Origin of the sequence: Alteromonas sp. LOR (genome assembly GCF_000753865.1) — a bacterium.
Lineage (GTDB): Bacteria > Pseudomonadota > Gammaproteobacteria > Enterobacterales > Alteromonadaceae > Alteromonas.
In genome coordinates this window covers 1-87,802 of record NZ_JQFW01000040.1, presented here as the reverse complement: position 1 = coordinate 87,802, position 87,802 = coordinate 1, and the positions used below count along the sequence as shown (strand labels likewise).

General features: G+C 45.1%; 69 protein-coding genes. 34 read left to right on the top strand and 35 right to left on the bottom strand.

All coding sequences use genetic code 11. From position 1 onward, the window contains the following. Nucleotides 1-302: 302 nt before the first annotated feature. On the bottom strand, nucleotides 303-1,994 hold the full coding sequence (locus tag JV36_RS0112830; protein ID WP_032095195.1) for an NAD-dependent malic enzyme: 1,692 nt from the start codon (nucleotides 1,992-1,994) through the stop codon (nucleotides 303-305). 77 nt (nucleotides 1,995-2,071) lie between these two features. Beyond that, a complete protein-coding gene (locus tag JV36_RS0112825; protein WP_032095194.1) occupies nucleotides 2,072-4,732 on the bottom strand; it encodes a penicillin-binding protein 1A in 2,661 nt (886 codons plus the stop codon). 138 nt (nucleotides 4,733-4,870) lie between these two features. Here JV36_RS0112825 and pilM point away from each other — a divergent pair, with 138 nt between their 5' ends. From pilM to JV36_RS0112780, 9 genes are all read left to right on the top strand, one after another. Continuing rightward, nucleotides 4,871-5,938 carry a type IV pilus assembly protein PilM gene (pilM, locus tag JV36_RS0112820; protein WP_032095193.1) on the top strand — a complete coding sequence of 356 codons (1,068 nt, stop codon included), beginning with the start codon at nucleotides 4,871-4,873 and terminating at the stop codon, nucleotides 5,936-5,938. Beyond that, on the top strand, nucleotides 5,926-6,504 hold the full coding sequence (locus JV36_RS0112815) for a PilN domain-containing protein (RefSeq protein ID WP_032095192.1): 579 nt from the start codon (nucleotides 5,926-5,928) through the stop codon (nucleotides 6,502-6,504). The genes pilM and JV36_RS0112815 overlap by 13 nt, the downstream gene beginning before the upstream one ends. Next, entirely contained in the window at nucleotides 6,505-7,116 is a 612-nt protein-coding gene (locus JV36_RS0112810) for a type 4a pilus biogenesis protein PilO (protein WP_032095191.1), read from the top strand. It abuts the gene before it with no gap. Then, nucleotides 7,116-7,640 carry a pilus assembly protein PilP gene (locus tag JV36_RS0112805; RefSeq protein WP_032095190.1) on the top strand — a complete coding sequence of 175 codons (525 nt, stop codon included), beginning with the start codon at nucleotides 7,116-7,118 and terminating at the stop codon, nucleotides 7,638-7,640. Before JV36_RS0112810 ends, JV36_RS0112805 begins: the two co-directional genes overlap by 1 nt. A 2-nt stretch (nucleotides 7,641-7,642) precedes the next feature. Beyond that, a complete protein-coding gene (locus tag JV36_RS0112800; protein WP_032095189.1) occupies nucleotides 7,643-9,415 on the top strand; it encodes a type IV pilus secretin PilQ in 1,773 nt (590 codons plus the stop codon). 271 nt (nucleotides 9,416-9,686) lie between these two features. After that, nucleotides 9,687-10,202, top strand: coding sequence for a shikimate kinase AroK (gene aroK / locus JV36_RS0112795; protein WP_032095188.1), 516 nt, complete (start codon nucleotides 9,687-9,689; stop codon nucleotides 10,200-10,202). Nucleotides 10,203-10,233: 31 nt separating this feature from the next. Then, nucleotides 10,234-11,301, top strand: a complete 1,068-nt coding sequence (gene aroB, locus JV36_RS0112790; RefSeq protein WP_032095187.1) for a 3-dehydroquinate synthase — start codon at nucleotides 10,234-10,236, stop codon at nucleotides 11,299-11,301. An 88-nt stretch (nucleotides 11,302-11,389) separates the two neighbouring features. Next, on the top strand, nucleotides 11,390-12,898 hold the full coding sequence (locus tag JV36_RS0112785) for an SPOR domain-containing protein (protein ID WP_032095186.1): 1,509 nt from the start codon (nucleotides 11,390-11,392) through the stop codon (nucleotides 12,896-12,898). A gap of 205 nt (nucleotides 12,899-13,103) precedes the next feature. Continuing rightward, complete coding sequence (locus tag JV36_RS0112780; protein ID WP_052010082.1) at nucleotides 13,104-14,021, top strand: Dam family site-specific DNA-(adenine-N6)-methyltransferase; 918 nt, start codon at nucleotides 13,104-13,106, stop codon at nucleotides 14,019-14,021. A 104-nt stretch (nucleotides 14,022-14,125) separates the two neighbouring features. Here the strand turns inward: JV36_RS0112780 and JV36_RS0112775 are convergent, their stop codons facing one another. From JV36_RS0112775 to JV36_RS0112765, 3 genes are all read right to left on the bottom strand, one after another. Then, nucleotides 14,126-14,323 carry a DUF2970 domain-containing protein gene (locus JV36_RS0112775; protein ID WP_032095185.1) on the bottom strand — a complete coding sequence of 66 codons (198 nt, stop codon included), beginning with the start codon at nucleotides 14,321-14,323 and terminating at the stop codon, nucleotides 14,126-14,128. Further along, the gene (locus JV36_RS0112770) at nucleotides 14,323-14,634 is read right to left on the bottom strand and encodes a hypothetical protein (protein ID WP_032095184.1); all 312 of its coding nucleotides are present in this window, start codon (nucleotides 14,632-14,634) and stop codon (nucleotides 14,323-14,325) included. Before JV36_RS0112770 ends, JV36_RS0112775 begins: the two co-directional genes overlap by 1 nt. 182 nt (nucleotides 14,635-14,816) lie before the next feature. Next, a complete protein-coding gene (locus JV36_RS0112765) occupies nucleotides 14,817-15,542 on the bottom strand; it encodes a TorF family putative porin (protein WP_032095183.1) in 726 nt (241 codons plus the stop codon). 444 nt (nucleotides 15,543-15,986) lie between these two features. Here JV36_RS0112765 and rpe point away from each other — a divergent pair, with 444 nt between their 5' ends. The 8 genes from rpe to JV36_RS0112725 all read left to right on the top strand — a co-directional run bounded on the left by rpe (nucleotide 15,987) and on the right by JV36_RS0112725 (nucleotide 24,844). Beyond that, the gene (rpe, locus tag JV36_RS0112760; protein ID WP_032095182.1) at nucleotides 15,987-16,664 is read left to right on the top strand and encodes a ribulose-phosphate 3-epimerase; all 678 of its coding nucleotides are present in this window, start codon (nucleotides 15,987-15,989) and stop codon (nucleotides 16,662-16,664) included. A 29-nt stretch (nucleotides 16,665-16,693) separates the two neighbouring features. Then, nucleotides 16,694-17,701 (top strand): tryptophan--tRNA ligase, encoded by a 1,008-nt coding sequence (gene trpS, locus JV36_RS0112755; protein WP_032095181.1) that lies wholly within the window; start codon nucleotides 16,694-16,696, stop codon nucleotides 17,699-17,701. 142 nt (nucleotides 17,702-17,843) lie between these two features. Beyond that, nucleotides 17,844-18,449: an anthranilate synthase component II gene (locus JV36_RS0112750; RefSeq protein ID WP_081926618.1), complete on the top strand. Its 606-nt coding sequence runs from the start codon at nucleotides 17,844-17,846 to the stop codon at nucleotides 18,447-18,449. Between the two features lie 304 nt (nucleotides 18,450-18,753). After that, entirely contained in the window at nucleotides 18,754-19,929 is a 1,176-nt protein-coding gene (locus tag JV36_RS0112745; RefSeq protein ID WP_032095202.1) for an HDOD domain-containing protein, read from the top strand. A gap of 336 nt (nucleotides 19,930-20,265) precedes the next feature. After that, a complete protein-coding gene (locus JV36_RS0112740) occupies nucleotides 20,266-21,471 on the top strand; it encodes an aspartate aminotransferase family protein (protein WP_032095180.1) in 1,206 nt (401 codons plus the stop codon). Between the two features lie 23 nt (nucleotides 21,472-21,494). Further along, the gene (gene astA, locus JV36_RS0112735; RefSeq protein WP_032095179.1) at nucleotides 21,495-22,532 is read left to right on the top strand and encodes an arginine N-succinyltransferase; all 1,038 of its coding nucleotides are present in this window, start codon (nucleotides 21,495-21,497) and stop codon (nucleotides 22,530-22,532) included. Nucleotides 22,533-22,546: 14 nt separating this feature from the next. Continuing rightward, entirely contained in the window at nucleotides 22,547-24,016 is a 1,470-nt protein-coding gene (astD, locus tag JV36_RS0112730) for a succinylglutamate-semialdehyde dehydrogenase (protein WP_032095178.1), read from the top strand. 21 nt (nucleotides 24,017-24,037) lie between these two features. Further along, nucleotides 24,038-24,844: a DUF1338 domain-containing protein gene (locus JV36_RS0112725; protein WP_032095177.1), complete on the top strand. Its 807-nt coding sequence runs from the start codon at nucleotides 24,038-24,040 to the stop codon at nucleotides 24,842-24,844. Between the two features lie 211 nt (nucleotides 24,845-25,055). Here JV36_RS0112725 and JV36_RS0112720 read toward each other — a convergent pair whose 3' ends face one another. From JV36_RS0112720 to parC, 3 genes are read right to left on the bottom strand one after another with little or no spacing between them, the layout of a single operon-like run. After that, nucleotides 25,056-27,212 carry a putative bifunctional diguanylate cyclase/phosphodiesterase gene (locus tag JV36_RS0112720; protein ID WP_032095176.1) on the bottom strand — a complete coding sequence of 719 codons (2,157 nt, stop codon included), beginning with the start codon at nucleotides 27,210-27,212 and terminating at the stop codon, nucleotides 25,056-25,058. A gap of 8 nt (nucleotides 27,213-27,220) precedes the next feature. After that, nucleotides 27,221-27,760: a heme NO-binding domain-containing protein gene (locus JV36_RS0112715; protein WP_032095175.1), complete on the bottom strand. Its 540-nt coding sequence runs from the start codon at nucleotides 27,758-27,760 to the stop codon at nucleotides 27,221-27,223. 60 nt (nucleotides 27,761-27,820) lie between these two features. Further along, nucleotides 27,821-30,106 carry a DNA topoisomerase IV subunit A gene (parC, locus tag JV36_RS0112710; RefSeq protein ID WP_032095174.1) on the bottom strand — a complete coding sequence of 762 codons (2,286 nt, stop codon included), beginning with the start codon at nucleotides 30,104-30,106 and terminating at the stop codon, nucleotides 27,821-27,823. A 517-nt stretch (nucleotides 30,107-30,623) separates the two neighbouring features. Here parC and JV36_RS0112705 point away from each other — a divergent pair. After that, on the top strand, nucleotides 30,624-33,761 hold the full coding sequence (locus tag JV36_RS0112705; RefSeq protein ID WP_032095173.1) for a hybrid sensor histidine kinase/response regulator: 3,138 nt from the start codon (nucleotides 30,624-30,626) through the stop codon (nucleotides 33,759-33,761). Nucleotides 33,762-33,834: 73 nt separating this feature from the next. Here the strand turns inward: JV36_RS0112705 and JV36_RS0112700 are convergent, their stop codons facing one another. The 3 genes from JV36_RS0112700 to JV36_RS0112690 all read right to left on the bottom strand — a co-directional run bounded on the left by JV36_RS0112700 (nucleotide 33,835) and on the right by JV36_RS0112690 (nucleotide 39,282). Beyond that, nucleotides 33,835-34,533, bottom strand: a complete 699-nt coding sequence (locus JV36_RS0112700; RefSeq protein ID WP_032095172.1) for a DUF2982 domain-containing protein — start codon at nucleotides 34,531-34,533, stop codon at nucleotides 33,835-33,837. Between the two features lie 334 nt (nucleotides 34,534-34,867). Beyond that, a complete protein-coding gene (locus JV36_RS0112695) occupies nucleotides 34,868-38,020 on the bottom strand; it encodes an efflux RND transporter permease subunit (RefSeq protein WP_032095171.1) in 3,153 nt (1,050 codons plus the stop codon). Next, complete coding sequence (locus JV36_RS0112690) at nucleotides 38,020-39,282, bottom strand: efflux RND transporter periplasmic adaptor subunit (protein ID WP_235207841.1); 1,263 nt, start codon at nucleotides 39,280-39,282, stop codon at nucleotides 38,020-38,022. The genes JV36_RS0112695 and JV36_RS0112690 overlap by 1 nt, the downstream gene beginning before the upstream one ends. A gap of 119 nt (nucleotides 39,283-39,401) precedes the next feature. On the opposite strand from JV36_RS0112690, the gene JV36_RS0112685 reads away from it, so the two are divergent. From JV36_RS0112685 to JV36_RS0112670, 4 genes are all read left to right on the top strand, one after another. Further along, on the top strand, nucleotides 39,402-40,046 hold the full coding sequence (locus JV36_RS0112685) for a TetR/AcrR family transcriptional regulator (RefSeq protein WP_235207840.1): 645 nt from the start codon (nucleotides 39,402-39,404) through the stop codon (nucleotides 40,044-40,046). Nucleotides 40,047-40,162: 116 nt separating this feature from the next. Continuing rightward, nucleotides 40,163-41,176, top strand: coding sequence for an aspartate carbamoyltransferase (locus JV36_RS0112680; protein WP_032095200.1), 1,014 nt, complete (start codon nucleotides 40,163-40,165; stop codon nucleotides 41,174-41,176). 4 nt (nucleotides 41,177-41,180) lie between these two features. Beyond that, nucleotides 41,181-42,461, top strand: a complete 1,281-nt coding sequence (gene hemL, locus JV36_RS0112675) for a glutamate-1-semialdehyde 2,1-aminomutase (protein ID WP_032095169.1) — start codon at nucleotides 41,181-41,183, stop codon at nucleotides 42,459-42,461. A 348-nt stretch (nucleotides 42,462-42,809) separates the two neighbouring features. After that, on the top strand, nucleotides 42,810-43,892 hold the full coding sequence (locus JV36_RS0112670; RefSeq protein ID WP_442853192.1) for an adenylate/guanylate cyclase domain-containing protein: 1,083 nt from the start codon (nucleotides 42,810-42,812) through the stop codon (nucleotides 43,890-43,892). 21 nt (nucleotides 43,893-43,913) lie between these two features. On the opposite strand, the gene JV36_RS0112665 is transcribed toward JV36_RS0112670, so the two are convergent. The 4 genes from JV36_RS0112665 to glnK form a co-directional block, all read right to left on the bottom strand. Further along, complete coding sequence (locus tag JV36_RS0112665; RefSeq protein ID WP_032095168.1) at nucleotides 43,914-44,840, bottom strand: Dyp-type peroxidase; 927 nt, start codon at nucleotides 44,838-44,840, stop codon at nucleotides 43,914-43,916. A gap of 148 nt (nucleotides 44,841-44,988) precedes the next feature. Then, nucleotides 44,989-46,671: a gamma-glutamyltransferase gene (ggt, locus tag JV36_RS0112660; RefSeq protein ID WP_152561510.1), complete on the bottom strand. Its 1,683-nt coding sequence runs from the start codon at nucleotides 46,669-46,671 to the stop codon at nucleotides 44,989-44,991. Nucleotides 46,672-46,960: 289 nt separating this feature from the next. Further along, nucleotides 46,961-48,208, bottom strand: a complete 1,248-nt coding sequence (locus JV36_RS0112655; RefSeq protein WP_032095166.1) for an ammonium transporter — start codon at nucleotides 48,206-48,208, stop codon at nucleotides 46,961-46,963. A 32-nt stretch (nucleotides 48,209-48,240) separates the two neighbouring features. Next, entirely contained in the window at nucleotides 48,241-48,579 is a 339-nt protein-coding gene (glnK, locus tag JV36_RS0112650; protein WP_032095165.1) for a P-II family nitrogen regulator, read from the bottom strand. Between the two features lie 404 nt (nucleotides 48,580-48,983). Between glnK and JV36_RS19275 the strand changes: the two genes are divergently transcribed. The 3 genes from JV36_RS19275 to JV36_RS0112635 all read left to right on the top strand — a co-directional run bounded on the left by JV36_RS19275 (nucleotide 48,984) and on the right by JV36_RS0112635 (nucleotide 51,716). Then, nucleotides 48,984-49,871 carry a hypothetical protein gene (locus JV36_RS19275; RefSeq protein ID WP_152561509.1) on the top strand — a complete coding sequence of 296 codons (888 nt, stop codon included), beginning with the start codon at nucleotides 48,984-48,986 and terminating at the stop codon, nucleotides 49,869-49,871. Nucleotides 49,872-49,975: 104 nt separating this feature from the next. Then, on the top strand, nucleotides 49,976-50,896 hold the full coding sequence (locus JV36_RS0112640) for a DUF808 domain-containing protein (RefSeq protein ID WP_032095164.1): 921 nt from the start codon (nucleotides 49,976-49,978) through the stop codon (nucleotides 50,894-50,896). Between the two features lie 508 nt (nucleotides 50,897-51,404). Continuing rightward, the gene (locus JV36_RS0112635) at nucleotides 51,405-51,716 is read left to right on the top strand and encodes a hypothetical protein (protein WP_032095163.1); all 312 of its coding nucleotides are present in this window, start codon (nucleotides 51,405-51,407) and stop codon (nucleotides 51,714-51,716) included. Between the two features lie 273 nt (nucleotides 51,717-51,989). Here the strand turns inward: JV36_RS0112635 and mrcB are convergent, their stop codons facing one another. Then, nucleotides 51,990-54,350 carry a penicillin-binding protein 1B gene (gene mrcB / locus JV36_RS0112630; RefSeq protein ID WP_032095162.1) on the bottom strand — a complete coding sequence of 787 codons (2,361 nt, stop codon included), beginning with the start codon at nucleotides 54,348-54,350 and terminating at the stop codon, nucleotides 51,990-51,992. Between the two features lie 248 nt (nucleotides 54,351-54,598). Between mrcB and JV36_RS0112625 the strand changes: the two genes are divergently transcribed. Beyond that, nucleotides 54,599-55,840, top strand: coding sequence for a lytic murein transglycosylase (locus JV36_RS0112625; protein ID WP_052010083.1), 1,242 nt, complete (start codon nucleotides 54,599-54,601; stop codon nucleotides 55,838-55,840). A 194-nt stretch (nucleotides 55,841-56,034) separates the two neighbouring features. On the opposite strand, the gene JV36_RS0112620 is transcribed toward JV36_RS0112625, so the two are convergent. The 3 genes from JV36_RS0112620 to hrpB all read right to left on the bottom strand — a co-directional run bounded on the left by JV36_RS0112620 (nucleotide 56,035) and on the right by hrpB (nucleotide 61,624). Then, nucleotides 56,035-57,228 (bottom strand): HDOD domain-containing protein, encoded by a 1,194-nt coding sequence (locus JV36_RS0112620; RefSeq protein ID WP_032095161.1) that lies wholly within the window; start codon nucleotides 57,226-57,228, stop codon nucleotides 56,035-56,037. Between the two features lie 9 nt (nucleotides 57,229-57,237). Continuing rightward, nucleotides 57,238-58,521 carry a GGDEF/EAL domain-containing response regulator gene (locus JV36_RS0112615; protein ID WP_032095160.1) on the bottom strand — a complete coding sequence of 428 codons (1,284 nt, stop codon included), beginning with the start codon at nucleotides 58,519-58,521 and terminating at the stop codon, nucleotides 57,238-57,240. Nucleotides 58,522-58,984: 463 nt separating this feature from the next. Next, a complete protein-coding gene (gene hrpB / locus JV36_RS0112610) occupies nucleotides 58,985-61,624 on the bottom strand; it encodes an ATP-dependent helicase HrpB (protein ID WP_032095159.1) in 2,640 nt (879 codons plus the stop codon). Nucleotides 61,625-61,828: 204 nt separating this feature from the next. On the opposite strand from hrpB, the gene thpR reads away from it, so the two are divergent. Continuing rightward, on the top strand, nucleotides 61,829-62,533 hold the full coding sequence (gene thpR, locus JV36_RS0112605) for an RNA 2',3'-cyclic phosphodiesterase (RefSeq protein ID WP_032095158.1): 705 nt from the start codon (nucleotides 61,829-61,831) through the stop codon (nucleotides 62,531-62,533). A gap of 123 nt (nucleotides 62,534-62,656) precedes the next feature. Next, entirely contained in the window at nucleotides 62,657-63,511 is an 855-nt protein-coding gene (purU, locus tag JV36_RS0112600) for a formyltetrahydrofolate deformylase (protein ID WP_032095157.1), read from the top strand. 128 nt (nucleotides 63,512-63,639) lie between these two features. Here purU and JV36_RS0112595 read toward each other — a convergent pair whose 3' ends face one another. Continuing rightward, nucleotides 63,640-64,158 carry a YgjV family protein gene (locus JV36_RS0112595; protein WP_032095156.1) on the bottom strand — a complete coding sequence of 173 codons (519 nt, stop codon included), beginning with the start codon at nucleotides 64,156-64,158 and terminating at the stop codon, nucleotides 63,640-63,642. A gap of 311 nt (nucleotides 64,159-64,469) precedes the next feature. On the opposite strand from JV36_RS0112595, the gene JV36_RS0112590 reads away from it, so the two are divergent. After that, nucleotides 64,470-66,668: a M3 family metallopeptidase gene (locus tag JV36_RS0112590; protein ID WP_032095155.1), complete on the top strand. Its 2,199-nt coding sequence runs from the start codon at nucleotides 64,470-64,472 to the stop codon at nucleotides 66,666-66,668. Nucleotides 66,669-67,152: 484 nt separating this feature from the next. Beyond that, entirely contained in the window at nucleotides 67,153-69,063 is a 1,911-nt protein-coding gene (locus JV36_RS0112585; protein ID WP_032095154.1) for a methyl-accepting chemotaxis protein, read from the top strand. A 100-nt stretch (nucleotides 69,064-69,163) separates the two neighbouring features. Here the strand turns inward: JV36_RS0112585 and JV36_RS0112580 are convergent, their stop codons facing one another. Further along, nucleotides 69,164-69,952 carry a hypothetical protein gene (locus JV36_RS0112580; RefSeq protein ID WP_152561508.1) on the bottom strand — a complete coding sequence of 263 codons (789 nt, stop codon included), beginning with the start codon at nucleotides 69,950-69,952 and terminating at the stop codon, nucleotides 69,164-69,166. A gap of 348 nt (nucleotides 69,953-70,300) precedes the next feature. Here JV36_RS0112580 and JV36_RS0112575 point away from each other — a divergent pair, with 348 nt between their 5' ends. Further along, nucleotides 70,301-72,112, top strand: coding sequence for a cation:proton antiporter (locus JV36_RS0112575; RefSeq protein WP_032095152.1), 1,812 nt, complete (start codon nucleotides 70,301-70,303; stop codon nucleotides 72,110-72,112). Between the two features lie 447 nt (nucleotides 72,113-72,559). Here JV36_RS0112575 and JV36_RS0112570 read toward each other — a convergent pair whose 3' ends face one another. From JV36_RS0112570 to rpsJ, 12 genes are all read right to left on the bottom strand, one after another. Further along, nucleotides 72,560-73,867: a 3-deoxy-D-manno-octulosonic acid transferase gene (locus JV36_RS0112570; RefSeq protein WP_032095151.1), complete on the bottom strand. Its 1,308-nt coding sequence runs from the start codon at nucleotides 73,865-73,867 to the stop codon at nucleotides 72,560-72,562. A gap of 159 nt (nucleotides 73,868-74,026) precedes the next feature. Then, nucleotides 74,027-74,284 carry a 30S ribosomal protein S17 gene (rpsQ, locus tag JV36_RS0112565; RefSeq protein WP_032095150.1) on the bottom strand — a complete coding sequence of 86 codons (258 nt, stop codon included), beginning with the start codon at nucleotides 74,282-74,284 and terminating at the stop codon, nucleotides 74,027-74,029. Further along, nucleotides 74,284-74,475, bottom strand: a complete 192-nt coding sequence (gene rpmC / locus JV36_RS0112560; protein ID WP_014947980.1) for a 50S ribosomal protein L29 — start codon at nucleotides 74,473-74,475, stop codon at nucleotides 74,284-74,286. The genes rpsQ and rpmC overlap by 1 nt, the downstream gene beginning before the upstream one ends. Next, nucleotides 74,475-74,885: a 50S ribosomal protein L16 gene (gene rplP, locus JV36_RS0112555; RefSeq protein ID WP_032095149.1), complete on the bottom strand. Its 411-nt coding sequence runs from the start codon at nucleotides 74,883-74,885 to the stop codon at nucleotides 74,475-74,477. The genes rpmC and rplP overlap by 1 nt, the downstream gene beginning before the upstream one ends. A 2-nt stretch (nucleotides 74,886-74,887) precedes the next feature. Continuing rightward, nucleotides 74,888-75,592, bottom strand: a complete 705-nt coding sequence (rpsC, locus tag JV36_RS0112550) for a 30S ribosomal protein S3 (protein ID WP_032095148.1) — start codon at nucleotides 75,590-75,592, stop codon at nucleotides 74,888-74,890. A gap of 9 nt (nucleotides 75,593-75,601) precedes the next feature. After that, entirely contained in the window at nucleotides 75,602-75,934 is a 333-nt protein-coding gene (gene rplV / locus JV36_RS0112545; RefSeq protein WP_032095147.1) for a 50S ribosomal protein L22, read from the bottom strand. Between the two features lie 11 nt (nucleotides 75,935-75,945). Next, complete coding sequence (rpsS, locus tag JV36_RS0112540) at nucleotides 75,946-76,221, bottom strand: 30S ribosomal protein S19 (protein ID WP_012516961.1); 276 nt, start codon at nucleotides 76,219-76,221, stop codon at nucleotides 75,946-75,948. Nucleotides 76,222-76,236: 15 nt separating this feature from the next. Then, a complete protein-coding gene (rplB, locus tag JV36_RS0112535) occupies nucleotides 76,237-77,061 on the bottom strand; it encodes a 50S ribosomal protein L2 (RefSeq protein ID WP_032095146.1) in 825 nt (274 codons plus the stop codon). Nucleotides 77,062-77,075: 14 nt separating this feature from the next. Continuing rightward, nucleotides 77,076-77,375, bottom strand: a complete 300-nt coding sequence (gene rplW, locus JV36_RS0112530) for a 50S ribosomal protein L23 (RefSeq protein ID WP_012516959.1) — start codon at nucleotides 77,373-77,375, stop codon at nucleotides 77,076-77,078. Next, nucleotides 77,372-77,977: a 50S ribosomal protein L4 gene (gene rplD, locus JV36_RS0112525; protein WP_032095145.1), complete on the bottom strand. Its 606-nt coding sequence runs from the start codon at nucleotides 77,975-77,977 to the stop codon at nucleotides 77,372-77,374. Before rplD ends, rplW begins: the two co-directional genes overlap by 4 nt. Before the next feature lie 18 nt (nucleotides 77,978-77,995). Beyond that, nucleotides 77,996-78,634, bottom strand: a complete 639-nt coding sequence (rplC, locus tag JV36_RS0112520) for a 50S ribosomal protein L3 (protein ID WP_032095144.1) — start codon at nucleotides 78,632-78,634, stop codon at nucleotides 77,996-77,998. An 18-nt stretch (nucleotides 78,635-78,652) separates the two neighbouring features. Continuing rightward, a complete protein-coding gene (gene rpsJ, locus JV36_RS0112515) occupies nucleotides 78,653-78,964 on the bottom strand; it encodes a 30S ribosomal protein S10 (protein WP_006012796.1) in 312 nt (103 codons plus the stop codon). Between the two features lie 623 nt (nucleotides 78,965-79,587). Here rpsJ and JV36_RS0112510 point away from each other — a divergent pair. Further along, on the top strand, nucleotides 79,588-81,804 hold the full coding sequence (locus tag JV36_RS0112510) for a GspE/PulE family protein (RefSeq protein WP_081926613.1): 2,217 nt from the start codon (nucleotides 79,588-79,590) through the stop codon (nucleotides 81,802-81,804). A gap of 119 nt (nucleotides 81,805-81,923) precedes the next feature. On the opposite strand, the gene acnA is transcribed toward JV36_RS0112510, so the two are convergent. Then, complete coding sequence (gene acnA / locus JV36_RS0112505; protein ID WP_032095143.1) at nucleotides 81,924-84,641, bottom strand: aconitate hydratase AcnA; 2,718 nt, start codon at nucleotides 84,639-84,641, stop codon at nucleotides 81,924-81,926. Nucleotides 84,642-84,975: 334 nt separating this feature from the next. On the opposite strand from acnA, the gene JV36_RS0112500 reads away from it, so the two are divergent. Both JV36_RS0112500 and gpmA read left to right on the top strand, forming a co-directional pair. After that, nucleotides 84,976-85,434, top strand: coding sequence for a cupin domain-containing protein (locus JV36_RS0112500; protein ID WP_032095142.1), 459 nt, complete (start codon nucleotides 84,976-84,978; stop codon nucleotides 85,432-85,434). 182 nt (nucleotides 85,435-85,616) lie between these two features. Continuing rightward, the gene (gene gpmA, locus JV36_RS0112495) at nucleotides 85,617-86,363 is read left to right on the top strand and encodes a 2,3-diphosphoglycerate-dependent phosphoglycerate mutase (RefSeq protein ID WP_032095141.1); all 747 of its coding nucleotides are present in this window, start codon (nucleotides 85,617-85,619) and stop codon (nucleotides 86,361-86,363) included. 162 nt (nucleotides 86,364-86,525) lie between these two features. On the opposite strand, the gene JV36_RS0112490 is transcribed toward gpmA, so the two are convergent. Next, nucleotides 86,526-87,059: a PH domain-containing protein gene (locus tag JV36_RS0112490; RefSeq protein ID WP_032095140.1), complete on the bottom strand. Its 534-nt coding sequence runs from the start codon at nucleotides 87,057-87,059 to the stop codon at nucleotides 86,526-86,528. Between the last annotated feature and the right edge of the window lie 743 nt (nucleotides 87,060-87,802).

The window sequence follows — 87,802 nt, the reverse complement described above, 5'->3', positions numbered from 1 at the left end:
CGGTGCGTCAAACCCAAACCTAGCAAGTACCCTACTAAAAAGAAAAATGCCAGTCAGCTTAACTGACTGGCATTAGGCGTTGCGCCTGCTTTTTTAATAGTTAACCTGAACCCTGTTTAAAGAATGGTGCAAGCATTTGTTCTATAAGATATAAATTAAAATTTCAAACTCAGTACTGCTAGAAATGCGAAGTGCAAGGCGCAAAAGTCACGTAATAGTTGTTCTATTACTTACTTTTGCAACGCAGTAATTCGCGTTTCTAGTGGTGCTGAGCGCCTTTTCTTAAACAGGATTCAGGTTAGTTAAATACTCACTCGTTTGTAGGGTCGATATTCGGCTTTCCAGAAATTCCTTTCAATGCTTGCACGAAGTGCTTCCTCAGACATTTCTAAGGCCAAGCCTTGCTGCATCGCTACTTTGCCAACTTCAAAGGCAATATCTCGACTAAGCTCTGCAATTTGTACCAAGGATGGCAACAGCGAGCCTTCACCAGTGTTGACTAATGGCGACGCTTTAGCGAGAGCGTTGCTGGCAGCCATTAACATTTCATCGCTGATTAGTTTCGCTTTTGCAGCAACAACACCTAAACCGATACCGGGAAAGATATAAGAGTTATTGCACTGGGCGATAGGGAACACCTTGCCATTGTACTCAACCGGCTTAAATGGGCTTCCGGTGGCAATGATCACCTCTCCATCCGTCCATTCAATCACCTGCTCTGGCCGCGCTTCTACTTGGCGTGAAGGGTTACTCAGCGGAAAGATAATAGGCAATTCGCAGTTTTGCTTCATGGCGCGAATGACTTGTTCAGTGAATAAACCTGGCTGGCCAGACACCCCAATGAGTACATCTGGCTGTGCACAATGCATAACATCAAGAAGCGACGCATAGTCACCACTGAAGGTCCAGTCGGCAAGGTCTTCTTGTTTTTGCTGAAGCTTTTCTTGGAAGTCACGTAGCCCTTCCATACCTTCTGTTAAGAGGCCAAAGCGGTCAATCATGAATACTTGCTTTCGCGCTTCCTCGTCACTTAACCCTTCAAATACCATTTGCTGAATTAGCATTTCAGCAATGCCGCAACCGGCCGAACCAGAGCCCACAAAAACAACCTTCATCTCACTAAGCTTTTGTTGCTTTGTTCTGCAGGCGGCTAATATTGTGCCTAGAGTAACTGCCGCGGTGCCCTGAATATCATCATTGAAACAACAGATCTCATTGCGATAGCGATTAAGTAACGGCATGGCGTTTGGCTGAGCAAAGTCTTCAAATTGAATAAGTACGTCAGGCCAGCGTCGTTTGACTGCTTGTACAAACAAGTCGACAAACTCGTCATACTCTTTTTGCTCAATACGAGGGTGTCGAGCTCCCATGTACATAGGGTCGTTAAGCAGCTTTTCATTATTGGTGCCCACATCGAGCATCACCGGCAATGTATAGGCTGGGCTAATACCGCCACAGGCGGTATACAGCGACAGTTTCCCAATAGGGATACCCATGCCACCAATACCTTGGTCACCTAAACCTAAGATACGCTCGCCGTCTGTTACAACGATGACCTTTACTTTGCGTTTTGTGGCGTTGCGAACAATGTCATCTATCTGATGACGCTCTTCATAAGACACAAATAAACCACGAGAACTGCGGTAAATATCAGAAAACTGCTCACAGGCATCCCCAACAGTAGGGGTGTAGATGAGCGGCATCATTTCATCAATGTATTTCTGAATGAGACGATAGAATAAAGTTTCGTTATTATCTTGAATTGCACGCAAGTAAATGTGCTTGTTCAATGCTTCGTCAAAGCTGCTGTACTGCATGTAAGCGCGTTCAACCTGCTCTTCTATGCTTTCATACCGCGGAGGCACTAATCCCGTTAGATTGAATGCAGCTCTTTCTCGGGCAGTAAAAGCACTGCCCTTGTTAAGTAGCGGAGTTTCCAGCAATGAAGGGCCGGAATGTGGGATATAGAGATAGCGCTGTGAATCTTCTGACATGTTTTTTCCGGTTATGGGTTCAGGCAAATGGAGCGCCAAAGCCTAAAAGGACGTGGTTTTTCACGCCCTTCCCTTTTTTAAAATATTTCTTCTGACTCTGGCGTTGTTATTTCATCCTGCTCGGCTGGGTCTACCACATCGTTGTCACGAACGTATACGGTAGGCTCTGTACCTTGAAGGAAGTATTCGAATAGTGTCGTATGGTCTGTGCGATTGGTCAACTTTCCACTGGTACGATCAATGCGCACGCGAACGATATCTTCAGGCACAGGTAACGGAGAATAAGGTTTGTCGGCCAGTGCATATTCCATAAAGCGGATCCAGGCAGGGCCTGCGGCTTTAGCTCCATCTTCTGTTCCGATAAGCGCATTACCAATCCAATTAAACTTCTCAGGGTTTTTATTAATTAAGTTTTGATTGCGAGTAGCCCTGCCAAGCTGGCGGCTCATATTGTCAAAACCGACCCAAGCAGTCGCCACGATGTCCTTGTGGAATCCGCTGAACCACGTGTCTCTCGAATCGTTAGTTGTACCGGTTTTACCCGCAATATCCGTACGCTGTAATATATTTCTAGCGCGCCAGCCGGTGCCAAGCCAATAGGTTTTCTTATTCCAGTCACCGTTGGCTCTCACGCCCGTTCGCATCATCTCAGCGACGAGAAACGCGTTTTGTGCACTAATAACTTGAGGCGCAATAGTCTTTTCTTCAACGTCATTGGTCAAATCTACCGTGCCAGCGTCTTCATTAAACTGAGCCGCAAGTAATGCTTCAATATCATCTTCATCTAAGGGCTGTGACGTTGAGGTCTCATCTTCCTCTTCACAGCGGTGACATGCCCATACTGGGTTTGCCTGCCATAGCTGTTCACCATTCTCATCGAGCACTTCACTAATAAAGTGAGGGTTAACCAAATAACCGCCGTTGGCAATGACCGACATGCCCCGTACCACTTCAAGAGGAGTATGAGAGCTTGAACCTAACGATACGGTTTCATCGAGAGGAATATCCTCTTTGTTAAAACCAAAACGAGTAAGGTAATTCGCTGTTTCGCGCAAACCTACGCCGCGAAGCAGTCGAACTGACACCACGTTTTTCGATTTACCCAATGCTTTTCGCATGCGAATAGGACCATCGTATTCAGCAGGTGAATTTTGTGGCCGCCATGCCACACCCGTTGCAGCGTTCCATTGGTTTATTGGCGCATCGTTGATAATAGACGCTAATGTGTAACCGCTGTTGATTGCGGCTGAATAAACAAAAGGCTTTATGTTAGAGCCAACTTGACGCTTAGCTTGCGTGGCGCGGTTAAACTGACTTTGGTAGAAGCTGTAGCCGCCCACGACCGCTTCCACGGCACCGTTTTTAGGGTTAAGTGCGATAAACGCACCGCTTACCTCAGGAATCTGCGCAATTCGCCACTCACTGTCTTGCTCACGGATATAAATTACCGCACCTTCGCGCGTCACATCGGCAGCTGTATCAGGGTCGTTTCCTTGCCTGAAGTCAGTAATGTATTGACGAGCCCAATCTAGGCCGTCCCACTCTATGGTGCGAGTTTCGCCATTAACAGTAAGTACCTCTATAGACTTTTCGTTTACCACTTTCACCACTGATGGCACTAGCGGTTTAATATAGGGAACTTCTTCTAATACAGTTATTAACGATGGGTCATCCCACATCGCTCGCTCTGTGCGATTGCTCACGTCGAAACTCAATGACAGAAGCGGGATTTTCTCATCCTTTGACTCTGCCTTTGGAATGTCCCACAGATAGCCTAATGCCCCTTTATAGCCATGGCGCTCGTCATAATCATGTAGATTTCTTACCACTGCCCTTTGGGCCGCAAGCTGTAGCTCAGATGTGGCCGTTGCATACACTTGATACCCACCAGTTTCTGCTTCTTCTTTCCCGTAGGTTTCTACCATTTCGGAATAAATAACGTCTGCTAGGTATGGCGCATCAACTTCAATTTCAGCGCCGTGTTTACGTGCAGTAACAGGAGCGCTAGCGGCTTCATCAAACTGCGCTCTGGTAATGTAGTTTTCATCGAGCATTCTTAGAAGAACCACTCGTCGCCTTTCAACAGAGCGCTCTGGCCCGCTAATGGGGTTAAGCACTGAGGGCGCTTTGGGAAGACCCGCAATAGTGGCAATTTGTGCTAAAGACAGCTCGGTAAGTGGCTTTCCGTAGTACACCTGTGAAGCAGCGCCAAAACCAAAAGAACGGTGTCCCAATTCGATTTTGTTTAAATACAATTCCAAAATTTCCTGCTTCGAGAGCTCTTGCTCCATATGAAGGGCAATAAATATTTCCTTCACCTTACGTATGTACGTCTTCTCCCGAGATAGAAAGAAACCTCTTGCCAACTGCATGGTAAGTGTACTGGCCCCCTGTCGCTTTTCACCCGTCAGTACTAAGCTTACTGCTGCTCGAACTATACCAATGGGATCTATACCGTGATGCTCGTAGAAGCGGCTATCCTCAGTGGCAATTATCGCATCGACTAATTGCTTAGGAACTTCCTCAAGTTTTACCGGTATCCGCCGTTTAACTCCATACTGGGAAATAAGTTTTCCATCTTTGGTATATATCTGCATTGGGGTTTGCAGGCGAACATCCTTAAGGACAGTGACACTAGGCAGGTCAGGTTTGATATAAAAGTAAATACCAACCAGCGCAGCAAAGCCAAGAAGACCGGATAAGAAACTGAAAAGGATTAGCGGTTTAATGTACTTCACTGTAACGGGTACCAAGGAAATTTATGATGAAATGACGTATATTCTATACGTATGTGTTATCAATAGAACCATACATATGAATTATTTAGAGTAATATTGTACTTTAGAGCAACTACCTTTGGAACTAGGCACGAATAAATGAAATCGCTACTGAAAAAAAAGCTGCCGCCCATTGTGGGCTTAGACATAGGTACGCGTCAAATAAAAGCGGTATGGATAGAGCAGACAAAAGACGGGTTTGTACTTCAAGGGTATGCCTGCGAACCCATCAGTAAAATTGCTTTTTCAGAGCGCGACATAAAAGACTATGAATCGGTCAGTATTGCACTAAAAAAAATCAGAAAAGCACTTAAGACCAAAATTAAGTTAGCCAACGTGGCTGTTGCGGGCACGTCTGTTATCAGTAAAGTCGTTTATATGGACCCAGAGCAAAGCGATTTCGATTTAGAAAACCAAATTGAAATAGAAGCTGACAGTCTCATTCCTTACCCGTTAGAAGAAGTCTACTTAGACTTTGAAGAAATCGGCCCAAGCACTACGCATACAGGCAAAGTAAATGTTCTGCTAACGGCTGCACATAAAGATTTGGTTGATAGCAGACTGCTGCTAGCAAGAGAAGCCAATTTCGAGCCTAAAATTGTCGATATGGAAAGCTATGCTATTGGCAATGCCATCGACTTTTTTCACGCCAATCCGGTAACCGACGAGTCCTTGTGTTGTGTGAATGTGGGTGCCTCACTGCTCCAGGTCTGTGTGGTAAAAAACGGTAACGTTGTCTATACCAAAGAGCACGCCTTTGGACTGAATAACCTCATTAGCGATATTAGCGCCATTCATATGATTGAGCGAGAAACCGCAGAACGCCAGTTGCTAGACGGCACGTTATCGGGAAATTGGGTTGAAGACACCCTACCCATTTTTGCCGCTAACCTTCAACAAAGCATCAATCGCGCATTGCAAATGTACATGAGTACCACCCACGCCGAACGTCCTCAGAAAATTTTACTTACCGGAGGCGCAGCAACCATTGAGCCTTTGGTTGATATTTTAAACCAAGACTTAGGTCTTGATGTCGCTCGCTTTAACCCTTTTGCTGGCATGACAATAAATCCAAAATTGGATGCGGCAAAACTACAAAAATTAGCGCCTCAACTTGTCATAGCAGCAGGCCTAGCGAGTAGGAGTTTTACCCCGTGGCACATGTAAACCTGCTCCCCTGGCGCGAAAAACAGCGCCAGCATCAAAAGCAACAGTATCTCGCAGCACTCGTGGCCGTAGCGGCGATTGTTGGGCTAATATTTTGGTTTGTTGGACAAGCAATTGATCAGCAAATTAGCCATCAAAACTCGCGAAACCAATTTCTAGAACGTGAAATTGCCGCCTTAGACAATCAAATTGGCGATATAAAGAAAGTAAAAGAAAATAAAAGCGCCATTGAACAACGGATGACCCTGATTGAACAACTTCAGGCAAGTCGCAATATCTCGCCTATTGTGTTTGATGAGCTAGCCAAGCTTGTACCCTCAGGCGTAGCGTTTAACACTATGGCTCGCACTGGAAACAGCATAAAAATTGAGGGTACGAGTGATTCAAACAACAGACTATCGGATTTCATGCGCGCATTAGACAGCTCTGACACCTTTGTGTCTGCTGAGCTATCTACCATTAAATCGGATAGCAGCGCCGCGCGTGCAGTGAGTGACTTTACTCTTACATTCTCTATCGCCCCCAATCTAGCGCCAGTGACAGATGCAGAAAGTGAGGTTCAGTAGATGAAATTTGATGTCTCAAAACTAAAAGAACTCAACGAACTCGATTTCGAACAAATTGCCATTTGGCCCAATGAAGTACGCATTGTTGTTGCTGCCTTTGTGGCTATTGCCATCGGCGCATTAAGTTACTACCTGCTGATAAGTCCAAAGCTTCCTATATTAGATACAGCGAAACTAAAAGAAGACGAATTAAAGCTTCAATTTGAAGCTAAATATAGAATTGCTGCAAACCTCGATGCTTACCAAGCCCAGTTAGAGCAAATCAAAAAAGACTTCTCTTCTATGCTGAAAAGTTTACCTACCAGTAATGAGACACCGGGACTACTTGACGATATTACCTACGTGGGCACCTCGGCAGGATTAACCTTTAAACTGCTCAACTGGCAGCAAGAAGTGCCAAAAGAATTCTACACAGAACTGCCAATAGAGATGGAAGTAAGCGGCGGTTATCACAACTTTGGCGAATTTGTCTCTAACGTGGCAGATCTACCTCGTATTGTCACTTTGCACGACTTTGATATTGCCCGCGATGAAGGTGGCTTAACCCTTAGATTACAGGCAAGAACCTACCGTTCTGACAATCCCTCACTCTTAGAGGGAGAAGAAGACTAATGCGATATCTTTTATCTTTGTGTATTTTTGTTATGATTTCTGGATGCACCCCTGAAATCAACGATTTACAGGCTTACACAGAAAGCGTTAAAAGCCGAGCTCAGCCGAGCGTAGAGCCATACACTAAATTTGAAACTCAACCGCCTTTTGCATACAGCGCAAGTTCGTTACGAAGCCCTTTTGAACAGCCAAGAGGGATACCTGCGGTAGTGAGCCAAACTCGGGTTGAAAATTGCTTACAACCTGATTTTCAACGCCCCAAACAGGCGTTAGAAAGTTATGGCTTAGACGCTCTCGCACTCACTGGAAGTTTTACCGTTCAGGGCGAAAAATGGGCGCTCATAAAAAGTAACGACGGCGTGCTGCACAAAGCAAAAGCCAAAAGCCGAATTGGGCTATTTTACGGTAGCATTACGCAAATTGGCACAGAATCAATTATTATAGAACAGTTATTACCAGATGGTGCTGGCTGCTGGCAAAGGAAAACAACAACAATGACAACAGCATCACAGGCGGGAGAGTAAACATGGCCGAGCGATACATATTTAATAAGTCTCTAAATCGTAGCGGGCCTAGATGGTATTGGTTAGCGGGTACTATTGCCGCGTTTCTCTCTTTTACTTTGTTTGTTGCTCCCTCAAAAGCACAAGAGCCAGTTTTAGTCGACCCGCAGTCTATGGGCGATGCTCAGCGCGTGACCACTACCATCACTGATGTGGACTTTACGCAAAACGCCAACAACACCGCGATTACTGTGGTGACGTTTGAAGGCCAAGTACCTAAGACCCAGCTTATTGAATCTCAGGGCAAAGTATCAGTAACTTTAATGGCCACTAAACTGGGTGAAAATCAGTTTGTAGAGCTGGATGTGGCTGATTTCGGCACCGTGGTTTCTACAATCGAAACTTTTGAAGACGACATATCTGCTCGTATTGAAGTCAATTATGAAGGCGCGGTTACCGTTAGAAACACGGTAAAAGGGAAGCAGCTTCACATTGAAATAGTACCTATGGGTAAAGAACAGCAAGAAGCCCTTAGCAGCGAGAAAAAGTATACTGGCGAACCCATATCTCTCGACTTCCAGGACGTTCCGGTACGTCAGGTTCTGCAGATTATTGCTCAAGTTAATGGATTCAACCTCGTTACAACCGATTCGGTGACAGGCAATGTCACCATTAGCCTTTCTGGGGTTCCGTGGGATCAAGCCCTCGATATGATCATGCGAGTAAAAGGCTTAGACAAGCGTTTAGAAGGTAATATTTTACTTATTGCACCGGCAGAAGAATTATCCGCAAGAGAAACCCAAGCGCTCCAGTCTCGTCAGCAGGTAGCCGATTTAGCCCCATTGCAAACAGTGGACATTGCGATTAACTACGCAAAAGCATTAGAACTTGCTGCAATTTTAAAGTCATCGGAAGGCGGTATTCTTTCAGATAGAGGCGGAGTGACCGTTGATGAGCGCACCAATACGCTATTGATAAGAGACACCTTGGAGTCTATCGATGAAGCGAGAAAGACCATTGAAGTACTTGATATTCCCGTTAAGCAGGTGCTTATTGAAAGCCGTATGGTAACCGTACTGGATAACGTAGATGAACAACTTGGCGTTCGTTGGGGCTTCAGTGACAGACAAGATGACAACGGTGTATCTGGCTCTCTTGAAGGTGCAGATACCATTGCAGGTGGCATTGTTCCCTCAATCAACAACCGATTAAACGTTAACTTACCGGTGAGCAGTGCTGCGGGCACCATAGGCTTTCAAGTGGCAAGCTTAATTGATGGCACCATATTAGATCTAGAGCTGTCGGCACTGGAGTCTGAAAGCAAGGGTGAAATCATTGCCAGCCCGCGCATCACGGTTGCCAATCAACACGAAGCGTATATAGAACAAGGTACTGAGATCCCGTTTGTGCAAGCCACCTCAAGCGGCGCCACAGCGGTTGAATTTAAGAAGGCGGTATTATCGCTTAAAGTAACGCCGCATATCACACCGGACAACCGAATTATTTTAGATTTAGTGGTAACACAAGATACCCGAGGTGAAACAGTATCCACATCAACTGGGGATGCAGTAGCAATCGATACACAAGAAATACAGACGCAGGTGCTGGTTGAGAATGGTGAAACAATTGTTCTAGGCGGCATCTTCCAGCAAACAAGTAGTGACGGTGTAAATAAAGTACCACTTTTTGGCGACCTACCCGTGCTAGGTGCATTGTTCAGAAATACTACTGAGCTACAGCAAAAGCGCGAGTTATTAATTTTTGTAACGCCGAAAATAATTACTGAAAAACCGTAACACCCTCCCTGAGTTACCAAGAAAACGTGCATAACCTTGCACGTTTTTTGTTTTAACCCTGTTTTTTTAAGTGAAATTACAGGTATATGCATATTGTTGGTAACAAAACTTGCAACGCCTTGTAGGAAACTGAGATAATCGCCGCCTCGAAATATTAACGAGGTTTAAGGAGTGGTGCTTATTGGACATTAAATAGGCACGAGTCAATGGGTAGGCTGGTAAGGCAACAGTGCACTGCCCCTAACATGATTAAGTTGTGATATAAGCAAATATGGCTGAAAAACGTAATATCTTTTTAGTTGGCCCGATGGGTGCTGGCAAGAGCACTATCGGTAGACATCTAGCAGACGAACTTCACTTGGATTTTTTTGATTCGGATCAGGAAATTGAGCGCCGCACTGGGGCTGATATCGCCTGGATCTTTGACTTAGAAGGTGAAGATGGTTTTAGAGCACGCGAAGAAAACGTCATCAACGATTTAACCGACAAGCAAGGCATTGTGCTTGCTACTGGCGGTGGCTCTATCGTGACTAAAGCAGTACGTAACCGTTTATCTGCCCGCGGTATCGTTGTTTACTTGCAAACCACTATCGATAAGCAAGTAGCTCGTACACAACGTGACAAGCGTCGTCCTCTTCTTCAAAACGAAGATCCTGAGAAGGTACTTCGCGACCTAGCTGACTCACGCAACCCTTTGTACGAAGAGGTAGCCGACTACGTAGTTGATACCGACGACCAGTCTGCACGTGCAGTAGCAAACCAAATCATCAGTAAAATCGGTCTTTAAATAGCATAATGTATTAGGAGGTGCTGCGCCCATGTCAACCTTAACTGTGGAACTTGGAGACCGTAGCTATCCAATACAGATAGAAGCAGGTTTGCTCTCGCAGCCTGCTCTATTTAGCCCTTACATAAAAGGGCCTCTCGCTGTTATCGTTACCAACGAAACCGTTGCGCCCTTGTACCTAGAGACAGCAAAAGCTGCCTGTGGTGACGTTAACGTAGAAACCATTATCCTGCCCGACGGCGAACAGTATAAAAACCTCGAACAATTCGAAGTCGTTATGACTCGTTTGTTAGAGCTAAATGCCGCTCGCGATACCACATTAATCGCATTGGGCGGTGGGGTAATTGGCGATCTGACTGGCTTTGTAGCAGCAACCTATCAGCGCGGCATCCCTTTTATTCAGGTTCCTACTACATTACTTTCCCAAGTTGATTCATCAGTGGGTGGAAAGACTGCAGTCAATCATCCTCTTGGGAAAAACATGATTGGTGCTTTTTACCAACCTGTTTTTGTAGCAATAGACACACTTTCATTATCCACCCTTCCAAAGCGAGAATTCGCGGCTGGGATGGCTGAAGTCGTGAAGTATGGCATTATTTACGACGCACCTTTCTTCACTTGGCTTGAGTCTGCAGTGGAATCGCTGAAAGCACTCGACAATGACGTGTTAAGCCAAACTATTCACCGCTGCTGTGAAATAAAAGCCGATGTGGTAGCAAAAGACGAACGAGAAGGCGGACTTCGCGCCATTCTAAATTTGGGCCATACGTTTGGTCACGCTATTGAAGCAGAGCAAGGCTTTGGCAACTGGTTGCATGGTGAAGCCGTGGCAGCTGGTACTATAATTGCTTGTTTAGCTGCACAAGAGCTAGATTGGTTTGAAACGTCAGAAACTCGTCGTGTTATCGCGCTGTTTAAAGCCTTCGACCTTCCCGTTGAAGGCCCTAAGAGTATGATCAAAGCTGACTACGTCAAGCATATGAAGCGAGACAAGAAAGTAGAAGCCGGTAGCATACGATTTGTGCTTCCTAAAGGCATTGGCAACGCGGTGGTTACAAAAGCAGTGACCGACGACATACTTTCTAACGTACTTCCCTAGCCTTTAAGATTCGACACTGCAAATAAACACATTTGTTTGCGGTGTTACTATTTTCTACTCACCGCAAGGTTTTTATAGGGGCAAACACATGCAAAATGAACTGCATGAACGTTTGGAGTATTTAGTCAACTACTCGTCGCAACTGATTTTTGTCAGTGGAGACTCTATTGCTCAGCAACAAAAAACCCTAGAAGCCTTTGTCTTTCAGCAGCATGATGATACTGAAATAGCCTATTTGACTGCACAAGAAACGATGGATGTGTCTGACTACCGTCGCCAACTCTGTCGCCAGCTGTTAGGGCAAGTGATAGGCAGCTTTGTCAGACCGTTAAACGAGCTACTTGTTGATTTAAATAATCACGAAGGGCCTATACTCGTTGCCATTACTCAATCTCATCATCTACCGGATAGTTTTTTACAAGAGCTGTGGGACCTTGTTCTTCAAAGCCGATTTGCCGGCAATAAGCAGCATTTAAACGTATTATTGTTTGCCGATAGACAGTGGGCAGAACGAGCAAAGCAGTGGCTACCAGCCAAAAATACGGAAACACCCTTAATTATTAGCAGTCAATCTGTCATCGACGAGCAACCTAACTTTGCATCTGATTTAGATAAAATGATTGCAACACGTCGAGAGGCCTTTCAAGCGCACCTTGAAAACCGACAGCAGCAAAGCGCACTGACCTTTTCCAACCCGTTAAAGTCGAGATGGCTGTATGTATTGTTGCTTTGCGTTTTCGTTAGCACATTTTCAGGTTTAGTTTATTGGCAATACGGCGACGACATCGCTTCTTTGTTCGCGCCAATAGACAACGCAGATGGGGCTAACGCTAACCTTGTAGCGCCTGGCTCTGCCTATGATCAGATTGCAGCAGAAACTAACGGTAATGAAGCGGGAGTGAATACTGAAGGCTCATTACCGACCGCTGAAGGCTCTTTTCCATACGCTGAAGGCTCTACCCCAATCAGTGGGGCTGCCACAATAAAGGGCGCTGATGAAATCAATAATAATCGCGCATCCTCTGATGACACAGTAAACACAAATGTGAACACGCAAAGCAATGAGGCCGCACAAAATCAACCGGAGGCGTTAATTACCAGTTGGCAAAATGCTATATCAAAAGATACTGGTGATTTACCGAAAAAAGACAGTACCTTATCTCAGGATAAAAGGGCTGCTAGCGGTACAAGCGAAAACGCCAATGCGGCTAACACAACGAATTTAGCTGAACCTAAATCTACACCTAGTCTAAATACTGAATCATCTGCCTCCGGGGCTGAGTTAGATGTCACTCGCAGTACAGAAACTCCGTTCATTGCACCTAATGAGTACGCGTTACAAATGCTAGCAATGAAAAACGAACAAGTGCTCAACGACTTTATCGAAGAAAATAACTTGGCACAGCAAACCCGAGTTTATAAAACACGGCGCTATGGCGGCGATTGGTATGTCGTGCTATATGCCCAAACGTTTTCATCTGCTACGCAGGCTCAACAAGCCAAACAAACGCTGCCTGATTACCCAGGCAATGGGTCAGCGTTTGTAAAAAATGGACAACAAATATTGCAGGAAATAGCACTATCTGAAAGTCAGTAAATGGGCGTTAGCTGCAGGCTTTTTAGTCGATTTGAAAAAGATATCAAATGGCCGGCACTTGCCGGTTGTCCGTTTAAACGATGAAAGATACAATTACCGATTAGTGTGGTGACGCCGAGAGGCTCCCTTCCCCAGCAATACGCCTAGAACGGCGACGTTAGGAACAACCACCGTCTTCATTCCGTGTAGGTAGTAACGTTTACGCATGATGCAAAAAAAGAACCGTGCTTTTTTGAAGTGGGCCGGTGGCAAATACAGCTTGGTTGAGCATATTCAAGCCAGATTACCGCAAGCAAATAAGCTTATTGAGCCTTTTGTCGGCGCCGGATCTGTGTTTTTGAATACGCAATACAAACGTTATCTCTTAAACGACATCAATCCAGATTTAATTAATCTTTATAACTTTCTCAAAGCGCAGCCTGACGCACTTATCAATGATGCCCGTGACTTTTTTAGTGCTGCTCGTAACAATGAGCCCATGTACTACGCGTTACGAGAAGAGTTTAATAAAACTGAAGACGAGTATTACCGCGCCATTTTATTTCTTTACTTGAACAGACATGGCTACAATGGATTGTGTCGTTACAGCCTTCAAGGCCGGTTTAATGTGCCATTCGGGCGCTATAAAAAACCCTATTTTCCAGAACATGAAATGTTTGTTTTTTCGGAAAAGTCACAAAAAGCGACCTTTACCTGCTTACCCTTTGAAAAAGTATTTACTAGGGCGAGACAAGGTAATGTCATTTATTGCGACCCGCCCTACGCACCAATAAGTAAAACCGCCGCGTTTACCAGTTACGCCAGTCATAGTTTTGGGCAAGAAGCGCAGGAAAAATTGGCGAAGCTTGCAGCTAAAACCTCGCAAAAAAGAGGGATCCCAGTGCTTGTCTCAAATCACGACCTGCCATTAACCAGAGACTTGTATCAAGGGGCAGATTTCAGTATGTTGTCTGTAAAACGCTCCATCAGTCAAAATGGCGCAAAGCGCAATCCTGTCGATGAAATACTCGCGTTTTTCCCCCCGGTAATGCCGTCAGCGAAAAAGGCGAAGGGAGTGAGAAAAGCAAAGAAGTCTGCGTTAAATTTATCAGCAGTGCAGACAAGTAAAAGCAAGACATCATAGGCTCGACGTAATGAAGAGATTAGGCAGGAGAGTTCGACGTTATGAAGAGATTAGACAGGCGTTATTTAGGCTAATCTACCTGCAACAGCGTTAGGTACACTTTGCTAGCCTACGTACCATTTCACAAAAGTAAACAAGCTCACCACAAACAATACCACCATAACCACGCCAATTACTGCATAGGTAATAAAGGTACCCTGCGTAAAATCTCGTTCGTAGTTTTTGTGACTTTGTACGCCAAATAAGCTAGCTAGAACGCTGCCAACTATCGCCCATAAGCCAGAGTCGGACTTGTGACTCATTACTGAGCGTCTTTAGGAGACGAAGAAAAGTCTTGGTGAGAATTGTCGCTGTGTAACAGCTCCAATAAATCGAGGAAGTGAAACTGGAATGACGATGATTTACCTGCAACCCACGAGAGCCAGCTGACTTCCTCAACGCCTTCTTGATAACGAGCACATTGATTCATGACATGACTAGCGGGTAGCTTGGGATTAAACTCTGTCACAGGCTGAAAGTCACAGACAGACGAGCGAGCGTTGGGTGCTGACACCATTGTCGCACTAGCAAGCGCAACGACACCACACAAGGCAAAAAATGGGAGAACCTTCATCCTGAACACTCCTATCACTCGGTTAAAATTGCATCTTAGTATAATCTAAATAGGTTAATGAACAAGCTAATTATTTTAACCTGCTGTTAACCCACGTATTCATTGAGAAAGCCCAGCACGATGATGCTGGGCTTTTTATCAATTAATAGAAAAGTCTTTACTAAACAGACTTTTCAAAACACTTATAGCTCGAAGTCCATACCGTAGCTAACAGTGAATTTCACTGCATCGTTATCGTATGCATCTGCGCCAGTATCGTCTAAATCGGTGCCCGTAACCGCAAAGCTAAAACCGTCTTTAGATAATGAAATACCGTAATCTGCGTAACCATCTGGTACACCGTTGAACGCTTCAGCGAAGTCGCCTTGATGATAACCAACGTGGAAACCAAGTTCAGCACCGTCTAGTACTGGCATGCCGTAATCTAATGAAACATAGGTTGCTTTACCAAAACCAAAATCCTGTCCTTCGCCTTCATCTGCTTCTGTGTGCGCAAGCAATGAAACCGTAAGGCTAACACCACCCATGCCTACTGAGCCGTAAACCTCTGCGAAATCAAATTCAGCTTCTGAATCATAGTTGTAGTACAAGTAACCCACATCATAAGCGATACCTTGGTCAGACTCACCAGAGAAACCGAAATAGAGGTCGTGCTCATACGAATAAATATCGTCTGCACCGTAGTTTACATTTGACGCCCATGTACCTGCGTAAAAACCGCTTTCGTGTGCATAGTCAATACCGCCTTGAACAGCTGCATCATTCGTTGTTTGAGTAAGACCACGCCAGATGTAGTTACTTGTGAAACTTGCGTTTGCAGTAACTTCTGCATAAGTAGGCATTGCAGTGAAAAGGCACGCTGTTGATATAGCAGCGGCAAGTAGAGTTCTTTTTGTAGACGTTTTCATGTGTGTTCTCCAGTCAAATTCCAATTTGTTTTAATTAGTTTTTCTGTCTGTATTTTTATATTTGCACTAGCTAACGCAAAACTGATGCCCGTTTATGGCACGAGTAAAAAAGAGTTAAAATTAATTCTAATACATTGATTTTAATCATTTTATTCTCAACCCAAAAGAATTGAATGAAAATAACCATGCAGCTTAAATGAATAAAAATGCACCAGATTAACGCGCACTCCCCAAAACTGGGCAGGCTTTGTTGCATTTCTCACTCTTCGAAAAAGGGGGGTATTTTAATTTGTCTGGAGGAAATACAGAGTTCGTAGTAAAGCACGACGGATTTCGTTAAACTTTCATCAAGTATGCATCTATGCACATTGCATATATGTACATTGCGTATATGTTCACTGCAGCATCAATCGCTGTGTATGCATTAATGACTAAGGATGAAAAATGAAACCATTTTTAATTGCGCCCTCTATTCTTTCCGCAGATTTTGCTCGACTTGGTGCGGACGTCGAGAAAGTGATCAGCGCGGGCGCGGATATCGTTCATTTTGATGTGATGGACAACCACTATGTCCCAAACCTTACTTTTGGGCCTATGATTTGCGATGCATTGAGAAACTACGGCATTACCGCACCCATTGATGTGCATTTAATGGTGAAGCCTGTAGACGATCTAATAGAAAAGTTTGCCAATGCGGGTGCATCATATATCAGCTTTCACCCTGAGGCTTCTGAGCATATCGATAGGTCTTTGCAGCTCATTATCGATTCGGGATGTAAGCCAGGATTGGTCTTTAATCCAGCGACACCGCTACATTACTTAGATCATGTGATGGATAAACTTCACCACATTCTTATAATGTCGGTGAACCCAGGCTTTGGCGGACAGGCCTTTATCCCGTCGACATTGGATAAAGTACGTGCAGTTAAGCAGCGCGTTGCAGAAAGTGGTTACGATATAAGAATAGAAATTGACGGTGGCGTAAAAGTAGATAACATTCGCGACATCGCAGAAGCGGGCGCAGACATGTTCGTAGCTGGCTCCGCCATTTTCTCTCAAGACGATTACACAAAAGTCATCAGCGAAATGCGACAAGAGCTTGCATCGCTGTCTAAAGCATAATTTATTAAACACAATTACAGGTAAAAATAATGAGTAATAAACCCGTTGTATTAAGTGGCTGTCAGCCTTCTGGACAACTCACCCTAGGTAACTATATGGGTGCGCTTAAGCAATGGGTTTCCATGCAAGCAGATTACGACTGTCTTTATATGATTGTCGATTTGCATGCGATTACGGTGCGCCAAGATCCCAAGCAGTTATTTGAAGCCTGCTTAGATGGCCTAGCGCTCTACCTTGCTTGTGGTATCGACCCGCAAAAAAGCACTATCTTTATGCAGTCTCACGTGCCTGAGCATGCGCAGCTATCTTGGGTGCTAAACTGTTACGCTCAAATGGGCGAACTCAACCGAATGACTCAGTTTAAAGATAAGTCTGCCAAAAACGAAAACAATATCAACGTGGGCTTATATAGCTATCCGGTATTGCAGGCCGCAGATATATTGGCCTATCAAGCAGACAAAGTGCCCGTTGGTGAAGATCAGAAACAGCACTTAGAGCTAACTCGCGATATCGCTACTCGGGTGAATAATCTTTACGGCGATGTTTTTAAACTACCTGACCCGTATATTCCAGATTTTGGTGCTCGAATCATGAGCTTACAAGAGCCTGAAAAGAAAATGTCTAAGTCGGATACAAACCCGAATAACTTTCTTGGTTTGCTTGAAGAACCTAAAAAGCTGACGAAGAAAATAAAGCGCGCGGTTACCGACTCAGACGAGCAGGCTAATATCTATTTTGACCCTAAGGAGAAGCCGGGCGTATCTAACCTACTTACCTTGCTCTCTTTATCTACAGGAAAGTCGATAAAAGAGCTTGAGCCTGAGTACACTGACAAAATGTATGGACACCTCAAAGGTGATGTTGCTGAGGCAGTTGTGTCACTGATTACACCGATTCAAGAAGAATACGCAAAAATTCGTGCCGACAGAGCTTTCCTTAACGAGGTAATGCAAAGTGGTGCCAATAAGGCCTCAGAACGAGCAAGTGTGACATTGAAGAAAGTGTATGATGCGGTGGGTTTCATTCCTAAACCATAGGGTCGCTTTTACCGTAAAGTAACCCACTCACGTGTTGAACATGGTACTTACTGTTTATGGTAGCTACTGTTCATACTTCGTGTTTCATGCTCGTTTTTATAAAATACATAGCTTTAATATCACACAGAGGTATAGCACTACCGTGTTATTGTTGATTGATAACTTTGATTCGTTTACGCACAACTTAGCTCGCTATTTTTTAGAGTTAGGCGTAAACGTAAAAGTAGTGCGAAATAATGCCATCACGCTGGATGAGATTGCTCATCTAGCGCCCTCCCAGCTCGTTATATCACCAGGCCCCTGCACACCTAATGAAGCAGGGATTAGTTTACAGGCAATAGAGCGATTTGCCGGTACTATTCCTATTTTAGGTGTGTGCCTAGGACATCAAGCTATAGGTCAGGTTTTTGGGGCTAGTGTGGTTGGTGCACAAGAAATAAAGCACGGAAAGGTATCAGAACTACACCATAGCGATACCGGCCTACTAAACGGACTTCCAAGGGCGTTTAACGTTACTCGTTACCATTCTTTGGTATTAAAACCTGAAAGCCTGCCTACATGCCTCAATGCTGATGCGTGGTGCAACACCAATGTTGGTCAAAAAGAAATCATGGCTATCTCTCATCAAAGTATGCCTATTTGGGGAGTTCAATATCACCCTGAATCCCTTTTGACTGAATATGGTCACGATGTGCTAGCGAAATTTATTTCCCTGTCTAAGGCACGCCCTAATCAAGTCACAGCTTAAGTAATTGTATCTCTTGCCGATATGTCCTTAATTCGGACAGAAAAAGTCCATTTTTTATAGTGTTTAAATACATTGCTTACCTAAAATGCAAAGTTGATGTGCTTAGCCGAGTCTTGAGCTAGAGGCCTGTTTAGCTAGAGTTCTGACTAGCTAGAGGCCTTGTCGGCTCAAAGCCAGGTAGCAGGCTATTAAGCTACTTTTTGGTGAAAGAGCGGTATAGCGATAATCGAAAGTGGGAAACTGCCATAAAATGTACGACAATACAGCAACGTACGAAACTATTAAGCATCGGAGTCGTCTGCACGTGCCCACAGCCCCTACAGAACACACAGAGCAACCCACTATTAACGACTGTTTTGAGAATTTTATTATCTCAACAGAACGTGTGTTCGAGATCTTGGGAAAATCGCCAACGGGCAAAGTTACCTTTGAAGAATCAGAGCAAGGTGATGCTCGCAGGCAGTTGCTGCACGTAGAAAAAGTGGCCATTGAGAATAAGCGGCTACAAAGAACCTCTGAAGCTTCCTACATTGAATCAATCAGCTATCAACTCCACGATATTATCGTTGAAGAAATGTCGGTGTATCTCAAAGATACGCCAGGGGTGATAAGCAGCCTGCTAAATCTACCGTCAAATATTGGTATGTTACTTGATGCACTAACGGTAAGAGCTTGCTCTGTATCAAAACTTGAACCTATCGTTGCCACTATGCCGTGGCTTGTTGACGATCTTACGAGCATTGTGAATACACCTCGCTTTAGAAGAAAAGATTCTAGAGGTCGCATCATCATTGTTGAGACACTGCGAACGGCGCTTAGCTTTTTAGGAATTGAAAACTTAAGACTGCTCATCCCATCGCTCATTGTAAAACGCGCCACGCCACAAATTACCGACCCTTATCCGATCATTAAACAAAAGCTGTCTAGTTACTCAACGGGTGTAGCGATAACGGCGCAACATATCGCCATCGCGCAGGGAATCAACAAGAGCGATGCCTACATGCTTGGCATGCTAGGCAACTTAGGCCGATGCGCTGTTATTCGCCTCTACTTTAGAATGTTCGACAAAGTGCAGCTGCACCTCTTACAAGAATGTCAGAAAGACAAAGAGCACAAGCGCCACGATGCATTAGTTAAAATAGTGCCATCAGCCAATCATCTCATTGCGCTACAGCAAACTTTTGCCGATGCGTTAACCGCAGATGTGTTAGACGAACTGGCATTGAAACGACTGTTTATCACGCCTGCTATGCGGGCAGTTGCAGGTTCATCACACGCAGAACCCTCAGTATTAAGCGATGTAGTGTTACAAGCGCGATTATATGCTCAAATTCGAGCGCTGCATCAAACCAAGCTCACCGACGCAAGAACAGCAAAAAGCGCGTTGTCAGCATTAAAATACCCACAGGGCATGTTAGCAAAGTTGAAAAATATCGATATTTTCACACTTCCTCTCGTAAAAAGTGATGCCGAAGATTAATTTTTAGTGGATATTCATGCAGCCCGCCAGCACAAGAGATAATCGTTTAAACAAAAATTAGTCACCCATTTTAAGACTCAGCGCTCCCGTTGCTGCATGCCTCAGCCTAAAATCAACTACTAAAAATCTCTATTACCAAATGATATTGCTTAGCAGTTAATAGTTATTCACTTTTCTTGCAAATTAAGCCACAGTCCTTGTAAACAAAGGGCTAGAGCATCCCTAAGACAAGACAAATGTTAAAAAAAATGGCATACTGCGCTCCAGTATAGTTTTATTTTTTGCGCTTTTTCGCACCAGATTTGGTGTAGGGCGCTCAATGCAGAGGTAGTGATAATGAAGGTAACTCGCGCGACGTTTGACGATGTAATGGTTCCTAACTATAACCCGGCTCATATGGTACCGGTTCGCGGCGAAGGCTCGCGCGTCTGGGATCAAGACGGTGCTGAGTACGTCGACTTTGCAGGCGGCATTGCAGTAAATGTTTTAGGTCACTGCCACCCTGAACTTGTTAAAGCCCTCAATGAACAAGGCTCAAAGCTTTGGCATTTAAGCAACGTTTTTACTAACGAGCCATCATTACGCTTAGCGAAAAAACTGGCTGACGCTACGTTCGCTGACAAAGTCTATTTCGCAAACTCTGGTGCAGAGGCAAACGAAGCGGCACTTAAGCTTGCACGCCGTTGGGCTCTTGATAAACACGGCGAAGATAAAAATCAAATCATCGCGTTTAACAAAGGGTTTCACGGCCGTACATTCTTTACTGTAACCGTAGGTGGACAAGCAGCTTACTCTGATGGTTTTGGACCTAAGCCAGGCGCCGTTGACCACTGTGACTTTAACGATCTTGCCGCTTTTGAAGCCATGATTTCTGACAAAACCTGTGCGGTTATGATGGAGCCGTTGCAAGGTGAAGGCGGTATCATTACGCCAGACATTGAGTTCGTTAAAGGCGTACGCGAGTTATGTGACAAGCACAATGCACTACTCATTCTAGATGAAGTTCAATCTGGTGTTGGCCGTACGGGTCACCTTTACGCTTACATGGGTTTAGGCGTAACCCCTGACATTCTAACTACCGCAAAATCGCTGGGCGGCGGATTCCCAATTGGCGCCATGTTGACGACTACAGACATCGCGGCGCATCTCAAGCCTGGAACTCACGGCAGTACATATGGTGGTAACCCACTGGCCTGCGCCGTAGCAGAAAAAGCGCTAGATATTGTAAACCAACCTGAAGTGCTAGAAGGCGTGCTGAAGAAAGAAGCGCTGTTCCGCAAAATTCTTGGCGAAATAAACGATAAATATCACGTTTTCGAAGAAATTCGTGGCCAAGGTATGCTTCTTGGATGCGCACTGAATGAAAAATATCAGGGCCGTGCGAAAGATTTTATGACCGCAGCCACTAAAGAGCACTTAATGTGTCTAGTTGCTGGTATGAATGTCATTCGTTTTGCACCATCACTTGTCATTCCTGACGAGGATATCGTAGAAGGTCTTGCACGTTTCGAGCGCGCAGTTGCCGCTATTGTAAACGCCTAATTACCTCTACCAGAGTAGTGAATATGAATATCATTCGCCCTATTACAAAAGCGGATTACAGTGCGCTTAAGGATATCGCTGTCGAATCGGGCATTGGCTTTACGTCTTTGCCCGTTAACGATGAGCTTTTACAGCGCAAGATAGACCGCGCCGACAGTACGTTTAACAAAACGAATGTGACTGAACCAGGCGATGAGTCTTATTTATTTGTTATGGAAGACACTGCAACCGGCGAAGTCGTTGGCACGACTGGCATTGAAGCCGCAGTAGGTATAGATGATGCTTTTTATCATTATCACTTGAGCAAAGTGGTGCACGCTTCTCGTGAGTTGAATATTCACAACACCGTGGACATTCTTACTTTCTGTAACGACTACACTGGCGTGACAGAAATTTGCACGCTGTTTTTACGTGAGCAGGCGAGAGGCGGAATTAACGGTCGCTTCTTATCGAAAGTTCGCTTTTTGTTCATGATGGAACATCGCGAGCGTTTTTCTGAAACCGTCATTGCAGAAATGCGTGGTGTCAGTGATGAACAAGGCCGCTCTCCGTTTTGGGAATGGTTAGAAACCCACTTTTTCTCAATGGACTTCCCTACTGCCGACTACCTCACAGGGATTGGCAATAAGGTGTTTATTGCCGAGCTTATGCCGAAATACCCTATTTACGTGAACTTGCTCAGTCAAGCGGCACAGGATGTCATTGGCAAGGTTCACGACAAAACTCGCCCGGCACTACAACTTCTTGAAGAGGAAGGGTTCTCGTGCAGAGGCTATGTGGATATTTTCGATGCAGGCCCTACGGTAGAAGCGAATCTTAGTCATATTCGAACCGCTCAGTCTAGCCTTAAGCTACCTGTTGTTATTGACGACATGGCTGCGGCTCAGGGGCAAACCCACTACATCATCAACACATCTATCAGCGAGTTTCGCGCAGTTGCCGCAGAGATGACCGTAAGTGAAGAACAACGTGTTGCGGTGCTGTCTCGTCAAGCTGCTGCTGCCTTAAATGTTAATGAAGGCGACTCGGTGCGCTTTGCGCCCGTTACGTTTCGCGACTAATAAAGGACATCCCTATGCTACACACACATTATATCAACGGTGAGTGGATTGCCGGAGAAGGTCACGACCTGACCTCAATAGATCCAGCTAAAAACGACGTTATTTGGGAAGGAAAATCTGCGACTGCATCGCAGATAGATACGGCGATTAAATCAGCCAGAGCAGCCCTTGTTGAATGGAGCTTAAAAACCGTAGAGCAACGCCTAGACATCATCAAAGCCTACGGCAGTAAGCTTGAAGAAGCGAAAGAGCACCTCGCTAAAGTAATGGCGAAAGAAACGGGCAAGCCAGAGTGGGAAACGGCCACCGAAGTTGGCGCCATGATGGGTAAAATTGGCATTTCTGAAAAAGCATTCTTTGAGCGTACCGGCGATGTGGAAAACCCTATGCCGGTGGGTAAGGCGTTTATACGTCATAAGCCTCACGGTGTCGTGGCTGTATTCGGGCCTTATAACTTCCCAGGCCACTTACCAAATGGTCACATTGTGCCTGCACTTATTGCGGGAAACACCGTTGTGTTTAAGCCAAGCGACCTTACCCCTATGGTAGCGCAAGAAATGGTGAAACTGTGGGATGCTGCAGGCTTGCCTAAAGGCGTGTTAAACCTTGTACAAGGTGAAGTGGAAACCGGTAAAGCACTTGCCGCTCATAACGATATTGACGGGTTGTTTTTTACCGGTAGTTCACGCACCGGTCGAGTGCTGCACGAACAGTTTGCTGGTCATCCTGGCAAAATTCTTGCCCTTGAAATGGGTGGTAACAACCCTCTCATCGTTAAAGATGTCAGTGACATAGATGCCGCAACTCATGACATCGTGCAATCGGCTTTCATTACATCTGGACAACGCTGTACCTGCGCACGTCGCTTATTTTTGCCAGCAAACGCGCAAGGTGATGCAATCCTCGAGCGCTTAATTGCCATGACTAAGAATATCAAAGTGGGCGATTATGATGCACAAGAGCAACCCTTTATGGGCGCGATGATTTCAAGCAAAGCGGCAGCTTCTATGGTTGCAGCGCAAAGCGAGCTTGAAGCATTAGGCGGTAAAGTGCTCGTTCGATTAGAACAAACCGACCCGCAAAAAGGGTTTGCCACGCCAGGTATTATCGACGTAACAGACATGCTTGACGCATTGCCTGATGAAGAGCATTTCGGTCCACTACTGAAAGTGATTCGATACACCGACTTTGACGATGCCATTGCAGAAGCCAACAACACGAGCTTTGGTTTATCGGCTGGTTTACTCGGTGATAGCGAAGAAGACTATCGCTATTTCTTTGCTCGCATTCGTGCGGGTATCGTTAACTGGAATAGGCCAATTACTGGCGCAAGCAGCGCTGCACCATTTGGTGGAATTGGCGATAGCGGTAACCACCGTGCCAGTGCGTTTTATGCCGCCGACTATTGCGCCTACCCAGTGGCCTCGGTTGAGCTCGATAAAGTTACGCTACCGGGCAAATTAAGCCCTGGCTTATCACTATAAAAATGCAAGGACCCTACTTAAATGCATAGTAATATCGATACTTTATTTGCCAACATGTGGGAAGACTACGTAAAGATAACGCCGTCTGCGCACAAGATTCATACTCTGCTTGCCGGTGAAGAAAACAATAGCAATATTGTTAACGATCACGTTGCGTTTAGAACCTTTGCCTTAGATAAGACACGACTTGATAAGTTAGCAGCTCACTTCCTAGCACTGGGCTATGAAGCAAAAGGCGACTACGACTTTGAAGCGAAAAAGCTAACGGCTAAACACTTTGAGCACCCAGACGATACCAAGCCTAAAGTGTTTATTAGCGAACTTCGCGTTGATGAACTGTCTAGCGACGTTCAAGCAATTATTAAAAAGCTAGTGGCACAAATGCCAAGTGATATTACTGATGCAGACAATTTCCTGTACTCAGGTAAGCACTGGGATGTGAGTAAAGCCGAATACGATACGCTCATCAATGAATCTGAATACGCTGCTTGGATGGCTGCGTGGGGCTTCAGAGCGAATCATTTCACGGTAAGTGTTAACCATTTGAGTCGCACTAATGAACTGAGTGATGTGAACACCCTTCTGAAAGAAGCAGGGTTTGTTTTAAATACATCCGGCGGCGAAATAAAAGGTGGTCCTGAGGTTTTCCTAGCCCAGTCATCGACAATGGCCGACCGTAGCGACGTTTCATTTAGCGAAGAAACGCTGTCTATTCCAAGCTGCTTTTATGAATTTGCTCAGCGCTACGACATGCCAAACGGCGAGCGCTATCAGGGTTTTGTTGCAGCCTCTGCAGACAAGATTTTCGAAAGCACGAACGCCAAATAACTCGGCTAAGCACGGATGGTATTACGCTATCTCGTGCTAACCCCGTGGCTTAGAAAGCCATTGACGTAGTGACATGTGCGCATCAATACTAAAAGCCCAGCGTCGCGAGACGCTGGGCTTTTTTATTAAGCGGAGATAAGATTATTGACGATAAAGAGTGTTGTCGGTCAAAGATTGCTGGCGAGCGCCGCCTACCCACAGGCGAATATTATTAGCGCTTAGTCTCTGATGTATGTCGTGCTAAAAATTGATCATACGGCATTGGCTTATCAAAATAGAACCCCTGCATAAGCTGCACGTCAGCCTGTTCCATAAAGGGTAAGTAAGTTTCTAGCTCTATACCCTCTGCAACAACCTCAATTTCTAAGCTTCGAAGCATGGTTATTATGCCGCTAAATAGCGCATAAGCCTTACTATCTTGATGTACCCCACTCACTAAACTTCTATCCACTTTGACCACCTGAAACTGGAACATACGCAAATAGCTTAATGATGAGAAACCGCTGCCAAAATCATCAAGGGATAGTCTAAAACCAAGCTCGCGCAATGCATTTAATGAACGCAATGCGGTTTTTTCATCGCGTATAAACACCGATTCAGTAAGCTCTAATTCAATGTATTCAGGCGAGACGTGATTTGTACGGCAGATGTCTAAGGCTTTTTCTGGAAACGTTTCATCGAGCATTTGATTCGCACTAATGTTCACCGATAGGGGAATCGCTTCTCCCTGCTGCGATTCCATTATAGAGATATAGTCGCACGCAGCTTCTATTGCATATAAACCGATGGCGCTATCGAGATTGTGCTCCTCGGCAATAGGAATGAACACGGTAGGCGATACCACACCGTGAAGACCAGAAATCCAGCGGCACAGCACTTCTCCACCCTTTAAATTGCCGTGAAGATCGTATTTTCCTTGTATGTAAAAGTCGAGCAAATGATTTTCTACCGCTTTGCGCAGATCATTCACCATGCTTACCTGCTGCGTCATGCTCTCGTATAGGCCAGGTTCGTAAACAAATACCTGCCCTTTTCCCAACTCTTTCGCTCTGTACATTGCTGCGTCAGCGCATTGAATTAGGCTTTTTATTCCGTCACTGTGCTCTGGATAAGCGGCAATCCCGATACTTGAAGACAATCGCAACTCAGTGCCCTTAGCATAAATCACGTCCTCTTCTATTTGCTCTATTAGCCTCTCGCATTTTTCTTTGACACTGCCAGACGCTTCTTCTTTAAGCACCACGAGGAATTCATCCCCTCCCCATCGTCCAACCTCGCCGATAGGCCCAAACATGGCGGTTAAAAGTGCTGCAACTCGCTGAAGTTCCGCATCGCCTTTATCGTGACCTGCAGTATCGTTAATGGCTTTAAAGCCGTCTAAATCAAGGAAAACAAGTAGAAAGGGCTCACCGCTTGCCACATATGAGTCTATAGACTCCCGAAGCCAATTTCTGTTAGACAGACCCGTTAAGTCATCATGCTGTGCTAACTGTCTTAATCGGGCTTCATTGCGCTTTCTGTCGCTAACATCACGCAGCGTAGCGATTAAATAAGAGGAGGTTTGCCGATATGCCTCAAACACGGCTATAGAAATATCGACGACGCGTGTTTTACCAGACAGCGAATCTATTTTTGACTCAAAGCGCAGCTGCTTGTCGAGCATAAGCTGCTCTTCATTCACCCGAGTGGCCGCCAATAGCTCGTTAAAGTCTTCGCCAATGCATTTTTCTTTTACTGGTGCCTCTAACAAACGAATAAACGCGTCGTTGCATTCGGTGATTACAAGGTCGGGAGTTAACACCAGCATGGGCTCTCGCGAGCTTGCAAACGCAGATGCCATTAAATCAAAGGATTGCTCAGCTTTACGCTGTTGAGTGATATCTTTCGTAGTGCCAACAATATTGAGCGCTTCGGCTGTGCATCCCCGTTCAAGCACTCGCCCTCGCAGGCGTATCCATTGGTAATCGGCTTTAAAGCGCAAACGAAACGACACTTCAATACGGTCTCGGTTACCGTGTATCGCCATAGACCAATGAAACTGCAGGTTTTCCATATCATCTTGGTGCACACGAGCCATTAGCTCTATGACAGTGCCAGACCAAGTAGAGCGGTTACCGCTGTAAAGCGAGAAGGAGCGGATCTCCATAATGTCGGTATCAGCGCGCCAGCTCCAAAAAGACTCCTGAGACGCCCATAACGCGAGCTCTAAGTCAGCTTGAGATTGCTGACTTTTCATTAACGCATCGTATAAAAGCTGTGACTTTTCTCTTAGTAACGCTTCCGCTTGCTCCCGGGCATTTCTCTCCCGTTTGAAACGACGCTCTAAGAGTGTGCAGCGCTTGTCACTTTCAGTGAAGTCTTGCGACATACATTAACCTATGAAATCACAGATATACTGAATTCGTAAGTGTGTGGTGTACTAAGCTGATGGGTTTCCCGCTCTAATTTACAGTTAAAATAGCCGGCAGCACCATCCATAAGGCCTTCTGCAAGGGCAAATAGATTGCGTTCAGAGTAATACTGCAATCGCATTGTCGTGTCAGTTCTCGACAATACCTTGAAGCGTGGTAAGTCGGCGTCAGGATAGAGCTTTTTCACCTGTACATGAATATCGTCGTCAAGATGACCCAACATATCCAGCATATTATCGGTATTTGCTAGCACATCACCATGAGCAGCGCCCAATTTTCCAAAAAGATAATAACCAAAATCGTATAGCAGCTCGTTGGCAGACTTTCCGGTTTTTTCCACCAACACACTTAACATTCGCTCCATATCTTCATAAGGGTAATAGCCTACAGCTGTGTAAGCGCCCTCGTTTTCCAATTCTGCTTCCATAATGACGTCATCGGCAAACTCAGGCGACACGTTTTCTTCTAACATGTCGATCAATGACGTAAAAACAATACCCAACATATGCGGTTTCCTTCACTGTTTAACGAAAGTGTAGTCCACACCACACGATAACAACAAAATTTATAGTAGGTTTTCGTCTTGGTTATCACTCTTTTCGAATACAACCTCTACGTTATCTACACGCTGTAACCCTCTTGGCAACTTATTTCCTCTTCGTCCTCGTTCGCCTTGGTAATGGGTTAAATCTTCAGCCGATAGGGTCATATTGCGTTTACCGGCAGCCACTTTAATTGACGCGCCTTCAGGCACAACGGTAAGTACTTTTACATACTCTTCTCTTGCCTGAGACTTGGCTGAAGGGATATTAATGAGCTTATTGCCTTTGCCTTTGCCTAAACTCGGCAAGTCTCGAAGCGGGAACATCAACATACGGCCTTCATTAGAAATACTTAAGCAAAGGTCAGAATCTGGGTTACTAACCGGCATGGGTGTCATGACCTTCGCTGCCTTTGGCAACGACAGGTAAGCTTTACCCGCTTTGTTTTTACTCACCATGTCCTTGAACGTTCCCAAGAAGCCGTAGCCGGCGTCAGACCCCACTAAAAACTTACTTTCATCTGAAGCCATGATGACGTGTTCAAATGACTCGCCACCTACAATGCTAAATCGTCCGGTTAATGGCTCGCCCTGACTCCGTGCAGAAGGCAGACCGTGGGCATCACAAGAGAAGGTGCGTCCTGACGAGTCCATGAATACCGCAGGTTGATTACTCTTACCCTCTGCACTACCGAGGTATCCATCTCCCGCTTTATAACTTAACCCTTCAGCATCGATATCATGGCCTTTAGCACAGCGGGCCCAACCTTTTTCGGACAATACCACTGTTACTGATTCGGCAGGTATTAGCTCTTTTTCAGACAATGCTTTTGCTTCGCCGCGCTCAATGATTGGCGAACGTCTATCGTCGCCGTACTTTTCTGCATCGGCTAAGATTTCTTTTTTAATCAGCGTTTTCAAGCGTCGCTCAGAGCCTAATAAGGTTTGTAGCTTATCTCTCTCTGCCGCCAGTTCTTCTTGCTCACCTTTAATTTTGAATTCTTCAAGCTTGGCAAGATGGCGAAGTTTGAGCTCTAAAATAGCTTCAGCTTGCGTGTCACTTAAACCAAAACGCGATATCAACTCTGGCTTTGGCTTATCATAGGTGCGAATAATATCGATAACTTCATCAATATTTAAAAAGGCAATAAGTAAGCCTTCTAGAATGTGCAGTCTGGCTAGTACTTTGTCTAATCGATACTGTATCCGACGAGTTACCGTGTCTTTTCGATACTGTAACCATTCAGCCAAAATAGTGCGTAAATCTTTTACTTGAGGGCGACCATCTAACCCAATCATGTTGAGGTTTACGCGATAGTTCTTTTCTAAGTCGGTGGTGGCGAATAGATGCTGCATAAGCTGCAGTACATCAATGCGATTCGAACGAGGTGTGACCACAAGGCGTGTGGGGTTTTCATGGTCAGACTCATCCCGCAAGTCGCTCACCATAGGCAGCTTTTTCGCCTGCATTTGCGACGCAATTTGTTCTAAGATCTTGGCGCCAGACGCCTGGTGAGGCAATGCCGTAATGACGATATCACCATTTTCTTCGTGGTACACCGCTCGCATTTTTATTGAGCCGCGCCCTGTTTCATAAAGCTTGCGAATATCTGCTTTCGGCGTGATCACTTCTGCGTCTGTGGGATAGTCTGGCCCTTGAACATGCTCGAGCACGTCGTTTAAATCTGCTTTGCTGTTATCGAGCAGCATGGCGCAGGCCGTTGCCAGCTCTCTCACATTATGAGGGGGGATATCTGTCGCCATTCCTACTGCAATACCCGTTACACCGTTAAGGAGTATGTGGGGCAGTCTCGCAGGTAGCGTACTAGGCTCGTTTAGGGTACCGTCAAAATTTGGTACCCAATCAACGGTGCCCTGGCCTATCTCATTTAATAGTACTTCGGCAAAACGAGATAGCTTAGCTTCGGTATAACGCATAGCCGCGAAAGATTTAGGATCATCAGGTGCTCCCCAGTTCCCTTGCCCATCCACCAGCGGATAACGGTAAGAAAACGGCTGTGCCATCAGTACCATGGCTTCATAGCAAGCCGAATCGCCGTGAGGATGGAATTTACCAAGTACGTCACCTACGGTTCTCGCAGACTTTTTATACTTCGCGTTGGCACTGAGTCCAAGATCGGACATTGCATAAATAATACGGCGCTGTACTGGCTTTAAACCGTCAGAAATATGGGGAAGCGCCCTATCCATGATTACGTACATAGAATAGTTAAGATAAGCATCTTCCGTGAAACGTCTCATCGGGAGCTGTTCCACACCGTCGTTACTAATAATGATCTCGTCACTCATGATAATTTTTTCGTTTTGTTATTAATACCAATGCGCTTGTTTTTGCGAGGTCGCAGTAAAAGTGAGATAGCACGCCTTTTTGGGTTAGTACAAGAGCGTATAACTTCATTGTGGGGTAAACCGCTTGTCGGTGCAAATAATACGAATAAATGAACTAATAAAAAAGACGGAGGCTTATCATTACTGGCGATTCTTTGTTATACAAAGAAAACAGTGGTTTAATAGGGCGTGTTAATCTTTGCTGTACATTTTTGCAGGGTCTGTGAGCTATTTAGACAAGGCGAATGGTTGAAGGTCTAGCGGGCTAAATCGAAACCATTCAAGGCAGTGTAAATAGCTCACAGGCCCTGCCCGAAGGGGGCGTTATGGAAGCATTTTACTCTTTGGCACAGCCCTTTGACTTAGCCCACTAAGCCTACAGGACTGTTTCGCGATTAAAATACTTCCATTTAGCCCAAAACTCGTACAGCAAAGATCAACACGCCCTTATATAAAATTAAAAGAAGAATAGTAGGTCATGCCTTTTTTTCGCACTTTGCTTTTGACTTTTTGTATTGTGACTGCCGCACTTTGCTGTTCATTCAGTTCTGGTGCCCGTGCCCAGCATATTGAACAGTTATATGACGAGAATAGTACGCTCGATCTCTCTGATTCTTTATACTATTTATACGAAACTAACTATCAGCTAAGTATCAGCGATATTGCTCGGCGTAAGAACGATTTTTTAGCCCATTCAGGCAAAAACCCCAACTTTGGATTTCAAGACAACGCAGTTTGGCTTCTCAAATCGGTAACCAATGTATCGAACGAATCTGACTGGGTGTTCTCCATTAATTTCAGCCAGCTGGATAAAGTTGATTTTTATCTTATTCAAAACGGTAATATTATTGCGCAAAGCCATCAAGGCAAATTACAAAAAGAGCAGCGCTTTCGCATACCTACATTGCAAACTCAGATAGATTCCGCGAGCCCTGTCGACATCTACATTCGCGTTGAAAGTCAGTCTTCCAGTATTATTGTTCCACTGCGCGCGCAGTCTGCCGAAAAGCACGGCCGCTATTTTCAGATTGATAGTCTGTTATGGGGTGTATTTTATGGTGGCTTGTTAATTCTCGCTATTTATAACTTGGTACTCTATTTCGGAGTAAAAGAAAAAAGTGTTATTGCCTACGTTGGCTATATCTGCACCGTTATTCTCTGGCAGGTAGTCTGGGGAGGCCACACACACTTTATTTTTGCATACGGTATTCCTGCGTGGTTGGTAGGGCATACAGAGCTTATTTTTGTCTTCATTGGCATTACCTCTGGCCTATTTACCATTACGTTTTTAGAAAGCGAAAGGCACGCTCCAACATTACACCCCATATTGCAGCTAATGCTTGCTACTCAAACCATCATCGGCGTTGTTTGCTTTGCTGACCTATTGCCATCGATGTGGAAGAACAACTTAGTTTATGGCGTGGGACTGGTCTCAATATTAAGCTATGTGTCTGCGGGTTTTGAAGCTTACTTTAATAAGTTTAGACCTGCGAGGTACTTTATTTTTGCTTGGGGGTTATTAGCGACTGGGGCCGTTGTGGGCATGTTGAGTTTACTGGGTGTGGCGCCTGTGAACGATTTCACAACCTACTGCTTTCAAATTGGTGTTTTCCTTGAGGCTAGCTTGTTCTCTATTGCTCTAATGGAGAAAAGTCGTGGGCAGCTAGAATATGATGTAGAGCAGGCCACCAACGATTTGCACAACAATATGGAGTTAATTGAAGAGCAAAACGTACGGTTAGACATTGCTCGAAAAGACGCCATTAAGGCCAGCCACGTTAAATCTCAGTTTTTGGCAAATATGAGCCATGAAATTAGAACCCCACTCAATGCCATTTTAGGGTTTAGTAAAGAGCTAAATAACGCCTCCCTTCCTCCGGATCAGCAAGAGCAGGTGCGAATTGTTAATACCGCTGCCGATAATCTACTTACCATTGTTAACGATGTGCTCGACTTCTCAAAAATTGAAGCCGGCAAGTTAAGCTTAAATAGCCAACCGTTTTCGCCTAATAAGCTGTTTGAAGAAATGGTGGCAATAATGGCTAAGTCATCGCATACCAAACGTATAGAGTTTGTTTTTGAACTTGCTCCCCTACCGGAAAAGCTTTTAGGTGATGTCTTTAGAATAAAGCAAATACTCAATAATCTGCTGAGCAATGCCCTTAAATTTACGTCCTCAGGAAGCATTACTTTGTCGGTAAGCGGTCGCGCGCTCGACCACGGCATTCACGAGGTTAATATTGTTATTCGCGATACAGGAATTGGTATAAGCCGACAGGATCAGAAAAAGCTGTTTAATGCATTTTCCCAAGTAGACGATGCGTTAAACCGGAATTATCAAGGCACGGGTCTTGGTCTTGTTATTAGTCGTGAGTTAGTCAATATGATGAACGGTACGCTCACTCTTAAAAGTACCCTTGGGCAGGGGTCTATATTCAATGTATCGTTAAGAATGAATCAACTTAGCCAGAAGTATGGACTCTCTTCCAATCCTGACTGGCAGGGTAAAAAAGTGGTTATTTTCGATCCTATCCCCGCCACCAGACAAGCGAGTGCCAAAATTCTCAAATTGATGGGTGCAGAAATCACCTGCGCTGAGTCTATCGAGTATCTCAGCAGCCTCAATGGTCAGTACGATTACATAATGGCTACCACACCAGTCAGTCATATAGACTCAAGGCTGCAGCACTTGCGTAAGTTCGTCGAGTTTCCTGCTAAAAATAGGGTGTTGTGGTATTCGGGTCCAGATCCATTTATGAAATATCCCAATTTATACCAGCACTTTTACACCCAAATTCGAATGCCTATGACGATCACCAAACTAGACAGTTTGATGAGAGAGCAAATTATTTCTGGGGTTAATCCGCTTAAAGAAAAAATAAATGCATTGCCAAGAGCAAGGTTGCTCGCGGTGGACGATATAGAAATGAACTTAAAGCTTCTTCATACCTGGCTTGACGATTCGGCTATAGAATTAACTACCACCATTAGCGGGCAAGATGCCGTTAACAAATGTCAAACCCAAGAGTTTGACCTGATTTTGATGGATATACAGATGCCCGGTATGGACGGTGTTCATGCGACTCGCGAAATTCGTAAATCGCCCATGAATATGGGAACACCGATTGTGGCTGTTACTGCTCATGCACTAAAAGAAGAACAGGAAAAACTGCTTGCCTCGGGGATGGACGACTACCTAGCTAAGCCTATTGGAATTGACTCGTTACTCACTTTAATCAAGTCGTGGTGTCATGACATAGAGCCAGGCGAACTTACCTTCCCTTCGGTAGATTGGCAGCTGGCCCTAAAGCGTGCAAATCAAAACCAAGCCGCGGCAAAAGAGTTATTAAATGACTTCATTGCAATGCTGCCAGATACCCTACATGCCCTAGAGTCGCAAATGGAAAGGCTTGCATTTGACGAACTCTCTGCTGAAGTGCATAAACTTCATGGAGCCTGCTGCTATACCGGTTTACCACGGCTACAAAACCTAGCCAAAGAACTGGAAATAGCCCTTAAACTAAAACATACAGATTTGGTTGAAGAGTTTTTGCTGGCATTAGTTAAAGAGGCGCAAAAAATCATTGAAGAAAACAACGTTAACGCCCTGCATTAACCCTAGGGCGCTTTATCAGGGCAGAGACTTTTGCTTTTCTCTACAGGAGCCTCAGCTCTTTTCAGTGAAAGCCTCAGCTTTCTTCAACAGGAGCAGAGCGTGCGTGCTGACACTGAACAATTAATGCAGCGAAATCTACGGCTTCTCTATCAAGTTCAGAGCTTGCTATGAAGATATCGTAGCCCAAACGTTTTCTAAGCTCTACCATACGGTGAGCCAACATTGCTTTGATACCGGTGATAGGGGTGCCATCTTCTAAAACAAAGTGCTTGTCGTCGAACATAGATTGTTCGTAACAGCTTCCCGTCGCACAATTACTGTCCGAGTTGTGCAGCAGCAAAGGACGTTGCTCCATGAGCAAGTGAGTGGCAAGGCGCGGTGAAATGGTTTTTAAAAAGTCGGTATAACTTTTCACCTTAAAACCCACGGTTTCAAGCGCCACCTGATCAAGCCCGTGGCGAATACGTGGACAATCAGCTCGCTGTAAATTATCCCAATGAATACGCCAGCTGCCTAACCGGTGTCGGTAGGTGATGTAGTCTTTAGCAATTTCTAAGCTGTAGTTAGGTTCACGTATTTTAAAGTAACCGATAAGTAAGCACACCAGTGCTGCGCTGGTCATGAAGATACCCGCCAAAAACAGCCATTCGGGAAGAAAGCTAAGCCACAGGGCAGACACAACTAACCCCACGCAGCCGATCACAATGCTCGTTAAACCATTGCTTTTAGAAGCGGCTCTAATATAAATGGGTTCTGCACTACTGCCAGACATAAAAATACACTACCAACATAATAACGGCCCAAAGAAGGTATAAGCGTACACGCTTGCACTTAGCACAATCGGTCTTCCACCAGCGGGAAAAAAGAAAAGGCTTTTTTTGCATATGTGCCAACGCTTCCTATGACAAAATGTACAATCGCATCACGCCTAACGTGCTGACGTGGAGATAGTTTCTATATACGCGATTTAAAAACAGATAGTTTACCTAAGCTCATTACTACTTAAACGCATTACTTTTAAACACATTACTTTTAAACACATTACTTTTAAACACATTGTTACTCAAATCCGTTGATATCTAGACCAATCAGCCTGTGGCGTTGTATTATTCACTCACTAACCTTTTGTGCTGATTGCGCTTAAATGCGGCCACAATGGTTGGGGTAAATACCAAAGATAGAATGACCGAGAAACCCACGCCGCCCGCAATAACAACAGCCAGTGGAGGCCAGAAACTTCCCTCACTGAATAACAATAGCGGTATGAGTCCACCCACCGTTGTAAATGTAGTCGATAATATGTGTCGGCTACAGCTCATTGTTTCTTCCACTATGGCTTTCGTGTCACCTTGCTTAGCTTGCGGGTTAGCATTAATTGCTGCTATCACCACGATAGAACCATTGATAGCAACCCCGATAAGTCCGGCGCAGCCAAGCAACGGATTAAAGCCGATGGGGAGCCCGGAAAGCCACAAACTGAACATACCAAGACCAACGGATAAAATCGCGACTAGCCCAATCACCCCTGCCATTCTTAAGCTTGAGAAAGTGAGAATAAGCGTTGTAATCATTAATACCAACAATACCGGCGCGTAAGTCCCAAGCTGACCTAACGCTTGCTGCTGTTCATCGGCATCTCCTGCTAAATGTATTCGATAGCCTTGGGGTAACACCAAATGCTCATCGAGCTTCTCTCTCAACGTATTGCTCGCATCTATTGCCGGTACATCGGGTAATAAAAATGCTTGAATACGATTAAGGCGCTCGCCGTTAACACGGGTAATACTGCTAGTAGCCGGCTTTAGCGAAAGCGATGTCACGGCCGCCAAAGGTGACCATGAGAGGGCGCTATCATTAGCCACAGGTATGGGCATAGCGTCGACACCGGAGACATCTTGTCTAAATGACTCAGCCAACCTCACTCTGACGGGAACCTCCTCAGTACTTTCTAAAACTGATCCCCCGGTGATCCCAGAGAAGTTAATTTGCATCTGCGCAGCAAGATCGGCCAAAGATATCCCTAAATACGACAAGCTATCGCTATCTGTAACGACGTTAAGTTCTGGCTCGCCCATAGAAATGCTGGCGATTGATTGAGAAATGCCGTCAACCTCTGACATCAGCGCTCTTACCTGCTCTCCTAACTCGTTCAATACGTTTAGGTCGGGCCCAAATATCTCGACTTCCACCGGCGCAGCAATGGGCGGCCCCTGCCCGAACCCTTTCACCACAATTTGAATTTCTGGGTATGCGCTATCTAAATCTTGCTGCAGCTTACCAACGAGAGATGATGCCCCTTCAACCGTGTTGGTGGTTATCACCGCATTGGCAAAATACGGCATATTATCTCTTGTCATGGTTTGATTGTAATACACCGAAGGCGCCGAACCGCCCACTAACCAAGTGACTTGATTAACGCCCTCGTACTGGCGAATTTTGGCATCAACATTCAACGCATAGTCGGTAGTGTTGTTAATACTGCTGCCTTCTTTCGTCCACAGATACACTTCAAACTGGTCTCTGTCGGCACTGGGGAAAAACACATTCGCTAAGCGTGTAGACAGGGCAAAACCTGATAAGCACAGTATGCAAATAACTGAAATAACGAGCTTCGGCTGTTTTATCCAGCGTCCTAGCTGGCGGCTGAAAGCTAACGTTAACGCCGGTGCCTGAATGCCCACCTGCCACCACGAGGAGCCAGCAGCTTTCGTTGTATCCAATGAAGCGCCGTCGTTTTTCGGTAAAAAGCGGGCTGCCAGCGCAGCAATAACTGTAAGAGAGATAAACAAGGAGCCAATTAGGGCCATTACCACGCTAATAGCGATAGGCCCAATAAAGTCGCCAATGTTCCCATTCAGCAAAAATATTGGCATGAAGCCCAACACCGTTGTTAACGTTGAGGCGAGTAGCGGCGCGAATAAATGCGCCACACTTTTCGCCATTGCCCCTACTCGGGTAAGCTGAGGGTCTTGTAAATTGAGTCGAATTTCATCTGTTATTACGATGGCATTATCAATGAGAAGACCGATGGCGATGATCATGCCAAAAATGGACATCTGATGAATTTGTTCGTTATAAAAACTCAGCGAGAACAACGTGAAGGATGCACATAGCGGAAGCGCTAAACCCACAATCCATGCAGCCCTAAAGCCCATGAATAGTAAAATAACCAACATCACCACCGCACAACCCATCAACAAATTCATTGATAAATCGGCTAAACGGGTGGCCGTGTATTCGTTTTGCTCAAAAGCGACTGACGCGGTAAGCGTGCCGCCAAAATCGCGATTAAACTGCTCAACTTCTGCAAGGGCATTTTGAGTCCACACATCAGAGCGTAATGAGGGCTGCATTCTAGCTGCAACAAAAATAGATTCTTCGCCATCTAAAAATGCAATTTCACTGCGTGGCGTACTGTAACTACGAGTGACGCTCGCAATGTCTTCAACGCGCAAGTAGCGACCGTCGCGATTGACTAATGGGACCGATGCAATCATATCAACGCCGGTGAGCCCCTCGCCCACACTAAAGCGTAAGTTGCTCTGTTGCGTGTTTAACATGCCTGCGGGCAACTTGGGGTCGGCATTGCGAATAATAGTGCTAACCTGCTGCAGCGTTAAGCCTGTAGCCGCTAACTTAATGGGGTCTACGCTAACGCTCACTTCTTCGTTAGGCTCACCATATACCCTAACTAATTCAGTGCCGTTAACGTTTCTAAGACGATCGGTAAGCTCTTCAGCAAGGCGAGACATGACTGTAATAGGCGTTGTGTCTGGATATTCGGCACGAAGGGAAAGTAGCAACGTAAAGGCGGTTGCCCCGCGCTTTTCATCAAAGACAGGGTCTAAGGCACCCTCAGGGAAAAGCGCTGACGCAGCCCCAATCGCATCTCGAATCTCGCTAAATAGCTCTTCGTTAGTGCTGTTATCAACCCAATCTTGGGTTTCTATTAATATGACTGAAATCCCCGCCCGAGATGTAGACTTTACCTCTTTGATTTCAAATATTTCTCGCAGCCTGTCCTCTAAAACATCACTGACAAGCGCTTCTACACGCTCTGCCGACGCCCCTGGATACTGGGTGATAATTAGCGCATTGCGCGTATCAATCCTAGGGTCTTCAATACGAGGTAACGAGCCTAGCGCTGATAGCCCGGCGACAATGATGATCACCAAACTTAATACCAGCAGATGTCCGCGACGATAAAAAAGCGTATACCACGGGTAGTCTTTACTTACACCAACGTGAGGCGTTTTCATTACTGTACTCCAGCGTATTGCGCGCTGCTTTGACCGCCGCTTTGAACACCGCTTTGAACACCACTTTCTAGCGCACTGCGCTCAGAGTAAGGTTTACGCTCTGTTTGTGTCTGCGTTTGAGTTGACGCACTGGCTGCGGATACCCGCTGTCCAGGGGAAAGTTTGTGTGTACCGTCTACTATATAGCGGTCGCCGTCTTTTAACGCCCCACGGACGAAGGCGTTTTTCCCATCGGTGTAAACCACCTCGACCACTCTTGCTTCAAGCGCTGTGCCGCTCTCACTTTGCGCTGCATCACTTAATACAAATACCCGCCATAGGCCACGTAGCCCGTTGCTTAATGCTGTCACAGGTAGCCAGCTACCTTCTTCATTGTGCGAGCGCGCACCAAACAAAATAGCCATATCACCAGGTCGTACTTTGTCATTGCTGTTCAGGGTTACCAGAATATCAACCGTTCTGGTTTGTATATTTCTCACAGCAAGGCGTTGGGTGACCAAGCCCGCTGCATTTTGCTCACCAATTTGAATGATGACAGGCTCACCAATATCAAACTGGTCGATAATATCCGCCGGCACTGCAAAGCGAGCTTGAAATTGCTCGTTGCTCGTAATACCAATGACCGCGGTCCCGGCGTTTACAACACTTCCGTCATCAAAGAAGCGTCGGTTAACTTGACCGTCAAACGGTGCGTAAAGCACGGCTCTATCAAGTGCCACATTCATTGAGTTAAGGGATGCTTCAATCTCGTCTACCCTCGCATTGGCCACACTAAGAGAGGCGTTTGTTTCATCAAGACGCTGTGCAGATTCTAGTTTTCTGTCAACGAGAGATTGAGTGCGATCGTTGTTGATTTTAGCTAAGTTTAAATCTGCCTTTACTCGCACTAAGGAGGCATTAAGCTCTTCTTGCTCTGCTCTTAAGCGCTGAGTGTCTAACCGAGCAACAACATCCCCTTTGGACACAGCATCACCCTCTTCAACCAACACTTCCTCTATTTGACCGCCAGTGTCAAATGACAGCGAGGTCGCTTTTGGCGATTCAACTAAGCCGAAGACATTAATTGGCGTTTCAAACTGCTGTTGCACCTTTACTGTACCGGTAGCGACAGACATGGGCGCTCTCGCCTGAGGTGTCTGCGCGGCATTACCTATTCCAGCTGCTACCAACAACAGCACCAGCGCGGCAGTGAAAACAACGATTGCAACGTATAGGGATGCTTTACTTGCTGTTGACGAGGTGTCAGCAGAATTCATATTCATGTTTTTACACTCAGTGATGATGGTTGCAAATGCATAATGCGATGCTAGTATATAAAAACTAGACCGTCCAGTATGATATTATTTATTCGTTATATTCTTTTATTTCGCAAGCGAGGATCATGGTGTCGCAAATAAAAAAACAAGGTAGGCCAAAAAGTGAAGAGAAATCTCGGCTTATCTTACAGGCTGCATCACGACTTTTCTTGAAAGATGGCTTTGCTAAGACGTCTATGGACGGCATTGCTAAAGCCTCTGGCGTTTCAAAGCAAACGGTTTACTCTCACTTTGATGGTAAAGACGTCCTTTTTCAATCGGCCATATCCTCTAAGTGCAGAGCATATCAGCTCGATACTCCTGAAGCTTTTGAGTCAGCGCCACACGAGTCAAACATTACAGAGTGTCTTCATAAAATTGGCAGGCAATATATACGTCTTATTCAAGACCCCGAGACCGTGGGTATATTTAGGGTGATCATTGCCGAGGCTGTTAATAACGCTCACGTGGCGTCACTATTTTATCAAGCCGGCCCGAAACGCTCGCTAGACGCTCTTGGTCATACAATTTGGCAGTTGGGCAAAGGTGACATTTCTCAAGAGAAAGCGAATCAACTTGCCATTGATTACTGCGCACTATTGAAAGGCGAATTTCACACCATGCTGCTATGCGGCATTCACCCTGCAATGAACGATACACACATAAACGAACACGTAGGCCAAGCAGCAGAAAAAATAGCAGTATTGTTTACGCATTATCGCAATAAGTAGTCACAACGATTCACGAAACAAATGCGCGAATTACGCTTAGAGTTTGCCGCTGAAAGATTACTTATACCGCGGTTTGTTATACACTAGCGGCGTTTTCGTTAATGATTGAGTGGCTCATGTCTGACTTTACTGGTAACCATATTCTTTCGGTTAATCAATTCGATCGGGAGGCCATTGAGAAGGTGTTCTCAGTAGCCGATTCCATGCAACCTTATGCAAGACGAGAAAAACGCACGACGGTATTAGAAGGCGCCATTCTTGGTAACCTTTTTTTTGAACCCAGTACCCGAACTCGCGTGAGTTTTGGTACCGCCTTCAACTTGTTAGGTGGTGAAGTGCGAGAAACGACCGGAATGTCGAGTTCAGCGCTGGCAAAGGGCGAGTCTCTGTACGATACCGCAAGAGTATTAAGCGGGTATTCAGATATTATCGCCATGCGACATCCCGCGGCCGGTTCTGTGGCTGAATTTGCTGAAGGAAGCCGAGTCCCCGTAATTAATGGCGGCGATGGTGCAAATGAACATCCTACCCAAGCCCTGTTAGACCTATTTACCATTAAACGTGAGTTAGAATACAACGGCCAAGGTATCGATGGGCTTCATATCGCTATGATAGGCGACTTGCGCTACGGTAGAACCGTGCATTCATTATCCCGTTTATTGTGTTTATTTAATAATGTTCGTTTTACCTTAATATCGCCTCAAGAATTAGCCATGCCGCAACCTGTCATTGATGCTATTGAGCAAGCGGGTCATCAACTTACTATCACCGATACCCTAGAAGGCAGCATGGATGCGGACATTTGCTATCAAACTCGTATTCAAGAAGAGCGATTCCCTTCACAAGATGAAGCCAATAAATACCGCGGAAAGTTTCGGTTAAATCAATCGATTTACACACGTCACTTTCAGTCTAAGACCGTCATTATGCATCCACTTCCGCGAGATTCTCGTATGGAAGCCAACGAGCTAGATAACGATTTAAACCTTAATCCAAACCTAGCCATTTTCCGACAAACCGATAATGGTGTGTTGGTAAGAATGGCCTTATTTGCCCTCACTCTTGGTGTGGAGCACTTGGTCACAAAATACGAACGTGACGTCGTTTGGTACAGCAATAAGAGTAAGTAATTACATGACAAAATCTGAAACACTATTTGCCCGAGCTCAAATCACCATTCCAGGTGGTGTGAATTCACCTGTGCGTGCTTTTAAAGCGGTAGGTGGAACACCTCGCTTTATTACGAAAGCAGATGGCGCATACATGTGGGATGTAGACGGTAAACAGTACATTGACTATATTCAGTCATGGGGCCCAATGGTATTAGGGCACAACAACCCTAAAATAAGAGAGGCCGTTATAGAGGCTTCTTACAGCGGGTTATCTTTTGGCGCGCCAACCGAAGCCGAGGTCATTATGGCTGAAACGGTGAGCAAAATGGTGCCGTCAATGGAGATGGTGCGCATGGTAAATTCAGGCACCGAAGCGACAATGTCAGCAATACGACTGGCACGTGGCTATACGGGCCGCAACAAAATTGTAAAATTTGAAGGCTGCTATCATGGGCATGCCGACTCGTTGTTAGTAAAAGCGGGGTCAGGTGCACTGACACTGGGTGTACCAAGCTCTCCTGGCGTACCTGATAATGTGGCGGGACATACGCTTACCGTTGAATATAACAATATTGAATCGGTTAAAGAGATCTTTAAAGCTCATGGCGATGACATTGCCTGTATTATTGTAGAGCCAGTGGCTGGCAACATGAACTGTATTCCGCCTGTGGAAGGCTTTCTTGAGGGCCTTCGTGCGGTATGCGATGAGTATTCAAGCGTACTTATTTTTGACGAAGTCATGACAGGCTTCCGCGTATCTCGCGGTGGAGCTCAAGAACGTTATGGTGTTAAGCCTGATCTTACCTGCCTTGGCAAGGTGATTGGCGGCGGTATGCCGGTAGGTTGTTTTGGTGGCAGAAAAGATATTATCACGCACATAGCCCCAACAGGGCCTGTCTATCAGGCGGGAACGCTGTCGGGTAACCCAGTAGCAATGGCCGCTGGCCTTGCAGCTATGGAACAACTGCAGCAAGAAGACCTCTATGACTCAATTTTTGAGAATACGCAGGCGTTGGTAGATGGCATGCAGGCACTGGCCGACAAGCACAATATTAGTCTAACTACTAATGTTGCAGGCAGTATGTTTGGGATATTCTTCACCGACGTTGAGAAGGTGACGAACTATAAACAGGCTATTAATTGCAACACCGAGCAATTTAATAAGTTTTATCACGGCATGCTGAACGAGGGTGTATACCTAGCCCCGGCCTCCTACGAGGCAGGATTTGTATCTAAAGCCCACGATGCCAGTGTTATAGAAAAAACACTAGCGGCTGCAGATAAGGTATTTGCTACGCTTTAAGGCATTTGTGTAGTAGCCCTGATTGTATTTATGCACAGAGCAGCTATACCTAGAGAGCACATAAATGTTGTGCTCTCTAGTAATCATTTATCGGCCCTTAAATAGCTAATCTCTTTATTATTAAATACCTTTTTTTGACCAATCTCTTTCCTCAACTAATGTTCACTTGAATTACACTACAGTATACGTTTACCTTAGTCATAAGCAGGCACTCACAAGATTTCGAAATTTCTGTACTACATTTCTGAGCTACATTTTTGTATTGTATTTTTAGTATTTAAATTTTCACACTATCTTGTATTGATGTCTTCATTCTCATTATAAAGTCACTTTGAATAAGAATAGCGAATGTCTTCTATGGAATGGTTTTTAGGAATAGGGATAGTTCTACTCCTCATTTATAGCGCCGTCATCACGATACTGCTTATTAAGCGCAGTCGAAGATTTGCACGACGAGTTACGCAGTTCAAAAAGAACAGGCGCAATACCGACTTAAGTATTGAAAAAGAGCTTCGGTTTCAAGAAGCGGCTGATGAGGCCCTGCGATTAAATCAAACATTTCAAAAATTTGTGCCCAAGCAGTTTGTAGAGCACATGGCCAATACCGATGTAGACAACCTTGGTTTAGGCTATGCCTCAGAAAATGAAGTCGCTATTATGTTTTGCGACATTAGAGGATTTACTGGCTTTTCTGAACGCATAACACCTCAAGAGTTAATGAATTTCCTTAATTCATACTTTACCCGCATGAACGACCCTATTCATCAAAACAGTGGCTTTATCGACAAGTTCATGGGTGATGGCATTATGGCCTTATTCGACCACCCAGGTGGCACAGCGAGAGATAAAGCCATCGACTCTTTAAACGCTGCATTAGATTTAAGAAAAGCACTGACCATATATAACGGACATAGAAAGAACAGCAACTACGCTGCGGTCAACATGGGTATTGGGATACACTTTGGAAATGTGATCATGGGCACGGTAGGTTCCGACGATCGCATGGACACCACAGTAATTGGCGACAGTGTTAATATTGCATCGCGTCTTGAAGCACTGACGCCGAAATACCAAGCCGATATTATTGTGAGTGCTCAAGTACTGCAAACCTTAGGGGCAGGCTATCCCATTAAGACCCGCTTACTCGATTGGGTTCGGGTAAAAGGCCGTCAAGCGCCGATTGAAATTTATGAGGTACTAAGTCATCTCAGCAACGTTGAGCAAGCGGCGCGTATTTCTGTGCAAGCCAAAATTGCAGCGGGCTTGGCATGTCGTATTAACAAGCAGTGGGATGAAGCGATTGCCTACTTTGAAACCGCATTGGCAGTTAATCCAAATGATACCCTAGCCCATCACCATATTGACGTATGTCGTATTTATCGAAATATAGATTTAGATGACGACTGGGATGGCGCCCTAGTGCTTCAGTAAAAGTGGTGCAATAGAGAGGTGTCAGTTCGATAGGGTAGCCTGCGCTTTTATAAAGTTAACAGAGGGTGCAAAGAATGCAGCACCGGTCTCTGCACTTGTAAAGTCTAACCACCGGTCGTAATCCCCTTCTCCGTTGCCGTATATCTGACTTTGTAACATATGCTTAAAGGGTCGCGCGCTTGCGCTACAGCAGACAGAAAACAAGCCTTGAGATGCCATATCGCCATAGGGCATACCTTGCTTCATAAGTTTAGACGTTTCATCATCAGCAGATGCGCTTACGGCGCGAACGCAGTGTGACGACTGAGACTGCTCCACACTTGGCAGATTGTGTTGCTGAGTGGTTCCCATGGCCTGTTCTTTTTGCCTATCAGACAAACTATTCCAGCGCCTAAGATCATGTCGATATCGCTGCACATGCAAGTAACTTCCCCCTTGAAAATCGGGGTCGTCCTCTTCGCTAATAATAGCGACCTTTCTGCGGGCCATCCCTCTAGGGTTGTCAGTAGCATAAAGAAAGCCATTGAGGTCGCGACCGTCGAGATAGCGAAAACCCCGTACCTGCTCTACCAACTCAACGTGAATGCGCAGTAAGTCCATCACCTCTATACCAACGGCGTGGCAAATATCTAGCCGGTCTGCTCGAATTTGAATAAACAAATCGCAAGGTGTGGTTGGCGCGCTTCTGTCTTCACATTGCATATCGGGGAAAGGAGCAAGCTCAACGGGGATTAGCCCGGGATAAACATCGGCCCAATAGCTGGTTCCCACCGCAATAACACCGGTAACCATGGCTTCGTAATGCTCATTTTCAAAGTGCTCGAAAATATCGAGCACTCTCGCTAATTTTGCTCTTACGGCTTCGCTGTCCTCATCGACAACATTGAGCATCAAATATTGCGCATGCAAATTTGGCTCTGCGCATATGCCTTTTTGTGGTTGTGTCATTGCAGCTCTTGTTATTATTTGAAGTTTTCTTAAAGCACTTATAAAAACTACTCATTCAAACAGCGCTTATTAACCGTTATTACAGATGTTATACGAATCCTGTTACAGGCGGTTAAATCCCTTGCTGTGACGAGTATTGTCAGTGTGCTTAATACCCTGCAGCTTGTCCATCTTTTCTGCTTTCAGAAGCGCCAAAATACACGCCTTTTTTAGCATCCCAAGCAATGGCTTGATAGCCGCCAAATGCACCCACCACACGCTGGAGTTTATGGCCTCTCTCCATAAGCTCGCGCTGCACCACCTCATCGAATCCTGACTCTAAGCTTACATAGCCGCCGTCTAACATTAATTCACCCGTAGGACTGCTTGAGCCACTGTGGAGAATCCGTGGTGCATCACCTGCTTCTTGCAAGTTCATACCAAAATCCAGAATATTAACGATGATTTGTGCGTGCATTTGTGGCTGTGTGCCACCACCCATTACCCCAAAGCTCATCACGGGACGACCGTTTCGGGTAACAAATGCGGGAATAATGGTATGAAAGGGACGTTTGCCTGGGCGATACTCGTTGTAGTGTCCCTCTTCTAGCGTAAACATTTCACCTCTATTTTGCAGTACAAAGCCTAAGCCGGGCGGCGTCATACCCGACCCCATTCCGCGATAATTACTTTGAATTAGCGAAACCATATTGCCGTCTTTGTCTGCCACAGTTAGATAAATAGTATCGCCCTCATAAATACCTGCATCTACCCGGGACGCTGCTTTTTCCATATCAATGAGCGCCTGTCGTTTTTTGGCATACTCTTTAGAGATTAACCAATCTACAGGAATATCATTAAAGTCGGGATCAGCGTAAAACTTTGCTCTATCTTCGAATGCGAGCTTTTTGGCTTCTACAAAGGTGTGAATATAATCGGCAGAGTTAAACCCCATGCCTTCTATATCGTAGCGCTCGAGCACATTGAGGATTTGCAGTGCGGCAATACCTTGTCCGTTTGGAGGTAGTTCCCACACATCGTAACCACGGTAATTTGCCGATACTGGCTCAACCCATTGTGATGTATGAGACGCTAAATCTTGATAAGAAAGAAATCCGCCCTGAGCTTCCATATACGCATCAATGGCGCGAGCAATATCTCCTTTGTAAAACGCATCACGGCCGCCGGTAGCTATCTTTTCATAGGAAACCGCAAGCCCAGGATTTTTGAATATGTCGCCTTTTTTGGGCACATTGCCGTTGATGAGGTAGGTCTCAGCGAAGCCATCGTAGTGGCCTATTCTGTCTTTATTCATTTGCCAGTAATACGCGATTAGCTCGGAAACTGGGAAGCCATTTTTTGCGTATTCGATGGCAGGAGTCAAAAGAGTAGACATGGGCAACTTGCCGAACTTTTCATGTAACTCAAACCAGCCGTCTACCGCACCAGGAACCGATACAGGTAAGGGACCAAACTTAGGGATTTTGTTCAATCCGCGCTCTGCAAACACCGCTTTAGTCAGTGAACGGGGAGAACGACCTGATGCATTTAAGCCAACTAGCTTTTGTTCACTGGCATCCCATACAATGGCGAATAAGTCTCCTCCTATACCACTACCTGTAGGCTCTACTAAGCCAAGCATAGCATTTGCTGCAATAGCAGCATCGACAGCACTTCCACCTTGCTTAAGCACATCCAGAGCGACCTGCGTTGCTAAGGGTTGACTGGTTGCCGCCATGCCGTGCTGCGCTATAACCTCCGACCGGCTGGCAAATGGCTTGCCCGTTACTCTGTCATATGCGTGTGAAGACGATATACAAAGCGTACTGCATAGTGTAATTGCGAACGTCATCGTGAAAAGTGAGTGTGTTATTTTAGCTATCATCACCGTAGTCCCGTCGTTTCCCTTTTAATCCAAAGCACGTTTTTTATAAACAATGTTGGTGTGCTTACGTTTTTAACTGGCAGCTTCGTGTCGAAACCTCTTTGAATTTCCATTTCTAGTGTAGCGTTTAAGGCGCAATACGCCTAGGTTTATCGCAGAACGAAAAAAGCCTCGCAAATGCGAGGCTTAAGTGATGATAATTAGGCATTATTATGTTTTTGTCGCTGCCTACATCAATGTAAATTGGTCCGTGTGTTTATGAACGACCGCTGGTGAAATCTGGGTATGCTTCCAAACCACATTCACTCATGTCTACACCGTCAAACTCTTCTTCTTCAGTAACACGGATGCCCATCGTTGCTTTAAGCGCTAACCACACTACTAGGCTGGCTACGAATACCCAAACAAAGATAGTTGCCGCACCAATAAGCTGACCAGAGAAGCTTGAACCGTCGTTAGTAATTGGAACAAGTAGAAGACCAAGTAAACCAACAACACCGTGAACTGAGATAGCACCTACTGGATCATCAATCTTAAGCTTATCAAGACCAACAATGCTAAGTACTACCAAGATACCACCAAGACCACCGAATAAGGTTGCCTCTAATGGGCTAGGCGTAGAAGGCTCTGCAGTAATAGCAACCAAACCGGCTAACGCACCGTTTAGTGCCATTGTTAAGTCAGCTTTACCGAATAAGATACGCGCTACGATAAGCGCAGCAATAGTACCACCGGCTGCGGCTGCGTTAGTGTTCATAAATACGATAGCAACAGAGTTTGCGCTTTCAACCGTTGCAGTAGCAAGTACCGAACCGCCGTTGAACCCAAACCATCCCATCCACAAGATAAATGTACCTAGGGTTGCTAGAGGCAAGTTAGCACCTGGAATAGCATTGACTTTTCCATCTGCGGTGTACTTACCTTTACGAGCACCAAGAATTAACACACCCGCCAGTGCAGCTGCTGCACCTGCCATGTGAACAATACCCGAGCCTGCAAAATCTGAGAAGCCTAAATCGCCAAGTGTGTACAGACCGAATACAGCTTCACCGCCCCATGTCCATGCACCTTCCATTGGGTAAATGAAACCAGTCATTACCACAGTGAAGGCTAAGAAAGCCCATAGCTTCATACGCTCAGCAACCGCACCAGACACGATAGACATAGCAGTGGCAACGAAGACGACTTGGAAGAAGAAGTCTGCAGAAGGCGCATAGGTTGCTGGGTCTTCTGAAACACCTGTTGCGCCGTCGCTTAAGATGCCGCTAAGGAAAGGACCCCAATCGCCACCGCCGTACATGATTCCGTAGCCGCAAACCATATACATGGTGCAGGCTATGGCAAATAACGAGATGTTTTTAGTCAAAATTTCAGTGGTGTTTTTGGCTCTAACTAAGCCAGCTTCAAGCATTGCAAAACCTGCAGCCATCCACATAACTAGCGCGCCGCAAATTAAGAAGTAAAAGGTATCTAGCGCATACCCAAGTTCAAAAGTGATTTCCATTATGGTTTTCTCCGCAAAAATATCGTTGTGGCTTACAGCGCGTCGGTATCCGACTCACCAGTTCGAATACGAACGGCATGTTCTAGGTCGTACACAAAGACCTTACCGTCACCAATTTTGCCTGTTTTAGCAGCACCAACGATGGCCTCGACCAAACGCTCTACCTGATCGTCCTGTACGGCAATTTCTAATTTTACTTTCGGTAAAAAATCTACCTGGTATTCCGCGCCGCGATAGAGTTCGGTGTGACCTTTTTGACGTCCAAAGCCTTTTACTTCGGTAACGGTTAAACCGTCAATCCCGATTTCTGAAATGGCTTCACGAACATCATCTAGCTTGAACGGCTTGATGATAGCAGTGACTAATTTCATGTGATGCTCCCAGTTTATTGTGATTATTCTGCAAAAATGCGTACTTGACGATTACTATACCAAGAGCCATGCCACAAATAATTATGCATTAAAATCAGATAGATAATCGAAATCAGAGGAAGATAAATCAAAAACAACGCACCAATAAGGTGCAGCGCGGAAAGAATGCCCAACAATGACGCGCACAAGGTCAATTCACCATAAATTAAGACGAATAGGAGCGCGTATTGACCTTTTCATATCCCGTTATCAGCGCTTACGGGCTTTTCAGGTAAAGCGAATTGTTTAATGTTGATGCACAAAACCGGGTCTGTTTATCGAAGGAGAAAAAGAGCATAACGTCGCAGCTTACAAAAGCTCGCGAAAGCGGAACTATCATTAGGTTACTGGGTCTGTTAGTTCTAATGAGCACAAATACAGCGATGTTTTTCGCGCCCGAGCGCCCCTTACAAGACCATGCACGCAAACAGCGTTATGCATGGCGTACCGCATTGGCGTCACTGCTTATTCATACTGGGGCAATCATCACAGTTGTTGTAGTAAGCCAATATGGTATTGAAAAAAAGAAAGCGGCTATTACTGAGCTTTCCCCTGCCCCCACAATTCAGGCCGTGCTGTTTCAGCCACCCGCCAAAAAAACTGTTGAGCCCAGTAATTTATTAAACAAAGACGCAGTCGACAAGGAAGTGGTAGACAGGGAAGTGGTAGACAAGCGAACGTCAGAGGTAGTCAATGAAGATGCAAGCGAGGAGGAATCAGCAGACAGCGAAATACAGACTTCTAGCACGGCTGACATTCCGGACAAGCCAAACGCTGAGCCCAAGCAGCCTTCAGAAACCAAGCTTTTGCCAGACGCTCACCCACCACAGCTAAAAGAGGCACTTTCAAAAGAAGCATCTTTTGAAGAACCTTCTCCTCAAGTTTCGAAGCCCCTCATCAACCGTGAAGCCGGTCGTTTAAATGTGTCTAGCGCACAGGCAGCAGCCGACTATTTAGACAGCTATAATGAAGCCCGTATTGGCGAGGAATCAGCTAATGCTGCCTCTTCATATGCAGCAAAAAAAAGAAGCCCAAACATTATCGACCCTAGAAAAGGCGAGGATAGAGATGAGAAGCTATATAGTCAGCGTCCAGTTAAAATAGTCAATTGCACAAGCACAACTAATAAACTTTTTACTGCGCTTAGCACAATGGCTGGAGGCACCTTAAGATGCTCGAAAAGAAATGAGCACAAACGGTTTATCGATGCCCGAATTAACAAAACACCTGAAAACGATGAGCAAACTAATTAACACATTGCTACCGTAATGTTGTGTTGCCAAACATTGGCATTACGGCGTATTCTGCCCTAGTAGCCCAATAATTTAATAACTCTCTCATTAAAAAGGAATAATCTGTGGCTGGAGCTAATCTACTTGCCTTACTCGACGATATTGCCACCTTAATGGACGACATTGCCACCATGTCAAAAGTAGCGGCCCAAAAAACCGCTGGCGTTTTGGGTGACGACTTGGCGGTAAACGCTGACCAAGTGCAAGGTATTAAAGCAGACAGAGAACTGCCTGTTGTGTGGGCTGTGGCAAAAGGGTCGTTGCTGAATAAAGCCATATTGGTGCCTGCGGCCCTAGCCATTAGTGCCTTTGTCCCTTCGCTCATTACCGTACTGTTAGTGTTAGGCGGGCTGTACTTATGCTTTGAAGGGGCTGAAAAACTGTTGCACAAATATCTTCCTCACGATGATCAACTTCAAGAACGGGAAGCGCGAATAGAAGCCATTGCTCATGAAGATGTTGATATGGTGGCCTTCGAGCAAAAAAAGATAAAGGGCGCAATACGCACCGATTTTATCCTGTCAGCTGAAATTATAGTGATTGCCTTAGGCACCGTTAGCGACGCAACATTAATAACCCAAGTGGGCGTTCTAATTGCATTGAGCTTAGCCATAACGGTTGGTGTGTATGGACTGGTAGCAGGCTTGGTAAAAATGGACGATGTAGGTCTTTATATGCTGCGCAAGTCGCTAACCGGCACTATGAACACCATGCAGCGCTTAATTGGACGAACTCTTCTTGTAGCAGCTCCGGCTATTATGAAAACCCTTGCGGTGGTAGGCACCATAGCCATGTTCCTCGTTGGCGGCGGTATCCTCACTCACAGTATTGGTTTTTTGCATCACGTAACCCAGTGGGCAACAGAGCTAATGCCCAGTGCTGACTTTGCTATGTCTATTTTAGCCGATGGGGCAGTTGGCGTGGTGGCGGGAGCTATTATTGCTTTTGCGGTAGCAGCCATTTCTAAGCTTAAAGCTTCATCGTAGCTTTTACTGCAACCGAATTTATAAGCGTGCTGATCGTTAGCCTTGTGGCAAGGAAGGCTAACCTTCTCTCGTACCTCGTTGTGGTATTCCGTCCCTACCTTACTTCTTACCTTACTTCTTACCTTATTGTAGTAGAGTCAATCCAATAGAATAAATCCAAAAGGCAAATCTGGTAGGCCATATTTGGTAGGCATAGACCGCATTTCATTGAGTAGATTCAATTGACCAAATTAAGGTTGGCGAATTTCACCAAGTCAGTTTCAAAAACACTACTTTTTAGTCTTCCACTATTCCTCTCTCGTTCACCCCCTTTTATGCCAAACCAAACTAAATCAATAAAATCATACAGTTAAATGGAATAATAAAAGTGGCACAACACTCGCAATACGTTAATGGTAATGAGAAAGAAACGTGCTCTACGTTAAGAATTACGAGTTTTAACAATATCGAAAGCTGCCACGCAGTATGTATCAGTGCAGTGTTCAACTTTTATTAATAGGAAAATATTATGTTTACGCGTCGCAACCTTATCACTGCATTACTACTGACTTCTGGTACTTTCAGCGCATCATCAATGGCTAACGACAATGTGTCTGCGCTGCAGTCGCATACCGATTATTTAGTGGCAAGCGCCATTAACGAAGTGAGACAAGAAACTTCAACACGTATTACGTTTGACGTTATGACGGCAAGCCACACCTTCGAGCCTGACGCAGACGAGTCAACGACATTGATTGCGGATATACAAGTTGTGGATATGTTGATAGCGCCTGCGGTTTCAGAGGATTCACCTGAAGCTTCTGACGATAACGATGCGTAAGGAGATAGTCATGATTGCTGCCAGTACCTTACTGATGTTAGTACTTGGTCCTTTCATTGCTTTCGCAGTTAGCGCTATCGCTTTTTCGACCGCGCGCCTGTTTTTTCAAAAAGGACATTAACCATTTTTGTTCCCCAAGCCTCCCTGGGCTTTTAGCTCCGGTAGAAGATAGACATTACTCAACAGGTATTAGCCCTCCTTAGGGAATCTCCTTAGGGAATAAAGAACCCTAGTGTAAATATTTGCTTTCTATCTTCTTACTGGAGCATTTTTTTATCCAAATATACGTTCCCACCAGCTTTTCTTTTTACCGTCTTTGGCATCGTCTACTGGACGCCCTCTGCAGTCTTGCTCAGGTTCAGGAAGTACATCTAGTATGGCCGGAACGCTCAAACTACCAGCACAACCTGCAACAACCACTGCCCCCGTTTTTGCATCAAAGTGGGCAATGCCTAATCCTCTTGGAAATCTTCTGGAAAGTGATTTGGGCGCTTGTGACTTCATATAGTTAACAAACACCGGCAGTGCACCGCCAGCGCCGGTTAAATTAACCGATTTATTGTCATCATTACCCACCCAAACTGTCACCACATGATTTCTATCGAAACCGCTAAACCAACTGTCGCGATAGTCGTCCGTCGTACCCGTTTTACCGGCCATATTAACGCTGCCAAAGGTGGCCCCAACTCGCTTTGCCGTGCCTTCTGTGGTTACTTTATAAAGCGCGTAATTTAACAGGTAGGTGGCCGCCTCATCTACTCGTTGAGAGTAAAACTCCGCTTTTTTCCACAGCAGCGCGTTTTCCGATGTCACTACCGAAGTCACTGTGTGCAGTGGAATATAGCGTCCATCATTAGACAGGGTTTGATACATTTGATTGGTAGCAAATGGGGTTAACTCAAACGCCCCAAGTGTCATTGAAGGCACTTTTTCTAGCGGTGTACTCACCCCAAGGCGCTCTATGGTATCGGCCAGTGTATTTAAGCCCACCTGCATTCCTAAGTTTACGGTCGGAATGTTGAGTGACTCAGTTAGTCCCTGCAATAATGGCACTTGCCCTCTAAATTCCTTGTCGTAGTTTTTGGGCGACCACGGCTTACCGTTTTTACTTTCAAGGGTAATGGGCTTATCTTCAAGCGGCGTTGCCAAATTAAACTGAGTGGGGTCTTCAAGGGCAGTAAGGTATACCGCAGGTTTCACTAACGATCCTATGGGACGCTTGGCATCTAACGCTCGATTAAAACCTTTATACGCGACGTTTCTATCACCGATGATCGCTCTTACTTCACCAGTTGCGCTATCGGTTACCACCATTGCGCCCTGTAGTGCAGCCTTTCTGTCTTTTTGAAGTCCATCTAAGGTAGTGGACAGTGCCCGCTCCGCACGACGCTGTGCAACAATATCAAGGGTAGTAAATACTTTAACCCCTGAATCTCTTAAACTGGGCTCTGCTAATATTTCGTTCAGCTCTCTACGCACTTGCTCCATAAACGCAGGGTGCTTTCCACTGGCTAAACTCGCGCCGCTCGCTAAGCCAAGAGGCCTATTCACGTAACGTTCGTATTCATCGCGATTAATTTCATTCTCGTCAAACAACATGCGCAAAACCAAGTCTCTTCGCTCTTTAGTGCGCTCTGCATATTTTCGAGGGTTGTAATAAGACGGCCCTTTGATAATAGCCACTAAGGTCGCAATTTCAGGAACACTTAATTCATTGGCAGGTCTGTCAAAGTAGAAGTAGCTTGCCAAGCCGAAACCATGCACGGCCATGTTGCCGTTTTGGCCTAAAAAGACCTCGTTTAAATAGGCTTCAATTATCTCAGATTTGCTATATCGAGCGTCGATAATCACCGCCATTATCGCTTCTTTCGCTTTTCTAACTAGCGATCGCTCTCGGGTTAAAAACATATTTTTAACCAGCTGTTGGGTTAGCGTGCTGCCGCCTTGTACGGTTCTTCCGGCAGCGATATTCGCCACCAAGGCACGCACAATTGAAAGCGGGGCTACCCCGTGATGATTATAAAAATTACGGTCTTCTACCAACGTCAGGGCTTTTGGCAATAATTCTGGAATAGTATCGAGTGACACCAACATGCGATCTTCACTAGAACCACTTGTCATGCGAGTTACCAGCCATGGCTCAAGTCTGATTGTGCCAAACGGTCGCTCTTCCGTTTTATCGTAAATTTCAGACACCCTCGCGCCATCCCAAGTGACAATCAGATGTCTTAAAGGCTCTGCTCCCTCTGGGAACTGAAACGCTCGGCGCTGAACAGTTAGCACTCTATTTTGATAGCTGTACTCACCACTATTGTTGGCAAATGCCACTTTTCGATAGCCTAAAAGGTCTAACTCATCAATGACCTCTGAAGGTGTGATTTCTTCACCTTTACTTAGGCTTAGCGGGCGCGCAAAAATTTGTGCAGGCACTTCCCACTTATTGCCTGAAAAGCCTTTTTTGATTTGTGCATCAAGATAGAATGCGTATGCACCAAGTACCACAAGCGCAACTAATGATAGTCGCCAGAATGCACCGAATAACCAACTACCTTTGGTTTTTTGCTTTGTGTTTGAATTGCTTTTTCTTGCTGTCTTTTTTGCTGTTGAGCTGTTACTTGATTGTCTTTTTGCCACGAGGAAGCGCCATAAAAAGGTAAGCGCGTACCGCTTACCGTCCCTTAAATTTATGCAGTGAACATTACCACTGCGCCCTTGATGCAACAACAGCTAACCACCATCTAAACAACAGCAGCTGCACGAAACCCTGACCTACAATGGAATTTAGCTCGCACTTTGCAGTCACAATGCGATAGCATGCAAGCAAGTAACAAAGGAAATTTACTATGCGTTCAGCTTTTTCATCATCAATTTTTCATTCGACAATGCCATTTGTGGCGAGTCGCTCTGCGTTTTCAGCAACACGGATAATTGCATCTGTCTCTTTAGCCGTGTTGTTTACCAGCTTTTCTATTTCATCTGCCAGCGCGAACGAAAACTTCGCGTCTTGCACAGCGGCGCTTGAAAAAGAGGCGATGCAACAAGGCGTTAGCCAACAAACCATAGATGCCATTTTTCCTTCATTGGTACATCAAGATAACGTGATTAAGTACGACAGAAGTCAGCCCGAGTTCGTGCAGACCTTTCCGGGTTACTTCAGTAAACGAGTCACCGAGTGGCGTACAAATAAAGGCAAAGAAATGTACGCGAAGCACAAAACCTTGCTGCACAAATTAAGTGACGAGTATGGCGTGCCGCCACATTATCTGCTGGCATTCTGGGGGTTAGAGACAAACTTTGGCAACTACAAAGGCAAGATGCCGGTACTCGATTCACTGGCCACATTAGCCTGCGATAAGCGCCGCAGCACGTATTTTACAAAAGAGTTTTTAGTAGCGGTTAAACTGTTTGAAAGAGAAAAGCTAGAAAGGGAAGAAATGGTAGGCTCTTGGGCAGGCGCCATGGGGCACACTCAGTTTATGCCCTCGGCATATACCCATTACGCCATAGATGGTGATGGCGACGGACAGATTAACCTATGGGCCAGTGAAGAAGATGCACTGTCTTCTGCTGCTAACTTTCTTGCAAGCTTAGGATGGGACGCCGGTTTTCGATGGGGGCGGGAAATTACGCTACCTGAGAACTTTGACTATCGACTTTCTGGCTACAAAAACCGCCAGCCTCTTAGCGAATGGAACGCACTTGGGGTAATGCGAGCAGACGGCAGCGAACTGGGTAATGCAGATACCTCTGCCTATGTCATCGTACCTGCCGGTCACGAAGGGCCTGCATTTATCGCCTATAAAAACTTTAGAGTGATCATGCGTTGGAACAATTCTGAGTTTTACGCCATCGCAGTCGGTGTTTTAGCTGATAAGATCACCGGAGCCTCAGGTATAAAAGCCACATTGCCAGACCTTCCTGCTTACAGCCGAAAGGACATCATTGCGCTACAAAGCAAGCTCAATACTCTGGGCTTCGATGTAGGTAAGCCCGACGGAATTATAGGGCCCGCCACCCGCGAAGGTATTCGCAATTATCAAATAGCGAATAGTATGATTGCTGATGGGTTTCCAGGGCTAGACGTAATGAGCGCTCTTGATGTTACGCTAGATAAACACTCTTGATACCAGTTTGCACAGATAATTGCTCACTCAGAAGGCGCTGACAGCCATCGGTACTAGTTTGAAATAACCAGTATTTCGGGTTAACCAATACCTCGGATTAACCCGTATTTTGAATGTACCATGGCTGCTCAGTTCTGTGTGTGATGAGTGTCATCTCAGCCTCACCTCAACACGATAGGCTCAATTATCAGTGATTACTGAGGCGCAGCTAAGTTAATGTCTTCAGGCGGGTTTTCTTTAAGCGCATTAAGTGCTGGGTACCATTGGGCAAAATCTCCCATATTTAGTACATCCGTCAGCGCCTCATCAAAATCTTCGCACGCCAAGCGGCGGGCGAGATAAAAGACTTGAGATGCTATTAGCCCTTCTGCTTCTTTTGCCTCTTCTGAATCGTCTAGCTCTTCCGACTTTTCTGCCACCTCACATGACGCCGAAAGAATATCTTCCACCAATCGCTCCTCTATGCCCCATACGGTAAGAAGATAGTAGGTGATAAGTGCACTAATGGGCTTCGTTGATGACTGCAGCCCCACATCATTTGCCGTTTCAGGCGCATCCACCAAATACAGTTCGCCAATAGAAGCAAGTAAACACATCGAAAATGAATACTCTGCCTGCTCTCGCGAAAAGCCACGCAACTGCATCAGTCGAGTTGCAATATAGGCAGACGAAAGTGCACGTACCACGACATCTCGGTGCATTTTGCTGTCAATGCTATAGGTTTGACTCAAGCTAGAGGCAACCGCTATAGATGCAATAGTATTCAGACCCAGTCGTTTCACTGCCTTATCTACAGAGGAGACCTGCCCGCGAAACCCAAGAAAAGGAGAGTTTGCGGCTTGAAGTACATTTGCCACCAGCGTTGGATCTTTTCCTACTACCCTGGCCACTTCATCAAGTTCGGCGTCCTCACACTTAAGAAGCTTGTCTAACTTCTGATAGGTTTCATTAAGTACCGGCAACCCTTTTAACCTTCCAAGGGCCTGCCTTACTGAATGTGTTAAGGGGAGTGCTTTTATGCGCATCACTCGATTGAGTACGTCGCTAATATCGCCGTGCTCAAAGGGTTTCGAAATGAAAATATGCACGTTTGAAGCAACTATCTCCTTCATATCAACCCGAGTATCACCGGTCATTAATAGACGAATAGCCTCTGGGTTGTGAGTTCTGCACTCAAGCAAAACGTCGTCACCTCGTGTTCCTGGCATAAGTCTGTCGCACATGACGAGGTCTGGTTTTATTTCACCCTGCTGTAGTTTATCAAGGGCTTCTTTTGGGGAATCAAAAAGGTGGACTGACCATGAGGGCGCTAATCGTCTCAACGCTCTTTTCAACGATTTAAGGATCAGCTCTTCATCATCAACAATGACAACCTGATTACTCGACATCCTATCTCCTCAGATTAAATAAGGCTGTTGTGCCAGCACTTTCAACAAGGGCTCTTCTGCGAGCGGCTTACTATAAAGATAGCCCTGCAATTCTTCACACCCCATATCCCGTAAACACAACGCGTGCTGAGATACTTCTATACCTTCGGCAACCACTTTCATGCCAATTGACTGGGCCATTGACACTAAATTTTTTACCACGTTGTAGCACTTTTCTTCACTATCTACACCGGCAATTAAACTCCGATCTATCTTAACCACTTGAGCCGGCAAATTAAGAAGATAGTTGATAGCAGTATGTCCGGTACCAAAATCGTCAATGGCAACGTCAATACCTAACTTTTCTAACCTCTTAAGCTGTTTACAGCAGCCATCGAAGTCTTCGATAGCGGCTGACTCCGTTATTTCCACACACAAATTTTCTGGAACTAGGTTTCCCTCAGCTATCAAGGCCTTTACAACATCGACAAATTTGTCATCGTGTAACTGCTTTGGCGATACATTGAAAGCAAGCTTAAACCCATCTAGCAAAGTAAATGCTTGCCATCGTATTTGAAACCGTGCCGTTTCTCTTAACACCCATTCGCCGATCTCTTGAATAAAATCTCCCTCTTCGGCGACTGGAATAAAAATCTCTGGTGATACTGAGCCGTAACCCGCACTCGTCCAGCGCAATAAACTTTCTAACCCGACAATTCTTCCCGTTTTTGCGCATACTTTCGGCTGGTAAACCAAACTAAATTCATCTTCAAAAATGGCAGACTTTAGTCGTTCTAGTAGCTCGTTATTTTGACTGGAGTGAGCCTGTGAACCGTTAGCAGTAGACGAGGTTATTACAGAAAGATCCTTTGACTCATTGGGGTGCTGCTTTTGCAGTTGATTGTTCATCATCACACTAAGAAGGTGGTTTTTATGCCGCTTTTCAACACCGATACTCACTTCATCGAGCAGACGTTTATTGTCCCACGGCTTGCGCAAGAAGCGCTCTGCCACATCATCGTTCATGCACTCTATAACGTCATCAATGTCGGCATCACCGCTTAATATAAAATGACAGGCAAAAGGTTGATGGGGGCGGGACTTGCGTAAAAAAGCGACACCGTTCATTTCTGGCATACGGTAGTCAGCAATAATGACATCGAAAGATTGAGCTTTAACCATAGCTAAGGCATCTTTCGGGCAAGAGGACGTAATGACCTGGTAACCCGCATACGTTAGTACGCGACTTAATGCGCGAAGCACGCTGGTTTCATCGTCTACGAGCAAAATCTTTGAATGCAGCTCAGGCTTCATTGTCTACTCATCGCCTTACTGTTGCCCCTTAACAATGCCAACTAACCAAATGAATGTTGATTCACACAACGTGGATAGCGTTTAGGCTATTCACATTGACTCAACACGCTTTCAATACGCGTTACGTATAAAATGCCATGTATCGCAAAAAACGCGCTATATTTATTCCACTGCTTATTTTATCACCTAAAAAAGCAAGCGCGCCATAAATTAATATAGTACATTTATGACACTTGCGACACAAAACGAAAAAATACGCTCAGAAAATTGATTTCAAAGAGTGAATATTCAAGTAACAACGTGAAAAAGAACAGATAACAATCAGATTACAGGTTCACACGGAGTGCTTAGGGTGAATGCTAACCTTAAAAGGTATGCAATAACATACAACTTTCGTCGGTGAAATTTTCGTCGGTGAAAATTTCGTCGATGAAAGAATTGTGCAAAGAACAGCACGACCTCTCTATAAATGCTTTTTAGTTTTCGTTGTCGGCTTTGATACAGCGGGGTTGTCTGGCCAAAAATGTTTAGGGTAGCGCCCCTTCATCTCTTTTTGAATTTCCTTATAACTTCCCTCCCAAAATGTACCGAGATCACTGGTGGTTTGAAGCGGCCGTCCGGCGGGAGAAAGTAATTCACACACCACTGTTATGCGACCATTGCCAATAACAATAGGTGCAGACTGAGAATACATTTCCGTTAACTTAACGGACAGCACTACATCGCCGCTCTCTCGATAGTCTAGGGCAGCTTCTCGCCCGGTGGGAATGCGCATCGTCATAGGCAAGAGTGTTGCAAGAGCATCTTGCTGGGGCCAGGTTAGTCCATTATTGAGCGCCGTTTTCCAAGGCAGTTTATGCAACATTTTTAACGATGAACATCGCGCTAAATGACCGGTAAGCCCCTCTTTGGCCTGGTGAACAACATCATTTAACGATTTAGGCCACGGTGCGTCTTCACCAAAGGACTGCGGCTGAGGTAACTCGTACTGTGCAGCTAATTTAACTCGACGCCACCACTGCCAGTCAGCTTCAGATAAGGGCCATTCTTTAAGCACAAGGGATTCAAGGTAGCCTAACCATGCCTCAACAGTAGCCTGCTCCCAATATGCACTATCTTTTGAGCGCGTATCTTTTGAGACCGGCGTAGTGTCTAAATCGATATCATAAAACCCGGTTATGGTGCGCGCTTCCATTAAACCGCTGACACGATTTAATCTGATGCGCTGCTGCTGATTGAACGCATGTGGAAATATGCCTCGTAGCAGTGACTCTGAAATAGGCTGAGCCTGACGAATTTTCACTGTATTTTCAATATGCTGCCCATGTAGCACAGCCAACCACTGAGGCGGAGATTTCGATGACAAGCCGCTAACTTGCGCCCCCTTTCCACTTGCTAGCTTATAGTCTTGAATAATATGGCCGGACCCATCTGCTTTTCTTGTACTTTGGTGCGATGCAGTTTTCGCTTCTCGTAAAAATGCCACCTGCAGTGGATACGCAATGGCTATACACAAACCAATAGCGTCATCGTCTAGTGCAGAGATGGATAAACTATTACCTTCAATGCCAACAAAGCGCGCATAACGCTTTGCTTGCGAGGTTATTTGTGTCCGTTCTGCTGCACTCAATGTACGAAGCAGTTCACTCACCAGCGGTGTATTTTGCCCGAGAGTTCCGCTCTCACTCAATGCCACTACAAAAGGAGCGGCTGCCTGCATTGCCTTCTTTAGTGAGCCTGTTGCTGTATTTTTGAATAAGCCCTGCATTGATTTATCAAGAGACGGATTTGTGTTCTGACAAACCAAAAGGAGATTGGCAAGGTGTGGCTGGCAAGGTAACTCTGCGACCTTTTTTCCGTAAGCTGTAATCGACAGGCCCTCGTCAATACAGTGAATGCGCTGCAGTTTTTTCTGAGCAATCGCTTCTTGAGTGGCAGTGGGCGGCGTAAGTAACGCTAACTCATTCGGCTTACTTCCCCATGCGTAGGTGTCGAGCAAAAAGCTGCTAATATCCTCTCTTTCAATTTGTGCTGCACTGTGATGCGCAAGGCGTTCAAAACTTTCTTGACTGCACAGGCGATAACACTCTCCCTCACTGACTCTCCCCGCTCGTCCTGCTCTTTGTGTGGCTGAGGCTTGGGAAATTCTCTGCATTGTGATTTGTGTCATATCACTTGCCGGGTGGTACTGTGCAATATTTTCCCAAAGACTATCAATTACCACTTTAACCCCTTCAATGGTTAAACTGGTTTCAGCAATATTGGTCGCCAAAATAACTTTTCTTCGGCCCTCATTATCTGCTACTAACGCTTGCTGCTGTGCACTTTTCCCCAACGCGCCATATAACGGGCACACCGCTATATCTTGACTTTGACTGAACGAATTAAGCTCTCGCTCAACAGCATTTATCGTTGCGCGACTTGGCAAAAATACCAGCACATCACCGTCGTGACGTGTTACGGCATTTTTAACCACCTGCGTGGTATTCACCACAATGTCTTTTGCAAAGGTATCTTTGTAATAGAAAACCTCAACGGGGTAGGCCCGCCCTTGAGTATTCAGGTGACTGATAGGCAATGCACTGTGCTTTTCAAGTAAGCGACTAAGGGGCTCTAAGGCAAGAGTAGCCGACATAACAAGAATACGTAAATCATCGCGAAGCCCCGCTTGCACTTCTAGCGCAAGTGCCAAGCCGAAGTCGCTGTGAATACTGCGCTCGTGAAACTCATCGAAGACAATTGCGCTGACGCCTGTTAACTCAGGATCGTTTTGAATTATTCGTGTCAGTATGCCCTCAGTAATTAATTCAATACGAGTTTGTGCACTAACCTTACTTTCACCCCGTATTCTATAGCCTATGGTTTGCCCCACCGACTCACCAAGCTGCTTGGCTAAATAGTCTGCTAAATTCCTTACCACCACTCTTCTTGGCTGCATCAACAATATTTTGCCAGTAAGATCTGTATTTAACAGTGACAGAGGCAGTACCGTAGATTTACCTGCACCAGGGGGCGCACCAATCACGACATTATTGGTAGCAATTTCTTTGGCTAACCCGTCAACTAGAGAAAATGCGGGTAAATGAGATAAGTTATCTAACATAAGGACGTTCAATCAAGGTAATGAATTAAGCTACTGAATTAAGGTAATGACCTAAGGCGATTTATGAGAGCAAATCGTTGAGGGCATATTACAGCATTCATCGCTATCTGCTAGCGTCGTATACTGTCTCAAAATCTGATCTGGATTTATCCTAATTGCATAGCGATTAGGGCATGTTGAATATAAAAGCTCAAAGGATAAAGAATGCGTTGTTTTATAGGTTTAGATTTAAGTGCGTCAGAAAAGCTCGCTTTAGATAGCTGGCGGCAGCAGGCAATGCCCGAAGTATTGCCTCGGCACATGACGAAAAGCATGATAAGAAGCAACGACGTAGGCACAGATACCGGTATACGCAATAAAAATAAAGGCAAGACACGGAGTAAAAAAACAAAAAGCGCCGTTAACAAAGGCATTAACAATAATGAGCCGGGGGTGCCTTACGCGGTTCCTGCAGCTAATTACCATATGACACTTTGCTTTTTGGGCGACATCGATCATCGCCAACATGAAGCCCTTATGGCTGAGTTAGATGCGCTAACCGCTGAACCCTTTACGCTTACACTTGATGAGACTGGTATATGGAACGGCCCTAAAATATTATTTAGCGCCCCAAGTTCGCCGCCCAATGAGCTTATGAACTTAGCAAAGCTGACACGAAAGAGTGCGAGAAGCGCTGGTATTGAAGTAGAGGGAAAAGAGTATAAGCCGCACATCACGATGGTGAGAAAAGCAACATCTACATTGCCTCTGCCACTTTTTGCTCCAAGTATTGATGTACAGGCCAGCGCGTTTCATTTGTTCGAGTCTGTATCTACGCCTCAAGGTGTGGCCTACCCCATTCGTGACTCTTGGTCACTCGAGCACAATATTTCAATTAGAGAAAAACTGAGAAGGGGCATCACAGATTGACGCCATAAAGCTACCTTGGCGATGTCTGCACACCGTGTAGTATAAAGAGACAGCGCTAAGCCCTTTACATCCCTACCATTGACAGGTAAAAAGGTGTGACGTTTTTCGAACCTGCCTATATTCATGCAACAAACTTATAAATTAGTTATTGATTGCCCAGACCAAGTTGGTCTGGTCGCAAATGTGTCTCAGTTTTTAGCCGACCACAATGCCACCATCGTGGAAGCAAGCCATCATACCGACCTGCAAACCGGTCGCTTTTTTATGCGCCACGAAATAGGCGCGAGCTCTTTAACGCTGAATGCAGAAAGCTTCGTTGAAGAATTTACGCCCTTAGCAAATGAATACCAGATGAATTGGAAGTTTACCGATTCATCGAAAAAACAGCGAGTAGCGCTACTAGGCAGTTTGGAATCTCACTGTTTAGTTGATTTACTGCACCGCTGGCATACAGGTGAACTGCATTGTGACATTCCGGTTATTATTGGTAATCACCCGCAAATGAAACAATTTGCCGACTGGTACAAAGTCCCTTTTCATTGGGTTGACTTTAAAGCACTTGGCAAAGAGGCTGCGTTTGCTCAAATATCCACGCTGCTTAACGAATACGCCATCGATTTGACTGTGCTTGCGCGCTTTATGCAAATTCTGCCAGATAGCCTGTGTCAGCAGTTACAAGGCAAGGCGATAAATATTCACCATAGCTTTTTGCCTAGCTTTGCTGGGGCAAAACCCTATCAGCAGGCCTACGATCGCGGCGTAAAGCTGATTGGTGCCACCTGCCACTATGTGACGAAAGACCTTGATGAAGGCCCTATTATTGAGCAAAGCGTGAAACGCATCAGTCACAGCGACAGCGCCAATGACATGGTACGCAAAGGAAAGGACTGCGAGGTAACGGCATTAGCCCACGGGGTTCGATATCACCTAGAAGACAGGGTTATTATTCACCGTAATAAAACAGTGGTTTTTGCGTAAGCCAATGTAGTTCAGCAACATTTGCGTGAAAGGCGTTCGCTTAATCCCTAGCACTGCAAATAAGCACTGCCAATAAACAGCGCCGACAAAGAATCACTCGTAGAAAGGGCTTTTAAATAAGCCCTTTTTTATACCGGGCTTACGCGCATGGCCCGTCTAAGCTTCATGTAATACCACAGGTTCGATACCGCAAAGAGTGCTTCTGTGATTGCGAGTCCCCATGTTTGGGTGATAATGCCGTACAAGGTGAAGTTAATAGACCCCACTATCATACAGATTCTCAGACCTGCTTCTTTACAATGTAGTTCACCAAACCGGTATGCCATAAACGTAAACACAGGCATGGTTTCAATAAAGGACGTTTTACCCGTTAGGTTATTTACGGTAAGCACGAGGCACATCATGCCTATCAATGTTACGTAAGTAGCAATGGGAGACAGTAACTTTTGCTTGATCAATCGATAACTGGTGCTCAGTCCCGCCACCGTAATAACTATTGCACCTCCCCACGCCTGCTCAAATACCAATAAAGAGCCAATAGCCACACACAACCCTAGATTTAATAGGAGCAATTTACGCTCGGTATTAGACCAGAAAGACCCCAGTGCGAAAGCCACTGGAAAAGCATGCAGTAAAAATTCAAACATCGCGCTTCACTTAAAAAAACAGGGGGTAAAAAGGCGCTATAAACGATAGCGATATGGAACGAGCGCAGTGTAATTTTTAAGGTTAAAAATGCAATCAAAATTTAATCAATTTCGATGAATTGCATACGAGTTAGACGCGTTGGTTTACACGCCCTCCACTGGCAAGGGTAAATCACAACAGTGAAGGTCTGTTAACCTACTATTACGGTAAAGAGCATTTAACTTATATTTACATTGCCTTAGTATGTTACTACGTCAAAATACCTCGCCAATAAAGAGGTATAAAATCATAACAAAAGACAGGAAACCTCATGAGAAACTTTAAGTCGTCACTCACCGCAATGGCTGTTGTCGTTGCGCTAAGTGCATGTTCAGAACAAAAAGTTGCTGAAACCTCGGTTGCGCCAGTACCTGAAACAGCGGGGATGGATTCATCAAGTACCGCACAGTTCGACAACGTATTGCTGCAAGAATTTAAAGGACCGTACGGCGGCGTGCCGGCCTTCGACAAGATGTCACTAGAAGATTTAAAACCAGCTCTTGAAAAAGCGATGGCGTTAAATTTAGAAGAAATAGATGCTATTGCCAATAATGACGCACCGCCAACATTCGACAATGTTATTGTGGAAATGGAACGTGCTGGCGCAGAACTCGGCCGCGTATTTACCTACTACGGCATTTGGAGCGCGAACAAATCAAGCCCTGAATTCCGCGAAATTCAGGCAGAAATGTCTCCTATCTTGTCTTCATTTTTTACCAAAATTACGCAGAACGAAAAACTGTTTGCTCGTGTAAAAGCGGTTTACGAATCTGACGAGTTATCATCGCTTACTGCTGAAGAACAGCGTATTGCGTGGATGACTTACAACAGCTTTGCACGCAACGGTGCAACACTAGATAGCGAAAGCAAAAAGCGTTATGCGGAAATTAATAAAGAGCTAGCGACACTGCACACCAACTTCTCTAGCAATGTACTTGCTGATGAAGAAAATTATGTGACTTACATCACAGAAGAGCAGTTAGATGGCCTGCCGGCATCATTTGTGAAAGCAGCAAAAGCCGCTGCCTCGTCTCGAGGCGAAGAAGGTAAGTACGCCATTACTAATAGCCGCTCTTCTATGGATCCGTTCCTCACCTATTCTACAAACCGCGAGCTACGCGAACAGGTATGGCGTACGTATTATAATCGCGGCGATAACGCAGATGATTTCGATAACAATAAAATCATCAAGCGAATATTAACGCTGCGTGACGAACGTGTTGAACTACTTGGTTATGAAAACTATGCTCAGTGGCGTTTAGAAGATCGCATGGCGAAAAACCCAGAAAATGCGATGGAGCTAATGATGAAAGTATGGCCCGCTGCTATTGCTCGGGTTGAAGAAGAAGTTGCCGATATGCAGGCAGTTGCAGAAGCTGAAGGCGCAGATATTACTATTAAGCCTTGGGACTACCGTTTTTATGCCGAAAAAGTACGCAAAGATAAGTACGACTTAGATTCAAACGAAGTGAAGCAGTACCTGCAGCTTGATAAGCTTCGCGAAGCGATGTTTTACGTCGCCGGTCGTTTATTTAACTTTAACTTCACTCCAATAGAAGAAGGAAAAGTTTCTGTATTCCACGAAGACGTCAAAGTTTGGGAAGTAACAGATAAAGACAGCGGTGAACACATCGGTCTTTGGTACCTTGACCCATTCTCTCGCAAAGGTAAGCGTTCGGGTGCATGGGCAACAACGTATCGCTCGTATACCACGTTTGACGGTAAGAAGACGGTGTTATCTTCAAACAACTCTAACTTTGTAAAGGGTGCTGAGGGCGAAGCGACGCTAATCTCTTGGGATGATGCAGAAACGTATTTCCACGAGTTTGGTCATGCCCTTCACTTCCTATCTGCTGACGTTAAGTATCCGTCTTCGCACTCTGGCGTTCGCGATTACACCGAGTTTCAATCTCAGCTACTCGAGCGCTGGTTAACAACCGATGAGGTGATTAACCAGTTCTTAGTACACCACGAGACAGGTGAACCAATTCCCGCGTCTCTTGTTGAGAAGATTAAAAAGGCATCAACATTCAATGAAGGCTTTAAGACGACAGAGTATATGGCGTCAGCCATCATGGACTTGAAATACCACACCACCAACCCTGAAGATATCGACCCAGATGCGTTTGAGCGTGAAGAGCTAACTAAGCTCGATATGCCTGAAGAGATTGTTATGCGTCACCGTTCTCCGCACTTTGGTCATGTATTCTCAGGTGAAGGTTACGCCGCTGCATACTACGGTTATATGTGGGCAGAAGTACTGACTGCCGATGCAGCCGAAGCCTTTATGGAAGCCCCTGGCGGTTTTTACGATAAGGAAGTTGGCGATCGTTTGGTGAAATACCTATTCTCTGTTCGCAATGCGATGGACCCAGCAGAAGCGTATCGCAAATTCCGTGGACGTGATGCAGAAGTAGATGCACTAATGCGCGATAGAGGATTCCCAATCCCGAAATCAAACGACGAGTAAACACCCTGTTTACATCAGTCACTTTTTAGTAACAAAGCCGCCATAAATTGGCGGCTTTTTTCATTGACCCTTCAGTCAGTTATGCCGCACAATCTTAAATGAACGGCTGTTTATCAATACCATTAACTTTGACACACATTGGCCGATACACTTTATTCTGGCGCTATGTATTTCAAGACTATGCATTTTAAGTCTATGTATTTTAAGTCCATGCATTTTGGCATTATGACGTATTAGCCTAAAACTAGGTGTTAAGTACTAGATACTAGGTATCAAGTTCTAGGTATTGAATATTCAGCACCTTCAAACTCTGTGTAATAAAAATATCTGTAAAATAAAAAGAATAATGACACAGAGTGTAATTAGCCAAATAGCGCTGTATTAATTCGGACGTTGCGGTGCTTGCTGTATTGCTTGCCGTGCTATGTTCCTATTTGCAGCATTAACTTACGTGTATCAGCATTAACTTACGTGGTCGAAAGCTATGACTTTCAGTATTAAGCAAAAACTCATTATTTCACTTATTGTTGCTGTACTAGCGGCATCTATTTTAGTTGGGTCTATTAGTCAGTGGATTGCTCGTGACCTCGTTAAAGAAAACATGGAAACGCTGCAACTTACCGCCCTGTTAAAGCAAATTGGAAACCGCGTGGATAGCGAAGCAAATGTAATGCTTACCGTTGCCCACAGCATTGCCTCGAACCCGGATATTTTAGCGTGGTCGGCCAGTGGTGCAGATAAAGCTGGCGAACGCAGATTGCTTAACTATCTCAACGACATTGTGAGTTTTAACGATCTTACCGTCGCTTCTTTTGTCGATAGAAATACCTACAAGTATTGGAATCAAGATGGTTTCTTACGCACCTTAAAAAATGACGAGTTCGACGGGTGGTTCTTCGCCTATAAGGGCAGCGGTGAGCCAATTTCACTCAGTTTGTACAATGAACCTGGTCAAGGGTATCGACTGTTTGCAAATTATCAGCAAATTAACGGCAGTGGCATGTCAGGTGTTGCAAAATCCGTTGATGAGCTGCTTACCATCATCAATGCCGTTAAAATTGCACAAACTGGCTTTGTCTATCTTGTTGACGGGTCGGGAACGATTATCGCTCACCCCGATACAAAGCTTTTAGGTAAAGCTAAGTTAGCCTCTGTCAGTGATAATCAAACTGCATCGGCTTTGCTAACTAAACAAGACTTCGCCATGGCTACCAGCGAACAAGACAATGGCAAAATGCTGTATGCGAGCACTTATGTAAAGAAAGCGGGTTGGTATGTTGTCGCTCAGGTTCCTGAAAGCGAACTTTACGCGTCTTTGAATGCAGGAAGCCAGCAAATCATTATTTGGTCATTGATCATCGCTGGCGGCTTCGCGCTCATCGGTATTTGGCTTGCAGGCACATTAACCAAGCCCCTTGAATCACTTGCAGATATTTTCCAACAGTTAGGAAAAGGTGAAGGCGACCTTCGTGCACGTATACCGGTTCCAGAGCAAAAAGAAATTGCCCGCCTCGTTGAAGGTTTCAATCAGTTCATCGACCATTTACACGCCACCATTTCTAAGGTGGCAAAAACCAGTGAAGAATTGAAATTATCTGCGGCTGACGTTATCCGTCAGTCACAACAAACCGAGCACTCAACAAAGAGTCAGCGTGACCAAACGTTGCAAGCCGCTGCGGCATTAACTGAAATGGGCAGTACAGTGAGTGAAGTAGCTCAATCGGCAACTCACGCGGCGCAAAACGCTAATCAAGCAAATACAAACTCAGAACAAGGTCGACAAGTTACGCAAAAGGCCGTAGTTGCTATTCAAGACTTAAGCGGGCAGATACAAACGGTATCTGGGGTAATTCAGTCTCTCGATGAGCACACCAGCGCTATCGGTGGCATTCTTGATACTATTCGAGGTATTTCAGAACAAACCAACCTACTTGCGTTAAATGCGGCTATTGAAGCAGCTCGGGCTGGCGATCATGGTCGCGGGTTTTCAGTGGTAGCAGATGAAGTACGAACGTTGGCTCAGCGAGCAGCCCAAGCCACTGATGAAATCCAGGTGAAAATTGATAAATTTCAGCAAGACTCTAAGTCTGCGGTAGATCAAATGGAAACGAGCCGCACAAAAACCGATGACGTGGTGACAGCCACTAACGAGATTGACGCCTTGCTTCAAAAGATTACTCACGAAATTTCAACCATCAATGACGTGAACACCCAAGTGGCCACAGCCACTGAGCAGCAAGCCGTTGTGGTAGAGGATATCAGCCGCAATATCAACGATATTAGTGCTTCTAGTGAAGAAACCTTAAATGCGACTCAGGTGCTAGTTAGCGTGAGCGACAGGCTAGATGAACTTGCTAAGGCGCTATCAATTGAAGTTAATAGGTTTAAGATTTAAACCTGCATAGCGCACTTGTTTTAATTAGTGCTTGATATAAGTAGCGTACTGGTTACAACCAGTGCGCTACTTCGCTAGGTCTCTAAAGACGTACCACCGGCTATTGAAAAGATGCTTTCGTAAGAGATGCCGCACGGGTCTCGGTTTTTTCTTCGGTAAACCAATAGTTACCGCCTTTATCCACACACACTCCCTCAACCTGCTTATAACCCTCTAACGGCCAAATAGAGGTTAATGTGAAGTCTTGCGACACTTCAGCGATAAAGGCTGCGAAATTACCAAAAGGGTCTGATTTGTAACCTACGACCACGTATTGTTGTTTACCCGAATCATAGTCCACTCCTGTGACGACGCCTGGCAAACCAGATAGGGCAGCGAATGGCGTAAGCACTTGCAGACTTTCACCTTCATTTATTCGATAAACATGAGTAATACCCGAGCTCCAACTCTTGGAGAAAAGCAGTAATTCATTGCCTTTTTTCACCATGGCTTCGGCGTCGTAATCATGGGCATAGGGAATGTTGCTATTCACGTTATTAGCAGCGTATTTGATTGACAGCGTTTCGATGTCTTTCACATTTTGCTGATTCACTTTATAAACTGCAACCTGCTCTCTCTGCCCTTTGTTGTTGCCAATATCGGCGACATAAAAGTAATCACTGTCTGCACTTACTGCTTCCCAGTCATTGTTAATAATGGGCAGAGTAATTGTTTGTTTCAGTTTGCCGCTATAACTTACTTTAAATACAGCGGGCGCATTCCCTGAATCGTTGATTGACAGCACATGGTCATCTGCGCAAAAAAGCCCTGATGTTTCTGACAGCATTGGAGGTAAGGTTATCGTCTCTTCTATGTGTAGGCCTTTTGATGAGGAAGGGATCGGGGCCATGCAACCGCTCACTGCGCAGAGTATTGATACTGCGTAAGCCAAACGCAATGAAGGTATGAAAGAATATGTCACAGACTATCTCTATGGAACTGTTCATAAGAAGTGAAAAGAATAGCAAATATTCAGGGGCGTGTTGATCTTTACCGTGTATTATTGAAGCGTTTATTTGTACATTGAAGAGAGCGCAGAGAGTGCACCGCTCAGTGCCTACAAGAATAACGTGTAAGCAAGACCGTCTTTGGTCTAAACACTATCAATACCCGTATGTGTATTAACGAAAATTAATAAAATAGTAGCGGCGCGTGATGTTAGCTACGGAACTACACCGATGTTAATAAGGAAATAATCGTGTCTGATCCCTTACTCTCTCTTGTTGCGGTAGGTTTACTCTCTATCGGCTGTCAATACTTGGCATACCGGGTTCGGCTTCCCGCCATACTGCCTCTTCTTATTGTTGGTATTGTGGTAGGCCCAGTGTTTGGCATACTCGATGCCGATGCTTTATTTGGCGACTTACTGTTTCCGGTGGTTTCACTTTCCGTTGCTATCATTTTGTTTGAAGGCTCGCTTACGCTGAAGTTTAAAGACATAGCCGGGCATGGCAACATGGTACGCAACCTATGTACCGTAGGCGTTCTAATAACAGGGATTATCTCTGCCGCAGCCGCGCACTATTGTTTGGGTCTCACCTGGCAACTGTCCTGTCTATTCGGCGCTATCGTGACGGTGACCGGCCCCACTGTTATAGTGCCTATGCTCAGAACAGTGCGCCCCCATACTAACCTAGCTAACATACTCAGATGGGAAGGGATTATTATCGATCCTATTGGGGCATTACTGGCAGTGTTAGTATTTGAGTTTATTGTGGCATCGCAGGAAACCGCCATTACTCAAACCTTTATCGCCTTTAGCAAGACCATAGGCATTGGCTCTTTTCTTGGGCTTGCCTCAGGCTATTTCCTTGGCATGTGTGTACGTAAAGACTGGATCCCCCACTATCTCCTCAATACCGCAGTGCTAACCATTATTTTAGGTGTCTTTGCCGCGTCTAACTATGTCGCTCACGAATCAGGGCTATTGGCGGTGACTATTACTGGCATGGTAATGGCCAACATGAAAGATGTGGATGTAGAGGATATTTTAGAGTTTAAAGAAACACTCAGCGTGCTGCTTATCTCAGGTCTCTTTATTTTACTGGCCACACGATTAAACCTAGACTCCGTGGTTGCCGTTGGCTGGGGTACGCTGGTGGTGCTTGCCATAATTATGTTTATTGCACGCCCAATATCTGTGTTGGTCTCAAGTATTGGTACAGGCTTGAAGCTTAACGAAATTGCGCTTCTCAGCTGGATAGCACCACGTGGAATTGTTGCCGCAGCAGTATCTGCACTTTTCTCATTAAAATTAGAGGAGATTGGCTACGAGGGCGCAGGCATTATAGTGCCTATTGTGTTTATGGTTATCATTGCAACCGTTGTTGTGCAAAGCATTACCGCTCGCTCTGTCGCTACGCTACTTAAGGTTCGGGCGCCAGCACCTACTGGCTACCTGTTCTTCGGCGGCAGTAAGTTCAATCGTATGTTGGCAACAGAAATGTTAAACCAGAAGCTCGATGTCGTTGTGACCGACACCAACTGGGATGCCATTAGAGAAGCTAGAATGATGGACATTCCAGTTTATTTTGGTAACCCTATGTCAGATCACGCGGCTCGCCATTTGGAACTATCCACTATTGGCACTGTGCTTATTATGTCTCCCTATAAGCAGTTGAATCCACCTATTGCCTATCACTTCGAGAATACGCTGGGCAAAGACAAGGTATGGGCGCTAACCAATAATGAGCAATCTACACGTCCTAGTCATCAAGTGAGCAACCAATACGCGAAAAAACTGATGTTGTTTGATGAGGGTGTAACTTATGGTTATTTGGCCTCTGCGGTTGCAAAGGGGTCTACGATTAAAACCACACCACTCTCAGAAGAGTTTGATTATGAGCAATACATTCATAAGTATGGTGATAGAGCCACACCGCTTATTGCCATTGATAGTGATGGAAAAAGCTTTACCTTTATTAACGGGAACAGTATTGAACCTAAGGCAGGATGGCGCTTAATTAGCTTGGTAGAGCCGGAACCTGTATCACAAGATGGCTCTGAGTAGAAAGTAAGAAAACCTCCTGCCATCGGCAGGAGGCCTCTCCCTGGAAAACGCGTAACGCAGTGTACGTTTAGAACGAACTTTATTGTTTGAATTTTACTACTGCTACATCGTCGACGTAATTGTTTGCAAAAGCTAAACCAGATTTTCAAAATCTTTTAGTTACAATAAGTTAGGCTAATTCCGAGTAAAATCAACACGGTCGCCGTTAACACCTCGTTTCAACATGGTGCACCCAGCGCACTGTACTGGGGTTCACATATTAACCAAAAGTCTAAGATGAACACATGATTTACTGACATCAACTATTGTGTTGCGCTTCTCTTTTTTACTTTTTCTTGCTTTGTCTCGCCTTAGCTTACCCTATCACCCTATCTTATATACATGTCTTCCTCGTTAAGGTGAGTCTTTAATGTCTCTTATCGTTACTTAACAATATCACTACCAATATTAAATAGACTGGGCTAGGCAAAATAAGGTTTTATGCAATGCACCCCTGTTTTCACTTAGTACCAGACTGCCTGCGTTTCCTGCTTTTTGTCGAGTCTCTTGTGACGAAAGCCATGTGCCGCAGGTTTGTGCAATTTCTTGTGCATTACGTACAATCTTCAGTGCGCCGCGGTCAATTAAGTGTTGGCAGATGACCGGATTATTGTACGTGTTGGGCCCCATTAAAATAGGCAGTGAAAAAGCAGCGGGTTCGAGTGCGTTATGTCCGCCTCTATCTGCTATAGAGCCCCCAACAAAGGCGATGGTGCCAACCGAATACGCGTGATTCAAGCGTCCCATTTCATCAAGCAAAATTACTGGTTTGTTTATGTCAAAGGTGGTCGCTAAGGAGCTTCTTGTAAACGCTATATCATGTGATACCAGTAATTCAGCAACCGTATCGAAACGTTCCGGATGGCGAGGCACGATAATGACCACAAGAGTAGGGTGAGATTTCCACAGACGTTTTGCCGCCTCTATTATCGATTCTTCCTCTGGGGCATGAGTACTGCCAGCAACTAAAATTGGCCCGTTGTGACTTTCCAGCCCCATAAAACGAGCAGAGGCTGTAGACACTGAAGCAGCTTGATCAAACTTTATATTATTGGTGAGGGTCAGTTTCTGCTCTGGTAGCCCTAAAGCCAAATAATTGCGGTAATCTCCTTCACCTTGAGCGCATACGTGGCTCACTTTATTAAGCATAGGCTGGAAAACCCTGCTTATTTTTTGATATCGACGTGCAGACCTATCTGTCATTCTTGCATTGATTACCACAACGGGTACCTTACGCTTCCAGCACATATGAACCATGTTTGGCCATAGTTCCACTTCGGTGACCAGCACTGCTTTCGGCTGAATACGTTTGAGCATCATTGCCATACATAGTGAAACGTCAAATGGCAGGTAACAATGGTTAACCTTATCGCCAAAGATGTCTCTTACTCTCGCTGAGCCTGTAGAGGTCGTTGTGGTAACTGTAATGCTTGTATGGGGTTCATCAATGAGTAACTGCTTAATGACACAGGAAGCAGCAACCACCTCACCCACAGATACACAATGTATTAAATAACCATTATGACTAGGTGGCGTAGGTACAATGCCAAATCTCTCAAACTTTCCGTGTGAGTACAGTGAGTGTTGGTCCCGTTTTTTACCGGCAAGTTTTGCTATTGCTAAGGGAATTAAAAGAAGGAGTAAAAATGAATACAACCAGCGGCAAAGTTCATCGACGAGTGTGGGCTTGCCACAGTCTCGCTTTTCAGCAGACATATATCTTCCTTAACACTCAGTAGAAAAATCTAACATGTAGAAGGTAACAATAAGGGGTGTATGGGGCTAAGTATACTTATTTGCAGAATTTCTATCAGTAATAGAAAACAAAAAAGCCGCTCGAAAGCGGCTTTTTTAAGACTTTAAAAAAGTAAGCGATTATACGCCTGCTTTTTCAAGAACGTCTACAAGCATCCAAGTTTTGTTCTTAGATAGCGGACGACATTCACTTATAGTTACTAAGTCGCCTTTGTTGCATACGTTACTTTCGTCGTGGGCGTGAAGCTTAGTAGAGCGCTTGATGAACTTCCCGTAGATAGGGTGTTTAACAAAACGTTCAACAACAACAGTAATGGTTTTATCCATCTTGTTGCTAACCACACGACCTTGCACTGTACGAATTTTTTGCTCAGTCATTACGCATCAGCCTTTTGAGTCAGAATGGTTTTAACACGCGCGATGTTACGACGTACTTTTCTCAACTGGTCAGTTTTTTCAAGCTGGCCTGTTGTGTGCTGCATGCGCAGGTTGAACTGTTCGCGTAGCAGGTTAATCAACTCTGCGTTCAGCTCTTCTACGCTTTTTTCTTTCAGTTCAGTCGCTTTCATTACATCACCGTCCGAGTTACAAAGGTTGTTTTAAATGGCAGTTTAGCCGCTGCCAATTCAAACGCTTCGCGTGCAAGATTTTCAGGAACACCTTCCATCTCATAAAGAACACGACCAGGCTGAATTTGGCATACCCAGTACTCAACGTTACCTTTACCTTTACCTTGACGCACTTCTAGAGGCTTCTCAGTAATTGGCTTGTCAGGGAAAACTCGAATCCAAATTTTACCTTGACGCTTAACGTGACGAGTCATAGCACGACGCGCTGCTTCGATTTGACGCGCAGTCATTCGACCGCGGCCAGTCGCTTTAAGGCCGTAAGTACCAAAGGCTACAGTGCTTCCTGCAGCCATGCCGCGGTTGCGGCCTTTGTGCATCTTACGGAACTTCATGCGTTTTGGTTGTAACATGATTAGCCCTCTCGCTTAGCGTTGCGGCCTTTCTTCTTAGGTTGAGAAGCCGGTGGCTGCTCTTGAGTTGTAGGTAATCCACCTAGAACTTCACCCTTGAAGATCCAAACCTTAACGCCGATGATGCCGTAAGTTGTTGATGCTTCTGAGGTTGCGTAATCGATATCTGCACGGAAAGTGTGCAGTGGAACGCGACCTTCACGATACCATTCAGAACGTGCAATTTCTGCTCCGCCTAAACGACCGCTAACTTCAACTTTAATACCTTTAGCGCCCAAGCGCATTGCATTTTGTACCGCACGCTTCATAGCACGACGGAACATAACGCGACGCTCTAGCTGGCTAGAAATGCTGTCAGCTACTAACTGACCATCTAGCTCTGGCTTACGTACTTCAGCGATGTTGATCTGAGCTGGCACACCGGCTAGCTTAGATACATAGTTACGCAACTTCTCTACGTCTTCGCCTTTCTTACCGATTACAACGCCTGGACGAGCTGTGTGAATAGTCACACGGATGCTCTTAGCAGGACGCTCGATCACGATTTTAGAAAGTGAAGCGTTCTTTAGTTGCTTAGTCAGATACTGACGTACCTGATGATCGTTATACAGGTTGTCCGCATAGTCTGCAGTATTAGCGTACCAGGTAGAAGTCCATGGTTTACTGATACCCAGGCGTATACCTGTAGGATGTACCTTCTGTCCCATTATCTACTCCTAGTTATCCGCTACAACCACAGTAATGTGACTGCTGCGCTTAAAGATGCGATCAGCACGGCCTTTGGCGCGTGTTTTGATTCGCTTCATAGTTGGACCTTCGTCAACAAAGATTTTGGCTACGACGAGCTCGTCGATATCCGCGCCCTCGTTGTGCTCTGCGTTAGCAATCGCAGACTCCAAAACTTTCTTTACTAGCGCTGCGCTTTTCTTCGGGCTGTACGTAAGAACTTCTAGTGCTTTCTCTACGTGTAAACCGCGAACCTGATCCGCAACCAAGCGTGCCTTTTGAGCCGACGTGCGGGCAAAACGGTGTTTAGCTAATGCTTCCATCTTCCTACCCCTTAACGTTTAGCTTTCTTATCCGCGACATGGCCGCGGTAAGTACGCGTTGGCGCAAATTCGCCCAACTTGTGGCCGACCATTTCGTCACTAATAATGACAGGTACATGTTGTCGACCGTTATGGACCGCAATGGTCAACCCAATCATATCTGGGATGATCATGGAACGACGAGACCAAGTCTTAATTGGTTTACGTTCGTTCTTTTCCACTGCAGCCTCTACCTTCTTCAGCAAGTGAAGGTCGATAAATGGACCTTTCTTGAGAGAACGTGGCATGGTGAATCCTCGCTGTTACTTGTTACGACGACGTACGATAAGTTTATCGGTACGCTTGTTGCTTCGGGTTTTCTTACCTTTGGTAGGAACACCCCAAGGAGATACTGGATGACGACCACCAGACGTGCGCCCTTCACCACCACCGTGTGGGTGATCAACCGGGTTCATGGCAACACCACGAACGGTAGGACGGATACCACGCCAGCGCGTTGCACCAGCTTTACCCAATGAACGAAGCATGTGTTCTGCATTACCAACTTCACCGATGGTGGCGCGGCAATCAGATAATACTTTACGCATTTCGCCAGAGCGTAGACGTAAAGTAACGTAGTTAGTGTCACGTGCTAAGATCTGAGCGTAAGCGCCAGCAGAGCGTGCAATTTGTGCACCCTTACCAGGCTTCATTTCAATTGCGTGTACAACACTACCAACAGGAATGTTACGCATAGGCAATGTGTTACCAGACTTGATCGGAGCATCCGAACCAGACTGGATTGCATCACCAGCTTTCATACCTTTTGGAGCCAGAATGTAACGACGTTCACCATCTGCATACAATACTAGTGCAATGTTAGCAGAACGGTTTGGATCGTATTCTAAACGCTCAACTTTGGCTGGAATGCCATCTTTGTTGCGTTTAAAGTCGATCACACGATAGTGTTGCTTATGACCACCACCAATGTGACGCGTAGTAATACGACCATTGTTGTTACGACCGCCAGATTTGCTGTTCTTTTCAAGCAAAGGTGCGTACGGTGCACCTTTGTGCAGGTCAGGGTTAGTAACCTGAACAACGTGACGACGACCGGCAGAAGTTGGCTTAGCTTTCAATAATGGCATTTCTAATCCCCTTCTTACTCAGCGCCACCGACAAAGTCGATGTCCTGACCTTCTTTAAGAACCACGTAGGCCTTTTTCCAGTCGCTGCGTTTACCGAAAGACATACCGTGACGTTTAGTCTTACCTTTAACGTTCACTGTGCGAACACCTTCAACTTCAACTTCAAACAGTTTTTCAACTGCAGCTTTAATTTCGGCTTTGTTCGCGTCTTTGGCTACTTTAAATACAACTGTGTTGTTCGCTTCAGCAGCCATTGTAGACTTTTCTGAAACGTGAGGTGCTACTAGCACCTTCAGTAGACGTTCTTCTTTCATGCTAACGCCTCCTCAAGTTGTTTAACCGCATCAGCAGTAATTAGCACTTTTTCGAATGCAATCAAGCTCACTGGGTCAATGCCTGCTACGTCGCGAACGTCAACTTTATACAAGTTGCGAGCCGCTAGGAACAAGTTTTCATCTACTTCAGGAGTAACGATAAGAACATCTTTCAGTTCATATTCGTTAAGTGCAGCAATAAGTTCTTTTGTCTTAGGTGCTTCAACACCGAACTTCTCAACCACGATCAAACGATCTTGGCGAATTAGTTCTGACAAAATGCTCTTAATCGCACCGCGATACATTTTCTTGTTAACTTTTTGTTCGAAGTCACGAGGCTTAGCTGCGAAAGCACGGCCACCGCCAACCCAAATTGGGCTACGGATTGTACCAGCACGAGCTCGGCCAGTACCTTTTTGACGCCATGGCTTCTTACCGCCACCACGAACTTCAGCGCGAGTTTTCTGCGCTTTTGTACCCTGACGCGCGCCTGCACCGTAAGCTACAACGACTTGGTGTACCAAGGCTTCGTTGAATTCACGTCCAAAGGTCGCTTCGGATACTTCAAGAGCGCTTTGCGCGTCTTTCAATGTTAATTCCATCAGTTCACTCCCCAGACGTTACGCTTTAACAGCTGGCTTGACGATAACGTCATTGCCAGTTGCGCCAGGTACGGCACCTTTAACAAGGATAAGGCCGTTCTCTACGTCAACACGTACAACTTCCAAAGACTGCGTAGTCACTTGCTTGTTACCAAGCTGACCAGCCATTTTCTTGCCTTTGAAAACTTTACCTGGTGATTGGTTTTGGCCAATTGAACCAGGAGCACGGTGAGACAAAGAGTTACCGTGAGTCATACGCTGAGAACTAAAGTTCCAACGTTTGATCGCGCCAGCAAAACCTTTACCTTTTGATGTACCAGTGACATCAATCTTTTTGGTATCGTTAAAGATTTCAACAGTGATTTCACCGCCTACTTCAATATCGTTACCTTCGTTATCTTCTAGGCGGAATTCTGCTAGAGTGCGACCAGCTTCAACACCAGCTTTAGCAAAGTGACCTGCTTCGGCTTTGTTGACGCGGTTAGCTTTCTTAGTTCCAGCAGTAACCTGAAGAGCGCGATAACCGTCAGTTTCTTCAGTGCGTAACTGAGTAACACGGTTTGGGGTCGCTTCAATAACAGTCACAGGGATTGACGTGCCATCTTCAGTGAAGATGCGAGTCATACCCACTTTACGACCGATTAGACCAATCGCCATTGTTATAACCCTCTCTTGTTAGCCCAGGCTGATTTGAACATCAACACCAGCAGCCAAGTCCAAACGCATCAACGCGTCAACTGTTTTATCAGTTGGTTCGATGATGTCTACCAAACGCTTGTGAGTACGAATCTCATATTGGTCACGTGCATCTTTATTTACGTGAGGAGATGTCAATACCGTATAGCGTTCTTTGCGAGTAGGCAGTGGAATAGGACCGCTGACCTGAGCACCAGTACGTTTCGCCGTTTCAACGATTTCAGCCGTAGACTGATCGATCAACTTGTGATCAAACGCTTTCAAACGAATACGAATTCTTTGATTTGGCATCGATTAAGCTCCAATCGAAAGAACAAAAAAATTCACCCCTTCTTCTCTATTTCGTTCAGAGAGAAAGGATGTGCGTAAACCGATGGTTCCCAATTGGAACCCTGTTCTTATTTCTAGCACGCTTGTAATAGCTTGGTCGGTAAAGACAAATCTCTTACGTCGGCAGCCACCCTAAAAGCAGTGTGGTTGCGGCTAAAAACTCATTGCCCAAATAGGACAGTGGGCGCGAATTATACAGATGCTAACCGTCAATGCAACTACTAGTTTGCTTTTTGTACCGTATATATGACAGAAAAATGAATTTACCCCGACACAATCGAATTAGTACAATCGAATTAGCACAATCGAAATAGTGTATTCGATTTGATCCAAGCGATTGAGTACAGACCATCTAGCGAAGCTACCTGTAACCTAGCGCATGTAATGCCCTCAGCCTGAAACGGGTAGCCTAGCGCTTATTACACGTCCATTGTTGCTCCAGTTTACGTAAACCTATATCGTTACCGTTGTTGTAGGTATATAGTAGCTATTTAGCAGCGTGTTCGCCGCATGATAGCAACGTGCAAACATTTTCGTAAGAAAGGGATGAAGCACAAGGTTTCACACCGTTAAGTAGTGGGAATATGGAAGTAGTTAATAATCAACAAACATTTTCGCAAATCAAGCGCATATTAAACAATCACTCTACGTTACTTGATGCCTATGGTTTGCTCGAACCAATTATTCTAGAGTTGTTTGGTGCTCAGCGGATGAGTATTTTCCAGCGTCGCCGCCAGCATCAAGATCTTGTTGCAAGATTTAAGACAGGTAAGGAAACGCTGGAGATAAAGGTACCCATCAATGCGATGTCGATAGCCGGGTACGTTGCGCTGTCGCAAAAACCGGTTGTGATTGACGACCCCTACAACGCGACAATGCTTCAAAGTATTCATCCAAGATTACGCTTTGAAGGCAAGTTCGACAAAGACAACGACTTCAAAACCCAAAATATTCTATGCGTTCCTATAATGAATGCAGGGGTGTTGATGGGTGTTATTCAAATCATCAACAAGACCGATAGCGCCTTTTCTCAAGATGATCTCAAATTGGGTAACGCACTTGCACTTATATTAGGGGACAAATTTCGTTTTGAGCTAGGTGGAACGAATAACCCATTCGACTTACTCGTGCACAAAAGCCTGTTAGATGAGCACACATTAGAAGAGCTTAATTTATCGACACCAGATATTCGAGCGTTTGTACAACGGCTTATTTCGGAACATCGTATTCCCGAAGAAGAAATTGGTAACTCTCTCTCTATTCATTACCAAGTGCCCTTTATTCCTTACTTGCCCGACAAATATCATCGCTTTGAAAATGAAAGTAAACTCAATGTGTCGTATCTAAAACGCAACTATGTTGCTGTTATTGCTGATGCGCACGATAAGCCCATCGTATTAATGGCAGAACCCAATAACGCAGCGCTTCTCATGGAAATTGAGACTGCAATGGGTATAGAGAGCTATGAAATTGCGGTTAGCCTACCAAGTTTAATACTGCAATACCTTGGTGAGAACAGCGGTGGCGGCGGCCCCGGTGAAATGAGTGATATCCTAGATGAAATCGGTACGTCTAGTGATGAAAAAGAAGACCAATTCGATGAGCTTTCAGATGACGCCCCGGCGGTTGTTCGTTTGGTAAGCCGTGTGTTACATGATGCGAAGCGACTCAATGCGTCAGATATTCACATAGATCCTGAGAAGAACGCCCCTACCCGCGTACGTATGCGCGTAGACGGTGTGTGTCGAGACATGAACCAAGTGCCCCACTCTCACCATAATGCGGTGATAGCCCGTATTAAGATAATGTCGAATTTGAACATAGCCGAAAAACGCGTTCCTCAAGACGGTAAGCTAGCCTTTAGAATGAACGGTCAGCTTGTTGAAGTTCGTGTAGCGACTATTCCCACTGTTGCAGGTGAAGGCGTAGTAATGCGGATATTGGCCTCGGGCGGTGCTATGCCAATAGATAAAATGAATTTGGCGCCCAACAATCGTGCCCGCCTTGAAGATATGATTAAAAAGCCCCACGGTATTCTTCTTGTGGTAGGGCCCACAGGTTCAGGTAAAACAACGACACTGCATGCCATTCTTGGGTACTTAAACACCCCTGAGAAAAAGATATGGACTGCTGAAGATCCGGTGGAAATTACACAGCCTGGTTTACAGCAAGTTCAAGTAAGCCCCAAAATTGGTTTCACCTTTGCCAATGCATTGCGTGCGTTCTTACGTGCTGATCCAGATATTATTCTTATCGGTGAGATGCGAGACAAAGAAACGGCTCATGCGGGTATTGAAGCGTCACTGACAGGTCACTTGGTATTATCTACCCTGCATACAAACTCGGCGCCGGAAACAATTACTCGCTTGCTCGATTTAGGGTTAGACCCGGTTAACTTTTCAGATGCCTGTGTAGGTATACTTGCCCAGCGTCTTATTCGAACGCTGTGCGGGAAGTGTAAAGAAAAATACGTAGCATCAGATACCGATATGGCGTTTATTGAGCGCCAGTATGGTAAAGACCAAATGCATGAGCTCAACCTCTCTGGGATTCCGGAGCTTTATAAAGCAAAAGGTTGCTCAGAATGTGGTAACACGGGTTATAAAGGCAGAACGGGTGTTCATGAATTACTTGGTATGACACCCGAACTTCGCTCGCTAGTATACAAAGAATCGAGTGTAGCGCAGATGAAAAAGCAAGCCACCGATGATGGCATGCGTACTCTGGTACAAGACGCCATCTTTAAAGTACTTAAAGGCGATACTGATTTAGCACAAGTGCAAATAGTCAGTGGCGATTAATAGAAGAGACTTAAAAAAACTAATAAAAAAGGCCTTCGTAATAACGAAGGCCTTTTTCTTTGTGAGCGCTTATATCGAAAAGACCCATTTTTATATTAAGACCTTATCGAAACATCTCTTTATTTACGGAGATATTCACGGATAACGTAATGAAGGATCCCGCCATTCTCAAAGTAAGTAAACTCATTAGACGTATCTATTCTAATGTCCATGCTAAATACTTTCGACTCTCCGTCATCGGTTTCCATTGTTACGCTAACCTCTTTCTGGCCTCGCTCTACAGGCTCAATTGAGAAAGATTCATTGCCTTTTATGTCTAAAGAAGATGCAGAGTCGCCTTCTTTAAACTGTAGCGGTAGTATTCCCATGCCAATCAAGTTAGAACGGTGAATACGCTCGTAACTTTCTGCTAGCACAGCCTTCACACCCATTAGCGAGGGTCCTTTGGCAGCCCAGTCTCTGCTTGAGCCGGTACCATATTCTTTTCCGCCGATTACTACAGCTGGTACGCCATCGTCTTTGTAGCGCATAGCAGCATGAAATATAGACATGCTATCGCCGCTTGGATAATGGGTTGTAGCGCTTCCTTTCGTGCCCGGTGCTAATTGGTTTTGCAAGCGCACATTGGCAAATGTACCTCGCATCATGACTTCATGATTACCCCTACGTGAGCCATAAGAGTTGAAGTCTTTTGGATCGACGCCCTGAGCTTGGAGATATTCACCTGCAGGGCTATCTGGCGCAATGGCCCCCGCCGGTGAAATATGGTCGGTAGTGATTGAATCGCCCACTTTTACCAAACACCGTGCATTTTCGATAGATTGAAGCGCAGCCGGTTCTTTCTCCATCACCTCGAAGAACGGAGGATGCTTGATGTACGTTGAATCAGGCCAATCGTAGACCGACGTTTCACTAACACTCAGCTCGTTCCACTCACCGCTGCCCTTAAACACATCTGCATACTTTTCTTTAAAGAGTGCACCGGTTACGTTTTCAGTAATGTACTTTTGAATTTCTTCTTCTGAAGGCCATATATCTTTGAGATATACAGGCTCGCCATCTTTAGATTTACCTAAAGGCTCCTTAGTAATATCCGCGTTCATGTTGCCTGCTAATGCATAAGCCACGACAAGCGGCGGTGAAGCTAAATAGTTTGCAGCAACATCTGGGTGAATACGCCCCTCGAAGTTTCGGTTGCCCGACAGAACAGAGGTAACAGTGAGTTTAGCTTTTCTTATGGCATCGGTAATAGGGTCGGGTAGCGGCCCCGAGTTACCAATACATGTTGTACACCCATATCCTACCAAGTTAAAACCAAGCGCTTCTAATGGCGCCATCAAATTGGCATCTTCCAAGTACTGGGTTACTACTTGCGAACCTGGTGCAAGAGAAGTTTTTACCCACGGCTTACTGGTTAACCCTTTCTCTGCTGCTTTTTGTGCTAATAATCCTGCGGCCACAAGTACAGAGGGGTTAGAGGTGTTTGTACAACTCGTGATGGCCGCAATTACTATTGCCCCATCTTCTAAATTGAATTTGCTATTTCTGAAATTCACATAGGAATCATGTTCTTCGTCAACATCACTGCCGCCGACTAGACCGCCCTCGGCCACAAATTCTGTTTCTTCATCAAGTACCTTCACATCAATTTGTGAGCGATGCCATTCGTTAAATGCTTCAGCCGCTTTATCGAGCGCAATTTTATCTTGCGGACGTTTAGGCCCTGCAATAGAGGGAACTACGTCGTTTAAGTTCAGCTCAAGTGTTTCGTGATATTCAGCGTCTTTTGAGTAGTCGTCATGCCATAGCGAACTGTACTTAGCGTACTTCTCAACAAGCTCAATTTGCGCCTCATCTCGGCCAGTTAAGCGAAGATAATCAAGAGCTACATCGTCAATGGGGAAAATTCCGCACGTAGCACCGTATTCTGGTGCCATATTGGCAATAGTGGCTCGGTCGGCTGTAGTAAGATGCTTCAAGCCTGGACCAAAGAACTCAACAAATTTACCCACAACACCGTGCGACCTAAGCTGTTGAGTGATGGTAAGTACCATATCAGTGGCAGTCACTCCAGCAGGAAGCTTACCCTCTAATTTAAAGCCCACAACATTAGGTAATAGCATGGTTACAGGCTGACCCAGCATGGCGGCTTCAGCTTCGATACCGCCCACACCCCAACCTAGTACGCCTAAGCCATTAATCATTGTGGTGTGAGAATCTGTACCGACTAAGGTATCTGGATAAACGAAGTTGCCTTCATCCGTTTCTTTAGTGAACGCACAACGCGCTAGGTATTCAAGGTTGACTTGGTGGACGATACCACGACCTGGAGGCACCACTTTGAAATTGTCGAAACTAGACTGTCCCCACTTCAGGAACTGATAACGTTCGCGGTTTCTCTCAATTTCTATATCAGTGTTTTTCTGTAGGGCATTTTCTTCTGCGAAATGGTCGACCATTACGGAGTGGTCAATGACGAGCTCTACTGGGTTTAACGGATTAATAGCTTGAGCGTCTCCGCCAAGACGGTCTACTGCATCGCGCATAGCCGCTAAATCGACAATAGCCGGAACACCGGTAAAATCTTGCAGAATAACTCTTGCAGGGACGAAAGAAACTTCGAGTTCTTCGTTGTTTGATGTATCCCACTTAGCAACATGTTCAATATCTTCGCTAGAGACAAATTCTTTGTCCTCATGGCGAACCAGATTTTCTAAAAGTACCTTGATGCAAAAGGGAAGGCGATCGAGTGCGTACTTTTCATTGATGCTGTCGAGATTGATAGCCTTGAAAGTTTTACCCTTTACTTCAAGGTCTGAAAAAGACTTATAGGTCATATGGTCACTATCCTTATTTGCCTGTTCGAATTCTATAATGTTCGCTGAACGAGAAGACTTTAGGAAAGACCTAGAGTGCAGCGTGTACACCTAAACGTTCAGCTGCTAATTCTTATACGCATTAGACATGAAAAAAAGTTCATGTAATGTGGTATTTTTCAACTCATCTATTTAGTTAGCGTACTATTACCTTATATTTATCATTGTAGGTTACCAAGTAAGGGTCTGCTTTGTTGCCGAGCTTCTCGTTTTAGTTTTTACTGTTCGTGTGTCATAGGTATAGAATTGGAGTTACCAAACCTATACCAACCCACTGACAAAAAGAATAAAGCGTATGCACCCACTTATTCAAAAATATGATTTAGCCCCACATCCAGAAGGCGGATATTTTAAACAAGTCTATAAATCAGCAAGTACAACTATGTCTCATGCACATGGACAACCCCGAGCTGCGCTCACCCATATTTACTTTCTTTTACTAAAAGGCGAAATGAGCCGCTTCCATCGCGTGCTTCATGATGAGGTGTGGAATCATTATGAAGGTGCACCGTTACAATTAATTCAATTACACGATAAAACGCTTACGCAGAAAACAATAGGTAGCCAAGAAAAGGGTTATGTCGATATTGTGCCTGCTGGCAATTATCAAGCGGCGTTCAGTACTGGAGATTATAGCTTAGTGGGTTGTACAGTAGCGCCGGGGTTCGATTTTGAGGATTTTAGCTTTATCGACGATCCGTCAATTGCGCTCTGGTTGGACACATATCATCCGAGTATGAGCAAATTTATATAGCGCCCACTTGCGCAACACTTCTTTATTTTAGTTTGGTCTTACCTCAGATTTTATAGGGGTTGACGCTGGATTTTTTATCGCCGATCAAGGATGATATTACACAAATCTTGAATATACGTCTGCACGTCTAAATTTTATAGGCTGTTAGGCAATTTTACTCAACCCCCGCAGGTAGCCCAACTATGTATAAATTGGTACTTATTCGTCACGGAGAGAGTCAGTGGAACTTAGAAAATCGTTTCACTGGGTGGCATGACGTTGAATTGACCGATACTGGTATTGCGCAAGCAACAACCGCTGGTCAGATGCTTAAGGAAGCAGGATTCGAATTCGATCAGGCTTACACGTCTGTATTGCTTCGCGCAATCAAAACACTGAATATCGCACTTGCAGAGATGGGCCAACACTACCTACCTGTTGAACGTCACTGGCGTTTAAACGAACGTCACTATGGTGCGCTTACAGGTTTAGACAAAGCAGAAACTGCTGCTAAGCATGGCGAAGAACAAGTGAAGGTATGGCGTCGTAGTTTTGATACCCCACCGCCGGCTGTAGAAACTGACAGTGAACATTTCCCTGGGCATGATCGCCGCTACAACAATGTAGATGCTGAAATATTACCACGTGGTGAAAGTCTTAAGTTGACAATAGAGCGTGTGCTTCCCTATTGGCATGACGTTATTCGTCCTCAAATTCAAGATGGTAAACGTGTGATCATTGCAGCGCACGGCAATAGTTTGCGTGCTTTGGTGAAATACTTAGACGGTATGTCTGATGAAGAAGTACTAGGACTTAATATCCCTACGGGCGTTCCTTTAGTTTACGAACTAGATGAAAACCTTAAGCCTATTTCAAAAGAGTATCTTGGCGACCCAGAAGCTATCAAAGCAATGATGGATGCTGTTGCAAAACAAGGTAAGGCGAAATAGCGTAAGGCCAATTACCGCAAAGCGAAATAGTCTAGGGCCATGTAGCGTAAGGCTAGAGAGCTTATAGAATACTCAATTACAAAAGCCAGCAATCAGCTGGCTTTTTTGTTTTTTATCAATGCGCTATGGGCGAAAAATTTATTACCTTTTCCAAGCGATAATTTATTTAGCGTTAACCAACTTCTCCAAAAGTACTTCGATTCGCTTTACACTATCAATAAGTAGCGACATTTCAGTTTGATCGTTGTCAGTTGAGTTTGACGTAGACCTCATCCCAGATGCATTCTGGTCTTTTTGGGTTAGAATTGTTTCTCTGAAGTTAGCGGCATCATTTATACCGATGAGCGAAACTAACGCGCCCTGCGCGGATTGACCTGCGGTTTCAAACGATAATCGATGCAGATTAAACAATCTCATTAGAGGGCCCTGAACCATCGCCACATCAGTAATTTTTTCCAAGGGTATCGACTTCTCTTCCTTGTTAAATATCCCTCTTTTTACAACCAACTTACGCTCAGTAATAGTGGCTGACATGGCAGCGAGTGTTCTGCCGCTAATAAAATAAAACAATGGAATGGAAATTATGAGAAAAGGGATACCTATTACAATTAGTGTCGAAAACAACAATAGACTGACCAGCCAGTAGGTCTTTACCGATGGATTAAACGTCGCCTCTAAAATTACTCTCTCTGACATCAGTTAGTCCCTTTTTATAATTCAAAAATAATAGCGAACACCGATAATAGAGAATAAATGGGGTCAGAACCACATAAATAATAAAGGAGATCAGGTCCACAATTTCTGTTAACTATTCTAGTTTGAGCCTATAGGTAACAACAGTAGAGTTCTGTTCCTCTTCTATGAGCGCTGAGTTTGATTATGTTTGTTGAGATTGGCGATTAATGGGGATCTGACCCCATTTATTTTTGAGTTCGATAGCCAGAATTAAACACTGAACACGACTATATATTGGGTTCTGCCCCTGTTTTATGTCGTTAGGTTGGATGTAATGAATGTAATTGGGGGATAAATGCGGACCTGACCCCCATTATTTTTTTGGGGCAGTAATAAAGGGGGCCAGGTCCACATTTTCTGTTGGCTATTCTAGTTTGAGCCTATAGATAACAACAGTAGGTTTCTGTTCCTCCTTTATGAGCGCTGAGTTTGATTATGTTTGTTGAGATTGGCGATTAATGGGGATCTGACCCCATTTATTTTTGAGTTCGATAGTCAGAGTTCAGCGCTAAAAATAACAATAAATTGGGTTCTGACCCTGTTTTATCTTCGGTAGGTTCGATGTAATGAATGTAATTGGGGGATTAATGCGGTTCTGACCCCCATTATTTTTTTGGGGCTGAAAGCAAAAAACCCGCCGTTAGGCGGGTTTTTCTTAATGGGACCTGGCAGTGTCCTACTCTCACATGGGGAAACCCCACACT

Bases quoted from the DNA above. Each gene is read 5' to 3' on its own strand.
- JV36_RS0112830 (WP_032095195.1), bottom strand. From the start codon at position 1,994: ATGTCAGAAGATTCACAGCGCTATCTCTATATCCCACATTCCGGCCCT.
- pilM (WP_032095193.1), top strand. From the start codon at position 4,871: ATGAAATCGCTACTGAAAAAAAAGCTGCCGCCCATTGTGGGCTTAGAC.
- JV36_RS0112810 (WP_032095191.1), top strand. From the start codon at position 6,505: ATGAAATTTGATGTCTCAAAACTAAAAGAACTCAACGAACTCGATTTC.
- JV36_RS0112805 (WP_032095190.1), top strand. From the start codon at position 7,116: ATGCGATATCTTTTATCTTTGTGTATTTTTGTTATGATTTCTGGATGC.
- JV36_RS0112800 (WP_032095189.1), top strand. From the start codon at position 7,643: ATGGCCGAGCGATACATATTTAATAAGTCTCTAAATCGTAGCGGGCCT.
- aroK (WP_032095188.1), top strand. From the start codon at position 9,687: ATGGCTGAAAAACGTAATATCTTTTTAGTTGGCCCGATGGGTGCTGGC.
- aroB (WP_032095187.1), top strand. From the start codon at position 10,234: ATGTCAACCTTAACTGTGGAACTTGGAGACCGTAGCTATCCAATACAG.
- JV36_RS0112785 (WP_032095186.1), top strand. From the start codon at position 11,390: ATGCAAAATGAACTGCATGAACGTTTGGAGTATTTAGTCAACTACTCG.
- JV36_RS0112780 (WP_052010082.1), top strand. From the start codon at position 13,104: ATGATGCAAAAAAAGAACCGTGCTTTTTTGAAGTGGGCCGGTGGCAAA.
- JV36_RS0112775 (WP_032095185.1), bottom strand. From the start codon at position 14,323: ATGAGTCACAAGTCCGACTCTGGCTTATGGGCGATAGTTGGCAGCGTT.
- JV36_RS0112770 (WP_032095184.1), bottom strand. From the start codon at position 14,634: ATGAAGGTTCTCCCATTTTTTGCCTTGTGTGGTGTCGTTGCGCTTGCT.
- JV36_RS0112765 (WP_032095183.1), bottom strand. From the start codon at position 15,542: ATGAAAACGTCTACAAAAAGAACTCTACTTGCCGCTGCTATATCAACA.
- rpe (WP_032095182.1), top strand. From the start codon at position 15,987: ATGAAACCATTTTTAATTGCGCCCTCTATTCTTTCCGCAGATTTTGCT.
- trpS (WP_032095181.1), top strand. From the start codon at position 16,694: ATGAGTAATAAACCCGTTGTATTAAGTGGCTGTCAGCCTTCTGGACAA.
- JV36_RS0112740 (WP_032095180.1), top strand. From the start codon at position 20,266: ATGAAGGTAACTCGCGCGACGTTTGACGATGTAATGGTTCCTAACTAT.
- astA (WP_032095179.1), top strand. From the start codon at position 21,495: ATGAATATCATTCGCCCTATTACAAAAGCGGATTACAGTGCGCTTAAG.
- astD (WP_032095178.1), top strand. From the start codon at position 22,547: ATGCTACACACACATTATATCAACGGTGAGTGGATTGCCGGAGAAGGT.
- JV36_RS0112725 (WP_032095177.1), top strand. From the start codon at position 24,038: ATGCATAGTAATATCGATACTTTATTTGCCAACATGTGGGAAGACTAC.
- JV36_RS0112720 (WP_032095176.1), bottom strand. From the start codon at position 27,212: ATGTCGCAAGACTTCACTGAAAGTGACAAGCGCTGCACACTCTTAGAG.
- JV36_RS0112715 (WP_032095175.1), bottom strand. From the start codon at position 27,760: ATGTTGGGTATTGTTTTTACGTCATTGATCGACATGTTAGAAGAAAAC.
- parC (WP_032095174.1), bottom strand. From the start codon at position 30,106: ATGAGTGACGAGATCATTATTAGTAACGACGGTGTGGAACAGCTCCCG.
- JV36_RS0112705 (WP_032095173.1), top strand. From the start codon at position 30,624: ATGCCTTTTTTTCGCACTTTGCTTTTGACTTTTTGTATTGTGACTGCC.
- JV36_RS0112700 (WP_032095172.1), bottom strand. From the start codon at position 34,533: ATGTCTGGCAGTAGTGCAGAACCCATTTATATTAGAGCCGCTTCTAAA.
- JV36_RS0112695 (WP_032095171.1), bottom strand. From the start codon at position 38,020: ATGAAAACGCCTCACGTTGGTGTAAGTAAAGACTACCCGTGGTATACG.
- JV36_RS0112690 (WP_235207841.1), bottom strand. From the start codon at position 39,282: ATGAATATGAATTCTGCTGACACCTCGTCAACAGCAAGTAAAGCATCC.
- JV36_RS0112685 (WP_235207840.1), top strand. From the start codon at position 39,402: ATGGTGTCGCAAATAAAAAAACAAGGTAGGCCAAAAAGTGAAGAGAAA.
- JV36_RS0112680 (WP_032095200.1), top strand. From the start codon at position 40,163: ATGTCTGACTTTACTGGTAACCATATTCTTTCGGTTAATCAATTCGAT.
- hemL (WP_032095169.1), top strand. From the start codon at position 41,181: ATGACAAAATCTGAAACACTATTTGCCCGAGCTCAAATCACCATTCCA.
- JV36_RS0112670 (WP_442853192.1), top strand. From the start codon at position 42,810: ATGTCTTCTATGGAATGGTTTTTAGGAATAGGGATAGTTCTACTCCTC.
- JV36_RS0112665 (WP_032095168.1), bottom strand. From the start codon at position 44,840: ATGACACAACCACAAAAAGGCATATGCGCAGAGCCAAATTTGCATGCG.
- ggt (WP_152561510.1), bottom strand. From the start codon at position 46,671: ATGACGTTCGCAATTACACTATGCAGTACGCTTTGTATATCGTCTTCA.
- JV36_RS0112655 (WP_032095166.1), bottom strand. From the start codon at position 48,208: ATGGAAATCACTTTTGAACTTGGGTATGCGCTAGATACCTTTTACTTC.
- glnK (WP_032095165.1), bottom strand. From the start codon at position 48,579: ATGAAATTAGTCACTGCTATCATCAAGCCGTTCAAGCTAGATGATGTT.
- JV36_RS19275 (WP_152561509.1), top strand. From the start codon at position 48,984: ATGAGCACAAATACAGCGATGTTTTTCGCGCCCGAGCGCCCCTTACAA.
- JV36_RS0112635 (WP_032095163.1), top strand. From the start codon at position 51,405: ATGTTTACGCGTCGCAACCTTATCACTGCATTACTACTGACTTCTGGT.
- JV36_RS0112625 (WP_052010083.1), top strand. From the start codon at position 54,599: ATGCCATTTGTGGCGAGTCGCTCTGCGTTTTCAGCAACACGGATAATT.
- JV36_RS0112620 (WP_032095161.1), bottom strand. From the start codon at position 57,228: ATGTCGAGTAATCAGGTTGTCATTGTTGATGATGAAGAGCTGATCCTT.
- JV36_RS0112615 (WP_032095160.1), bottom strand. From the start codon at position 58,521: ATGAAGCCTGAGCTGCATTCAAAGATTTTGCTCGTAGACGATGAAACC.
- hrpB (WP_032095159.1), bottom strand. From the start codon at position 61,624: ATGTTAGATAACTTATCTCATTTACCCGCATTTTCTCTAGTTGACGGG.
- thpR (WP_032095158.1), top strand. From the start codon at position 61,829: ATGCGTTGTTTTATAGGTTTAGATTTAAGTGCGTCAGAAAAGCTCGCT.
- purU (WP_032095157.1), top strand. From the start codon at position 62,657: ATGCAACAAACTTATAAATTAGTTATTGATTGCCCAGACCAAGTTGGT.
- JV36_RS0112595 (WP_032095156.1), bottom strand. From the start codon at position 64,158: ATGTTTGAATTTTTACTGCATGCTTTTCCAGTGGCTTTCGCACTGGGG.
- JV36_RS0112590 (WP_032095155.1), top strand. From the start codon at position 64,470: ATGAGAAACTTTAAGTCGTCACTCACCGCAATGGCTGTTGTCGTTGCG.
- JV36_RS0112585 (WP_032095154.1), top strand. From the start codon at position 67,153: ATGACTTTCAGTATTAAGCAAAAACTCATTATTTCACTTATTGTTGCT.
- JV36_RS0112580 (WP_152561508.1), bottom strand. From the start codon at position 69,952: ATGGCCCCGATCCCTTCCTCATCAAAAGGCCTACACATAGAAGAGACG.
- JV36_RS0112570 (WP_032095151.1), bottom strand. From the start codon at position 73,867: ATGTCTGCTGAAAAGCGAGACTGTGGCAAGCCCACACTCGTCGATGAA.
- rpsQ (WP_032095150.1), bottom strand. From the start codon at position 74,284: ATGACTGAGCAAAAAATTCGTACAGTGCAAGGTCGTGTGGTTAGCAAC.
- rpmC (WP_014947980.1), bottom strand. From the start codon at position 74,475: ATGAAAGCGACTGAACTGAAAGAAAAAAGCGTAGAAGAGCTGAACGCA.
- rplP (WP_032095149.1), bottom strand. From the start codon at position 74,885: ATGTTACAACCAAAACGCATGAAGTTCCGTAAGATGCACAAAGGCCGC.
- rpsC (WP_032095148.1), bottom strand. From the start codon at position 75,592: ATGGGACAGAAGGTACATCCTACAGGTATACGCCTGGGTATCAGTAAA.
- rplV (WP_032095147.1), bottom strand. From the start codon at position 75,934: ATGGAAGCATTAGCTAAACACCGTTTTGCCCGCACGTCGGCTCAAAAG.
- rpsS (WP_012516961.1), bottom strand. From the start codon at position 76,221: ATGCCACGTTCTCTCAAGAAAGGTCCATTTATCGACCTTCACTTGCTG.
- rplB (WP_032095146.1), bottom strand. From the start codon at position 77,061: ATGCCATTATTGAAAGCTAAGCCAACTTCTGCCGGTCGTCGTCACGTT.
- rplW (WP_012516959.1), bottom strand. From the start codon at position 77,375: ATGAAAGAAGAACGTCTACTGAAGGTGCTAGTAGCACCTCACGTTTCA.
- rplD (WP_032095145.1), bottom strand. From the start codon at position 77,977: ATGGAATTAACATTGAAAGACGCGCAAAGCGCTCTTGAAGTATCCGAA.
- rplC (WP_032095144.1), bottom strand. From the start codon at position 78,634: ATGGCGATTGGTCTAATCGGTCGTAAAGTGGGTATGACTCGCATCTTC.
- rpsJ (WP_006012796.1), bottom strand. From the start codon at position 78,964: ATGCCAAATCAAAGAATTCGTATTCGTTTGAAAGCGTTTGATCACAAG.
- JV36_RS0112510 (WP_081926613.1), top strand. From the start codon at position 79,588: ATGGAAGTAGTTAATAATCAACAAACATTTTCGCAAATCAAGCGCATA.
- acnA (WP_032095143.1), bottom strand. From the start codon at position 84,641: ATGACCTATAAGTCTTTTTCAGACCTTGAAGTAAAGGGTAAAACTTTC.
- JV36_RS0112500 (WP_032095142.1), top strand. From the start codon at position 84,976: ATGCACCCACTTATTCAAAAATATGATTTAGCCCCACATCCAGAAGGC.
- gpmA (WP_032095141.1), top strand. From the start codon at position 85,617: ATGTATAAATTGGTACTTATTCGTCACGGAGAGAGTCAGTGGAACTTA.
- JV36_RS0112490 (WP_032095140.1), bottom strand. From the start codon at position 87,059: ATGTCAGAGAGAGTAATTTTAGAGGCGACGTTTAATCCATCGGTAAAG.